At 51.5% G+C, this 115343-nt stretch carries 78 protein-coding genes and 1 other RNA gene (1 of these 79 cut by a window edge); 43 read left to right on the top strand and 36 right to left on the bottom strand.

Going from position 1 to position 115343, the window contains the following annotated elements; translation table 11 throughout:
* A protein-coding gene (locus RID21_RS03435; protein WP_350187180.1) for a TetR/AcrR family transcriptional regulator crosses the window boundary here: on the bottom strand, positions 1-426 show its 5' portion. The gene continues 243 nt to the left of window position 1, outside the view; only the first 426 of its 669 coding nucleotides appear in the window; the start codon lies at positions 424-426; its stop codon lies off the left edge, out of view.
* Between the two features lie 280 nt (positions 427-706).
* Positions 707-1078, bottom strand: a complete 372-nt coding sequence (locus RID21_RS03440; protein ID WP_350187181.1) for a hypothetical protein — start codon at positions 1076-1078, stop codon at positions 707-709.
* 291 nt (positions 1079-1369) lie between these two features.
* Here RID21_RS03440 and RID21_RS03445 point away from each other — a divergent pair, with 291 nt between their 5' ends.
* Complete coding sequence (locus tag RID21_RS03445) at positions 1370-2641, top strand: CCA tRNA nucleotidyltransferase (RefSeq protein WP_350187182.1); 1272 nt, start codon at positions 1370-1372, stop codon at positions 2639-2641.
* Positions 2642-2670: 29 nt separating this feature from the next.
* Positions 2671-3774 (top strand): Gfo/Idh/MocA family protein, encoded by a 1104-nt coding sequence (locus RID21_RS03450; protein WP_350187183.1) that lies wholly within the window; start codon positions 2671-2673, stop codon positions 3772-3774.
* Positions 3775-3776: 2 nt separating this feature from the next.
* Here the strand turns inward: RID21_RS03450 and RID21_RS03455 are convergent, their stop codons facing one another.
* The gene (locus RID21_RS03455; protein ID WP_350187184.1) at positions 3777-4874 is read right to left on the bottom strand and encodes a DUF6268 family outer membrane beta-barrel protein; all 1098 of its coding nucleotides are present in this window, start codon (positions 4872-4874) and stop codon (positions 3777-3779) included.
* Between the two features lie 311 nt (positions 4875-5185).
* Here RID21_RS03455 and RID21_RS03460 point away from each other — a divergent pair, with 311 nt between their 5' ends.
* Positions 5186-5356: a DUF6800 family protein gene (locus RID21_RS03460; protein ID WP_350187185.1), complete on the top strand. Its 171-nt coding sequence runs from the start codon at positions 5186-5188 to the stop codon at positions 5354-5356.
* Positions 5357-5518: 162 nt separating this feature from the next.
* Here the strand turns inward: RID21_RS03460 and clpB are convergent, their stop codons facing one another.
* Complete coding sequence (gene clpB / locus RID21_RS03465; protein WP_350187186.1) at positions 5519-8134, bottom strand: ATP-dependent chaperone ClpB; 2616 nt, start codon at positions 8132-8134, stop codon at positions 5519-5521.
* 277 nt (positions 8135-8411) lie between these two features.
* The gene (gene dnaK, locus RID21_RS03470) at positions 8412-10322 is read right to left on the bottom strand and encodes a molecular chaperone DnaK (protein ID WP_350187187.1); all 1911 of its coding nucleotides are present in this window, start codon (positions 10320-10322) and stop codon (positions 8412-8414) included.
* Between the two features lie 688 nt (positions 10323-11010).
* Here dnaK and pheA point away from each other — a divergent pair.
* The 12 genes from pheA (at position 11011) to RID21_RS03530 (ending at position 25549) form a co-directional block, all read left to right on the top strand.
* Entirely contained in the window at positions 11011-12174 is a 1164-nt protein-coding gene (gene pheA / locus RID21_RS03475; protein ID WP_145039316.1) for a prephenate dehydratase, read from the top strand.
* Positions 12175-12458: 284 nt separating this feature from the next.
* Complete coding sequence (tpiA, locus tag RID21_RS03480) at positions 12459-13232, top strand: triose-phosphate isomerase (protein WP_350187188.1); 774 nt, start codon at positions 12459-12461, stop codon at positions 13230-13232.
* A 154-nt stretch (positions 13233-13386) separates the two neighbouring features.
* Positions 13387-13980, top strand: coding sequence for a preprotein translocase subunit SecG (gene secG / locus RID21_RS03485; RefSeq protein ID WP_350187189.1), 594 nt, complete (start codon positions 13387-13389; stop codon positions 13978-13980).
* 67 nt (positions 13981-14047) lie between these two features.
* The gene (locus RID21_RS03490) at positions 14048-14932 is read left to right on the top strand and encodes a YicC/YloC family endoribonuclease (protein ID WP_350187190.1); all 885 of its coding nucleotides are present in this window, start codon (positions 14048-14050) and stop codon (positions 14930-14932) included.
* 67 nt (positions 14933-14999) lie between these two features.
* Positions 15000-15614 (top strand): guanylate kinase, encoded by a 615-nt coding sequence (gmk, locus tag RID21_RS03495; protein WP_350187191.1) that lies wholly within the window; start codon positions 15000-15002, stop codon positions 15612-15614.
* Positions 15598-15876: a DNA-directed RNA polymerase subunit omega gene (locus RID21_RS03500; RefSeq protein WP_350187192.1), complete on the top strand. Its 279-nt coding sequence runs from the start codon at positions 15598-15600 to the stop codon at positions 15874-15876. The genes gmk and RID21_RS03500 overlap by 17 nt, the downstream gene beginning before the upstream one ends.
* Positions 15877-15913: 37 nt before the next feature.
* Entirely contained in the window at positions 15914-16453 is a 540-nt protein-coding gene (coaBC, locus tag RID21_RS03505; protein WP_350187193.1) for a bifunctional phosphopantothenoylcysteine decarboxylase/phosphopantothenate--cysteine ligase CoaBC, read from the top strand.
* A 49-nt stretch (positions 16454-16502) separates the two neighbouring features.
* Entirely contained in the window at positions 16503-17129 is a 627-nt protein-coding gene (locus RID21_RS03510; protein ID WP_350187194.1) for a phosphopantothenoylcysteine decarboxylase domain-containing protein, read from the top strand.
* A 450-nt stretch (positions 17130-17579) separates the two neighbouring features.
* Positions 17580-19889: a DNA translocase FtsK gene (locus tag RID21_RS03515; RefSeq protein ID WP_350187195.1), complete on the top strand. Its 2310-nt coding sequence runs from the start codon at positions 17580-17582 to the stop codon at positions 19887-19889.
* 444 nt (positions 19890-20333) lie between these two features.
* Entirely contained in the window at positions 20334-21908 is a 1575-nt protein-coding gene (gene cimA, locus RID21_RS03520) for a citramalate synthase (RefSeq protein ID WP_145440658.1), read from the top strand.
* Between the two features lie 153 nt (positions 21909-22061).
* On the top strand, positions 22062-24986 hold the full coding sequence (locus RID21_RS03525; protein ID WP_350187196.1) for a valine--tRNA ligase: 2925 nt from the start codon (positions 22062-22064) through the stop codon (positions 24984-24986).
* Positions 24987-25144: 158 nt separating this feature from the next.
* Complete coding sequence (locus RID21_RS03530; protein WP_350187197.1) at positions 25145-25549, top strand: bifunctional nuclease family protein; 405 nt, start codon at positions 25145-25147, stop codon at positions 25547-25549.
* Positions 25550-25647: 98 nt separating this feature from the next.
* Here the strand turns inward: RID21_RS03530 and RID21_RS03535 are convergent, their stop codons facing one another.
* On the bottom strand, positions 25648-26598 hold the full coding sequence (locus RID21_RS03535) for a sugar phosphate isomerase family (RefSeq protein WP_350187198.1): 951 nt from the start codon (positions 26596-26598) through the stop codon (positions 25648-25650).
* Positions 26599-27079: 481 nt separating this feature from the next.
* On the opposite strand from RID21_RS03535, the gene RID21_RS03540 reads away from it, so the two are divergent.
* From RID21_RS03540 to RID21_RS03550, 3 genes are all read left to right on the top strand, one after another.
* Entirely contained in the window at positions 27080-28282 is a 1203-nt protein-coding gene (locus RID21_RS03540; RefSeq protein WP_350187199.1) for an efflux RND transporter periplasmic adaptor subunit, read from the top strand.
* A 68-nt stretch (positions 28283-28350) separates the two neighbouring features.
* Positions 28351-31515 (top strand): efflux RND transporter permease subunit, encoded by a 3165-nt coding sequence (locus RID21_RS03545; protein WP_350187200.1) that lies wholly within the window; start codon positions 28351-28353, stop codon positions 31513-31515.
* Positions 31516-31669: 154 nt separating this feature from the next.
* The gene (locus RID21_RS03550) at positions 31670-32947 is read left to right on the top strand and encodes a hypothetical protein (protein WP_350187201.1); all 1278 of its coding nucleotides are present in this window, start codon (positions 31670-31672) and stop codon (positions 32945-32947) included.
* Between the two features lie 70 nt (positions 32948-33017).
* Here the strand turns inward: RID21_RS03550 and RID21_RS03555 are convergent, their stop codons facing one another.
* The 5 genes from RID21_RS03555 to secA form a co-directional block, all read right to left on the bottom strand.
* On the bottom strand, positions 33018-34157 hold the full coding sequence (locus tag RID21_RS03555; RefSeq protein WP_350187202.1) for a 3-oxoacyl-ACP synthase III family protein: 1140 nt from the start codon (positions 34155-34157) through the stop codon (positions 33018-33020).
* Positions 34158-34635: 478 nt separating this feature from the next.
* Positions 34636-35553, bottom strand: coding sequence for a hypothetical protein (locus RID21_RS03560; RefSeq protein WP_350187203.1), 918 nt, complete (start codon positions 35551-35553; stop codon positions 34636-34638).
* 62 nt (positions 35554-35615) lie between these two features.
* Positions 35616-36794 (bottom strand): methionine adenosyltransferase, encoded by a 1179-nt coding sequence (gene metK / locus RID21_RS03565; protein WP_350187204.1) that lies wholly within the window; start codon positions 36792-36794, stop codon positions 35616-35618.
* 281 nt (positions 36795-37075) lie between these two features.
* Positions 37076-38416, bottom strand: coding sequence for a 3-deoxy-D-manno-octulosonic acid transferase (locus tag RID21_RS03570; RefSeq protein ID WP_350187205.1), 1341 nt, complete (start codon positions 38414-38416; stop codon positions 37076-37078).
* 48 nt (positions 38417-38464) lie between these two features.
* On the bottom strand, positions 38465-42001 hold the full coding sequence (gene secA, locus RID21_RS03575) for a preprotein translocase subunit SecA (RefSeq protein WP_350187206.1): 3537 nt from the start codon (positions 41999-42001) through the stop codon (positions 38465-38467).
* Positions 42002-42398: 397 nt separating this feature from the next.
* Between secA and RID21_RS03580 the strand changes: the two genes are divergently transcribed.
* The 3 genes from RID21_RS03580 (at position 42399) to RID21_RS03590 (ending at position 44928) form a co-directional block, all read left to right on the top strand.
* Positions 42399-43109 (top strand): molybdopterin-dependent oxidoreductase, encoded by a 711-nt coding sequence (locus tag RID21_RS03580; protein ID WP_145440665.1) that lies wholly within the window; start codon positions 42399-42401, stop codon positions 43107-43109.
* Positions 43110-43227: 118 nt separating this feature from the next.
* Positions 43228-43665 (top strand): hypothetical protein, encoded by a 438-nt coding sequence (locus RID21_RS03585; protein ID WP_350187207.1) that lies wholly within the window; start codon positions 43228-43230, stop codon positions 43663-43665.
* Between the two features lie 294 nt (positions 43666-43959).
* On the top strand, positions 43960-44928 hold the full coding sequence (locus RID21_RS03590; RefSeq protein WP_350187208.1) for a hypothetical protein: 969 nt from the start codon (positions 43960-43962) through the stop codon (positions 44926-44928).
* A gap of 51 nt (positions 44929-44979) precedes the next feature.
* On the opposite strand, the gene RID21_RS03595 is transcribed toward RID21_RS03590, so the two are convergent.
* Positions 44980-45576, bottom strand: coding sequence for a DUF6940 family protein (locus tag RID21_RS03595; RefSeq protein ID WP_350187209.1), 597 nt, complete (start codon positions 45574-45576; stop codon positions 44980-44982).
* A 122-nt stretch (positions 45577-45698) separates the two neighbouring features.
* Between RID21_RS03595 and RID21_RS03600 the strand changes: the two genes are divergently transcribed.
* Positions 45699-46106 (top strand): endonuclease V, encoded by a 408-nt coding sequence (locus tag RID21_RS03600; protein WP_350187210.1) that lies wholly within the window; start codon positions 45699-45701, stop codon positions 46104-46106.
* Positions 46107-46208: 102 nt separating this feature from the next.
* Here the strand turns inward: RID21_RS03600 and pckA are convergent, their stop codons facing one another.
* The 5 genes from pckA to RID21_RS03625 form a co-directional block, all read right to left on the bottom strand.
* Positions 46209-47795, bottom strand: a complete 1587-nt coding sequence (pckA, locus tag RID21_RS03605) for a phosphoenolpyruvate carboxykinase (ATP) (protein WP_197993997.1) — start codon at positions 47793-47795, stop codon at positions 46209-46211.
* 178 nt (positions 47796-47973) lie between these two features.
* Positions 47974-48975: an NAD-dependent epimerase/dehydratase family protein gene (locus tag RID21_RS03610; protein ID WP_350187211.1), complete on the bottom strand. Its 1002-nt coding sequence runs from the start codon at positions 48973-48975 to the stop codon at positions 47974-47976.
* Positions 48972-50633 (bottom strand): fatty acid CoA ligase family protein, encoded by a 1662-nt coding sequence (locus tag RID21_RS03615; protein ID WP_350187212.1) that lies wholly within the window; start codon positions 50631-50633, stop codon positions 48972-48974. The genes RID21_RS03610 and RID21_RS03615 overlap by 4 nt, the downstream gene beginning before the upstream one ends.
* Positions 50634-50672: 39 nt before the next feature.
* Positions 50673-51494: a formylmethanofuran dehydrogenase subunit C gene (locus tag RID21_RS03620; RefSeq protein ID WP_145440672.1), complete on the bottom strand. Its 822-nt coding sequence runs from the start codon at positions 51492-51494 to the stop codon at positions 50673-50675.
* A gap of 15 nt (positions 51495-51509) precedes the next feature.
* Entirely contained in the window at positions 51510-52307 is a 798-nt protein-coding gene (locus tag RID21_RS03625; protein ID WP_350187213.1) for a hypothetical protein, read from the bottom strand.
* A 250-nt stretch (positions 52308-52557) separates the two neighbouring features.
* Between RID21_RS03625 and RID21_RS03630 the strand changes: the two genes are divergently transcribed.
* Together RID21_RS03630 and RID21_RS03635 are read left to right on the top strand one after the other, a co-directional pair.
* The gene (locus RID21_RS03630; protein ID WP_350187214.1) at positions 52558-54642 is read left to right on the top strand and encodes a HEAT repeat domain-containing protein; all 2085 of its coding nucleotides are present in this window, start codon (positions 52558-52560) and stop codon (positions 54640-54642) included.
* A 305-nt stretch (positions 54643-54947) separates the two neighbouring features.
* A complete protein-coding gene (locus tag RID21_RS03635; RefSeq protein ID WP_350187215.1) occupies positions 54948-56213 on the top strand; it encodes a GNAT family N-acetyltransferase in 1266 nt (421 codons plus the stop codon).
* 13 nt (positions 56214-56226) lie between these two features.
* On the opposite strand, the gene RID21_RS03640 is transcribed toward RID21_RS03635, so the two are convergent.
* The 3 genes from RID21_RS03640 to RID21_RS03650 all read right to left on the bottom strand — a co-directional run bounded on the left by RID21_RS03640 (position 56227) and on the right by RID21_RS03650 (position 60938).
* The gene (locus RID21_RS03640) at positions 56227-57792 is read right to left on the bottom strand and encodes a GAF domain-containing SpoIIE family protein phosphatase (protein ID WP_350187216.1); all 1566 of its coding nucleotides are present in this window, start codon (positions 57790-57792) and stop codon (positions 56227-56229) included.
* Between the two features lie 196 nt (positions 57793-57988).
* On the bottom strand, positions 57989-59560 hold the full coding sequence (locus RID21_RS03645) for a dicarboxylate/amino acid:cation symporter (protein WP_350187217.1): 1572 nt from the start codon (positions 59558-59560) through the stop codon (positions 57989-57991).
* A gap of 178 nt (positions 59561-59738) precedes the next feature.
* Positions 59739-60938, bottom strand: coding sequence for a Gfo/Idh/MocA family protein (locus tag RID21_RS03650; RefSeq protein ID WP_350187218.1), 1200 nt, complete (start codon positions 60936-60938; stop codon positions 59739-59741).
* 393 nt (positions 60939-61331) lie between these two features.
* On the opposite strand from RID21_RS03650, the gene RID21_RS03655 reads away from it, so the two are divergent.
* Positions 61332-61835 (top strand): hypothetical protein, encoded by a 504-nt coding sequence (locus RID21_RS03655; protein WP_145039234.1) that lies wholly within the window; start codon positions 61332-61334, stop codon positions 61833-61835.
* 91 nt (positions 61836-61926) lie between these two features.
* Here the strand turns inward: RID21_RS03655 and RID21_RS03660 are convergent, their stop codons facing one another.
* Genes RID21_RS03660 through RID21_RS03670 form a run of 3 tightly spaced genes read right to left on the bottom strand, consistent with a single transcriptional unit; the run spans position 61927 to position 70012 of the window.
* Complete coding sequence (locus tag RID21_RS03660; RefSeq protein ID WP_350187219.1) at positions 61927-63099, bottom strand: class I SAM-dependent methyltransferase; 1173 nt, start codon at positions 63097-63099, stop codon at positions 61927-61929.
* An 8-nt stretch (positions 63100-63107) separates the two neighbouring features.
* A complete protein-coding gene (locus RID21_RS03665) occupies positions 63108-66629 on the bottom strand; it encodes a UvrD-helicase domain-containing protein (protein ID WP_350187220.1) in 3522 nt (1173 codons plus the stop codon).
* An 8-nt stretch (positions 66630-66637) separates the two neighbouring features.
* Positions 66638-70012 (bottom strand): PD-(D/E)XK nuclease family protein, encoded by a 3375-nt coding sequence (locus RID21_RS03670; RefSeq protein ID WP_350187221.1) that lies wholly within the window; start codon positions 70010-70012, stop codon positions 66638-66640.
* A gap of 286 nt (positions 70013-70298) precedes the next feature.
* Here RID21_RS03670 and RID21_RS03675 point away from each other — a divergent pair, with 286 nt between their 5' ends.
* Together RID21_RS03675 and tsaD are read left to right on the top strand one after the other, a co-directional pair.
* Positions 70299-71738: a S41 family peptidase gene (locus RID21_RS03675; protein WP_350187222.1), complete on the top strand. Its 1440-nt coding sequence runs from the start codon at positions 70299-70301 to the stop codon at positions 71736-71738.
* A gap of 107 nt (positions 71739-71845) precedes the next feature.
* Positions 71846-72901 (top strand): tRNA (adenosine(37)-N6)-threonylcarbamoyltransferase complex transferase subunit TsaD, encoded by a 1056-nt coding sequence (tsaD, locus tag RID21_RS03680; RefSeq protein ID WP_350187223.1) that lies wholly within the window; start codon positions 71846-71848, stop codon positions 72899-72901.
* 18 nt (positions 72902-72919) lie between these two features.
* Here tsaD and RID21_RS03685 read toward each other — a convergent pair whose 3' ends face one another.
* Positions 72920-74107, bottom strand: coding sequence for a DUF2135 domain-containing protein (locus RID21_RS03685; RefSeq protein WP_350187224.1), 1188 nt, complete (start codon positions 74105-74107; stop codon positions 72920-72922).
* A gap of 248 nt (positions 74108-74355) precedes the next feature.
* Positions 74356-77097, bottom strand: coding sequence for a vWA domain-containing protein (locus RID21_RS03690; protein WP_350187225.1), 2742 nt, complete (start codon positions 77095-77097; stop codon positions 74356-74358).
* Positions 77098-77609: 512 nt separating this feature from the next.
* On the opposite strand from RID21_RS03690, the gene RID21_RS03695 reads away from it, so the two are divergent.
* Positions 77610-79631 (top strand): hypothetical protein, encoded by a 2022-nt coding sequence (locus RID21_RS03695; protein WP_350187226.1) that lies wholly within the window; start codon positions 77610-77612, stop codon positions 79629-79631.
* A 9-nt stretch (positions 79632-79640) separates the two neighbouring features.
* On the opposite strand, the gene RID21_RS03700 is transcribed toward RID21_RS03695, so the two are convergent.
* Entirely contained in the window at positions 79641-80129 is a 489-nt protein-coding gene (locus RID21_RS03700) for a hypothetical protein (protein ID WP_145440683.1), read from the bottom strand.
* 211 nt (positions 80130-80340) lie between these two features.
* Between RID21_RS03700 and RID21_RS03705 the strand changes: the two genes are divergently transcribed.
* On the top strand, positions 80341-80673 hold the full coding sequence (locus tag RID21_RS03705; protein ID WP_350187227.1) for a hypothetical protein: 333 nt from the start codon (positions 80341-80343) through the stop codon (positions 80671-80673).
* Positions 80674-80681: 8 nt separating this feature from the next.
* Here the strand turns inward: RID21_RS03705 and RID21_RS03710 are convergent, their stop codons facing one another.
* Positions 80682-80996, bottom strand: coding sequence for an Hpt domain-containing protein (locus RID21_RS03710; protein ID WP_350187228.1), 315 nt, complete (start codon positions 80994-80996; stop codon positions 80682-80684).
* A gap of 468 nt (positions 80997-81464) precedes the next feature.
* On the opposite strand from RID21_RS03710, the gene RID21_RS03715 reads away from it, so the two are divergent.
* Positions 81465-82643 carry an LptF/LptG family permease gene (locus tag RID21_RS03715; RefSeq protein ID WP_145039209.1) on the top strand — a complete coding sequence of 393 codons (1179 nt, stop codon included), beginning with the start codon at positions 81465-81467 and terminating at the stop codon, positions 82641-82643.
* Between the two features lie 47 nt (positions 82644-82690).
* On the opposite strand, the gene RID21_RS03720 is transcribed toward RID21_RS03715, so the two are convergent.
* Entirely contained in the window at positions 82691-83752 is a 1062-nt protein-coding gene (locus RID21_RS03720; protein ID WP_350187229.1) for an alpha/beta hydrolase family protein, read from the bottom strand.
* Positions 83753-84113: 361 nt separating this feature from the next.
* On the opposite strand from RID21_RS03720, the gene ssrA reads away from it, so the two are divergent.
* Positions 84114-84470: a transfer-messenger RNA gene (gene ssrA, locus RID21_RS03725) on the top strand.
* 135 nt (positions 84471-84605) lie between these two features.
* On the opposite strand, the gene RID21_RS03730 is transcribed toward ssrA, so the two are convergent.
* Positions 84606-84827, bottom strand: coding sequence for a hypothetical protein (locus RID21_RS03730; protein WP_350187230.1), 222 nt, complete (start codon positions 84825-84827; stop codon positions 84606-84608).
* Between the two features lie 27 nt (positions 84828-84854).
* On the opposite strand from RID21_RS03730, the gene RID21_RS03735 reads away from it, so the two are divergent.
* Positions 84855-86489, top strand: coding sequence for a hypothetical protein (locus RID21_RS03735; RefSeq protein ID WP_350187231.1), 1635 nt, complete (start codon positions 84855-84857; stop codon positions 86487-86489).
* 356 nt (positions 86490-86845) lie between these two features.
* Here RID21_RS03735 and RID21_RS03740 read toward each other — a convergent pair whose 3' ends face one another.
* The gene (locus RID21_RS03740; RefSeq protein ID WP_350187232.1) at positions 86846-88168 is read right to left on the bottom strand and encodes a reverse transcriptase domain-containing protein; all 1323 of its coding nucleotides are present in this window, start codon (positions 88166-88168) and stop codon (positions 86846-86848) included.
* Positions 88169-88857: 689 nt separating this feature from the next.
* On the bottom strand, positions 88858-89079 hold the full coding sequence (locus RID21_RS03745; RefSeq protein ID WP_278441185.1) for a plasmid mobilization protein: 222 nt from the start codon (positions 89077-89079) through the stop codon (positions 88858-88860).
* Positions 89080-89257: 178 nt separating this feature from the next.
* On the opposite strand from RID21_RS03745, the gene RID21_RS03750 reads away from it, so the two are divergent.
* Positions 89258-89818: a hypothetical protein gene (locus tag RID21_RS03750; RefSeq protein ID WP_350187233.1), complete on the top strand. Its 561-nt coding sequence runs from the start codon at positions 89258-89260 to the stop codon at positions 89816-89818.
* A 149-nt stretch (positions 89819-89967) separates the two neighbouring features.
* Here RID21_RS03750 and RID21_RS03755 read toward each other — a convergent pair whose 3' ends face one another.
* Positions 89968-90876, bottom strand: coding sequence for a restriction endonuclease (locus RID21_RS03755; RefSeq protein ID WP_350187234.1), 909 nt, complete (start codon positions 90874-90876; stop codon positions 89968-89970).
* Between the two features lie 449 nt (positions 90877-91325).
* Here RID21_RS03755 and RID21_RS03760 point away from each other — a divergent pair, with 449 nt between their 5' ends.
* Positions 91326-91562, top strand: a complete 237-nt coding sequence (locus RID21_RS03760) for a hypothetical protein (RefSeq protein ID WP_350187235.1) — start codon at positions 91326-91328, stop codon at positions 91560-91562.
* A 403-nt stretch (positions 91563-91965) separates the two neighbouring features.
* On the opposite strand, the gene RID21_RS03765 is transcribed toward RID21_RS03760, so the two are convergent.
* The 4 genes from RID21_RS03765 to RID21_RS03780 all read right to left on the bottom strand — a co-directional run bounded on the left by RID21_RS03765 (position 91966) and on the right by RID21_RS03780 (position 98090).
* Positions 91966-93123: a hypothetical protein gene (locus RID21_RS03765; protein ID WP_350187236.1), complete on the bottom strand. Its 1158-nt coding sequence runs from the start codon at positions 93121-93123 to the stop codon at positions 91966-91968.
* A 245-nt stretch (positions 93124-93368) separates the two neighbouring features.
* On the bottom strand, positions 93369-94178 hold the full coding sequence (locus tag RID21_RS03770) for a hypothetical protein (protein WP_350187237.1): 810 nt from the start codon (positions 94176-94178) through the stop codon (positions 93369-93371).
* A 949-nt stretch (positions 94179-95127) separates the two neighbouring features.
* Entirely contained in the window at positions 95128-95979 is an 852-nt protein-coding gene (locus tag RID21_RS03775; RefSeq protein ID WP_350187238.1) for a hypothetical protein, read from the bottom strand.
* Positions 95980-96467: 488 nt separating this feature from the next.
* Positions 96468-98090 carry a hypothetical protein gene (locus RID21_RS03780; protein WP_350187239.1) on the bottom strand — a complete coding sequence of 541 codons (1623 nt, stop codon included), beginning with the start codon at positions 98088-98090 and terminating at the stop codon, positions 96468-96470.
* 1121 nt (positions 98091-99211) lie between these two features.
* Here RID21_RS03780 and RID21_RS03785 point away from each other — a divergent pair.
* The 9 genes from RID21_RS03785 to RID21_RS03825 all read left to right on the top strand — a co-directional run bounded on the left by RID21_RS03785 (position 99212) and on the right by RID21_RS03825 (position 115071).
* Positions 99212-100789 (top strand): type I restriction-modification system subunit M, encoded by a 1578-nt coding sequence (locus RID21_RS03785; RefSeq protein WP_350187240.1) that lies wholly within the window; start codon positions 99212-99214, stop codon positions 100787-100789.
* Positions 100786-101919 (top strand): restriction endonuclease subunit S, encoded by a 1134-nt coding sequence (locus RID21_RS03790; protein ID WP_350187241.1) that lies wholly within the window; start codon positions 100786-100788, stop codon positions 101917-101919. The genes RID21_RS03785 and RID21_RS03790 overlap by 4 nt, the downstream gene beginning before the upstream one ends.
* Entirely contained in the window at positions 101916-103589 is a 1674-nt protein-coding gene (locus RID21_RS03795; protein ID WP_350187242.1) for a DUF6946 family protein, read from the top strand. Before RID21_RS03790 ends, RID21_RS03795 begins: the two co-directional genes overlap by 4 nt.
* 95 nt (positions 103590-103684) lie before the next feature.
* Positions 103685-104677 (top strand): protein NO VEIN domain-containing protein, encoded by a 993-nt coding sequence (locus tag RID21_RS03800; RefSeq protein WP_350187243.1) that lies wholly within the window; start codon positions 103685-103687, stop codon positions 104675-104677.
* Positions 104677-107955 (top strand): type I restriction endonuclease subunit R, encoded by a 3279-nt coding sequence (locus RID21_RS03805; RefSeq protein WP_350187244.1) that lies wholly within the window; start codon positions 104677-104679, stop codon positions 107953-107955. Before RID21_RS03800 ends, RID21_RS03805 begins: the two co-directional genes overlap by 1 nt.
* A gap of 21 nt (positions 107956-107976) precedes the next feature.
* Positions 107977-109668, top strand: a complete 1692-nt coding sequence (locus tag RID21_RS03810) for an ATP-dependent nuclease (protein WP_350187245.1) — start codon at positions 107977-107979, stop codon at positions 109666-109668.
* Between the two features lie 183 nt (positions 109669-109851).
* Positions 109852-111813: a DUF2779 domain-containing protein gene (locus tag RID21_RS03815; protein WP_350187246.1), complete on the top strand. Its 1962-nt coding sequence runs from the start codon at positions 109852-109854 to the stop codon at positions 111811-111813.
* A 208-nt stretch (positions 111814-112021) separates the two neighbouring features.
* Positions 112022-112660 carry an RNA polymerase sigma factor gene (locus RID21_RS03820; protein ID WP_350187247.1) on the top strand — a complete coding sequence of 213 codons (639 nt, stop codon included), beginning with the start codon at positions 112022-112024 and terminating at the stop codon, positions 112658-112660.
* Between the two features lie 113 nt (positions 112661-112773).
* Positions 112774-115071, top strand: coding sequence for a serine/threonine-protein kinase (locus tag RID21_RS03825; RefSeq protein ID WP_350187248.1), 2298 nt, complete (start codon positions 112774-112776; stop codon positions 115069-115071).
* The last annotated feature ends 272 nt before the right edge of the window (positions 115072-115343 follow it).

The raw sequence follows: 115343 nt of genomic DNA on the forward strand, positions 1-115343 counted from the left end.
CCCCAGCATTTCCAGCAGAATCCCATCAGCAATATTCACAAAAGGACGAAACAGCTCCTGAATCAAATGTCCGCAGGCTTTCGTCGGCCGCAGGACCTCCCGCATGATCAGGTGATTGCTCCAGGAGAGTTCTCCCGTTCCCAACATACGTCTGACCAGCGTCATAACCCAATCCCGCAATTTTTGTTCGGCGGATGTCTCGGGGGTCCACTCAGGTAAAGGAGCTCGAGAGACCCCCATCTCTTTGGCCAGGCAGATGACTTCCAGATAAAGCTGTTCCTTGTCACCAAAATAGTAATTGACGCTCGCTACGTTGACGTCTGCTTTCTGACAGATTTCGCGCACCGTTGCCTTCTCGAAGCCTTTTTCCGAAAAAACAGGCCCCGCAGCTTCCAGCAAACGGTTTCGCACATCAACAGACGACATAAATTCCTGACTCCTGCACGTTTCTAGCGCTGTTTAATGAGTTTGACAATCAGGCAACAGGTACTATCAGGGAGAACCCGTAAAAAACCCGTTTCAAACAATTGTATTAAACACGTGTTTAAAATCAATCGGAATCTGCCCCAGGAATCATCAATCATCATAATACGATGATATAATTACACTTAAGAATAATTAGTCTGAGAGAGAGAATTGAAAGACTGCGACAGTTACTTCGTAAACCAACAGCAGATCTTCGCAGAAAAAGAAATGCGAACCAATTTCAACCTGTTAAACGCTCCTGACCTTCGTCACGAAAACGGAACCGCTGAAATCCACTCTCATCGAGCCGCTCGCGAAGCAGTTCTTTCCAGAGTCTTTCCGGGAGGCCATTCAGGATGCCATACAGGATCATCCCGATCGTAAGACAGGAGACTTCGACTACTCGCATGGGAAGCGAGAACTGTTTTAAATCAGCGAAAATCTCTTCGGTGCTGCAGTATTCGCCAAATTTCTGATCACGGTACATAAACTCTACGCCCGAGAAATCCTTGCTCCATTCATAATCGAAAGGGCCGAATTCCCGCCTGCGGTGGAGAACCCAGAACCGGGTCCCATCAAAGCGTATACCGTGTGTTCCTCGCAAAACGTCCATCCTGTCATTGTTCTGGAAATGCTGAGCTCCATTGTAGAGTGAACCCGAACTACCAGTCATCAAGAAATAAATGGCTACACATCATACGACATTTCTCCCTGTTTGCGAAGTCCGTTTCTGAACCTCGACACGGTTTTCCCTGTCCTGAAATCCACGCTTTTCCTGATGAATTTGCCATCACCGAAACCGCCCGATTAAAAAAACGCCAGCATAAGTCGATATCTGAACAGAACTTGCTATGATCGTATCGACGACAGTCCCAGATCGATTCCCTAAGACACTTTCAGTCTCATGAAACACACAGAACCCTATCAGGCAGCAGTCGAAATTGTACAGAAACTCAGAGACGCCGGCTTTCAGGCACTCTGGGCCGGGGGCTGCGTGCGGGATCTGCTGCTCGGCAAAGAGCCCAAAGATTACGATGTCGCCACGAATGCCCTGCCCGAGGAAGTGCGTCATCTGTTTGGAAAACGTCGAACCCTGGCCGTCGGTGCCAGCTTCGGTGTGATCATCGTTCGCGGCCACCAGCCGGACTGCGATGTCGAGGTCGCGACATTCCGCACCGAAGGCCCTTACCTGGATGGTCGCCGGCCGGAACATGTCCACTTCACCACAGCCGAAGAAGACGCCCAGCGCCGTGACTTCACAATCAACGGCATGTTCTATGACCCGATCAACGATTCCATCTTCGACTATGTCGGCGGAAAAACGGATCTGCAGCAGCATATCATTCGCGCCATCGGGAACCCCCTGGAACGGATGCAGGAAGATAAACTGCGTCTGCTGCGTGCGATCCGCTTCACTGCCACTCTGCGTTTTAGCCTGGATGAAACTACGTTTCATGCGATTCAGACTATGGCTCAGGAAATCACCGTTGTCAGCCCGGAACGCATCGCGGAAGAAATGCGAAAAATGCTGGTTCACCCGAACCGCGAATATGCAATGGAACTGGCCTGCACAGCCGGTCTGCTCACACCTGTGATCCCGGAACTGGCGCCTCTGTGGGAATCTGAGCCTAACCAGCCACTCTGGCAACAGACCCTCAAACGGCTGGAATTCCTGCAGTCAACGCATTTTGAACCAGCGTTCGCCGCCCTGCTGCTCGACCTGCCTGCCACCGATGATCAGCAACGGCTGAATACCGTGTATGAGGTCTGTAAACAGCTCCGCTTTTCCAACCATGAACTCAATCTGGTGCATTGGCTGATTGAACACCGGGACAACCTGCAGGGAGCCTCTGCATTCCCTCTCTCCCGGCTGAAACGCCTGCTGGCACATCCGAACTTCCCTTACCTGCTGGAACTGGCCGAAGCAGACCTGCGTTCCCGGAATCAGTCGCTGGCAGACCTTGAATTTTGCCGAGAGTATCGTGATCATACCCCCATTGAGGTCTTGAATCCCCCGCCACTGCTTACGGGCAATGATCTGATCGCTTCCGGCATCAAATCGGGCCCGCAGTTCAAAGAACTCTTAACTCAAATTCAGGATGCCCAGTTGGAAGAGCGCATCCAGAACCAGGCGGAAGCATTTGCCCTGCTGAATCAGTTGATCAATCAGAAATAATCATTCTCCCCCCCTGAAAAGGCTTTCTCATGACAGATAAAGTTCGCATTGGAATCATCGGAGCCGGCGCCGTCTCCGACTACCACCACGTCCCCGGCATCAATCTTGATCCCCGTGCAGAACTGGTCTCGATCTGTGACCCCAATTCAGAACTGCTGGCCCAGCGTCAAAGCGACTGGGGCAAAACCAAAGCGACCACAAACTTCCAGGAAATGGCTGATGATCCCGATGTCGACGCCGTGATCATCGCGACTCCCAACTTCACACACCACGAAATCGCCCTCGCCTGTATTAACGGAGGCAAACACGTTATGTGTGAAAAACCGCTCGGATTGAATTACACGGAATCGGCAGAAATGTATCGAGCCGCCCGTGATGCCAACGTTCGCCACATGACCGCTTTCACCTACCGCTTCGCCCCCTCGATGCGGTATGTGAAGCATCTGGTCGAATCTGGAGCCCTCGGCGTGCCGCGCCACTTCCGCAGCCAGCGTTTTCTGGACTGGCCCGAGTCCAGTTGGGGTTGGCGTCAGAGCAAGAAACTCGCTGGTGCCGGCGACCTGTTCGACATGACCATTCACCGCATTGACTTCGCCCAGGACCTGCTCGGACCGATTAAAAGCATCTGTGGTGCCGTCGCGCAGTTTGTTCCCCGCGACAAAACCGCCGAGGGACAACCCTGTGAACCTTCTGAAGTAGACGACTGGTCTTCACTGATCGGGCAGTTTGAAAACGGTGCCGTCGGGGTCTGGGAAGGCAGCACCCTGATGAAAGGCTACCACAACGATGGCTTCGGATATGAATGGGCTGAAGTCAACGGTTCGGAAGGCTCAGCCGCCTATCAGCTGACCGATCCCAACAACATCCTCATCGGCAAACCGGGGCAGACAATGGAAAAACTGCCCGTCCCCGAGGAATATCTGGTTATCGAAGGCAGCCCCCGTGATCCCCACGCCGGCGTCCCCAGCACCGTGTTCCGCTACGACCTGGTCTACGAATTCGTGTCGGCCATCGTAGAAAAACGCGACGCGATTCCCGGTTTCGACCATGGTGCCTCTGCCCAGCTCATCGCTGACTCCGTGCTGGAATCATTTGATAAGCGGACCTGGATCGACATCAACTGCGATCTCTGATCTCAGAATGTCAGCTGGTAGCGTAACATCGCGGTGGGAGAAGGATCATAATTGCCAATGTTTGACTCGTATTCCAGACTGCGGCTGAAGACCAGGCCAACTTCCAATTGACTGATCTTTCCGTTGGTATGTTTGGTTTCCAGGCCACCAATCAGGCGTAAATCGCTGTACGTCACTACGTCATCGACCCCGCCGGGACTGCGTCGGATAGCCCAGGAACCGCCACCGAACTCACCGGCGACATAGGCCCAGCGTTCCAGATGCTCGTCTTTCTCAAGTCGATAGGTAAACTTCGGCTTGGGAAAGATCAGTTCCAGACGAGAGCCTTCACTGAACCACATGATCATACCAGCAGCCGGGAGCATCATGATGTCTTCACGATCCAGATAGACCACCCCCATCACAAACTGCTTGGCACGAGAATGGACATAGTACGCCAGCCCCTTACCCGTGATTCGCAGCGAATCGGAAGTCACATTCTTGAAATCACTATACACCCCGGGAGCGACCTCCAACTCGTAGGACCACTTCTCATTGACCTTGTTGAACCAACGGAAGGAAACCGAAGTATCATATACCCGCGCCGGTAGATCAGTCCGCTCGGGACCGTCCAGGTAGTGCACACCGAACCGGGGTGTAATCGTAAACCCCTCCAGCCGCGGAAGATCGACCGTCTCTGAAAGATACAAAGTGAATATTCCCAGGTTATCGTCGTTTCCGGGCAACCAGGTTACCGAACCGGTTGCGCTCTTATGGGCCAGCATGGGGACAAAGGTTTCACAATCAACGCACTCTTCATCGGTTGCCCCCCAGACCTGATCCTCTTTTAACAGCTGGGGAGGAATCCCCAAAGCTGCCTTGGATTCGGCATCCAGTACATCGGGAATCTGAGGAGACTGGCTGGTCTGTTGAATCTGACTCTCATCACGGGGCATAAAAATCGTCTGATGTCGTTGAGGCAACGGTGAATACTCAGATCCATCCGGATCGTCAAAGATTGTCTTCCGGTTCTGCGCAGAACAGGAATCGATCGCCCCCCAGAACAGGAACGCACCGAGGGCCAGCATCAGTACTACAGTCCGGTAAGACTGAATGAGCATGAGAATTATCCCAATTGTTTACTATAGAGAGAGTTATAGAAATTCTGCGTGCAGCCCGAGTTGCAGAAAGACGAGCAGATACGGAAGCAAATTGATATGAGGTTGGAGAGGTAGAGAGATGTAAGTATGCAATATCAAGGTTGGTACTCCGGGTCAACCCGAATCTTGAGAGCCGGCTTCTCTCAAAATCTATCAGAAAATGCTGCTCTCTGATCGTTGCCCCTTACTGTCATAGATGTTAGAATCAAATTCTTCACATTGAATATATACATTAGAACATATCAATTTCACTTAACAGGAACCAGAGAGACATGGGACGTGTTCAAAAAGGGCGTGAGTTAGCTCAACGTCGTAGCCGGAAAGCCAAACTGAAGAAACTCCGGGACAAGTTCGAGAAAGCCAAAGACGCTTCTGAAAAAGAACAGATCAAAGAGAAAGTACGCAAAATCAGCCCCTTTGCGGTTCTCGAAGAATCTGCCTGAACCCGCTGCTTCAGCGACTAGAAACAGAGTGAAAACATGACGCTGACTCAAGCAGTAGTGAGCGTCTTTTTTTCATGCGCACTCTCCGATGTCACAGCATAAAAAAAGAACAGCCCCAGGCATTTCGCCTGGGGCTGTTCTCGTTTCAATTCCGGCTTAGATTCATCGTTCTGAGAACAGAAACAACCCTTCGTGAGCGTCGACATAAATTGTCGCCCCCTCCGTAAAATCGCCGGAGAGCAACTTGTTCGCCAGCTCATTCTGGATGTGCTGTTGAATCGTCCGCTTCAAAGGCCGAGCACCATACACAGGATCATACCCTTCTTCCGCCAGCAGATCCTTCGCTTCAGTTGAGACTTCCAGCGTATAGCCGTTGGCCTCCACCAGCCGAGAGAGATGCTTGAGCTGCAGGTCCACGATCTGACGGATCTCCTCTTTCCCCAGCGGATGAAATACGATCACCTCATCGATCCGGTTCAGGAACTCAGGCAGAAACTCACGCTGCAGGGCATCCATCACACGATTATGAATCAGTTCCTCGTCTTCTTTGCCTGACAAATCCATGATTGTCTGGCTGCCGATGTTGGAAGTCATCACCACAATCGTGTTTGAGAAATCAACAGTCCGCCCGTGGCTATCCGTCAGACGACCGTCGTCCAGCAACTGCAGGAGTATGTTAAATACATCCCGGTGTGCCTTTTCAACCTCGTCCAGCAGGACCACCGAATACGGCTGCCGCCTGACCGCCTCGGTCAACCGCCCTCCCTCTTCGTATCCGACATAACCGGGAGGGGCACCAATCAGACGAGCCACAGAATGCTTCTCCATGAATTCACTCATGTCGATACGGATCATGCTGCGTTCATCGTCAAACAGAAAACTGGCCAATGCTTTACAAAGTTCCGTTTTCCCCACGCCGGTCGGTCCCAGGAACATGAATGAACCAATGGGGCGATTCTGATCCTGCAGACCAGATCGGGAACGACGAACCGCGTTAGAAACCGCTTCGACAGCTTCACTCTGGTTAATCATTCGTTTATGAATTTCGTCTTCCATCCGCAACAGCTTATCGCGCTCGCCTTGCAGCATCTTCGATACCGGAATTCCGGTCCACATGCTGATGACCTTGGCAATGTCTTCCGAAGTCACCTCTTCACGGAGAAGTCGCTCACCGGCGTCATCGCCCAGTTCCGCAACACGTGCTTCCATCTCCGTCAGACGCTGCCGGGCCGCATTCAACTCCTGTTCGGCGTTGTAAGCCTGGGCATAGTCTTCATTGGAATTAGTCTGCTGTGCGCGGTGGAAAGCCTGCTCATAGGCAGTATTCAACCGATCAATTTCTTCCTTCAAGGGCTGCAGTCCAGCCAGGGCCTCTTTTTCCGTTTCCCAGCGGGTCTTCAGCGCATTGACACTCTCTTCCCGATCAGCGATATGCTTACGCAGTTCGGCCAGACGCTCCTGACTTTCCGGTGAATCTTCCCCAGCCAGCGCAGCCGCTTCGATCTGCATCCGGGTCAGTTGTCGGGTCGCCTCATCAATTTCAGACGGCATGGAGTCCATCTCCATACGCAACTGACTGGCCGCTTCATCGACCAGGTCGATCGCCTTGTCCGGCAGAAACCGGTCGCTGATGTAACGATCAGACAACGTCGCAGCGTTGATTAAAGCATCGTCCATGATCCGCACACCATGGTGCGTTTCGTAGCGTTCCTTCAACCCCCGCAGAATGGAAATCGTATCTTCGACCGTTGGCTCCTGAACCATTACCGGCTGGAAACGGCGCTCCAGGGCCGGATCCTTTTCGATGTATTTGCGGTATTCATCAAGGGTTGTTGCACCAACGCAATGCAGTTCCCCGCGTGCCAGAGCCGGCTTCAACAGGTTAGACGCATCCGCGCCCCCTTCTGCAGCCCCAGCCCCGACAACGGTGTGTAACTCGTCGATAAACAGAATGATCTCCCCCTTGGCCGACTCAATTTCCTTGAGCACCGCCTTCAGTCGATCTTCAAACTCACCGCGATACTTGGTCCCCGCGATCAATGCCCCCATATCCAGGGCGATAACGCGTTTGTTCTTGAGATTCTGAGGCACATCGCCCATCACGATCCGATGCGCCAGGCCTTCCACGATCGCCGTCTTACCAACGCCCGCTTCCCCGATCAGCACCGGATTATTTTTGCGACGACGGGAGAGAATCTGTACCACACGGCGGATTTCCTGATCGCGACCGATCACCGGATCGATCTTGCCCTGGCGCGCGAGTTCGACCAGATCCTTCCCGTACTGCTCTAGCGACTGGTACTTTTCTTCCGGACTCTGGTCCGTCACCCGCTGACCGCCTCGCACCGCTTTGAGAGCCGACAGAACGTCATCTTCTTCGATCCCGTTGAGCTCCAGCAGTCGTTTCGGCTGGTCATCGACCGTGGTGAATGCCAGCAGCAGATGCTCTGTCGAAACAAAATCATCCTGCATCTGATCAGCACGATCCTGCGCTGCCTGCAAAACCTTCAGCAGCGACTGACCGATGCCAACCTGCATCGCTGCCCCCGAAACTTTAGGCAGACGACTGATCTCATCATCCACCATCTTCTGAAGCTGAGACAGATTCGCCCCAATCTTCTGAATCAGAGGTTTGACTACGCCCTGCTCTTCATCCAGTAACGCCTTCAACAGGTGCAGTGGCTTGATTTCCTGCTGGCCGAAATCCTCTGCGGTCTGCTGGGCTCGTTGCACTGCCTCCTGGGCCTTCACAGTCAATTTTTCAAATCGAAATGCCATAATGCTTCTCCAATTCTATTTATCATCTGCGCAGCAACTCAACAGCATCGATTATCATATCAGAAAATCGGCCGGCAAGCAGTGCCTGCTGAGATACTCAATTTTTTTAAATGTTTTGATCCAGGCCCGGAGAGGTGGGTAATCAGTTGAGCCTGATCGGAGGTCGGTAAGAATGGTCGATCGCGTTGTTGAAAATACTCTTTTATGGGAGACCGGAGCCCAGCCGGACGGCTGAGCCCCTGTTTCCGTTCTTCTTTGTCGAAGACTTCAGACTCGATCAGTCCTTCTTTTCGAATTCTGCATCGATTACATCTTCGTCTTCTGCCGCAGCGGAGCTCTCACCACCTTCAGGGGCAGCCCCTTCGCCACCAGCAGCTTCGCTGGCTTTATACATCTGCTCGGTAAAGGCGTGAGTTGCCTGCTGCAACTCTTCACAGGCGGAATTGATGGCTGCCACATCTTCTTTCTCGACAGCATCATTCACCTTCTTCACAGAAGCTTCGATGGCAGACTTCGAAGAATCATCGATCTTCTCAGCATGCTCTTTGAGCAGCTTCTCGACTTCGTAAACCAGACGAGTTCCATTGTTCTTGGCCTCGGCCAGTTCCTTCTTCTTCTTGTCTTCATCGGCGTGTGCTTCCGCCTGCTTTTTCATATCTTCAATTTCGGTTTCCGACAGCCCGCTGGACTGCTCGATCCGAACTGAGGTCTCTTTTCCGGTCGCCACATCCTTAGCAGATACGTTCAAGATCCCGTTAACATCGATATCGAAGACCACTTTGATCTGCGGTACCCCACGCGGAGCCGGAGGAAGTTCTTCCAGATTAAACTGACCCAGCAACCGGTTATCGCTGGCCATCTGGCGCTCTCCCTGGAACACCCGAACGGTCACAGCAGTCTGGTTATCTGCAGCGGTCGAGAAGACCTGATCTTTAGTAACCGGAATCGTTGTGTTACGTTCGACGAGCTTGGTCATGACGCCCCCTTCGGTTTCGATACCGAGTGACAGCGGTGTCACGTCCAGCAGAACAACGTCTTGCACATCACCGGCAATGATCCCCCCTTGAATCGCGGCTCCAATTGAAACCACTTCATCAGGATTCACACCCTTGTGAGGCTCTTTACCGAAAATCTTCTTAACAAATTCCTGAACCTTGGGAACACGTGTGGAACCACCAACCAGCACCACTTCATCGATGGCACTCGGATCCAGACCGGCATCTTTCAACGCCTGTTCGACTGGATTTCGGCACCGTTCGACCAGTGGATCGATCAGCTTTTCGAATTCCGCACGGGTAATCGCCATCTGCAGGTGTTTTGCACCACTACTGTCGGCTGTGATGAACGGCAGATTGATATCCGTCGTCTGAGAAGAAGACAGTTCTTTCTTCGCCTTTTCAGCCGCTTCACGCAGACGCTGTAATGCCATCGGATCGCTGCGGAGGTCGATTCCCTGATCTTTCTTAAACTGATCAGCAATGTAGTTAATCAGTTCTTCGTCGAAGTCGTCCCCCCCCAGATGACCATCGCCGTTGGTACTCAGGGTTTCGATCACTTCGTCACCGACTTCCAGCACGGAAACGTCAAACGTACCACCGCCGAAGTCGAAGACGACGATCTTTTCATCATTCTTCTTTTCCAGACCATAAGCCAGAGCAGCTGCGGTTGGCTCGTTGATAATACGCGATACTTCCAGACCTGAAATCTGACCAGCGTCTTTGGTTGCCTGACGCTGTGCGTCGTTAAAGTAAGCAGGCACGGTCACGACAGCCTTGTTGACTTTGTGACCCAGGTAGCTTTCAGCAGCTTCCTTCAGTTTCCGCAGAATTGATGCGGAAATTTCGGGAGGCGTGAGAGTCTTGCTGCCCGCTTCAATTTTCACATAGTCTTCCGGACCACCAACGATCGTGTAAGGCACGATCTTTTCTTCGTTCTGAACTTCGTTGTGACGACGTCCCATAAACCGTTTCACAGAGTAAACGGTATTCTTGGGGTTGGTCACAGCCTGACGTTTGGCTGGTTCGCCGACCAGTGTCTCGCCTTTATCGGTGAAAGCAACAACACTGGGAGTAATCCGGTTCCCTTCGAGGTTCGGGATGACTTTGGCTTCCCCGCCCTCCATTACTGAAACCACTGAGTTGGTGGTTCCCAAATCGATTCCGATGATTTTTTCACCTTGAGACGACATTTTGAGTTTCCCCTCTTTCTATATCGAGATTGCAGATCGATGACTGATTCAAAGCCCCTCATAATGGCCGTAAATGAAACATCGATCAGGGCTTGTTTTCCATTTTGATTTAATTCAGCCCAATTACGGGACAGTTGACACTGTATGCAAGGACCGTGCCAACAGATCCCCGACAGAGAGCGTTTAACGTAAGACATTTATATGAATAATCTTACAGACTTTCACACTCACTGAAATTCTAGCAGACAGGCAGCAACACTGCCATATTGACACCACCCCCAAGTCAAGCCCGCCACAGCCAAAATGACATTTTGGCAGTCTCTGATGCCGGACCGCTGAAATAAGGGCTAAACAGTTCACACGCAAGGCCCAACCGCTTGACAGTCCCCAGATACGGCGGTACAAACTAGAACAATTGAAGACTACTCTGTCCTCTGCTCAAGCAAGGGACAAAACGTCCTTCACGTGTGCCTGCCTCGATCTATCTAACTGATTATTTTACAGATCCTTAGATAGTCTTTTCAAGGAAGGCACTCGGGAGAAACCCCGAGTTAAGAAATTCTTAAGGGATTGAAATTCCATAGTGAAACTGGCAGTGAGCATCGACCACACATCCAGGAAGGCTGTGATCTGGCTGCGGTTCATTTTCTGAGAGACAGAAACGAGACTCACATCCTGAAAGATTCCGATGGCCAAGAAAAAAGCGGTGAAAAAGCGAGCTTCCGTGACTAAACCGAAGTCAGCTCCCCAGAAAAAAGTTGTTCGCAAGACCAGCAAAAGCAGCCCCGCATCGATCCAGTCTGAGTTAAAAAAGATTGATCGCGAAATCATCAAGCTGGTAAACAAACGCTGCTCAATGACGGTCAAACAGATCAAGTCCGATCCGGAACCGCGCAAAGCCATGTTCGATCCCAAATCGGATGAAGAGCTTCGCGAGACCATCGAAAAACTCAACGCCCCCGGTCCCATGACCAATGCGTCCATCCGCGGAGTCTTCCGGCAGATCCTCAGTTCGGCCCGTCGACAGATACACCCACAACGCGTCGCCTATCTGGGCCCCGCTTACAGCTATACACATCTGGCAGCCCTGGAACGATTCGGTGAAGAGGCCGACATGGTTCCTGTCAACACCATCGGATCCGTATTTGAAGAGGTCAACCGCGGGAACACCGAATTCGGCGTTGTCCCCATTGAAAACAGCACCGACGGCCGCGTCGTTGACACCTTGGATATGTTCACCCGCCTCCCGTTGCGGATCTGCGGTGAAGTCCTGATTGCAGTGCATCACAATCTGCTGGCCCGCTGCGAACGCAGTGAAATCACGGAAATCTACAGCAAGCCTCAGGCCCTCTCGCAGTGCCGTGAATGGCTCTCCCGAAACATGCCACAGGCTCACCTTCACGAAGTGACCAGCACCTCGACCGCAGCCCAGTTGGCTGCCACCAAACCCGGTGCCGCAGCCGTCGCCAGCCACCAGGCATCGGTTGAATACGATCTGCAGATCATCGTGGAAGGGATCGAGGATAACGCCAACAATGTGACCCGTTTCGCAGTGATTGGCGAAGAGGTCTGCGAACCAACGGGTAAAGATCGCACTGCAATTCTGGTCCAGATTGCCCACAAAGCTGGCTCTCTGGCTGACACCCTGCAGATCTTCAAGAAAAACAAAATCAATCTGACCTGGATCGAATCATTCCCCCTGCGTGGTGAAGAGCCAGGATACCTGTTCTTTATTGACTTTGAAGGGCACGTAGAAGAGCCCCATATCAAGCGTACGCTGAATGATTTGTCTAAGAAGGTCGTACGACTCGAAACCATGGGCTCCTACCCCAGAAGTGGCATTCTGGAGTAAATCACACCCCGGAATGAGTGATTGAGCCTCAGCGGCGCCCGTTTACCAGCATTATTCTGTCAAAAGAGGCTGCATTTCAGGATTTTGCGCGAGATTCCTTGAATCAGTCGCCCGGACTCAATACCTTATCCAGCACACCGAGGAAGCTGGTATTGTTCGAATTCCAGCTTTCATTTGCATTCGACTGATTTCTCGCTCCGATCTACCCGCAAAACCCGTCTGACGGGTTCCGATTCTGAGTCGAGCCTCAACCCACTATTTTTAGATAATATACAGGATCTATCATGCGTCGTTATCTCGTTGCCGGTAACTGGAAAATGAACACCACCAGAGAATCGGGTACTCAGCTGGCTCAGGCACTGGTCGCAGAAGTTCCTGCTGAAAATCCAGGGGTTGAAGTACTGGTCTGCCCCCCCTTCCCTTACCTGACTTCGATCGGCGATGTTGTTAACGGCTCGGGTGTCGGTTTTGGGGCCCAGAACTGCTACCACGAAGCTCCCGGCGCTTTTACGGGTGAAACAGCAACCGAGATGCTGACAGACATCGGCTGTCGCTCCGTGATTCTGGGACACAGCGAACGCCGCCACATTCTCAAAGAAACCGACGCGGACATTAACCTCAAGGTGAAAAAAGCCCTGGCCTCCGGTCTGCAGGTGATTCTGTGCGTTGGTGAACTGCAGAGTGAGCGGGAAGCCGATCAGACAGAAGCAGTCCTCGATACGCAGATGACCGGTGGACTCGACGGAGTCGATGCTTCAGCTTTCGATCAGATCGTAATCGCCTACGAACCGGTCTGGGCGATTGGAACCGGCCTGACCGCCACTCCCGACCAGGCAGAAGCAGCACATCAGTACCTGCGTAACTGGCTGAAGGACAAGTATTCTGCTGAAATCGCAGATGCGACACGCATTCTGTATGGCGGCAGCGTCAAACCGGACAACGCCCAGGAACTGCTCTCGCAGGAAAACGTCGATGGAGCCCTGGTGGGGGGAGCCAGCCTCAAACCAGAGCTGTTCATTCCCATCATTCAGGCTGCCTCAGGACTGGCCACCAGCTGAAAACAGGCCACTTTATTCGAAATCGCTGCAGCTCAAGCTATAGATACGATTTACAGATCGTATTCGATTACTGTATGATTCAGCCAATCTGTCTGAGCGACAGCCGGTCTGTATAAATACGTTCACAGGACATTATTACCCCTAGGATGAAACAATGATTCTTGCTTCTTTTCTGGATGCCATCACGGATCCTGCAACCCTCTTGATGACACTGCTGATGTTCTTCGGAGTCATGCTGATCATCATCATCCTGCTGCAGAAGGGTCGCGGCGGTGGACTGGCGGGAGCCTTTGGTGGCGCAGGCGGACAGAGCGCCCTGGGTACCAAAGCCGGCGATGTCTTCACCAAAATCACCATTGTGATGGCAGTCATCTGGGTAATTCTTTCCGGTGTTTCAGGGATTGTCACCCGCGCCAGCTCCAACAGCAAATACAAAGGTGGCGCTGCTGTGACTCCGGAAGATCCGGAAATGGTCAATAACGACAAGACCGAAAAAGACGCAGAAGCCGCTACCGCTGAGGAAGATGCTAAGTCGGAATTCAATACCAATATTCCGGAAGCACCCGCCAAACCAGATGCGGAACCGAAGCCTGCTGCTGATAAAGCTGCCAAGCCCACAGAGGAAGCAACCAAGTCAGAACCCAAAACGGATTCAGCCAAGCCTGCTGAAACCAAACCGGCTCCCGAGAAGAAACCAGAAACACCTGCTGAAACAGGAAAGCCTGCCACAGAGCCTAAGTCGGAATAGTTCTTCAGAGATCTGAGACTATTTCCTGTAACCTCTTCGATTCCTGTATATCAGAAAAGAGTGTGTTGTGCTGCTGGGCATGACTGGTTTTGGAAGTTCGACCGCCGAAAATGACCGCCTGTCGGTCCAGGCTGAAATACGAACTGTCAATAATCGATACCTGAAAATTTCGACCCGCTACCCCGACTTCTATGCCAAGCTGGGCAGCCAGATTGAAAAACTGTTACGCAGTGCCATTACGCGAGGCACTGTGAATCTGACGCTGCGAATCGATCACCTGAACCGTAAAAGCGTCTATCTGCTCGACGATCAGGTAGTCCAGCAGTACTGGGAGCAGCTCAAAAAGCTGACAGAGGAATGCCATCTTCCCCTGCCGGACAGTCTCGACAGACTGCTCACTCTGCCTGGCGCCGTAATCGATAATGATTCACGTACACACACTCCCGAATCGGACTGGCCCCTGATCGAAGAGGCCATCAAGGGGGCTCTTATCGAACTGACCGAGTTTCGTCAGAAAGAAGGTGAATCTGCCCAGGCAGACCTGCAGTCCAGCAACAAGACGATCGGCGAACAACTGGAAACGGTCAAACAGAAAGCGCCTCAGGTCGTCACCAGCTATCGCGACCGCCTGCATCAGCGATTGACCGATTTACTCAAAGATCAGGAAGTCGAACTGGATCCGGACAGCATGATCCGAGAAGTGAGCCTGTTTGCCGACCGCTGTGATATCAACGAAGAGATCAGCCGACTCACCTGCCACCTGGAGCAGTTTGACACCATTCTGAACAGTGAGACCTCGCAAGGGAAAAAACTCGAGTTTCTGGTTCAGGAAATGTTTCGCGAAATCAATACGATCGGCTCAAAAGCCAATGATGTGGAAATTTCACACGCTGTGATCGAGATGAAACTGGCCGTTGAAAAAATCAGAGAAAACGTCCAGAACGTAGAATAAAACCGGTATACTATTCTTCAGACCTGAAACCTTCAGACCAATCTCCTGAATCCCGGAGCCAGCAGACGTGTCCGCATCCCCTGACAATCTTCATCCAGATACACCGATCGTGGTCCTTTCCGGCCCTACTGCCAGTGGAAAAACCACGATCGTGAACCGGTTGATGCAGGAGTCTCCGGTCAAACTGATCAAGGCGATCTCCGCCACCACCCGCCCCCGCCGCAAAGGGGAAGTGGATGGTGAAGACTACTACTTCGTGACTCAGGAAGAGTTCGAAGAACGTCAGAAAAATGACGAATTCCTCGAATGTGAGCAGGTACATGGGTTGGGATACTGGTACGGAACGTTAAAATCAGAGGTAGCTCGCGCCGAACAGGAAGGGGGCTGGCCTTTTCTGGAAATCGATGTTCAGGGCACACTGAAGCTCAAAGAGCAGTTTCCGCAGACGATCACACTCTTTGTCAGAACCTCCTCCGATGAAGAATACGAAAAACGCATCCGGAGTCGAGGCACCGAGTCGGAAGAAGTCATCGAAAAACGGCTGGAGACCATCCGCAAGGAACTGGAACTGGCCGAACACTATAATCATGTCATTATTAATGACGAACTGGATCGAGCCATTGCTGAAATCGGCACCATCCTGAAACAACGGGAGCAAGAACTTAATGCTGGAAGAATTTAAAGAAGAAGAAATCGTCAACAAAGTCGGCGGTCGTTTCAAACTGTCTTCATTGATTCAAAAACGGATTGTGGCCCTCAATCGGGGTGCACGTCCCCTTGTGGAAATGCAGACCAAAAACCACATGGAAATCGTGGTTAAGGAAATCATGGAAGACAAAATCTACCTCGACCAGTCAGGCGAAGTCGCGATCAACGATGATGGCAGCCCACTCGAAGAAATCGAGTTCGACGACGCCGGCCCGACCCTTGAAGATCTGGTCTAATTCTTAGACCGGAACGATTCCTGACAGGATTCTAATCATGCAGGGGCGGGAAATTCTTATTGGTGTCTCGGGAGGGATCGCCGCTTACAAAACGGCAGATCTCACCAGTAAACTGGTCCAGAAAGGGGCCGCAGTCAGTGTTGTCATGACACAGGCGGCCCAGAAGTTTATCGGTCCCACCACGTTTGAAGCCCTTACAGGACGCCCTGTTTACCAGGGGAGTTTTACACCCCAGGAGCATTTCCAGGGCGAGCACATTGGTCTGGCGCGGCGAGCCGAACTGTTTGTGATCGCCCCGGCGACTGCCAACGTGATTGCACAAATTGCGCATGGCTTCGCCGATGATCTGCTCTCCACCCTGACCCTCACCTGCACTGCCCCCATTCTGCTGGCCCCCGCGATGAATGCCGATATGTGGGCCAAGCCTTCCGTGCAACGGAATTTAGCCCAGATTCGAGAAGATGGAATCCAGATTGTTGAACCGGGTGAAGGCTGGTTGAGCTGTGGTATCGTCGGCAAAGGACGCATGGCTGAGCCCGCGGATATCTTAAAACAGATTGAGGAATTACTCGGCTGAGTTTTGTCAGCCAGGCCTGGCTGCAGCTCCCTGAACACGAACCATCTCCATGCGAATTCTCATCACAGCAGGTCCTACTCGCGAATATCTGGACGATGTCCGCTATCTTTCGAATGCCAGCAGCGGACAGATGGGATACGAACTCGCCCGGGCTGCTCTGGAGGCAGGTCATGAAGTTGCCCTGGTTTCGGGACCAGTCACCATCCCCGCACCGGAAGGCTGTGAGTTGTATCAGGTCGAGACAACCGATGAGATGTACTCCCAATGCGAACAACTCTTCAAAGACTGTGATGGCGTGATCGGCACTGCCGCGGTCTGCGACTATCGTATCAAAACCCGCAAACCCGGAAAAATCGCCAAAACCGGAGAAGCGATCACGCTGGAACTGGTGGAAACCATTGATGTTCTCGCTGAACTGGGAACCCAAAAAGGAGATCGCTGGGTGATGGGCTTTGCCTTGGAATCACAGGACGCCCGATTCAATGCGGTCCGCAAACTTTACAGCAAGAAATGTGACGCAATCGTCCTGAACAGTGTGACCGCAATTGGCTCTGCTGACAACTATGTGGAAGTCATTGATCAAAGCCAGGAGACCGTCGCCACTTATTCCGGCCCCAAAGCGAGCGTGGCTCGCGAACTCATTGCCTGGATTCAGGCACACATCGCGCGAGGCTGATGCTCGCCTCCCTCTCCCCTTCTCAAACTCATAACCGGTAAAACTGTCACAACCGGTTCAGGGTGACTCCACCACATCCGCTGACTGCACTAACCCGAACAGGCTGCAGCACGGATGATGAAAAGAATCGACTCTTTGTTGACTTTTTCCGACACGCCCCTGGTTCGTGTGCTAGGTTTGAGTAGTTAAGGAAATCAACTAATAGCAGAATCCAATATTTGTGTTTGGTACGTCTCAGTGACCCCCTCATTGAGACATTAGTCGTGAAAATGTTCCCGTCTGTTGATGTTCTTGGGTTTAATCGCAGACGGGAATCATTTTTTCTTCTCCTGAATTCTCCCCACTACAAAAAGAAACGACTGATAATTCTGGCGCTCACTTTGCGCGCCGTTGATTCCCTTTTGGAATACCCTACTGAAGTTTTCAACATAGAATTGCGGGTTGATCAGAATGATCGACGTTCAACGGTTCAAAACAGATCTGATAGCGCTGGGGTTACTGGCGGCAACAGTCTTTCTCGGACTGAGCCTGTTCAGTTACGATCCCGCTGATCCCCCTGCGCAACTGGTCTACCCTGTCCGTGAAGTTGCACAAAATCTATGTGGTGCCACGGGAGCACATATCGCCCATCTGCTCCGCTCTGGCTTCGGTCTAGGTGCCTGGGGAATCTTTCTGGCTCTGGTCGTCGTAGATATGCGAATGTTTTCCCGCCAGGAGGCATCAGGAGTTATGGTCGAACTGTTCGGTCTGGCTCTGATTCTCGTTTCGCTCTGTATCGGCAGCCAGATCCTGATTGGAACAAATAACGCCACGCCTCTCATCGGTAGTGGTGGTTATATCGGCGCGCTCGGATATTCGCTGCTGAATGCCAAATTCTCTCTCGCGGGTTCTTTAATTCTGCTCGCATCCATGTTCGCAGCCGGCCTGTTACTGACCGCCGACACACTTCCCGTACGTATCCTGTTTGCCTGCCTGGCATTCCCCTTCAAAGCTTTCAGCCGCGAATCATCTGAAGTTGATGAGAACACCGAAGCAGTTGAAGAAGAAGAGGAAGAATACGAAGAGGAAGAGGAAATCGTCGCAGAAGACGAAGAAGAGTATGAGGAAGAAGAGGAACCAGCACCAGCTCCTAAAGCTAAGAAACTGAAGAAGCGGAAGCCGATCAAAGTCAATCCGCCTGCCGGCCTGCGACTGGCCCGTCAGACTCAACCGATCGAGCAAAAAAAAAACAGCTCGTATGAACTTCCCGGGTTAGATCTGCTGGAAGAAGCAGAGAACTTTCCTTTCGAACTGCTGGCAAAAAAAGCGGAAGAAGCAGCGGAGATTCTGGAAAACACCTTCGCTGACTTCGGACTCGACATTCAAGTCTCTGAAATCGATACCGGACCGGTACTCACTCTGTTCGAACTGGATCTGAAACCTGGTTTGCGTGTTGCCAAAGTCACCGCACTGGCCAACGATCTGGCTGTCGCTCTGCGTGTACCTTCCGTGCGTGTTGTGCCTTCAATTCCTGGTAAAAACACCGTTGGTGTGGAAGTCCCGAACGATAAACAGGTCATGGTTCGTCTGCGTGAACTCATTGAATCCTGTGCGGATGATGCAGACAAAAACCGGATCCCGCTTTACATGGGTAAAGATGTCAGCGGTCGTCCACTTACCGCAGACCTTGCCAAGTTACCTCACCTGCTGATTGCAGGACGAACCGGTACTGGTAAGAGTGTCTGCCTTAACACATTGATTCTCTCACTGCTGATGACACGGACTCCCAACGAAGTCAAAATGCTGATGATCGACCCCAAAATGGTGGAACTCAGCGGTTATAAACGGATTCCTCACCTGATGCATCCGGTCATCACTGATATGAAAAAAGCAGAAGCCGTTCTGGCCTGGGCCGTCGACAAAATGGAAGAGCGTTATGATCTGCTCGCCCGTTGCGGCTCCCGGAACATCGAAAGCTTCAACAAGCTCGGTAAGGCAAGAGTACTGGAACTGGCTGACATCGATCCCGATTCAGAAGAAGCCCAGCAGATGCCCGAAAAAATGCCGTCGATCGTGATTGTCGCAGATGAAATTGCAGACATGATGATGACTTCTGGCAAAGATGTGGAAGCACACATTATCCGTCTGGCTCAGAAATCGCGTGCGGTCGGCATTCACCTGGTCCTCGCCACACAGAAACCAACGGTCGACGTCATTACCGGTCTGATCAAATCCAACCTGCCTGCCCGCGTTTCATTCCAGGTAGCAAGCCGTGGCGACAGCCGCGTGGTTCTGGATGAAAATGGTGCCGATGCCCTGCTCGGAAACGGGGACATGCTCTATCTGGCTCCGGGAACCAGTAAACTGACCCGTGCTCAGGGAGCCTACGTCAGCGATGAAGAAATTGAACGTGTGATTGACTTCTTCAGCGATATGGAACCCGAATACAGCCCCGAACTGGCTCAGATCACCTCTGCCAACTCCAAGAAGAACGGTGGCGGCGATTCGGACCGCAAGGAAGACAGCCTCTACAACGAAGCAGTCGAAGTCGTCATCCGCGAAGGTCGTGGTTCGGTTTCTCTCCTGCAGCGGGCTCTCGGAGTCGGCTATGGTCGAGGGGCCCGCCTGATCGATTACATGGCAGAAGACGGAATCGTAGGTGAGTATAACGGCTCCCAGGCACGTGAAGTCCTGTATACAATCGATGAGTGGGAAGCCATGAAATCCAGTGATTTCGACGATGGTTACGGCGAAGAAGAATACGAAGAGGAATTCGTCTAAGCCCTGCCCTCTCCTGCTGCCGATCTGAAAACAGGACCGAAACCAGGATTTCGTTTGACTCCTGCTCTCCCGCTGCTTATGATCTTCGCAGAGAAACTGTAAATTCAGAACTGTTTACCCAATTGGAAGGTCCCTTTGTCCATGTTGTCTGTCTCCAAAAGCGTCTGCATTAGCAGCATTATTATTATTTGTGAGATTACAGACTCCCTATGACTTGAGGATCATTACCAATTTAACAGATTTTCATAACCTCAGGTCACAACCTGAGGTTTTTTTATTGGATTCACGAGGACGCATCAAGGACTGTCATACAATCGCCAGAAGAGAGTAACAGGACAGTAGTTCCAACTTTTTTCCGGTACGGTGACCGCTCCTCGCAACCAAGAGCCTCCCCGAGTGAGTCCAGCGACGTTATTTCATTTCAACAGAAAGAAAGCCCCTACGATGGCCCGAATTCAGATGTACGATACCACTTTGCGGGATGGCAGCCAAGGAGAAGGCGTGAACTTCTCATTGGAGGATAAGCTGCAGATTACCGCAAAGCTCGACGAAATGGGCTTCGACTACATCGAAGGTGGCTACCCCCTCTCCAACCCCAAGGATACCGAATATTTCCAGCGGGTTGCGGAAATGGACCTCAAGCATGCCAAGGTGACGGCATTCGGGATGACCCGCCGCAAGGACATTGAAGCCAAAGACGATGTCGGCATGCAGGCCCTGCGCGACTCCCAGGCCCCCGTGGTTACCATCGTGGGTAAAACCTGGGACCTGCACGTTACCGAAGTGCTCCGGGTCTCTCTCGAAGAGAACCTGGCGATGATCTCCGACTCTGTGGGATTCATCAAATCCTGCGGACGGGAAGTCATGTATGACGCAGAGCATTTCTTCGATGGTTTTCGTGCCAATCCCGAATACGCCTTGAAAACAATCAAGGCAGCTGCAGATGCCGGCGCAGATGTGATCATCCCCTGTGACACAAATGGTGGCAGTCTGCCTGAAGTCATTACCAAATATGTCGACCTGGTCCGCTCAGAAATCGATGTGCCGCTGGGCATCCACTGTCACAACGACTGCGATCTGGCTGTTGCCAATTCACTGGCCGCCATCGAACACGGCGTTGTGCAGGTTCAGGGAACAATCAACGGCCTGGGCGAACGTTGTGGCAATGCGGATCTGATCAGCGTGATCGCCAATCTGGTAACCAAGAAAGAGGGTTACTCGGTTCTGCTGGACAATAACCTGCACAATCTGACCGAGCTGTCCCGCTATGTCTACGAGCTGGCCAATATGAACTTTCGCTCGAGCCAGCCTTTTGTCGGCAGCAGTGCTTTTGCCCACAAAGGTGGCATGCACGTGCACGCCGTAAATCGGCTCGCCCGCAGCTATGAGCATATCGAGCCAGAGGTTGTCGGGAATGAGCGGAAGGTCCTCGTCAGTGAGCTTTCAGGGCGTTCCAATATCGTGGCCAAGACCACCAAGTTCCAACTCGACAATGATCCGGAACTGCTCACCCGGATCCTGGAAAAAGTCCAGGACCTGGAAAACGAAGGATATCAGTTTGAAGCAGCGGAAGCCTCGTTTGACCTGCTGGTCAAGAAGGTCGCCGGTACTTTTAAACCACACTTTGAAAAGGTCCACTACCGCGTAAACGTCGAATCAGACAATTCCCACGAGCCGCTGACCGAAGCGACCATCAAGCTGACTGTCAACGATCAGCAGGAGCATGTGGTCGGCGAAGGTGATGGCCCCGTGAACGCACTGGATACCGCGCTGCGAAAGGCCCTCTGCCCCTTCTACCCTGCCCTGGAGAAAATGCACCTGGTCGACTACAAGGTCCGCGTCATCAACTCTGCTGAAGGAACTGCCGCCAGTGTGCGTGTGGTCATCGAGAGTCGAGACGATCAGCATGTCTGGAGCAGTATCGGCGTCAGTGAGAACGTGATCGAGGCGAGCTGGCTGGCGCTGGCAGACAGTTTCGAATACAAGCTCTACAAAGACGAAGGAACTTTTTTGGATTAGAACGCGGAATCCTCGACCGTCACCAATGCCAGTCAAGCCGTTTTTTGCTATACCAGACGGTGGAAACTGGCTTGGTGGACGTTGTGACCTGCTGTCTTCCATGCCGTCCCTCTTTTTCGCATCTATCCTTAATTATAAGCCCAACCGGATCCCATGACCGAATCGCTTGAGAAACATTACAATCCCGAGAGTGCACAACAGAAATGGTACCCTTTCTGGGAGGAAAAAGGCTATTTCCATGCCGAGCCCAACCCGGAAAAAGAGCAGCATACCATTATGATTCCCCTGCCGAACGTGACCGGGGCTCTGCACATGGGACACGCGCTCAACGGTACGCTACAGGACCTGATCACCCGCTGGCGGCGGATGCAGGGCTACGAGGCACTCTGGATGCCCGGAACCGACCATGCCGGCATCGCCACCCAGGCTGTCGTCGAACGCCGGATGAAAGAAGAGGAAAATCTGACCCGCCATGACATCGGCCGAGATGCGCTCATCGAACGGATCTGGAAGTGGAAAGACCAGTATGAAAAACGGATCCTGAATCAGCTGCGGAAACTGGGCGCCAGCTGCGACTGGGAACGCACCCGCTTCACACTCGATGAAATGTGCTCCAAAGCAGTCAGACGCACTTTCCTGAAGCTCTTTTCGGATGGGCTCATTTATCGCGGTAAGCGACTGGTGAACTGGGATCCCTTCCTGCAGACAGCAGTTGCGGATGACGAAGTCTTTTCCGAAGACATCGACGGAAAATTCTGGACCTTTCAATACCCGGTTGTGGACAGCGACGAACGGATTTCATTCTCCACGACACGCCCTGAAACGATGCTGGGCGACACAGCTGTCTGCGTGCATCCCTCCGATGAACGATATACGCACCTGGTTGGAAAGAAAGTCCGCATCCCGCTGAATGGTCGTGAAATCCCCATCATCGCGGATGCACTCCTGGCAGATAAAGACCTCGGTACCGGTGCCGTAAAAGTCACACCAGCTCACGACCCGAACGACTATGCCTGTGGTCTGCGAAACGATCTGGAACAGATCAACATCCTCAATCCTGACGGCACAATGAACGAAGCCGCCGGTGAATATGAGGGTCTGGATCGCTATGAGGTCCGTAAAAAAGTTGTTGAAGACATGGATCAACAGGGCTTCTTCATTGAAGTTGAAGACCGTAAGATTCCAGTCAAGCACAGCGATCGTTCCAAGACACCGATCGAACCATACCTCTCCGATCAATGGTTCGTCAAAATGGATACGCTGGCCCAGTCCGCCATTGATGCTGTGGACGATGGTCGCGTTCGCTTCTTCCCCAGTCGCTATTCCAAAACGTATCTCGACTGGTTGAAGGAAAAGCGGGACTGGTGTATCAGCCGTCAGCTCTGGTGGGGACATCGCATCCCGATCTGGTACTGTGAAACCTGCACGGAAGAAGAGCTGAACCAGGCTTTCGGTGACCGTTATGATGTCAGCTTCCGCCGGGATGACGAAGATACCTGCTGGTTGATCTGTTCCGAAACCGATCTGAATGGTGACGAGTTAGGTGCTGCCCATCAGTTGACACAGGACGATGACGTCTTGGACACCTGGTTCAGCAGTGCCCTCTGGCCACATGCGACCCTGGGCTGGCCCGAAAAAAATCCTGACCTCGATTACTTCTATCCGGGTAGCGTACTGGTTACCAGCCGCGATATCATCACGCTCTGGGTAGCACGCATGGTCCTCACCGGCCTGTATAACATGGGCGATATCCCATTCAAGCACGTCTGCATCCATCCAAAAATTCTCGATGGTTTCGGACAGACCATGTCCAAATCCAAAGGTAACGGCGTGGATCCGATGGATCTCATCGACAAATACGGCGTCGATGCGGTCCGGTTTACGATCTCCTCGTTCGCCGGGGAAACACAGGACGTCCGTCTGCCCGTCGGTTATGAGGATCCGGAGACCGGCGAAGTGGTACCGCAAACCCTGGAACACCAGACTGCCATCCCCGCCGGTGGCGAGAAGCCGCGGATCAAATTCCCCAAGAGTGGTAAGTCGTATCAGTATACGAGCCCCTGGTTTGACCCCGATCCGGGCGAAAAAGTGGCCCGTATCGTTAGCGAACGCTTTGAATACGGACGCAACTTCTGTAACAAGCTCTGGAATGCCTGCCGGTTCGCGATGCTGAACCTGGAAAGCTACACTCCCGGACAGGTCGATGAAAGTGAACTGACGATGGAAGATCGCTGGATTCTGAGCCGACTGTCAACCGTGGCTGAGGAAATGACAACCGTTCTGGGACGCTACCAGTTCGATGTCGCGACGCGTGCCATTCGGGATTTCACCTGGAACGAATTCTGTGACTGGTACCTGGAAATGATCAAACCGCGATTGCGGGATGAAACTCTGAAACCGGTCGCTCAACGCGTGCTGGTGGGTGTACTGGACAATCTGCTGCGACTCCTGCAGCCATTTGTGCCCTTCGTTACAGAAGAGCTCTGGCAGCGTTTGAATGAAATTGCTCCCGAGCGGGGACTGTTCACACCAGAACCGGCTGTCGAGAGCGTAACAATCGCTGCCTGGCCCGAACCACCACAGAGCTGGCAGGATTCTCAGCTGGAAAAACGGTTTGAGCGTCTGCAGGAAATGATCGTAGCGGTCCGCAACATTCGGGCGGTTTACAAAATTTCTCCGGCGACTCCACTGAAACTCTTCCTGCGTTGTGAAGCCGGGATTGCGGATGACATGCAGAACGTAGCCAGCCAGTTCGACAACCTGGCGAAAACACTGCTGGAGTCAGCGGGAGCCGATGTGCAGCGACCGGGTGGTTCAGCGACATTCTCCCTCAATGATGTGGATGGTTTCATTGCCTTGAAAGGCATTATCGATCTGGATGCGGAACTCGCCCGACTGCAGACAGAAGCGGAAAAACTGCAGAAGCACATTGAAGGCAGCGAAAAGAAACTGGCCAACAAGAACTTTGTCGATCGCGCCCCTGCCGATGTTGTGGAAGGGGTTAAAGAAACGCTGACCGGGCTGCAGAAACAGTTACAGAGTGTTCAGGACTCCATTAATCAACTGAGCGAGCAGTAAGCCCGTAATTCAGGAACAGATACGGAGTGATTCTGTTTAACTGTTCATTCCTGTTGTATAATGTTTAAACTGAAAACAGGTATTCGGCTCCTTAATTTCATTCTTATTCTGGTTGCTTGTCTTCTCTGCTGACGCGGGGCTGACCTCAGGAGGTTCTCTTGCTAGTTGAAATGGAGTTGTCTCGCATCATTATCAGCGAGATCGGTGACCAGCAGGTGATCTACCTGCGTGAAATCGAGGGAGACCGGGTCTTTCCGATTCTGATTGGTATTTTTGAGGCGACAACTATCGAACGTCGCGTCAATAATGAGTTTAAGCCCCAGCGGCCTTTGACTCACGATCTACTCAAGAACACCATCGAATCTCTGGGTGGTACGCTGAAAGATATCGTGATCACACACCTGGAAGATCATACCTACTATGCGGTACTCCGCGTCGAACAGGATGGTAAGTTGATTGAAATCGACAGTCGGCCCAGTGATGCGATCGCTTTGTCGATTCACTTCGAACCCCACCTGCCAATCTACGTTCACGAATCGGTGCTCGAACAGACCGCCAAATAACAGTCATCCGGGAATCACAAACGAAACAGGGGCCCCTCAGAAGTGATTCTGAGAGGCCCCTGCTCTATTGAGGTCTTTATAACGGGTCAGCTTTGACCTTAGTTACATTCTGCTACCAGCGGGCCAGCCAGTTCATCCAGAATGATCAGACGACCGGGTTGAGTTGTCATGTAAGTCGAAGGAATCCAGCTGGTCGGTTCATGACGCAGAGTCATCCAGACGCTCATGCCCTGCCACTGCATTCCACGTGAGAAGATCCCGTCGCAACCGCCGATGATCTTGTCGGCGTTGAGGAAGCAGCCTGGACCAATGGTATTTGCGTAAGCAGGAACCAGGGTCGTGCGGCTCTTGAAGCTGGTCACGGCATTCTGCTCAATGGTCAGCGGATGCAGTTTAGCACCAATCCGGTGTGTCTGTGCTTTCCATTCTTCTTCTGACTTGAACTCACCTGCAAAGTGAGGTTCCCAGAATGCGATGTGACAGACGCGACCAATTCCGAAAATCACGCCCAGTTTTGCGCCAGCTGCTTTAAGCTCACCAATTTTTTCCGCATAGGTGGGCAGGACATCCGGTGTAGCAAAGTGACGCTGGTTTTCGGGAACAGTCAGTTCGCCCAGGGGACCATAAAAGGCCTCTTTCATCGCATACTGGAATGCGCCCGGATTATCTGGTGGAAGTGTATTTCCTTCGGCATCGCTCCATTCATCCATGTTGAATCCGTAAACATGATCGCAGGAAACACCCCATTCTTTGAGGAAGTAAACAGCCCAGCGATACATGCCCATCGGTCCCACGGGTAGAATCAATGCCAGCTTCTCGCCTGCATCACGCGACTGCTTGATCGTTAGAGCAATCTCGTGCCCCATGATTGTATCGAAATCAGTAACACTGCCACACATGACGGGTTCAAACTTCTCGTGCCACCATGCTTGACGATCTGTAATTGTGGTCGGATCCGCACTCATGCACTGATCAATTTTGGTCAGATCCCAGCCAGCTGGAAAATAGCCTTCCATCATGGAACCGGCAATCGTACTCATTAAATCCATAATATTCCCCTTCTCAAAGCATATTCACAGGTTTGTGAAACTGTTTAAATTGTCAAATATCGTTAATTTCTTACGATTGTTGCAAAATTCGTCAGCTGGCGTGGATTCTAACACAGAAACACCGGGAAAACAGGAACCAACGGTCCCTGATTTCATAAACAGAAGAATAATTAAACAAGGGACTTCTGTTCGACAAACATCTTGAATTCTCTGACCGATATAGTTCTAATAGGAAGGCAGAGTTGACTGCTTTTACAAGTGATCAATCCCGCCTGCAAACTACCTCCCAGACAATCTCGAGGGCCAAAACACTCCCATAGATTGTCTTTTAACGATAACCGTTAACCTGCCTGATAGCACAACAGAGTGCAAGCTCTGCTGTCATTAACAGGGACTGTTTCAGCATAGATTTACTCTGCGAGTAATCCTGTGCCAGGAGTCTGTTCCTGCTACGGTTCACACAACCGGAGATACAATACAGATGAAAGTTCTGATTGCGCCCGCCTGCACTGCGATTGCTATGGTCGTCGGATGGCTGGTTTATGACAAATCCGTCAAAGATGTCCAGGTCCCGACCAAAACTATCATTCCCGAACCGATTGCAGTCCAGGTCACCCGCTCAACGACCAAAACCCTCGAAAAACGAATCAACCTCGTCGGTAATCTGGAAGCAGGTTCCCAGGTAGAAGTCCGGACGCGCTACAGTGGCTACATCAAATCGATGCCCTTTGACGTCGGCGACCGGATCATGGAGGGTGATGTCATTCTGGAACTGAATGATTCAGAGAACCGGGAACTGGTATCGAAGGCAGAAGCTGCCCTCAGTGTCGCCAAAGCCCAGTTAAAAGCTCAGATCACATCTCAGGAACTTGCTCAGAAAGCCTATGACAGACTGCTGGTGCTGCAGAAGTCAGGCGTCAGTACCCGTCAGCAGATGGAAGAAGCACAAGCCAGTCTGGCTATCCAGGAAGCGCAGACGGAACTGGAACAGGCACGCGTCGATCAGGCGGGAGCCGATCTGGAACAAAGTCGACTGCGTTTACAGGAAAACAAAATTCTCGCTCCTACCAGCGGTTTTCTTGCCGAAAGAATGGTCGATATTGGCGACCTGGCCAAACCGGATGTCGCACTGATGAAAATCGTCAATCTGGATCACGTGCGCACTGTCGTGCATATCGTGGAGAAAGATTACGAGGATGTGAAAATCGGTCAGCAGGCGGCCATCACCGTCGATACGTTTCCCGACCAGACTTTTTCAGGTCATGTTAAGCGGAAAGCGCCTGTAATGGATCCGCAAACCAGAACCGCAGCCGTTCACATCGAAATTCCCAATGAAGATTTTTCCTTGAAGCCGGGAATGCATGCCCGTGTGCAGATTGTCTTTGAACATCGCCCGGAAACCAAAGTACTGCCGATCGCCTCACTGACCCGCCGCAAGGATGGCCCGGGCTCTGCAGTCTTTATCATTGGAGGAAATCCTCCGATGACCCATCGTCGCAACATTGAAGTCGGTATCAATGATGGAGAAATGGTGGAAATTCTTTCTGGTATCAATGCAGAAGACCTCGTGATCACTCTGGGAAACCGCCTGGTAGATGAAGGTCAAACGGTGACACCAGTCGAAGTCCCCATGGATCAGATTCTTCAGGCCCCCCCTGCCCTGCCCGAGAAAACGAACCTGTAAGCCTACTATCAGCCGGCATGTGAGAAGGACCTCCTGCTTTTAACTGATCTATCTGGAAAAGCATCGTTATGTCCCTGACTCGCCTGGCAGTTCACCGACCGATCTCAACCCTGATGGCCTCGCTTGTGTTGGTCATGTTGGGGTGTGTTTCGTTGTCGCAGCTGGCAGTCGACCTGATGCCCGACATTCAGAACCCCAGCATCAGCGTAATTACCATCTATGAAGGTGCGGGGCCCAACGAAGCGGAAACACTGATTACTCGACCGATCGAACAGACCCTGAGCTCGGTTTCCGGAATTGAGAACATTCTCAGCAGCAGCATGGAGGGCAGCAGCACGGTTCGCCTGCAATTCCAGTGGGGCACCGATCTAACCCTGGCAATCAACGAAGTCCGCGACGCGTTGAATAAGCTCCGCAACTCATTGCCGGAAGGGGCAGAGGATCCTTACATCAGACATTTTGACGTCGCTGACCGGCCAATTATCTACCTCGGCCTGAACAGCGAACTCGACCCCATTACCCTGTCGCAACTGACCGAAAATCAGATCATTCCGCAGTTCGAGCAGTTGGAAGGTGTGGCTCGCCTGCGAATGCGGGGCGGCATTGAACGCGAGATTCAGATTGATCTGGATCGCAGCAAGCTCGAATCACTCAACATGGGAGTGAATGAAGTCGTCAACGCCCTGAAACAGGAAAATATAAATCAACCCGCGGGAAACTACGAAGAAGGCAACCTGAATTTACTCATCCGCAGCCAGGGCGAATTCACCAGCCTGGAGCAGATCGAAAATACGGTTGTCCGCGAAGAATCCGGCGCAACAGTGCATGTCAGGGATATCGCCAATGTCGTTGATGGCGAAAAAGAGCGAACCGAGCTCACCCGTATGAACGGCAAACCGGGGATCCTGCTCTACGTTTATAAGCAATCAGGCGCCAATACAATCAGCGTCAGTGATCTGGTGCAGAAACAGCTCGAACGCGTCAACAAATCGATGCCCGACGTACAACTGAGCATTCGGGTCGACAACTCGGAATACATCCGGCAGTCAATCGCCAACATCCAGCAGGCGGCCTTGTATGGAATGGGACTGGCCTTCGTGGTCCTGATTCTCTTCCTGCGCAGTTTCCGCAGCATGCTGGTGATCGGGGTCTGTATGCCCCTCTCGGTTCTGGCCACCTTCATTCTGATCTACTTCCAGGGCTTCACACTGAATATTATTTCGTTCGGTGGTCTGGCTCTCGGAGTAGGCATGCTGGTCGATAATTCCATCGTGGTGCTGGAAAGCATTTTCCGCAAACGGGAAGACGGTCTGGATGCCAAAACCGCCGCCATCGAAGGTACCGAGGAAGTCTCGGGGGCGATTATCGCCAGCACAATGACCACACTGATCATCTTCCTGCCCTTGATCTTCATCCAGGGGACCACCGGGATTCTGTTGCATCAACTGGCATGGGTTGTCGGTTTCTCACTGATCTGCTCTCTGTTTGCCAGCCTGACTCTGACTCCTGTCATGAGCGCCTACTGGATTCCTGATCAAACCCTGAAAACCCATTCCCGCTGGACCCGCCCCTGGTTTGCACTGATAGACGGGTTCCACAATCTGAATCATCGCATGCTTCTCTTACTGGAGCGGATCTATGAGCGGATATTAAAATTCAGCCTGAAACATGTAGTTCTGATCGGCTTTCTACTGCTGCTCTGCTTTACAACCACACTCGGCCTGATCCCGCGGATTAAAACCGAGTTTCTTCCCAAAACGGATGAAGCTGCCATCAATGTCTATTCCTCGATGGCGGCAGGAATCCAGCTGAAAAAACTCGATCAACAGTCACGGATTCTCGAACAGGCAACCATTGAATCGGTCCCGGAAGCGCTTGCCATTGCATCCTTTATCGGTGATAGCGCTGATGACGCTGACCGCTGGAACCGTACCACGCTCCGCATTAAACTCTCTCCGAGAACAGAGCGAAAACGAGGGATCGAAGAAATCCGCAAAGCCCTCGACGATGCCATCGGTCCAATCCCCGGCATGAAAGTGCAAGTCAAGGCGCAAACTGAAATGATGGTCATGCGCATGATTGGCCGTAGAGGGGGTGGTGACCTGGTCGTACAGGTTGCCGGTCACAATATGCAACTGGCTCAACAGATTGTGGATCAGGTTGTCGGCGTTATGAAGTCGACTCCCGGGTTGATCAATGTCGAAGCAGAAATTTCAGATCAGCGTCCCGAATTGACCGCTTCGATTGACCGAGAAAAAGCGGGCCTGCTGAAGATCAGCGTGCAGGACATCGCTCAGACTCTGGAAACCACCATTCGCGGAACGGAAGCCACGCTCTACCGTGAAGAAGGGGACGAATTCCCCGTCATGGTTCGACTCCGCGAGGAAGACCGCAACCAGATCGGCGACGTTCAGCAGGTCGGCGTCACTACGGCCGACGGTCGCACAATTCCGCTCAAGAATCTTCTTAAATTTGAATCCGATGACGCACCAGTTGTAATTGAACGGCACAACCAGCAGCGGGTGTTGCGAATTTTTGCTGATGTCGAAGGACGGGACCTGGGCAGCATCGTCCCGGAACTGGAAGATAATCTGAACGCAATTCAGATTCCGTCTGGCTTTTCAGTCAGTGTCGCCGGGGACTGGGAAGAACAACAGAAAAGCTTTGATGCCCTGCAACAGGGATTCGTCCTGGCGATTATTCTGATGTACATGATCATGGCATCACAATACGAATCGCTCCGTGATCCATTTTATATTCTGTTCGCTGTCCCACTGGGGATGATCGGTGTCATCTGGGTTTTTGTTTTCACAGAAACGACTCTAAATGTGCAATCCTTCATCGGCATCGTCGTTCTCTCGGGGATCGTCGTCAATAATGCGATCGTCCTGGTGGATTACATTAACCAGTTGAAACGTCGGCATCCTGAAAAACCGACATCTGAGCTGATTCTGCAGGCAGCGACACGTCGCTTCCGGCCCATTCTCATGACCACACTGACCACCGTGCTGGCCATGATCCCGATTTCACTGGGCTGGGGTGAGGGAGGCGAACTGCAGGCCCCGATGGCACGAGTCGTCGTGGGAGGCTTGCTCGCAGGCACATTAATTACCCTGCTGGCCATCCCGCTGATTTACCAGTCCTGCACTCCGGACGCGAAACAATCCTCGCAGCCAGCCACCGAGCCCATTGCTGAACCAAAACTGAATGGCCAAACGGTAAAATCTGTCTGAGAAATGCGTTAGATCGCAGTCTGACATAGCATCATTTCTGCCTGACTGTCTATAATACGCCTCAATTGAACAGTCGGGCCGAGAGCGTCCGTTCTCAATCTGCTCTCTGCAACCAGATCAACATCTGCCTCATCTCCTGTGGATCGTCATTCTAATGAAGATGAATCAAAAAACATCGCCACTCTCTCAACCGGTACCCTATAAAATCCTGTTTCCCTGGCTGCATCTGTTTCGCACCTTCCGACTGGCGGTTGATTTCCAGAAGATCCTGCTCGCAGTCGCCGGCCTGCTGATGCTTTCACTGGGTAACCACCTGTTCAATAAGCTCCCATTCGCACCAGAGGCGCCCGCGTCAACAGGTGTCGTTGCGGTTCAACACACAATCCAGTTTCCGCCTCCTTCAGCAGGCGTAGTATCCGAATCTCTGACTTCCGAGCGATTGAGTGGACTATCTACTTCACCCTCGGGAGATCTCTTATCCCCTGCGACTCTGCTGGAGCCGATGGGATTCTTTACCAGACCGGTGCTGACGCTGTTTGAAACAGGCGCCAGTTGGAGTGCCCTGGCCTATGCGACGACCCAGCTCTTGTGGGCCGTTATTATCTGGGCCGTTTTTGGAGGGGCAATAACCCGCATTGCAGCGATCCAGTTTGCCCAGGACGACCATATCGGCTGTCGGGCTGCGCTGGGTTTTTCACTGAAACGAATTTTGTCACTGGTCAGCGCCCCCCTGCTCCCCTTCGCCGGAATGGGCTTTTTCTGGGTACTTTGCCTGCTGATCGGCCTGTTTGGTAATATCCCCGGGGCCGGTGGAGTGATCGTCAGCCTCCTCTGGGGACTTGCCTTCCTGTTTGCCTTTGTATTGACCCTCATTCTGCTGGTGACACTCGCGGGCTGGCCGCTGATGATGACCACTATCAGTGTGGAAGACAGCGATGGTTTCGATGGCCTGAGCCGGATCTTCAGCTATCTGTTTGGCCGGATCTGGTATTTTCTCTGGCTGACAGTCGTTGTGCTCTGCTACGGGGCAGTCTGTCTGTTTTTTGCTGCGGTTCTGCTGCAGGTAATGTCCTATCTGGCTTTCTGGGGAGTCAGCTGGGGTATGGGCAGCGAACAGGCACAAAAACTCTTTCAGCAGGATCAGCCGACTCTGGCTGCGACGATATCCATCGGCTGGGGCTCTATCCTGAATCTGCTGTTCTCAGGCTTCGTTATCAGCTTCTTCTGGTCTGCCAGTACCATCGTCTACTTCCTGCTCCGCAAGTGTGACGATGGAACGCCGCTGGATCACGTCTATGTGGCAGATGAAGACCAGGAAGAGACAGACGAGCTTCCACTGGCTGGCGTCGCGAAATCAGGCGAACCCATCATCGAACGTCCTGTGGAACCCGAAGAGTCTCCCACTGACGAAAACCAGACACCGTCAGAATAAGGATTCCGGAACACAGCGTGACGCTGATTAAGCCAGCGGGCAAAAATTGAGCGGACTTAAGGTCTGGCTGTTACCAGCGGAACAGACCAGTTCCCCAGGCCAGACCAGCACCAAAGCCGCTCAGGAGGATTGTATCTCCCCGGTTAATGCGGCCTGCATTGAAGGCTTCATCCAGAACGATGGGAATTGAACCGCCGGAGGTGTTACCATAGCGATCAAGGTTATTGTAGACCTTTTCACGGGGAATACCCAGCTGATCGCAGGCGGAATCAATAATGCGGATGTTGGCCTGATGCATTAAAAACAGATCAACATCGTGCACGCTCATACCGGTTTTAGTGAGCATCAGATCGATGGAATCAGCGACAGTACGAACAGCCCATTTAAAGACGCTGCGGCCGTCCATATTCAGGAAATGCCGTCCTTCTTGAATGTCTTCCGCGGTAGCCGGATTACGGGTTCCCCCTGCAGGACGATCCAGTAGCGAACAGCCACTGCCATCGGATCCGGTCTGATAACAGGTCAAACCCTGATGCGGATCACCTTTAGCCAGAAGCACTGCTCCAGCACCATCACCGAACAGTGGAGCGACCCGACGGTCTTCCGGATTGACAATGCGGCTGTTGCAGTCTCCACCGATGACCAGAGCCAGTTTACTGTTACCGGTTGCCACATACTGAGCTGCGGTCACCAGAGCATACATGAATCCGGCACAGGCAGCCTGCAGATCAATGGCAGGTGCATCCAGCCCGAGGCGGTCCTGCACCAGGCAGGCTACGGAGGGACACTGAAAATCGGGAGTGAACGTTCCCACGATCAACAGGTCGATGTCTTCCGGGTTCACGCGGGCAGCACGAATTGCCTTTTGTGCCGCTTCATAGCAGAGATCGCTGGTTGCAATTCCCTCAGGAGCATGTCGACGCTCCAGAATTCCCGTTCGCTGTTCAATCCATTCCGGGTCAAAACCATACCGTTTCTGCAGGTCCTGATTCGTTACCACATTGTCGGGTACGTAAGAACCACTGGAAACAATCTGGACCCCCAACAATGAATTAGTTCGTTGACTAATCACCTGGCGACCACGCTTGCTCTCTATTTTTTTATTCTCAGGTACCAGATTTATCTGCTGGTCCAATAACCCGGACGCGTCTAGAACTGATTCCAGATCGTTTGAGTTTACCTGATTTTTTGTTTGAACTTTTAAAGACATCTTGTGCATGTTCCTGACATCCTTATTCAGTCTCTGTCAAACTCGCAACGCGGGCAGAGTTCGAACTCCATTCAACACGCGTCCTGTCGTGATGCAGCACAATTTCCATTTAGAACAGAACCTATTGAAATCAAGATTCTGATACAAATGCAGATGCACTAACTGATTACCAAAACGCTCACGCCAAAGTAACCAATGAGTTGTCATGATTGGGTGCAAGACAGGAAACAACGCCTGTCTCACTTCATAGTCAGCAACATAGCAGACCACAATCGCTGACCGTTGACCGCAAAGTATAGCGATTCATAAAATTGGAAACTAGCGAAATTTAGAAAAATCCAGCTAAGCTATAATATAGGCAAAATTCTGTGCCCTGAAAATAAATATAAACCCCTATTTTACCACATTTTGCTCTTATTTCTGTCACCGGATGCACGCATCTGCTGGCCATGACAGCACCTGGGGAATTCAGCAGAAATCAAGCCACATCTTCACTCGCGGTACAACCGGTGATCTGATAGTGCAGCAGGCTCTCAAACTCCTCATCCAGATCCGAGGTTCGTTTAACCTCGATACTGACCCCGTAAGCTCGCTTTTCCAGAACCCGGGTTCGCGTCCCTGTTGCGTTTTCCACCTCACAGCTGATCGAAAACACCCCCTCCAGGGGAGGATTCAGGCTGACATGTACCACCTGTAACCGCTGATTTCTCGCAAACCGGACCTGCATCCCTCCCTCAACTGTTTCCCCGCCTGCTGTGTCGATTGAGCGATTCATCCACTGGGAACAGTTTTCGTCATCCAATCGTGTTTCAGAGAGGTCGCCTCCGCTCTCTCCCCGCTCCAGCAATGCTGCAAACAACGCTTCGTTATCCCCTGCAGATTCCATCACTGGGCTTTCCAGCAAAGCGACATCTGCAACAGGTGACTCTTCTTCTGGAAAAGGAATCAGATCAGACTCCCGCCCATGAACTGCTTCTCGATTGAGCCACTCCAGAACGCCGGCAAAAGCCATGAAATAGCTCAGCGAAAAGAAATAAATACCGGGCAACGAGAGTCCCGTAGACGGGTGCACCGCCAGCATCCCGATCAACACAGGTAAGACCAGGGCCAGCGTGAGTAAGTGCTTGCGATCCTCAAGCTGAAGAATCAGGCGTTTCCGATGCAGACTGAATAACACCAGTGCAACGGAAGCGGAAAGCAGGCCGCCTGTGACCAGCAAAGGCACAAAACTCGCTTCGATTTGCAACCAGCCGGTGATGCGCAGCACCACCAGCCCGACGGCAATCAGCAGATTCCCCCCGAGAAACAAAAAAGGGAAAAGCCACCTCTGTTGAGATGACTTCCCCCCTGTGGATCGTTCCCTGATCTGAGTAATACTCGGATTTGAAGTATTCATGACGAGCGTTCTCCATAAGGCTCGGCGTTGCTGATTTCAGAAAATCAATGATCCTCTGAAAATCAGGAAATGGCAAATTGAGGCTCGGGAACTTCATTTCCCAGGCCAGCAGCGTCTCTCAGTTCAGCAGCTTTGTCGGTTGCTTCCCAGGTAAAATCAGGATCGTTCCGACCAAAATGTCCGCCCCAGGTGGTCTTTCTGAAGATGGGACGACGCAGTTGCAGATGCTCGATGATTCCCTGCGGATTCAGCGGAAAGAGCTCACGAACCAGTTCGGAAATTTTCTCTTCCGGAATGACGGAAGTTCCCTTGGTGTCCACATACACGCTGGTCGGCTCGACCACACCAATCGCATAGGAAAGCTGAACTTCGCACTCTGTTGCCAGGCCGGCGGCAACGATGTTCTTGGCAATGTAACGGGCCATGTAAGCAGCGGAGCGGTCTACTTTGGTTGAGTCTTTTCCACTGAAAGCACCACCACCATGACGGCCCCAGCCACCGTAAGTATCGACGATAATCTTACGACCAGTCAAACCAGCGTCACCGTGAGGTCCGCCGATCACAAACCGTCCGGTCGGGTTGATGTGATACTTGGTATCATCACTCAAAAAGTCGGCAGGAATGACATCCTTGATGACCTTTTCGATGATAAATTCACGAATTTCAGCCTGAGTAACGTCATCAGTGTGCTGGGTTGAAACCACAACCGCGGAAACACCGACAGGCTTGCCGTCTTCGTATTCGACAGTGACCTGGCTTTTGCTGTCCGGCAGCAACCAGTTCACTTCACCGTTCTGACGGATTTCAGTCAGCTTGTTCAAAATACGGTGCGACAGAGCAATCGGCACCGGCATGTACTCTTCCGTCTGATTGCAGGCATAACCGAACATCAGCCCCTGGTCGCCAGCCCCTTCGGCGTCGACGCCCTGGGCAATATCTGCACTCTGCTGATGCAATTTCACCAGCACTTCGCAGGTATCTGCGTTGAAGCCGATGTCTTCGCTGGTGTAGCCGATGTCCCGAATGACATCGCGGGCAATTTTCTCGTAATCGACGTTGGCGTTGCTGGTAATTTCACCGGCAAGCAGAACGAAGTCAGTGGTACACAGAGTTTCACAAGCGACGCGTGAGTAAGGATCTTCAGCAAGCAGTGCATCCAGAATGCCATCGGAAACCTGGTCTGAGACTTTGTCAGGATGTCCCATACTGACAGATTCACTTGTGAACGAAAATTTAGCCATGCGTCACTCCACCCTTAAATTGCATTGTACCTGGTCAGGAAATGGATCAAGCTCTCTGAGGCTGATCTAAGCATCTCTCGAGCCACTGTAAAGAGATTTCATCCCACGTCAGCTCAGCGCGAGCAGCGGGCGCTGACGTATTTCTGAGACTGTGCATAATTGTAGAAATTTGCCATGCAGTCAACAAGCGTCTCTTCACTCTCGCTCCGTGATTTACGCAAGGTTTCTCAAAAGAGTACCCCGATTTTTCGATGTCAGAGAGAATGCCTGCAACCTCTAAATCAAGCTGCCCTGTCGGTAGAGCGTGCCGCTTCATCCAGTGACCGCATTAACAGTTCTGCTGTCCGCAGTGTGGCCCCCCGCTGACTCAGGACAAACTCCTGCGCCCTGGCCCCCTGCTCCCTGGCAGCCTCGGGATTCCTCAACCAGTTCACAAGTTGCCTTTCCAGGTCTGACTGATTTTGGACCACCGTTGCCGCCTGATGCTGTAACAGAGCAGCAACGATATCCTTGAAATTCCATGTATTGGGACCGAATAACAATGCCGCACCGTATCCGGCTGGTTCAATCATGTTCTGTCCCCCTCGCTTTGTCAGGCTGCCTCCCACAAAAGCAAAATCAGCCAGCCCCCAACAGGCTCTTAACTCCCCCAGTGTGTCCAGTAGACAGATCGGGGGTCTTTCTGTGCTCGAAAATGGGATGAACCGGCTCTGCTCCTCGTCAGACTGTTGACTTCGACAAATCAAGGGCAACCCGTAACTTCTGACTAGCGCTGCCACTTCCTCAAAACGCTCCTGATGCCGCGGTACGAGGATCAGACGCAGATCCGGATACTGCCGACGAAGCTCGAGGTAAACATCCAGCGCGATTCGCTCCTCCGGATCCTGAGTACTGCCCGCGATCAGCACAATGTCTCTCTGCTTCAACTGAAAGGTATCTCGTAATTCCCGGGTCAGCTGATTACCCCGTTCCACTTCAATTCCGTCAAACTTAATGGACCCGGTAACCTGAATCCGCTCAGACATTCCGGCCAGCCGCGAAAACCTCTCTGCATAAGCTTCATTCTGTACAGCGATGAGCTCCAGACGATTCAGCAGTGGACCGATCAGGGCTCGCAACCGCCAGTATCCGCGAAAACTCTTTTCACTCAAGCGACCATTGACGATGGATACAGGAATCCCCATCCAGTCTGCAGCCAGCACAAAGTTCGGCCAAAGTTCCATTTCAACCAGGATCACCGCCGAGGGACGGATCCGCTGCTGGGCTCGTTTTACGGCCCAGGAGAAATCCAACGGAAAATAGCAGACGGTGTGGTCGGGAAACTTTTCCTGAGCCACCGCATACCCAGTGTGGGTAGTCGTCGTGATCACGAATTCCAGTTCCGGATGTTGTTCACCCAGAATTGTCAGCAGCGGTGGAAGCTGCAGCACTTCGCCTACACTGACCGCGTGAAACCAGAAACAGGGGCGATCCCCTTCACGTTCGGGTAGCTTGCCGAGAAACTTCTGGCTCCAGCCTGAGCGATATTTCTTCAACACCAGAGCACGGTAAGCCAATATGGGAGAGACCGCGATCAGGAGCAGACCGTAAACCAGGTTTAATAGATACGAAACCAAACGCACGGGAGTCCATTCCCCTTACGAAATTAACAGGTTGGAAACCGGAGCCGATCAGACCTGGCCGCAACACTTCTTATATTTTTTCCCACTCCCACAGGGGCAAGGATCATTTCGACCGACTTTCGGCTGATCGTTAACAATGGGCTCAATCGAACGCTGTTCCGGTTCGGGAGCATTATCCTGCTCGCCTGTCGGATCATCATATTCAAAATCGTCGGCCACTTCTTCATGTACCGTCGAAGTGACCTGCCACAAGGACCCAACGAAATCAGGGCTCTGCTTTTCCAGACGGAAAATCGCCGATGTCACCTGCTGACCAATGCGGCCCCACATTGCATCGAAGGCCTTCATCCCTTCGCGTCGATATTCGACCTTGGGATCTTTCTGAGCATACCCCACCAGACCAATTCCGGACCGCAGATGGTCCATGTAATACAAGTGATCTTTCCAGGAAGTATCCAGAACTTCCAGGATCAAAGAACGCTCAGCCTGGCTTAGTTCGGGCCGATAACGCTTGTTGTACGCCTGGTACAGTCGAGTCCGGACCTCATCCGTGGTGAGCGGCTCCAACTCTTCTATGGTCACATCCAGTTCCAGCTCTTTTTGTGCCCAGGTAGCGAGTTCCTGAAGTGTGGATTCCTTGTGTTCGGCTGGTGTTCCCATGACCTGAAGGTCTTCCGAATAGGCTTCGGAAAGATATTTTTCAATCCGGGTGGAAGCCGCTCCATTGACGAAGACTTTTTCGCTTTCAGCGGAGAGAATCTTCTGGATTTCGCTGACCTGCTTCCCCTTCAGCGCTTCCAGATCCAGATCGGAATGGAAGCGGGAATTGGCCCATTTCACCAGTCCCACGCGACTGTTGGATTCATTTCCGGGTTGCTGATTTCCCAGGAAGTTATACATGCCCACAGTGACCGGGAAAGTCACTTCTTTTTCGTGGTAAAGTTCTTTCACTTTCTCCAGAATCTTCGTTTTCGATTCCGGAATACTCAGATTTTTAAACTCCTGGGGATCGACTTCCAGGCCGAACTGATAATTCAGGTACCCTGACAGGGAACGAATCCCCCAGTCTTCATCCAGGAAGTTTTCCAGCGGAGTAAAATCGATTCGTTCGATTGCCTTCAAGGCATGATCGTAAAGGAACTGATGCAGCCCGTCGCGACCGATCTTCTTCAGCTCACGGTCGTTCAGATTCAGACCATAATGAGCATTCGCCCATTTGGTGAGCGCCTGCCAGTTCCAGTCATCTTCATATTCTTCCGGCAGATTTTCACTGATCTGTTCGGCGATCAGGTCATCGGCCTGTGAAGCAGCTTCGTCTTTGAGGAAGCTGACCAGCTGGTCAAAGGTCATATCCCTCACGTCGGAGGCATCCACTTCGATATGGGCTTCCTGAGTGGACCAGGCTGCAATGGTATCCCAGCGATAACTGCTGTCGAGCAGTCGATCAGTTTCTTCATCAACCTGCCTCTGGATCATTTCAATAATGAGCTCACGGCAGTTACAGCCATCTAGAATCCGCTGACGATAGCCATAGACGTTCTTACGTTGTTCGTCCATCACTTCGTCATATTCGAGCAGGTGTTTTCGCTGCTCAAAATGCCGTTCTTCTACTTTTTTCTGGGCGCCTTCAATTCGCTTGGAAACCATCCCACTTTCGATGGCCTCCCCCTCTTCCATACCCAGACGTGCCAGAATGTTTTTCACCCATTCACCGGCAAAGACACGCATCAGCTTGTCTTCCAGTGAGAGGAAGAACCGGCTGGAACCCGGGTCTCCCTGACGTCCGGAACGACCGCGGAGCTGGAGATCAATGCGTCGGGAATCATGTCGCTCAGAGCCGATCACATGTAATCCGCCCAACTGCATTACCTCTTCGCCTTCAACATCCATCCCTTCCCGTTTTTCGATCTCCTTGACGGTGGTGTCCCATTCTGCCTTGGGGATCTCAATTCGGGAGTCGTATTTCTGGCTCAGTTCTTCCCAGGCCAGATGCTCGGCGCTTCCCCCCAGGATGATGTCAGTACCACGACCGGCCATGTTGGTGGCAATCGTCACAGCACCTTTTCGACCTGCCTGCGCAATGATTTCTGCTTCACGCTCATGATTCTTGGCGTTAAGCACATTGTGGGGAATACCGTATTTACTCAAACGATGACTGACAATTTCAGACTGCTCAATAGACACAGTACCGACGAGGATTGGTCGCCCTGTCGCATGGACCTCGCGAACTTCATCCGCGATCGCATTCCATTTCTCTTTTTCCGTCTGGTAGATCACATCCGGATGGTTGATTCTCTGCATCGGACGGTTCGTTGGGATCGTGACCACATCCAGCTGATAGATTTTCCAGAACTCTTCTGCTTCGGTCATTGCAGTACCGGTCATCCCGGCGAGCTTGTCGTACAGCTTGAAGAAGTTCTGTAGAGTAATCGTGGCCAGAGTCTGTGACTCTTCCTTGATCTTAACCCCCTCTTTGGCTTCGACTGCCTGATGCAGACCATCGCCCCATTGACGACCAGGCATCAGACGCCCGGTGTTATCGTCCACGATGATGACTTCGCCCTGCTGCACTACATAATTAACATCACGTTTGTAGAGATGATGTGCCTTGAGTGAGTTGTCGATCAGGTGCGGCCACTCCATGTTTCCGGCTGTATAGAAGCTTTCTACACCTGCCAGTTCCTCGGCATGTTTCACACCAGCATCGGTCAGGTGACAGGTATGTTCTTTTTCTTTGACTTCAAAGTCTTCACCGACCTTCAGTTTCAACGCCACGGAATTTGCCCGTGAATACTTGGTAACATCATCCTGTGCGGGACCTGAAATAATCAGAGGCGTACGGGCTTCGTCGATCAGAATGTTATCGATTTCGTCCACGACAGCAAAATTGAGCGGTCCCTGTACCTGCAGCTCTTTGACCGGCTTCATGTTATCGCGCAGATAATCGAAACCAAATTCATTATTCGTCCCGTAGGTAATGTCGCAGGCATAGTGCTTCTGCCGCTCTTCGGGTCCCATCCGCGACTGAATCGCACCGACGGTCAGCCCCAGGGCGATATGAATTGGTCCCATCCACTCCATATCACGGAGTGCCAGGTAATCGTTCACGGTGACGATATGCACCTTGCCGGAAAGTGCGTTGAGGAATGCAGGCAGGGAGGAAACCAGCGTCTTACCTTCCCCGGTGACCATTTCCGCAATCGTCCCTTTGTGCAGGAAATAACCACCAATCATCTGCACCGGATAGTGACGCATATTCAAATTCCGACGGGCCGACTCACGCACCGCAGCGAAGGCATAGGTCAGAATATCGTCCAGCGTTTCACCCGCCGCCAGCCTTGCTCTCAATCTGTCGGCGGTCTGCTTCAGTTCCTCATCGGTCAGTTTCATGAGCTCCGGTTCGAAGCTGTCTATTTCTGCCAGCATGGAACCGGGAGTGATTTCATCTTTGCCGTCTTTGTCACGCACGAAGCCCAGTTTGCGGATCTGTCGCTCGTTGGAAGAGCCAAACAATCCTGTCAGAAACCGCTCTAACCATGCCGTAACTGTTGTCAGCCACTCACCCAGTTTGTCAAGGAATTCCATTATGTAACCCGAACTCGAATTCTCTAAAATTTAGACGATTGCTGCTTCCGGGCAGTCAGAGCTCACTGTCATACTGGCAGGGAGCCCATACTCACCCCGCGCTACGCAAATAGAGCGAGGTCTCCTACCGTCGACGGTCCAGAAGACATTTAATTTTTGTAAGTTCTTCTCTTTCCGAAGTTTATTTATTTTGAAAAATATGGTCAATGGCGGTCTCGCCTTCTAACCAGCGGTTTACTTCGAATTAAAGAAAGGATTCGTCATACAGAATTGCAACCAATGTGCCAAGTCTGGGGGATTTGTAATATCTACGTCTGGCTAAAATCAACGAATTTCGTATAGTTCACAGAGCAAGACCAAGTGCATAACGACACCTAACCCCCTGTGGAGACTGCACATGCAGAACAGTCCCGATGAAGAAAAATACCAGGCTGGTCCGCCACCGCTGCCCCCAGCTCCCGATTCGGACATTATCGTCAGTACAGATACGCATCGGACTGAACGGATTCCCGCTGGTCAAAGTCGAACGCGCAAATGGCCGGTCCTGCACGCAACTAGTGTGCCCGCCGTAAATCTCGACACCTGGCGACTTGAGATCGGAGGCCTGGTCAACACGCCACTCTCTTTCAATTGGGAAGAATATCAGCAGTTACCCCGCACCCGAGTCTTTGCGGACTTCCACTGTGTCACTCGCTGGTCCCGTCTGGGAAATCTCTGGGAGGGGGTTTCGGCGCGTGAGATCATGCAACGAGCGGGCGTACAACCGACGGCCCGCTATGTCATCGCCACCGGTTATGATGGCGACTGGACGACTAACCTCCCCCTGGCCGACTTCCAGTCTGAAGATGTACTGCTCTGTGACACACATGATGGCACACCCCTCGATCCAGATCATGGAGGACCACTGCGGCTGATCGTCCCGCTACTCTACGCCTGGAAAAGTGCCAAGTGGCTCAAACGGATCGATTTCATTGCGGAAGATCAACCGGGCTACTGGGAGCAGTGCGGGTATCACAATCATGGTGATCCCTGGGTGGTCGATGAAAACAATCCTGACGGAGAACGTTTTCAGTCGAGAGACCACATTCCCCCGGGGTTTGAAGCGTAACTGAGAGGGCCATTTTAAGCTCAAATATCCAGAGTTCCTGCTATCTGTTGGAATAGAATCACCCTGATCCCCTTCTAGGCCCCCCCCGTGCTTCGACCTTAAACAGTAGATTGATCAAATGAATCTGAGTTCTGCCACCGAAAAACAGTACATCAAAAACATTTCGATACTCAGCTGCTTTACGGGCGGTTACTGTCTGTTTTTTGGCACAGTTCTCTTCGCGGTCAGCCTCGTGATGCACCCAACGATTCTGATTGGCGCGGTACTGCATCTCATCACAGGCCTGCTCTATTTTCTGCTGGCGAAAGGGATTCAACAGAGATCAGAACGGAGCATCGCCGCATTGACGCTTTTTTCTGTTGTCCTGTCTGCAGCCAGTTTCACAGCCATTCTGTATATGGTCCTGGAGGACTGGAATATACCGGCACTGATTGGACTGACGATCTTCCTGATCATCAATCTGCAGCTCTTCATTGAACTGATCCTCTGGAAACGACTTCGCAGACGACTTTCCAGCACACTGGAAAGTCAGTCACAAGATTCACCCCCAAATTAATCAGCATCATTGAAAGCTACATTTCCCAAGGCCTCAGCGTTGCACAAAGTGCAGCTCGCGTTAATTCATCAGAGCTGGACTCCTGAAACCGGTCCAGTCTCAAAAAGGTTCCATTTCATCAGCGATAAGAGCTGATCTGAGAAGACACCAGTTTCCCCCAGAGGTTCGAACGACTATCATCAGTAAAACATATTCAAACGAGGCCCGCCTGGGACTTGAGTTCGTGCTTTCAATCTCACTCTAAACTCAATGATTACTCAGACGAAAGACATCGACTTTGAAGGAACTTCCTGCATGCCACCCTCATCGTACAACTCTCATTACCAGATCAGCTCTCTGTTAATCATGATGGCGATCCTGTTGTTTGCTGATATCACACAGGCTGAGGAACTGAATGGTAACGCTGTCATCCGCCATAAAACAGGTGATTCGGAGATCGTCATTACGACGACTAATCGATTAGCCGGGGCTATTCATTCTCTGACATGGAATGGGAAAGAATTCATTGACAGTTTCGATCACGGCAGACAATTGCAGTCTGCCGCCAGCTTTGACTGCGCCAGACCGGGAGAATTCTGGGCTGAGTGTTTTAATCCAACCGAAGCGGGCTCTCGCTCAGATGGTGCAGGCCCTTCTTCCTCCAGCAGGCTGCTTCGCATCCAGGCTCAGGGAAATCAACTCACCACAACGACTCAGATGGCGTACTGGCTGGCCCCCGGGCAAAAGTCATCAGGCAGGCCTGCACTTAACAAGAGGATACTTTCTAATCATCAACTGACGAAACAGGTTCGCATCGGCTATCAGAATCTTGACCAGGTACTCGACTACCGGGTGACATTTACAATCCCTGCAGGAGAGCAGCATCATTATGCCCAGTTTGAAGCTCTCACCGGTTACATGCCTGCCGAGTTCGAGTCATTCTGGAAACTCGATCCAATAACGGGAACGCTCACCCCCCTGAACGATGGACCGGGTGAGCAGAGATTTCCAGTCATCCTGAGCACCAAAGATCAGCAATATGCCATGGGCGTCTTCTCTCCTGATCAGCCGGCTCCCGGCTTTGAACACGCCGGCTATGGTCGCTTTCGGTTTGCGCCACAGAAAGTGGTGAAATGGAACTGTGTGTTTCGTGTCCGCGATCCCCAGGGAGTGGCAGCAGGTTCCTATTCGTACCAGGTCTTCGTTGCCGTGGGTACTCTCGAAGATGTGCGACGAAATCTAATGGACCTCATTATAAAGTCCGGGCAAAAGATCGAAAAATAACTTTGAGTGAAGTTGTCTCTATGATGGAACGAACAATAATCGAAAGTAGTTCTACTCTGACGCCGAAAGCGTGCGATACGGTTGATACCGGTAATACTTGGGGCGATCATCCAGACGGACGTGGAGCCAGGCCACTCCTGCTCCTGCAGTACTTAACCAGACAGGTTGTTCACTGACTCGCTGCTGCATGACACTGCCGATCGTTTTCCAGAATACCAGAACCTGTGCCTGGGGGGCTCGACGAACAAAATCCGCCAGATGACAGTAATCAAGCTCGGCAGAAGCTGGGCAGGGAACAATCAGGATCGCATCACGTCCCAGATTCGAAAAACTCACAACAGCTTTATGCGGAACGATTGAGAAATGCTCGGCAAACGTTTCTCGGTCCACTGGACGATCCAACGTGGGGCTGTCAATGATCACAAACTCAAAAGGTCGACTTAGGGTTGAGGCTGTGACTGGAGGCGTCTCCCAGCGGAACGCTGTGAAAGGTAGTGCTGCCAGCATATCGGTGAACCAGAGACTGAATTCCGTGTCTTCCTGCCACAGTTCCAGTACGTCCGCAAAGCGAACAACCTGTGAATCTTCCACAACCTGGAAACGCAGCATCCCGGACTCTGACAGCGACTCTTGTTGAAGCTTCCACATGATATGCAGCATTTCCCTGTCGTGACTCCTGTCTGGAAATATGATTCGCGACAGGTATGATAGGCTTCAATCCAACTATCGCATTGTAAGAGAGTCAGTCGAAATCCGTAAAAGTGTTTCCCGTGAATCTCGCTTTAGACGTATATTACCATCCAGACGATTCAGCCACAGTCGCAGGACTTCTGTTCGACGACTGGGAATCAGACCAGGTAGCCGAAACGCTCCTCAAATCGATCCCCGAGGTTGCGGAGTATGAACCGGGACAATTCTACAAACGCGAACTCCCCTGCCTGCTTGCTTTGATCGCAGACGTGAAACCCGAACTGGAAACCATCGTCATCGATGGTTACGTCACACTGGGAGCAGACCTGCGTCCTGGCCTGGGCACCTGTCTCTATCAGGACCTGGGAGAAGAAATCCCCATCATTGGCGTTGCAAAATCCGTTTTAATCAGACTCCCGCGGAAACGGAAATCCTGCGCGGCAACAGCCAGAATCCGCTGTTCGTCACTGCACTGGGAATTCCACTGACAGATGCGCAGCAGAAAATCAAATCGATGCACGGTCCATTCCGCATTCCCACTCTGTTAAAGCAGGTCGATCAACTCTGCAGAGTGGAAAATTGAATGGGGCTCAAACCTGTGGTGCTGCTGCGAGGACAGCCTCAGATACCCCTGAGGCATACTTCATAAAGTTCTGATTAAATGCGTGCGCCAGTTTTTTCGCGGTCTCCTTGTAGGCACTCTGATCCGCCCAGGAGTTATGAGGCACGAGCATTTTGGAATCCACATCGGGGCATTTAGTCACGGTCGCGGTTCCGAAAATCGGGTCGACTTCGGTCGGAGCGTGATTCAGTGTTCCGGAATGGATCGCGTCAATGATTGCACGCGTGTGCTGCAGACTGATTCGATTGCCGACGCCATAGGCACCTCCGTTCCAACCAGTGTTGACCAGCCAGACATTGGCATTGTACTTCCGGATTTTCTCCGCCAGCAGATCCGCATATTTACCGGGATGCCAGACCAGGAACGGCCCACCAAAACAGGGAGAGAAGGTGGCTTCTGGTTCGTTGACTCCCATTTCGGTGCCAGCCACTTTCGCAGTATAACCGCTGATAAAGTGGTACATCGCCTGCTCCGGGGTCAGCTTACTTACAGGAGGCAGTACGCCGAACGCATCACAGGTCAGGAAAATCACATCGGTAGGATGATCTGCCACACAGGGAATTTTTGCACTGGGCATGTATTCGATCGGATATGCCCCGCGGGTATTTTGCGTGAAACTCGTATCATTGAAGTCCACGTGGTGATGCGCCTCGTCATAAACCACATTCTCCAGTACCGCCCCATAGCGCAGTGCCTGGAAGATTTCCGGTTCATTCTCGCGGGACAGATAGATAGCCTTTGCGTAACAGCCGCCTTCAATATTGAAGATGCCGTTATCGGTCCAGCAGTGTTCATCGTCTCCAATCAGATACCGCTTAGGATCAGCTGAAAGCGTTGTTTTCCCCGTTCCTGACAATCCGAAGAGAACAGAGGAACGCCCCGTCTGGCGATCGGCGGTCGCCGAGCAGTGCATTGAGAGAATCCCCCGCTTGGGCATCAGGTAGTTCATGACTGTGAAGATGCCTTTTTTCATTTCGCCGGCATACTCGGTCCCCAGAATGACGATCTCACCATCCTCAATACTTAAATCGACGCTGGTTTTGGATGTCATCCCCGTAGTGAATCGATTCGCGGGGAATGTGCCTGCATTATAAATCACGTAGTCCGGCTTTCCGAAATCCTTCAACTGTTCTTCGGTCGGACGAATCAGCATGTTGTGCATGAATAATGCATGATACGGACGTGAGCAGATCACGCGGACTTTGATCTGGTATTCCGGATCCCAGCCTGCAAACGCATCGATAACGTAGAGATGCGGGCAGATATTCAGATAGTCGGTTGCCCGCTCGCGGTTACAGTAAAAGGCATGCTGATCCAGGGGGTAATTCACATCGCCCCACCAGATATCTTCCTGGGAATTCTTGTGTTTGACGACCCGTTTGTCTTTGGGGGAACGACCGGTCTTCTCACCTGAATAAGCAAGCAGCGCTCCCGTATCGGAAATTGAAGTTCCCGGCTCATAGCGTATGGCTTCTTCGTACAACATCGAAGGATCAGGGTTCCGCATGACCCAATCTACATTGATTCCATGCTCCGACAGATCAAACGACTCCATTTTCTTCTCCATTTCGAGAACTCAATTCACAGCAAACACAGCCTGCCCATCACCGCCAGTCCAAATCATACAACTTGAGGAAAGGGCGCGTCGTAAGTTTAATATCATGCTGCGCTTTCACCAAGAGTGATTCTCACCTGCAGGTCCGGTTTTCTGAGAAGAAAAGAAGTTCAGAGGCCTATCGGGCAGCCAGACGCTGCAGTTCTGGTTCCATTCGCTGCATCGCTTCATCAAAAGTGACCAGAGGTGCATATCCGAAATCAAGTCGGGCACGACTGATATCATAGTAGTGAGAACTGCTCAACTGAGAGGCAAGAAAGCGGGTCATCGGCGGTTCACCTGGAAGGTGCAACGTACGGTACAAAAATTCCAATACGCTGCCGATCCGCTTGGCGGCCTTGACCGAAATCCGCTTTTCAACGGGTGGCAGTCCCGCCAAAGCCAGCAGTTGGTTAATCCAGGCCCACATCACCACCGGTTCCGGCTCATTGATGAAATAGGCCTGTCCACCAACGGGAGAATCGCAATACAGACGTGCGGCAGCCTGCAGATGGGCCGCTGCCGCGTTTTCCACATAGCACATTGAGATCAGGTTCTCGCCCGTTCCCACCTGCCTTAAGCGACCGGATTTCGCACGCTGAATCAGTCGGGGAATCAGATGATTGTCACGCGGGCCCCAGATCAGATGCGGTCTCAAAGCAACGGTCGCCAGACCACGCGTCCCATTGGCCGCCAGGACAGCCTGCTCAGCCAGCATCTTTGTGTGTGGATAATGACAGAGAAAGTTCTGGCTATAAGGGAGTTTCTCACTGGCATTTTCATGCGCAGAGCCATCGTAGACCACACTCGGAGAACTCGTATAAATCAGACGCGTCACTCCCTGTGACTGACAGGCTTCTAGAACGTTCAAAGTCCCTTGAGTATTAATACCGTAGAAATAATCCCACGGTCCCCAGATGCCGGAGACAGCTGCCGTATGATAGACCGTCTCAATGCCAGTACAGGCTCGCTCTACTGCAGCAGCATCGCGAATATCCCCCTGGATGGTTTCGACATTCAACTCCTTGAGGCGAGGATACTCTCCACGACAAAAAACGCGGACCGTCTCCCCTGCTTCGACCAGTTGTTCGACGATATAGAGCCCCAGGAATCCGCCTCCCCCGGTCACGAGGACTTTCATGTAACCAGCCTTTCGGCCCAGGGAGCCAGCTTTTCGCGAAAGATTTTCACATTATGCCTGATATCAACGGGTAACGATTTATGAAACAGGACCGTTTCAATTGACTGCGTGAGTGCATTCGCCTGCCCCAGCTCGAGCAGTTCCTCTGTCAGTTGTTTGCGTGCTGTCTGACTTTGCGGAAAGTCCCCCTGCTCCGGCTCTACAATAATCACCGGACGTTGTTTTGGTTTCTCACCTACGCCCACCAGAGCACAACGGTAAATCCGCGGATGCTGATTGAATATCGCCTCGCAACAGATGGTAAACATCGGGCCCTCGGCCGTTTCAACCATATGTGCTTTCCGGCCACAGAACCAGAGCTTTCCATGTTCATCCCGGTAACCCACATCCCCCATGCGGTGCCAGAACTGTGCTCCATCTGGAATTTTTGCCAGACGCGTCGCTTCGGGACGCAGGAAATATTCACGAGTGGCCATCGGCCCCTGGACGATGATTTCTCCGATCTCCCCGACAGGAAGTTCTTCTGCCTGTTCGATCGACTCGAGGGGCTCGTTATGAATCCGAATGATTTTGACCTGCACCCCGGGAAACGGAATTCCCACACAGGTCCCGGCTCCTGTCGCCGTCAGTTTTGAGGTCTCTTCCAGTACCTCACGTCCACAGATGGAAGCAACCGGCAGCGATTCTGTCGCTCCATACGGAGTATTGATGTCCGCATCCGCACAACTTAATGTCTGACGCATCCGTTGAATGACATGGACGGGAACGGGGGCACCAGCAGAAAGCACACGTTTTAGAGAAGGAAGTTTAATGCCGTGCTCTTCACAGTACCGGCCAATCCGATTCCACATCGCGGGAGAACCAAAGGCCTGCGTCACCCCCTGATCATTCATCTGGCGGATGATTTTCTCCGGATTAACCAGGGCCGGCTTCGTCGGATCCATATCGGGCACGACGGTGGTCACCCCCATCGCCGAATTGAAGAGTGCAAACAGCGGGAACCCCGGCAGATCGACTTCACCCGGCTGGATCTGGTAATAATCGCGTAAGAGATCTACCTGAGACCAGAACATGCCATGCTCATAGGCCACCCCTTTAGGGGGACCTGTGCTCCCGCTGGTGAATATGATCGCCGCCGGATCGGTGCGATCCCGTTGAATGATTTCAAACGGGGTCCATTCTTTCCCCAGTAACCAGTCATAGTCGATTCCTGATGTCAGAACCGGCTTACCAACAGTCACGTTCAGGCGGGCTTTGGGAAAGTCGCGTCGCTTGATCTTGCGAAACAACTGTGCCAGCGGAATCGCAACAAAACCTTCAGGCTCCACTTCGGCCAGACAGCGAATAATATTTTTTCGCCCCATTCCCGGATCGATCAGAATGATCACCGCTCCCGCCTTGAACAGCGCAAAGGTGAGTGCAATGAACTCCAGACTGGGACGCACCATCAGGGCCATCCGGGTTCCCGGCTTCACTCCCAACTCAATCAGTCCCCGCGCCAGGCGATCACTCTCCTGGTCCAGTTGCTGAAAGGTCAGACTGCTGTAGGTATATCGGCCCTGCCGGTCCTGACCCGCGGGAAAGACCACCGCTTTCTGGTGCGGCCAGACCTGAGCGGACTGGCTAAGACGATCGGCGATATTAAATTGATCAGACATGACAGACAGGTACGCAGCTTCCGAAACAGGGAAAGTCCTTTACTGGCGAACCAGAATTTCTCCCTTACCCAAGGTCAGAAAATCGCCGCAGTAGCGGCGATATTCACTGCTGAAACAGTTCTCCGGAACCGGAAAACCGGTTTGCGCCAACTTGCGCAGAAAAAACGAGAGCCATGTCGGCCGATAAAGGCATGAGTAGCGAAATGTGGGCAGCAGATCCGGCGTTCCCGCATCTCCCAGCAGCCCGAGTGTCCCTCTCCGCATTCCAGCTCCGGCCAGTGCCCCCATTTTGCCGAAAGTAAAAATGGAACCGGCAATCATATCAAACCCGGTCGCATCGCCGGCATCACCCCCGATGACAATCGTGCCACGACGCATCCGATGCCCGGTTTCATTACCGACATGGCCATTGACTGTGATGGTGCCTCCCCGCATCCCACGTTTACTGCCAGGATAGGCAGCTCCAAGAAGATCGCCGGCATTACCTTGAATGCTGAGTGTCCCTCCCTGCATCTCAGTCGCGGCACAATCGGCGACATCTCCTTCAACGAGAATTTCACCGCCTGTCATCTCCGCCCCCAGATGCATGCCGGCACTGCCTTCCACACGGATGCGACCTCGTGAGAGACCGGCACCAATGTATTTCAGTCGCGAACAATCACCTGTAAAGACCAACAGATCCGACTCTGCATCGCTCTGCTGGACATCAAAGAATTCCCCCACGGTAGACTGACGATTGCCCCACAGAACGGGTAGCGCACAGATCTGTCTCAGTGACTGACCACTCACTGATTCATGACTCACCGAGTTTACTTCGAGAGAGACCGGGAGTGTCTGTTTAAGCGTAAACGTGAGGGCCATTCGGGATGTTCTATATCAGCTGTTGACGGTTTTCTGGCCCATGTTAGCCAGACCTTCGATGAAACGCCGTGCTGACAGATAATCATTGGGAACCATGTCCCGGATCTGTCCCCGCAGCTGATTCTTCATGACCTGTGCTTCGTTATAAATCTCCTGCGAGATTTCGGAAGTGACACCGGTCGAATCACGCAGTTTGAAGAGCTCTTGCATTTTATCGCGAGATGCTTTGTATTCTTCTCCCATCAAAGCTTCGGGCCAGGAGATTTCCCCGGTTGCAGGATTCAGCTGGCTGGCACTCAGTGTGGTATCAGTTTGCGTAAAGCCAGGCTCGTAATACACGGGAGTTCCGGTCTCGCGACGCTTCTCGTTCTCTTCAACTCTCTTCTTACGAGCGGCTTCCTGCTGTGCTTCCCGTTCTTTCTGCTCGGCAGCCCGTTGCTGATTATAGGCCCGCTGTGCCTTTTGTACCGACACGTAGGTATCAGCCAGTTTCTTCTGGTTTTCGATATACTTGCCCTGAGCGTCCTGGTAATTCACCAGCGCCTTGGTGTGATCCACCTGGGCCTGTCCTCGAGCACGCACCAGATCAGCCATTCCCTGATAACGGGAACCGAGCGCATCCACCGGAGAGCCCCAGTTGCCAGTGTAGTATCCGCCATACCAGGGACTGTAAATCGCCGGACTGTAGCTGCCGGGCCAGTAATAAACATTGTTGTTTCTATACCAGGGACCTGCCTTCAGGAAATGACCAGCAGAAAACAGTGTAATGATTCCCAGTAACAACATGCTCATTTTCAAAGTGACTGTTTTCATGTTCGACCTCAGAGCGGAATTTGAGTGTAGTTCACGTGACTGCCCGAAATCTGATTCGCAGCAGACGGCTTGTGTGATTTCCTGATGAATCCGAGTGGAAATACTTGATTTTTAAACTCGGATCATGATATCAATTATAGCATAATGTTCTCGAATCTTTTTCGCCAGTCTTTCATCTGAAGGTAAGATGAATTCTTTCTTATCCACAGACCACTGGTACTCGCAACGATCAGCTCCAGGAACCATGCTCATGCGTCAGTTACTTACTGCAGGACTCACTTTGGCGATCTGTCTGCTCGCGACTCCCCTACTTCTTTCAGCCAGCATGGACGTCAATAAACTGGTCCAGGAACTGAAAAGCAACAATGAGGACGCTCAAGCACTGGCAGCACACCAGTTGGGCGAATTGGGGCCGAGTGCGAAAGCTGCGGTACCGGCGCTGATTTCTGTCGTCAAAGAGGGTTCTGTAGCGGCCCGCAGTGAAGCCATCACCGCCCTGGGAAAAATCGGGCCTGATGCCTCAGCTGCCGTTCCTGAACTTGCCAAAGTTCTGCGTGGTTATTCTGTCATTCTTAAGTACAACACTTTGCAGGCCCTCCGCCAGATTGGCCCCGAAGCCAAACCCGCTCTGAAGCAGATCATGCCTCTACTGGAGAGTAACAATTCTTACCTGAAAATTTCCGCCGCCTGGGCTGCTGCGAAAATCGATCCCGAAAATCAGGAAACCTTGAAACAGGTCATTCCCATCCTGCTGGAAGGCTTGAATATTTCGATCAACGAGGTCCGCAATGATGCGGCACTGGCTCTGGCACAGATTGGTGCTCCCGCAGTCAAACCATTGCTGACAACCCTGAAACACGAACACGAAGCGAACCACAATCAGGAATGCCAGCAGATCTGTGATGTACTGGCCCAGATGGGGGCCGGTGGCGAATCAGCGATTCCGACCCTGATCAAAATTCTGGAAAAAGTTGATGATCCGAACCTGGTCTGGCGAGCCGCACACGCTCTGGGAAATATCCGCTCGCAACCTGAGAAAGTTGTCCCCGCATTAACGGCGGTCCTCACAAATAAATCTGAGATCGTGCGTGCGAATGCCGCTATCTCGCTGGGAGACTTTGGTCCTGAAGCCAAATCGGCTGTCCCTGCTTTAACGAAACTGCTGTCAGATCCTGAACTCAATGTCAAACTGGACGCCGCCACTGCTCTGGGTGCCATTGGACCGGATGCAGCCTCTGCCGTCCCCGAACTGGCTTCTGCGATGCAGGCAGGTCCCGTCTCTCTGACACTTACGAGTGCCTCTGCGCTGGCAGCCATCGGTGATGCATCTGTCCCCGCATTGAATAAAATGCTGCAGGACGATTCCCCTTTGAAATTACTGGCTGTTCATGTATTGGGCGAAATCGGTACCGGTGCCGGGGCCTCCATTCCGGAACTGATCAAGCTGTTAGATTCTACCGACCCGGAAGTTAAAATGTCGGCGATTACCAGTCTGGGAGAAATGGGACCTGCTGCGAAAAAGGCAGAACCTCAACTGCTGGAAATCCTCAAATCAGCCAAGGATCGCACCCGGAATGCCGCTGTCTTCGCCCTCTCCAAAATGGGCAGCAAAGCAGCTATCCCCGAGATCAAGAAACTCGCTGCTGAGTCATCTGATGACGAACGTTTACAGCTTGTCTGTGCCTGGGCACTGGTCCGCAATAATCCCCATGACCCGGAAACGATTAAAACAGCACTCCCCGGTCTGACGAAAGCACTCACCGATGAGCGTCCCCTGGTCCGCCGAGAAGCCGCCAATGCAATTTCCCTGATGGGACCTGAAGCCAAATCTGCGATCCCTGCACTGACAGCGGCTCTGAAAGAAGAAGAGAATCCCCGCGCCATCCAGGAACTGATCACAGCCCTGGCCGAAATTGGTCCCGCTGCCGCACCTGCGATCTCTGCAATTGCCCCCTATCTCAATTCGGGTAATATCGATCTTCGTCTGGTCGCAACGTATGCGATGGCCCGTTTCGGCGCAGTAGCCAAAGCTGAAGTTCCCCAGTTGGAGAAAACTCTCAAATCCAGCAATAACAATATGGAGAACGCTGTCACCCTCTGGGCATTGACGAAAATTGATCCGACTCCTCAACGGGCTGAGAAAGCAGCTCCCGTGATGGCCAAAGTCGTAACCGACCATCCGAATCCCGACGCCCGTCTCGAAGCGGCAATCAGTCTGGGTGAATACGGAATCAAAACTCCAGAAATTAAGCAGGCCCTGGAAGCCGCATCCAAGGATCAGGATCCACGCGTCAAAAAGGCAGCAGCAACAGCTCTCAAAAAACTGAGTAGCTGATTCTCACAAACTGTTGACATAAATCAACATCTCCACCGATTTGTTGATTTATGACATCAGCGGGAAAGCTCCTTCGCTGGCAGCTGGATTTCAGCGATTTTGATATTCAACGAGAGACACTTTCTACAAAGAATTTCTCGCGAAGGGTTTAGACGCAGACTACTCTCCAGATTCAAAGTCCGCGCGAACCGATTATCCGTGATTGGGTCTTCAGCAGATCACTGGCATGGATCTTGCGATTCTCTTATTAGTGCAGAGTAAGAGAATTGGAAATCGAGACATCCTTTACCAGTATGGGAGCTGCCATGATCACCGTTGCTGAAATCAACGACATCGAACGCCTGGATCACTTTCGACTGGCGTGGCGCGATCTGCTCGGTAAAACCAAGGGAGCGACCTTCGCTCATTCTCCGGAATGGCTGGAACACTACTGGGCACACTTTGGAAAGGGGCTCAAATTACGTGTTCTGTTCGTCACACTGAGGAACAAAATCATCGGTATCGTGCCACTGGTCGTCAAACCGGTGACAACACCGCTGGGCACCGTGCGCGTTCTGACGTACCCACTGGACAACTGGGGCACTTTCTATGGACAGATCGGTGGTAACTCGGCAGCAACAATGGTCTCAGCGATCAGACACATCCGCTCGACTCGACGTGACTGGGACCTGATCGACCTGCGTTATATTGACCAGGATGGTCACGACCATCGGCGGACCGCCAACGCCTTAAAGTCGGTCGGTTATCAGGGGAGTTCAGCTCCCTGGCGTCGTTCATTCCTGGTCAACACGAGTGATACCAGCTGGATCGAATATCTGGCCAGTCGATCCCCTGAAGCCAGAGAACATATTCTAGAGGCTGAGGAAATCACTGCTAAAGATGGCCACGTTTCTTTTTACCGTTCACGGTTAGAAGATCCACTGGCTCCGGGCTGGAATCCACGTTGGGATCTCTGGTCTCAGTTTGAGCAGATGGATTTCCGACATGGGAATCAGACACTGATCGCTGGAGGCGCTCATACTCTCAAACAAAAGCTGGACTTCCTGCGGGATATCCATGGCCCTGCATCACGCTCCGGGATGGCCCGCATCGATGCCCTGTTCGTCAATCATCGTGTCGTCGCATTTGCCTACGGCCTGCAACACACTGCTGGTACCGATTACCTGGCCATCGGTCGTGCTCCTGATACCAATCCGGAAACGGTCACGACTCTCATCTCAAATATGATTCAGCAGTCAATCCTGGATGGAGAACCTGCCGTGAACCTGAGCTTATTGAGCCCGTCTGCAGCCAGCCTGTGGCAGAACAGTGCATTACACAGCTACCGCTGCTCACATTATCCGCTGACAGTTCCACGGTCACAGTTATTGAGGCTGAACCGCTGGATGCAACAGCCTGTAGCCAGCGCCAAGGCCAATGTCAGTTCAGCATTGGTCAGTGGCAGGCAGGTCACCCCGGAAATCGAATCGAGTATCGAACTGGCTGCGATTGCACCAGAAGACTGGCCCGAAGAGACCAATGTGAAAGCGGAGCCTGATTCCGATCGCCCCCCTTTTCGCATTGTCGGTTGATCAACGCTGAAGCTCACTCTGGATTGGGTGCAAACTTGACAACCATCAGGGTACGGTCGTCGCCATCATTCCCCCCTTCGAGGTGTTGCTGCAGCTTGGACCAGATCCCCCGCATCACTTCGTCTGCGGTATCTTCAAAGTGATTTTCCAGGACCTTCATGATGCCATCTGAGCGGAACATTTTCCGTTCGCTGCTCATGGCTTCGCTGATTCCATCACTGAAACCCACAATGATGTCGTTCTTGCAGATCGGAATGACGGAATAGTCGTAATCGTTTGATTCCGTGACTCCCAACAGCATTCCGTGCGAGGTCAGAGTGGTGATCTTCCCTTTGTGAACCCAGAAGGGCGCAGGATGTCCCGCGTTGGTATAAGTAAACGTCCGGGCCCGGGTATCGATCACGCCGTATAACATACTCATGAACTGATGCGGCAGCGAAGTATGATACAGCGCTGTGTTAATGCGGCTGATGACATGCTGCGTATCTCGGGCCTGTTCAATTGGCCCTTCTGTCAAAGTGCGTAAAGCACCGCGTACGGATGCCATTACCACTGCAGCCGGGATACTGTCTCCCGAGGCGTCTCCCAGGGCGAAACAGGTCACATGCGGTGAGAGGGGAATGAATTCACAGAGATCGCCCCCTACTTCATGATGACTGATCGACTGAACCGCTGCCTGGAATTCACGATCCCATTCACGTTCCAGGGCCAGTTCGACAGGAAACGATTCAGAAATCACCTTCAACTCTTTCTTGAGTCGTAGCTGATTCTGACTCTCTTTGAGTAATACAGCCCGTTCCAGAATGGTACTGACCTGGGCACCAATTGATTTCAAAATGTGGACATCGCGTTCATTGAGATGGCGGGCCCGTCGATCGAAGGCCCACAGTGTCCCAAAGGGGCCCGTCTCAGACTGCACCGACACACAGACGCCCGTCAGACATCCTTCGGGCAACCAGGAAGCCAGTTCCGGATTCTCGTGCCGATTCACAATCAGAGCATCGTTAGAAAACGCTTCCAGATCAGGAGGAGATTCTTTCAGTTTGCGACGATGAAACGGTATTTCAAATGTATGCAGACAATACTGGACGCGGAGTGAGAGTTGATTCGATTCCGAATTCAACAGGAAAAATCCGGCAGCCCGAAATCCCGTCAGTTGCAGAGCTGCTTCCAGCAGTTTCTGAAGTGCGTCCTGCAGTCCCTCCTGGCGGGTAACCGAGAGGCCGACATCCATCAGTGTAGTGACTTCGCGGTTTTTGAGCTCAAGTGAGGAACCCATGGTTTCAATCTTGGAGATTAATCCGCCTACCAGTTCAGCCAGCTTGATTGCCGTCACAAACATGTGATCATTGGCAGTCTCATAAGGCAGCGTCAGATAAAGGTATCCCAGGGTCCGCTTGCCGTCTTCAATCGATTCATACCAGCAGTATTTCGCGTTCTGGCAGAGTTCCGCTTCCAGAGATTTGCGTTCTCCCGGCTTGGCGGGCGTAAAATGCAACGGCCAGCCGGTGATCTCCGTAAACTGGTCACACAGACCATGTATCCAATCCAGAGGTTGCGCGGTGAGTACCTGTTCCATTAAACCTGATCCAAGACGACGAAACTAAGATGAGTCGTTTGAGCACGGAATGCTCCTTCGTCTTGTATCGACCGCTGATCCCCCCAGTCCTTGATGCCTGTCTGACTGTAACGGTTACAGCGGTCAAGTACGCTGAATTCACTTCAGAATCAGGAAATCCCCACGTTCGATTGAACTTGAGTCGAGCAAATTCCTGTTAGCGGTAGCGTTCGATGATTGCACATCCGCAGGAGTCGCTCCAGACGTTAACGGAAGTACGACACATGTCCAGTACGCGGTCGACAGCGATAATCACACCTTGAGCTTCCAGTGGTAGCCCCACCGCCTGCAGCACAATCGCCATCATTACCAGGCCGGCGTGGGGAATCCCGGCAGCACCGATACTTGCCAGTAACGCGGTAATCGCTACCAGGATCTGCTGCTGGACTGGTAACACCTCCCCCGAATAAGCCTGTGCGATAAAGAGGACTGCTACCGCTTCATAAAGTGCAGTTCCATCCATATTAATCGTTGCCCCCAGAGGCAGCACAAAGGAACTTACCTCATTCGAGACTCCCGCATTTTCTTCGACACAACTGATCGTCAGTGGCAGTGTTCCGTTTGAAGAAGCTGTCGAGAAGGCGGTCATCAACGCCGGGCCCATTGCCCGGGCAAATTCCAGGGGAGAACGCCGCGCTACAAATTTCAGCAGACAGGGCAAGATAACAGCCGCGTGTATCAATAGAGCCAAAAGTACTGCAACCATGTACCAGCTGAGTGTCTTGAAAATTTCGATTCCTTGTGAGGAGACGGCGTAGATCATGAAAGCCAGCACACCAATCGGAGCCAGACTGATAATGAACATGGTCATCCGCATCATGACTTCAAAGCCAGCCTGAAAAATGTCAGTCAGCACTTTCGCATGTTTTCCCCCCACCAGAATGATGAAGATCCCGGACAGGATGCTGAACGAAATAATCGAAAGGAACTCCCCTTCTCCCAAAGAGTGGATAATATTGGTGGGAATCAATCGATCGACCATATCGATGAAGATAGAACTGATCGATTCCTGCCCTGAAGACAACGAGCCACTGCCACCAGGCAATTCAGCGCCGATACCAGGGCGTATCAGATTCACCACAAATATTCCGGTAAATATTGCCAGCAGACTGGTGGAGAGATAATACAACAGCGTCTTGGAAAACATGGCACCAAAACGGGTGGCATTCCCCAAACTGGCAATTCCGGTGATCAGTGAAGTCACAATCAGGGGAATGGTTACCATCTTTAGCAGACGCAAGAACAGATCGCCAATCCATTTGGAAATCGACATCACCTTTTGACTGATTGTATTCCCGAAGAGTTCGAATTCCGTCTTCCACTGCGGATACTTCTCGACCAGTTCCTCTCCGTTCGCTGCAGAATAGGTAGTGACCGTAACTTTTTTATCGACGGTACGGGTATAAGTCAGATGAACTTCACGTGCTGAGTCGACAATATGAATCATTCGTCCTTTGACTTCAAATGTCTCGGACTTCTCCAGATCGCCTGCCACAAACTGTTTTTTGAGCTCGGGATAACGTTTCAATAACGCTTCCTTGTTGGAGAACTCCAGAGTTTGCGGATCCTGTTTGGCTTCCTGCTGCACCACCTTGTAGCCGGCATTCTGCGGACTGATCGTCAGCGTGAGACCGGCCAGCGGTTCTTCCCCGGGATTGAATAGAAACCCCAAAACGGTTCCGAGGATTAAGGCGATCAGAATCTGATAATGCAGTGGCAGGCTCTTCATGAAACACCAACTTCCCTATTTCACGTTACGATGACTCACCAGACCACGTTCAGATTTTTAAGACCGCACAACAGAGCGATCAACATCGAACCGACCATGACCAGAGGCTCTCAAAATATCCTCTGGCTGGTCCGGAAACATCTGATTCAGTGGTTTTCACACCGATTTTTTGTCAGGTTTAGCTGCGAGCGCAATCGCAGTCGAATGGCAGCCAGGCCCCGTTTTCCTTGCTGCTGGCCACAGACTGCTCAATAAAGAACATTCCTTCTACCCCATCATAAACGTTGGGATAGATCGTATTTTTTGGTTCGAATGATTCGCCCGTAATCCGACTGATCATGGCGTCAAAGGCGGACCGATAAATGTTGGCAAACGCTTCGAAGAAAGCTTCCGGGTGTCCTGCCGGCAGACGGCAGGCAGCTGCTCCGCTTTCGTTCATGAACGGAGCATTGGGATCACGAGTGTAAATCGCGTGTGGTTGACCGTTACGACGGACGATCATCTGATTAGGCTCTTCCTGTCGCCAGGACAGTGCTCCTTTGGTGCCGTCAATTTCAATGAACAGATCATTTTCGCGACCATGCGAAATCTGGCTGGCGGTAACGGTTCCCAGGGCCCCGTTCTGGAACCGGATCACAGCATGACCATAATCATCCAGCTGACGACCGGGGGCAAAAATCTTGAGGTTACAGGAAATTTCAGCCGGTAAAAGTCCGGTCATGTAGCGTCCCAGGTTATAGGCATGAGTCGCGATATCACCAAAGGCACCAGCAGCCCCGGATTTTGTAGGGTCAGTTCGCCAGGCAGCCTGTTTCTGATCTTCTTCCTCAATGCGTTTCCGCAACCAGCCCTGAATGTAATTCGAACGAACGGCCTGAATTTCACCAAATTCTCCGTTCAGTATCATTTCCCGAGCCATCCGAACCAACGGGTATCCGGTGTAATTATGACTGACGGCAAAGACCACCCCCGACTTTTCTACCAGGCCTTTCAGTTCTTCTGCCTGGGCCAGGTCAAAGGTCATTGGCTTATCGCAAATCACATTGAAACCCGCCTCCACAGCTGCCTTAGCAATGGGGAAATGTGTAAAGTTCGGTGTGGCGATACTGATGAAATCAATCCGCTGATCTTCGGGTAAAGCGGACTCTTTCTCAATCAGTTCTTCAATTGAGCCATAAGCCCGTTCGGGAGGAATGTCATAAGCAGGCGCCGATGCTTTCGCTTTCTCCGGATTGGAGGACAAGGCCCCCGCTACCAGCTCGGCCCGGTTATCCAGACAGGCAGCAATGGAATGCACACGGCCGATAAACGAACCCTGGCCCCCGCCAACAAGTGCCATTCGTAATTTACGATTGAGTTGACCGTTCATTGTTTCCATTGAAGCATTCCTCCCCTTGTTGATTCATTCAGACTCGTGCTGTGAGACGAGTTAGAGTTGAGCTGCGAAATGTTGAATCCCACCAGTCGAACTGACCAGCTACGTACAAAGCAGCATACTTTTGACGGTTCGGAATTACAACCAAAGTGATTTTCAGGGCGTATTTTCAAGCCAGACCCCGTAAATTCACATCCCGTTTCCATCTCAGCTTTCACAGCAATCATGTCTGGCAGAATGCGGGACTCTTGGATACAATTTTAGATAACTGTATTTAGTTCAGACCAGAACAGTCGGTACACCGAATAATCTGGTACCTGTTTTTGCATTTAATGAGGGACTCGTGCGTCGGGCTGCACCGGAATCCCGAGTTCAAACACACATGGGGAGGCAATTGTGGTTAAGAAACAATACGGGGAACGTCGCTTTCTGTGGCTGACGGTTGGAGTTATCTGTGGCCTGTGCATGTCCTATTTCTGGCCGCATGAGCCAGCCATGGCCGTCGCGACTGACCGGGATGGGGATCGCTTTGCAATTACAACAGTCCCCACACGCAACGGTAACGCGGAAGGCGTATTCGTCCTCGACTTCCTCACCGGACGTCTGCAGGGAGCAGTTTTGAACTCTCGCTCTGGAAAGTTCACTCACGCTTACTTCCGGAATCTGGCCGCTGACTTCAACGTCGATCCGACAGCAAAACCACATTATGTGATTGTTTCCGGGGACGTGAATTTACCCGCCCAGGGACGCGCCCAGTTCGCCGACGGCGGACTGTATGTTGCAGAAATGTCCTCCGGGATGGTGATCTGCTACGCTTTCTCGTTCGTGTTCAACAATGCCCCTTCTGCGCCGCAGCAGTTGCTGCCGATGGACCGGTTCCAGTTCCGTCAGGCACAGTAAGCTGAACAACGACGCAATCAGAATACAACGAGAGCCTTTCATCGGCTCTCGTTTTTTTATGCGCGTCACATGCTCAGAAGCCTGTAAGGAGCTACTCTCGTTCGCAGACCAGAGCCCGAGATTTGCCATCCAGACGGGCAATCACCAGAACACCTGCCCCTTTGCCTTTAAGTGACAACTTACGGCGGAGTGCTTCGATGGGAACAGGAATTCGACGGCATTTAATTTCCAGCTGCCCAAAGTCGGCCGAGCGAAAATATTTTTTCAGGTCGCGATCCTGATTCGACAACTCATCCAGAATCCGGAAGCGTCTGAAAAAGGGAGAGTCTACTGGTTCAGATGACGTGAGATATTCTTCTTCCGCATCAAGACGGTTTAAATCACATTCCGCCGCTGCCACATCCAGGAGCCCGGAGCGGACGACTGCCGGATCGGGATCATACAGATATCCCTCCGGTGGAGTGACGCTGCAAAACGCGTCCATCGGATGACCGGCGATACTGGTAACTTCACCTGATTTTGAAATCGCGGTGGCTCGAAATTCCGATTCTCCTGCCAGACTGCCGAACCAGACGGTTGCTTCTTTACACTCACCGTTCAGGCTGATCAGTTCGGTCTCGCTCCCGGGAAATTTTCCCGCAAAATTACTGGCCGGGCTGAGCTTGATGGCCCCGCCGGCAAATTCCTGGATCAGCCCCAGCAATGTTTCCAGATCGGGTCGATAATCTTCAATGCGAATCACTTTACCGCCGGAGTGGGGTCTACGATCCGGATCGATATGCAGCAGCCCCTCCCGATCTTTCACCTCTTCCAGAGGCTGATTGATCACAGTCACCCGGTCCGCTACCTCATAAACTTCACTGTTCCAGCGGGCGAACTGGCATAATACCGGTTCCAGATCAACGCCCGTTACCCGTGCATGTTGCGCCAGGGCGACCAGATCGCCCCCCATGCCACAACAGAAATCATATACAGAACCGGAAAACCGCGCTGCTTTGTAATGCGAAACCGCTTCAGGCGTGGCCTGCTCCAGGCTCTTTCTGTCGAACCACATCTGATCCGCGCGAGAGAACTTGGCCCGCCCGCGCAACCGCAGTTCTGCCAGCGTCAGAGCGGCACGCACAACATCTTCGGGATACTGTTCGCGCAGTTGTTTCTGTAACTGAAATTCGGTCCCGGAGTGGGAGGCGATCAGCTCAAAGATTTCCGGGGACTGCTGTAACTGCCTGAAACATTCAAGCTCAGAGTGGGACTCGCTGGACATGGAACTCGTTAACGACTTTCTGCCGCTGCTGAAGGTTGAAGCAAACTGGAAACAGCCTGTGTCAACCGGTGGGAGATCTGCTCCAGCCGGTCCGCGTCCAGATCACATTCGATATACCGCACGGAGTCCTGAACGACTGCCAGACCAATAGAAGCGGGTCTGGCACCCAGTAGCTGTTCTACGGCCAGTGTATAGACTCCTAATTGGAATTCATACTCTGCGATCAGCTGTTCTGCACTCATTCGTGCCATTCGGGAACCGGTTTTATAGTCAAACAGCATCCAGTCCCCAGACTCGGTTTGAACGAGCGCGTCAATGCTACCTGTGACTGTCACCGCCTGATCGCTATCCGCCTCAGCTCCGGGGGGCCAGTGCAACAGAAAATCGAGTTCCCGATAATGCACCCGCGTCTGTTTCAGAGTCTGACATAACTCTGAGGCATACCAGGCGGATATCTGGCGTTCTACCAGTGGTTGCAGTTTCTCACGTACCTGAGGTGGTTGTTCTGCGAGGACGGCAGCAACGATCTGCGGTGCCTGTTCGGGCTTCTCCGGCTCCAGCCGTTCGATGACCGCGTGTGTGATTGTTCCCAGTTGCGTCGCCTCGTCCGCCGACAGCACCTCGTTTAACGGCACCAGGTCCACTTCCGGTTCCAGCAGGTGTTGCAGTTCGGCGTCAATCACTTCCAGTTGAGAAACACTCACATGCGACAGTGCCCCCGGTCGTGGAGCAATCGCGCCATAAGACTCCGGAAATGGTTCGGGAGCCCCCTGCTCCAGCGCGGCGACGAACTGACTGGGTTTCAATTCTCGCTGTTTCTTCTCCGGTCGCGTGAGCGGCTGAGGCATCTCATGATGAACACGTATCGCGGGAATCTGGTCGGGTGCAACATCCCCCAGCGTCAGTTTACCCAGATAGGGATCGATAGCGGGGGCGCCTGTGGTGAGATCAAAATGCCGGGCCAGCAGCTTCATCCAGGGTGATTCAATTTTGCGATCATACGGTAAGCCTGCAGACAGAATCAGATAATCTGCAGCCCGGGTTACAGCAACGTAGAGCAGACGCACGGTCTCTTCCTCATCGGCCCGCTGTTCCAGTCCCCGGTGCATTTTAAAGGCAAAATTGTCGGGAGTCGTTCCCCGTTCGGCGGGCAGGTTGAGCAAGCCTCCCCATTCCGGATGCAGAAAGGGAGCGGTTCCTCCCGGTGCGGGTTTACGGTCCATGTCAGCCAGAATCACTACGGGGAATTCCAGACCTTTTGACTGGTGGATCGTCATCAGGCGGACGACGTCACTGGTTTCAGGTAATGTCGCCGCCAGTTCTTCTTTGCTCTCTTCCAGAATGGAATCACGAATTCGCTGCACGAAATCTTTCAGCGTAAACAGGCCGGTCCCTTCAAAATTACGAGCCAGCTCAATCAGCTTCCTCAGGTTAGCCAGCTTGCGGTCTCCCAGAAACTCGTTCATCAAAGCAGCATCGTAGCCGGTTCGCTCCAGGGCCAGATTCAACAGTTCCACCAGTGAGAGACGATCTTTTTTTGCTCTCAGTTCCTGTAGCACGCTTTGGGCATAACGCACCTGGCGGTGCTGCTCAGGCCGGAGCTCTTCGGGCGGCTCAACCTGCATCGCACGAGTCAGACTGTCTGCGTTTCTTACAATTGTATACAGCGTATCATCAGACAGACTGAAGAAAGGAGAGCGTAAAACGCCCAGGAGACTCAGTTCATCATCGGCGTTATCCAGGTACTGGCACAGATTACTCAGATCGTAGATTTCCTGCTGCGCGTAAAACGCGCGTCCGCCAACCAGGTAATAGTCCAGATCCTGCTGCTGAAACGCTTTCTCATACAGGGCCACATTCGACAGAGCCCGAAACAGAATACAGATATCCCCTGGTTCCACGCGTCTCAGTTCGCGCTGGCCCGTCTGACGATTTTTAGCCCAGATCCGCGGAGTCTCGTCTTCCAGCAGCTGGCGTACCCGGGCTGCGATCCAGTCGGCTTCCGTCTCGCGGAGCGCCTCGGCCCCCTTGATCTCCGGATCGTCGGGAGCAGCGAACAGAAATTCGATCGCCGGCGTTGGAGAGTGCTGTTCCCCGTCAAAGGGAGTCAACGGCTCATAATACTGCTCCATTGCAGAGGCAAACAGGCAGTTGGTGAAATTCAAAATGGCAGGTTGACTGCGGAAATTGACGCTGAGCGGCAGGCGTCCCTGCTCTGGAATCTCCTGACGCAGCTGATGAAAGACTTCGGGATCCGCGCGTCTGAAACGGTAAATCGACTGCTTCGCATCCCCCACCAGGAAGAGCTTGCCTGTGAGCAGTTCTTTTCCACACAAGGCACGCACGATTTCGCTCTGAACCGGATCTGTATCCTGAAATTCATCGACCATCAGGAACTCAATTCCCGCAGCCGCCCTCTGCTTTGCCTGTGGATCGCGCCGAAACAGGTCGCGGGTCTGCAGCAGCAGGTCGTCAAAGTCCAGCAGACCTTTTTCTGCTTTACTCTCCTGGTATCGACCGGCAACGAACTCTGTGACTCTTAAGACTCGCAGACTATATTCAGCCGCCTGTAAAAAGGCAGCCGGATCGGGTGAGAGAATTTCATAAACCTTCGTGAGCGATTTCCTGAGCTCAGTGAATCCATCTTTTATCTGCTCATAAACCTCCAGGTCGTCCCAGTCTTTCTTCGTCCCTGCGCCCTGTACTTTGGCGTGCTCAATCAAAGTACCCAGCAGCACAGCACGGTTGTGCTCTGCTCCTTCCAGTAATTCGGGAAGTCGCGCTGTGAGGACCTGAAACCGGTCCCGCATTTTCTTATTCACAGGATCCTGGGCTGACATCAGTCTGAGCAAAAACCGGGTGCTTTCCGCATTCGCGATTTCCGCCAGTTGCATGGGAATATAAGAATCGACCCAGAATTTTCGCATGCGGCCTGCCAGCTGTTCCTCTGACAGACCTGAAAACTGTTCGAATTCAATCCGAAACTGCTGAGGCACCAGGGAGATGAACAGTTCATAAGTTCGTTCCAGTCCATAGCGGTAAACCAGTTCCAGGCAGTCTTCGTCTTCCTCCTGTAACAGATCGTGAATCGCTTCGCGGACCACCTTGCGTAAAAAGGCGTCACTGGTTCCCTGTTCCAGGAGCCCGAAGTGGGGATCGAGACGGGCGCTGACAGCGTGTGTCCGCAGGATCGATGTACAGAAAGAGTGAATCGTGCTGATCCGCGCAGAGTCCAGCCCCCTGATGACGGTCTGCCAGTGTCCGACTTCTTCCGTGGGACAACTGCGGAGTTGCTCCAGACAGGTTTCACGAACCCGATCCCGCATCTCACGGGCCGCCCGTTCGGTGAAGGTAATTGCGACGATATGGCTCAATCGATCGGGAGGACTGCCGGGCTCGATTAACTTGAGAAACCGCTGTGTCAGAACAAACGTCTTACCGCAACCGGCTCCCGCAGAGAGCGCAATCGAGACATCACGCGGATAGATTGCTGCTGCCTGCTGCTCGGTGTAGGTGGGTTGTTGCGACATGATCTGGATCAGGCTTCCTCTGTTGAATCGGACTCGTCATCGGGTCCCGGGACGTGAAGCAGGTCAATCTCCTTACCGAGACTCTCACGATAGCTTTCCACCTGCGAAATCCGACAAACCGACTGAAACGTCGGATCCAGGTGCGCCACCCCGGGATCAACCTGCACAGGAAAGATCCCCTGCCGAATCAGGTCTGCCAGATGTGGAACCAGACCATCCAGGGTGGTTTCCAGAAGTTCCAGGTCTTCACCGGACAGAGGGTCGATCTGCTTTCTACGATACGAATGCAGGGGCATCACGAATCCGGTCTCCTGGATCTTCCAGTATCCCAGGTGGAACGGTTCGGCATCTGCGTCGATCATTTCCAGCCGCCGTGCTGCAATAAGATACAAGGCCAGCTGCAGTTTTTTCCCGGAACGGATCTCCTTCGCCGAGGGTACCGACCGCCCCGTTTTGTAATCGATGATGTTGAAGTATTTCTGTCCCTTGATACTGCCCACATCGATCCGGTCGATCTGACCACGAATGCGGGTTTCTCTCGCGCCTTCGCCGAGCGTCAAGTATTGATATCGCCGTTGATTTGGATCGGGTTCTCCGGGTACCTCACCAAAAGGAACCTCCCTGCCGACCACGGCCGGAACACGATCCCAGAGTTCTTCAAACAGGCGGGCATAGGACTCAGACTGCTCGGCAAAAAAACTGCCCCAGTCTTCCAGGATCTGTTTCTCGATTCTGGTTAACACCTGCTGCAGCCGAGTTCCCACAAAATTCTCGGAGATCCGCTGCTCCAGCAGTTCATGGAATAGTTGCTCGACCTGCTCGGCCGAGTACAACTGGTCGCGTCCCCCCTGCTCCTGCAGTTGCTCAATCAGCCTGGTCAGAATGCTGTGTACGTGAATCCCGCGTTCCAGATAGTTGGTCCGCAACTCGGGCGGCTCGGGGACTTCAATGCCCAGCACACTCTGGGCAAAGAACTGGTAAGGACAGGCCAGGTACAGTTCGAGCTGGGTGGTGCTGAATTCATATTCCGTGGGGAAACGTGCATGAATGGCCCGTCGACTGGCGGGGGATGTCAGCATGCCTTCATATTCCGAAAAGCCTGGCTGCTCGAACCGCGCCACTGCCATTTCGGTGGCTGCGAGAATATTCCGGATCGTTGCCTGTAATTCCGGATCCTGGACCGCATTCAGAAAGACACCCGGCCGGTTGTGTTTCAGCTGATCAATGGCCAGGACTCTCAAATCGCGACGGGAGAGGGTCTGCTCGGGACGTGGTAGCGGGTTGAGTTCCCCCGCCTGTTGTACCTGCAGAGTTTGAGGATCAAACAGATCAATCAGAGTGGTCAGATAGGGACTGGGAAACAGCGGTTGCCCCGTGGCACTGATTGCTGGATAACTGAGAATCAGCTTCCGGGTGAACCGCGTCATCACCTCGTAGAAGAGCAGCATTTCTTCCTGCTGCTGGTTCGCATGCAGCTTGAGTGAAAGCCCCTGCTGGTTCAATTCACCTCGGTCTTTTTCACCGTACAGGCAGTCTTCGCGATGTCCCCGCGGGAAACTGGCTTCGCTCAAGCCGCCTACCAGTAAATAGGGGATGTTTAAGTTTCTCAGCTGTGATGCATCGAGTACTTTAACCCGGCCCGCTTCCTCTGGCTGTAGAGAAATCGTCTGTTGTTCGAGCAGGTCCAGCAGCAGGCTGCGAAATCCGGACAGGTCCAGAGGCTGAGCTTCTTTCTGATGGAACTGTTCTATCCGTTCGACCTCAGCGACCGCATGAAACAGTAACTGCTGAAATCGTTCCCAGACCTGCTTGTCACGTTTTGCCAACGGATCATTTTCCGGGTCGGCGTCGGCCCAGGTTGCTGGTAGACCAAATTCATTGGCGATGGAAATCAGGATCTCGATCCAGGTGACAAACAGTTCCCGACCTTCCAGCCGCTGAGTTTCCCTTTGAAGTCTTTGAGTCAGCTTCAAAGCCGTATTCAGTTCGCGGGCGGCAGCCTTTCGCTTGGGACGGTCAGGAAAACGGGCACTGAGCTCCGCCGCTTTGCGACTTTCGTTTTCCAGAGCATGGATTAAATCCACTTTACCCGAGTCAATTTTGAGCTGCCTCAGCACACGGGACAACGCACGAACTGCGGCTCCCCCCTGATACTCAGGCCATTGAGGAGCAAAGTAACTCGAATCCAGGACTGACATCAGGCTGTCAAACGACCAGTTTTCAATTTCGAGTTGCAGGAAGGCAAAGATGGTCCGCACGATGGGAAAACGGGAGAACGCCTGCTCCTGTCCGACAAAATAGGGAATCCCTGCCGCGTCCAGGGTTTCGTCGATCAGGTCACCATATTCCAGTGTAGAGCGGAACGCGAGCGTGATCTCTTCTGGCAACACTCCCTGTCTCAACAGCCCTTTGATTTCCCCGGCCAGCACCTCCAGTTCATTTCGCTGACCGGCGACCGCAAGCACTTTGAGTTGCCCCGTTTCCTGAAAGGGAACGATCTCTCGCGGATTCGCAAACAGTTGCTGACTGATCTGATTTCGGGCGTTTCCTGCTTCGGGCTGGTCAAAAGAAACGACACTGATCCGGCCCGGCAAACGTTCTTCCAGAATCCGACGGGCGGTCACCGATTTAGCGAACAGGTCGCCTCGCCGCGATTCCTGTTCCAGGGGAAGCGAAATACAGAGCTTTTCTGTGCGCGTCGCCAACACTTCCAGAATCTCGTACTGTGTATGCGTGAAATCGGCAAAGCCGTCCAGGACGATCAGATCGAATTCGCCAAACGGGCCCCACATTCCGTCCTGCAACGCGGTGCGTGCAGACCAGAAACGCCCTTCCGAATCGTAACGCCGCATTTCGTGCAACGCGATCTGGTACCGGTTGTAAATCTGGGCGAGTTCCCGGTCTTTCTGCTGGGAATCGGATCCGATGCGGTCACAGGCTGTCGAGAATTCCTCCGGCCAGATTTCTTCCCGTTTCAGTTCTGAAATAAAACTCGAAATCAGATCCAGAAATCCGGATGAACCTGCAATCGAACTGAAATAATGAATCTGTCCAGCGGCGATCAGGTCATCCACGATGCTCCGCAACAGATACCGCTTGGAGATCTCGGGCAGCGTCTGTACCGGTTCGTCCAGCGACTTCAGTATGGTTTCGGCAAAAGCCTCAAACGTATAAACATTCGGAGCAAAACAGATGGGGAGTTGTGGTCCCGGCAGACGGTCAAGCACCTGCCGACGGGAACGTATTGTGGGGGAAAGCCAGAGCGTGGCCCCGGGACGCTGACGTTCCAGCCCTGCCTGCAGTGCACGCCGGTACTCATCCAGCAAATGGTCTGTTTTGCCGGAACCAGCGGTTCCTGTCAGGATTTGTACTTCGGGTTGCATCGGAGTTGCCTGGTGGAATCAAGCTTTCATTTCACAGAGATTTCCCCTGCAATGTATCCTGCTGAACTCCAGAATTCAATTTCAGTCGGTTTTCCCGCGGAATAAGGTTTTCAGGGCAATGTATCCAGAGCAAATCTTGCCACTGGTTTCCAGATCGCCTACACTAATAGAGAAGCGAATAAAGATCCACCGCGTTACGACACCCGACAAAACACATTCCCCATTCCTGAAATCTTTTTTCTGCCCGGTTTGAGTTGTGTTCTGTAATTCTCATAAGGAATCGTCCATGCCAAAATTCCGCTTGATCAGTTTGTGCCTCTTACTTGCTCTGATGGTCTCGTCCCCTCTTCAGTCCCTCTCATACGCAGATGAGAAAGAGAAGGAAAAAGACGAAGATTACTACCAGATGATGAAGCTGTTTGCAGACACTTACGAGCAGATTGAACGAAATTATGTGAAAGACATCGACCGCCGGGTGCTCCTCGAAGCGGCCATTAGAGGCATGGTTCAGGAACTGGATCAGTACTCCAGCTACATCAGCCCCGATGACCTCTCCCGCTTCAATCAGGTGGTCGAACAGGAGTTCGGCGGGATCGGCATCCAGGTGCACATAGACGATCAGAACAACCGACTGACCGTGATGACTCCGCTGCCTGGCACCCCCGCTTACAAAGCCGGAATTCGGGCCGGCGACATCATCGATTCGATTGAAGGCAAGTCCACCAAGGGTTTCACACTTTCCCAGGCGATCAAAATTCTCAAAGGTCGCGAAGGGGAAAAGGTGAAGATGTCCGTAATTCATAAAGGCACCGATAAAGTGATTCCCGTGACGGTGGAACGGGAAATCATTCATGTCGCTACGGTCCTGGGGGATACCTACAAAGACGATGACTCCTGGGATTACATGTACGACAAGAGTGCCAAGATTGGTTACATCCGACTGACTCACTTCAGCCGTCACAGTGCAGAAGAACTGCGGTCTGCCATCGAAGATCTGCGCAAGCAGGGCATGAAAGGACTGATCCTCGACCTGCGTTTCAATCCAGGCGGTCTGCTTTCGCAGGCGACTGAAATCTCGGACATGTTCATTGAATCCGGTAAAATTGTCAGTACGGAAGGCCGGAACAGCCGGAACCGGAAATGGGAAGCCACCTCTAAGGGAACTTTCAAAGACTTTCCGATGGCGATTCTGGTGAATCGCTATTCTGCTTCAGCCAGTGAAATCGTTTCGGCCTGTCTGCAGGACCACAAACGTGCTGTGATCATTGGTGAGCGTACCTGGGGTAAAGGCAGCGTTCAGAACGTCATCGAACTTGAAGAGGGCGACAGTGCTCTGAAATTGACTACCGCCAGCTACCATCGTCCCAGTGGGAAAAACATTCACCGTTTTCCAGGTGCCAAAGACACCGATGTCTGGGGAGTGACTCCGGATGAAGGTTATCGCCTGCGACTGACCGATGATGAGCTCGAAGCGCTGGGTGAATACCGCCGCAAACGGGATATTCTGGATCACACTGCTAAACTGGATACCGAATTCAAAGACAAGCAGCTGGACCTGGCGATGGACTACATCAAGGAACAGCTGAGCGGTAAAAATAAACCAGCTGACAAGGAAGCCGACAAAAAGGCTGAAAAGAAACCAGAAGCCAAAGAAGAGAAGCCGGCCAAAAAAGCAGCTGCTGCTCCCGGGCCGGCAGGAAATACGCTGGTCATCCGGACCACCTGATCTCCTCTGACGGCATTCTGACAGAGTTACACTGACACAGCGGAAAGCGACTCGTGGAGCCCGTTATCTCCAACAGTCGCTTTCTTTTTTTCATAATCCGAGCCTCCATGAGCCCCACTGACGAATATCTTCTGGCAATCGAATCTTCATGCGATGAGACTGCAGCTGCTGTCATTACCCGCGACATGCGGATTCTCTCTAATGTCGTTTCCTCGCAAACCGATCTCCATGAAAAGTTTGGGGGCGTAGTACCGGAAATTGCCTCTCGAGCGCATCTGGAACGAATTCTTCCTGTGATCGATGATGCTCTGAAGCAGGCCGGCGATGATGCTCTGAAGCAGGCCGGCATCGAACTGCAGCAGTTAACCGCGATTGCAGTCGCGACCGAACCGGGGCTCGTCGGCTCTCTGCTGATTGGCCTGACGGCAGCCAAAACGCTGGCTATGACACTCGATTTACCCCTGATTGCCGTGAATCATATTGAAGGGCATCTCTTTGCCTGCCAGATGCAGGAAGACCGCCCCCTGTTCCCAGCGATCGGCCTGGTGGTCAGCGGTGGACACACCAATCTGTATCACTGCTCGGAAACATTCGAATTTGATCTGATTGGCGCCACCATCGACGATGCCGCTGGTGAGGCGTTCGATAAAGTGGCAAAAATTCTGGGGCTTTCTTACCCGGGTGGTCCGTCAATTCAGAACGCAGCCAAGCAGGGTGACCCTCGCGCGTTCAAATTTCCTCGCACGTTTCTCAAAGACCCGGAACTGCGTTTCAGCTTCAGCGGTTTAAAAACGGCGGTGCTGTATGCGGCACAGGGAAATCCAGGAGCGAAACAGCAGCCACCACCGCTGGATGAACAACGAATTGCCGATCTGGCTGCCAGCTTTCAGGAAACCGTGGTTGATGTGCTGGTCGGAAAATGTCGGCAGGCGATCGAAGGCTACAACTATTCTACACTCTGTGTAGGAGGGGGAGTTGCTGCTAATTACCTCCTGCGTGAGAGGCTGGCAGAAATGACACAGCAGGCAGGAATCCACCTCAGTGTAGCTCCCACCGATTTATGCACCGACAATGCCGCCATGGCTGCGATCGCCTGGCATCACCTTGATCAGGGGCGCATTGCAGATCTTGACCTGGATGTCACACCGGGACTGGTTCGTTAAATCGCTCTGACAACATATTCAAGGTTGCAGAAAACTGAATGTGAAAATATCGGTAACATTCGTGAACTGTGGCGATACGGAAAGCCTGACGTAGCGTCTGTCTGGTGAAACAACGGCAGATCCCGTCAAGCTGATTCCTTCGGGCACGACACGAATCACGGGCTGATAGGCAACTCCGCCCACATTCTGCACTCCCGTTACCAGAGGGACCTGTCGTCCCGTCGAGATGCCTGCCTGGCGAGATACTCGAAAGCTCTGCAAGGATTCCCGACTTCCATTGATGGCTGGTCGAGACGAAATAAACCGCCCGGAGGCAGGCTGCAGGCTGCTGTTTTTCTGGGAGTTCTGAGGCACTTCGGATTTCCGATTCCGACGTCCCTTCTCCAGGTCGATGCGAATGATTCGATCTTCCCGCGTCAGGGGAACAATCATCGTTTGGATGACGGGATGGTCCGAACCCTGGTAGCGGGTTACCTTTAGCCTGGCCCGCTGACCGACAATATCGCCGGAGACATAACGCACGCGTACGACATAGGTTCCTGGAAATCCATGTGCACATAGATAGTCTTCGTGGCAATTTTCCTGCTTGGGACCATAGCCATCATTCAGGAGCACGCCTCCACCTGCCGTCAAAGGTGACTCAAACGAGCAGACAGTGCCCCGAGGCTCTTCCACAATCAGGTCCAGATCACCATCTCCATTCCAGGTAAGTTCCAGCTTAAGGTCTCTCTGCAGAGCCTTTCTACGGGATACCTGAACCCGTTCTGCCTCTGCATTGCGACCGGCCTGCTTTAACGACTGCTCCAGATTAGCCAGCGCATTCAAGGCTTTTTCATGCCACTGTTCGTAATCCTTAATCCAGACATGTGTCAGGATTCCTGAAGCTGCCCAGAGAATGCCTTCTGGATCCTTGAGCTTCTCAGCCAGACGTAATCCCATGATGTAAGGCTCGGGGCGATCGGGCTGTAAATTTGCGGCCTGCTGGTACAGCTTGAGTGCCTGCTGATCGGCTTTGAAGCGAGTCAGATAGGCAGCGGAATAGACCATGCTGGGGACGTCAGCGGCAGAAAAATCGATGCGGGAAAGCAGAACCCGTTCGATCTCAGGTTGAGGTCTCCCGACAATCTCCATTGTCAGTGCGAGGACATCGTACATCCAGGGTTGTGACTGATTATGAATCAACGCGGCATTGATGGCTGCGATCACATGCTCGTGTTTACCTGACTGATGCAGGTTGAAGATGAGGTCATTGACCAGTTCCGGCTTCGGTTTTCGCTTGGAAAAATAATCGTTCCAGAACTGCGCGGGGTTCTTAATGTCCCCCGTGAGCGGTGACTTAAACTCCTTGCGCGAAGTTGATTCAGTACCAGTAAAAACGGAGCCTTTCCCTGAAGAAGGACTCCGTTTTGTTAACTTGGATTGACAGGGAGGATCAGGCGAGCCCGAATTCCCTGTTACTGCTCCGTTACTGGTTTTTTTTTGAGTTGTTCGATGGTGCTGTTATTGAACTGAAAAGGCTTGTCCTGAACCTGAAACTGTGCCGGTTTGGACTTGGCTTCAGTCTCTCCCAGAATCCCATCCAGAATAGCTTTCATTTCTCCATCCTGAATCGGCTTAATTTCTGGTTTCTGAGGTGTAGCTTTCCCCTGGGGAGCAGCTTTCGCTTTGGCTTTCTGTGGCTGAGCGCTGTTCATCATCAGCATCTCAGGAGCAACATTGAAGAAGCCCTGACCACCACCGCCACCGCCGCCGAAGCCACCTTGACCGCCACCACCAAAGCCACCACCACCGCCAAGTCCACCTTGACCGCCGCCCAGACCGCCCTGCTGGCCACCAAAGCCACCCTGGCTGCTACCGACTGATGATTGCTGTGTCGACACTGAGATCACCAGGTCAGCAACCGGATAAACCCGGGTGCTGTAGATCTCCTCTGCCTTGGCAGTCGTAGTGATTTTCATCACTTCGTCTTCGATGACATAAGTCAGACCGAGGGGCTTCAGAATGATGTTTAAGGCACTCTTCAGTTTGATACCGCTCAGCGAAACGTTGACCGGCTCATCAACCGTCAGACCATCTTCACCCAGGTCATTCGAGTTAATCAGAATGGTGATGTTGTGCAGTTCCGAGAAGTAAGTCATTACTTCCGACAGTGGGATGTCCGGGAAGTTGGCTTCTGTTTCTTTCTGCAGTTCTTCAAAGATACGTTGTTCAGCAGGGCTGTTACGATGCAGGTCGACTGCGGCCCATTTCTTACGACGCTCTGTCAGGCTGGTCCAGACCGGAGCGGACGGCCAGCGAATCGGAGGTTCATCCGGAAACGGAACGTGCGAGAGTTCAACCTGGTACAAGGTTTCCAGGAAGCGGTCAGCTCGCAGCGAACGCATGCGGAAGACTTTATCCAGCTGTCCTGCAGCTTCTGATGTAAACAGGGCTGCTGTTGCAGGACCGTTACCCGGTTCCATATTCACAGCAACACGGGAGACAGCTTCAGCCTCTTCGTAGGCGTCACTGTTACCATGCTTACCGTCCTGAATCAGCGAACGCACGCGGTCGATCAACTGCTCCAGTTTTTCATCTTCCAGCAGAACCTGGTCAACCAGACGTTTCTGCTGTTCCAGCTGAGCAATCTGCTGCTGCTGGCGAATTCTGCGTGTTTCAGCAACTTCCATCTGGCTGCGGACATCGACCATCATGTTATTCAAGCGACGTTCCAGCTGCTGACGGAGATCGATATCAATATCAGAGGTTGATTTCAGGAAATTCAGTGATCGTTTCAGAACTCCCAGAGCACCATCAGGATTATCGGTGGAGATCTGACGTGCCTCTTCGATGGCATTGGAAACCTCGATTTTCATCTGGGCTCCCTTGATCTGACGAAGCTGCTCTACTTTGCTGATGGCGTCATCGATTGGCGGCTGAGGATCTGCTTTCTGCGTCGCTGGTTTAGGAGCGTTACCGGCAGGTTGTTTAGTATCAGCCTGGGCCAGTTGATCGTTCTGGAATTTCTGAGAGAGCTTCAACAGGGAGTCAGCGCGGGAGTTTCCGGGATCGAGCTGCTGCAGCATGTTGCCAAGACGAGCAGCCTGTTCCATGTTTCCACTGCGGATCGCCTGAGTACCGGCGAATTCCAGTTGAGCCATGTTTTCTTCGTGTGAGGTACGGGACAGATTCATCATCCGCTGGCCAGCGTAAGCAACTCCCAGTTCCTGACCTGACTGATAATTCACCCAGGGAACTGCGAGGAAACTGTTGACGGCCTGTGATGCGGGTACGTTGAATTTCCAGATACCTTCGAGCTGACGATTGCTCAATTCAACAGTCAGCTTGCCGTTCATCTCGCCGCGAGCCAGGTAGATGGTCTCACGATCTGAGCGGACAGGCAGAGCACGCGTTGTGTTGAGGTGCAGTTGTTTGTCAGAGACTCGAATTGATTCCGGATAGAATACTGGAGCCTGTACAGTCTGGGCCAGTTCTTTGCCGACGATGGTTGGCAGATCCTGTTTTCCTTCGGCCAGGTCGGTCAGGACAACACCGCCGGTGTAAACGGCCAGCGTGTCCAGCATCTGCAGGTCCTTGCGGGGCCCCACGCCGTAGCTATGTACGGGAATGTGATTGCTTGCAAATTGTTGAGTGAGCTGAGCCATTTCCGGGAGAGAAATCAGACGGGCAGAACTCATGCCATCGCCAATGTAGACGATGGAGCGAGGCTGTTCTTTCTGCAGCCCCTGAAATGCGGTTTTGAGAGCCTGACCAAGATTGGTTGCCCCCAGTGGAGCCCGGGTAACCAACGATTCAACGGCCAGTTTCGCTTCACGGCTTTGAGGACGCACAAATTCACTCACGAAGGGAGTACATTGTACATCCGCTGCATAAATGGCGACAGTCGCGTCGTTCGGAAGCTCGGTCAGAAAGGCTTTCAGTACATCCAGAGCCTGAACACGATGTTCCCCGACCTGACTGGCTGAGGTATCAAACAAAACCGCAATCTGCTCACCAGAATGGCTGGATGCCGGCAGACGATCGGCTTTGATTCGCAGGGCGTAATACTGTTCACCTGCAGTGTTTCGGTAACTGAGGATCTGGCCAATGTTTGAAATTTCCGGAACGGAGTTCTCGGCATACCCCTGTGGAGTACATAGCAGCATCGCAGCGGCTGCCCAAACAAACATTGTGATTCCAAATCTGGATCGCGACATGATTTCTCTCTCCCGAGTAACTTAGGTAAGAATGCTCGAACTTAAGCCAGGATTGACGATTGCCAATTTGCGCATTCTCCTCAACTGTGCATTCTATATACAGTCTCGGACACCATTGAAGGAAATTCCCCCGATTTTCTCTTAATTCTCCAAATTTGATGCGAGTTGAGAAGGCCTCATCGGCATTGACTGAAGTATCCGCGCAATTTGTAGTCCGATTATGGGGAAATTAAGGGTCACAGATCACTTAGCGAACCCGCCGATTTCACCAACCAGTTCTGTTACAACGGGTTTCATCTACTCAATTGTTCAGACTTCAGTCGTAACCTCAGCCCCTGCCATCTCATGCATCAGCGGGATTCTGCTCATCTCCTGCCCGGCAAATGGTCGATCTTTGAGAGAGACCTTGGTTCCTGTCACCCCACATTCCAGGTTACTGTCGCTGGAACACACTAAACATACTGACAGATCAGTATTATCGGGAGGCCTCCCAGCGTCTCCCCGTTCAATCCATGAGCTCCCGCTTCCCCATCAAAACCGCGATCCTGCTGTGCCTTCTTGTATTGATACTGGGCTGGGGAGTCTTACGCAGTACGATCCGCACCTCCGGGGAAACGGACCTCAGTAAGAATGAAGCCAGGCAGGTCAAAGCCCGCAAACCCGTCATCGTAGATCAACTACCTGTCGACTGGGAACAGCCGGTCGAAATTGTGACGTTCCACAACCGTCCGCGGTTTCCTCTCTCGATGCAGCAGGGTGACGACTACCTGCTCATTGTCAACAATCTCCAGTGGGATCCCGGCAAAGCAGAAAAAATCAGGCTGTCAATCGTCAGGGATCCTGCACAGCAGACAGTATCGGGCTCCTACTTCCAGAACACTCCGATGTTCTATGAAAAACAGGCAGACCAGGTTCGCCCTGTAGGCGCAGCACCTCTTTCCAGTGAAACGAACCGGGAAACCGAGAATCAGACCGACAAACCGGCCCCCAAGGATTCACGCTCTTTCTACCTGTTCGTGACAGATGGAGACCTTTCGGACAAAAAACAATATACCCGTGTGTCAGGCAAGCTGATAAAGCACAGTCCGCGCGTAGCCATCTACCTGGATGAGCAGCAGCAGCCAACAGAGCTGGCAGCCGGGCTGATCGATGAAGTCATCAATTTACTGGAAGAACGGGTGCTGGACCATCTGGCGCAACACTGCGGTTCACTGACCGATGTGGACGAGAACGGCCGGTTCACAGTTTTGCTCTCCCCCTGGCTGGGAAAACTTCAGGGAGGCAAAACTTCGATCAATGGCTTCGTCCGCCCCAGCGATTTTCGAGAAAAGGTCGCTGCCCCATTCAGTAATCACTGTGACATGCTGTATCTCAATTCCGCTCTCAAACCAGGTCAGGAACTGTTTGACCTGCTCAGCCACGAAGTCACTCACGCTGTCGTCTCCAGTATTCGCATCAGGCAGGAACAGTACCTGGGACACATGCTGCTGGATGAAGAGGATTGGCTGAATGAGGGCATTGCCCACATTATGGAGCCGGGATTTACTAACCGCGATTACCGCATCAGTGAATTCTATCGCCAGCCGGAAGCATACCCGCTGATTGTACCTGACTATTATCGGGCTCGCCTCTGGCGTAACCATGGCTGCCGAGGTGCAGTAAATCTGTTTCTGAACTGGTGTAATGAACTCGATCCCCGGCAGCGTTTTACCTGGGAATTCACGCATCATCCTCTGACCGGCGTCGACAAAATGGAAGACCTGACAAAGGTCCCGTTTGCGGAACTCTTTCGTCAGTGGTCACTTTCACTGGCCAGCCAGGCACTACAGAGCCGATTCGCCTATGCGGGTCTGTCAGAACACACATCCCCTCTCCATTGTGGACGATTCCTATTGGGAGGCCCTGCCTTACGCACCTGGGATCTCTCCAGCGACGATCAATACTCGTTGAAAATCTCATCCACCGCATCGGCGTTCATACATCTGAGAGCTAACCAGAAACTGGACGTCCCAACAACGATCAGAGTGCGCGGTTTTCCCGGAATGCAGCTGACCCTGGTCAGAATCCCCCGTAGCGTGCCACAGACATCATTGTCTGCAGAACTCGTTACAACTTCTGATTCGGAGCAAAAAGCGACAAATAGCGTCGAGATCAGGCTGTGTTGCCATCACCCGGCACAGTCGGAAGTGGCACTGATTGGTGCAGAGTATGTTGGTTCCGGTCTCTCGAGGTCCGACCGGCGTCCACGTCACTTCAATACAGAGGACCTGCCGGAAACCTTACTGAGCACGACTGCCAGTCAGATTCAGATTTCCAGACAGGAAACCATCGATAACGAATCAGACAATGTCTCTGAATTTCGTTTGAGACTGCCGCTAGCGACAATGAAACGGGACATTACCAGCCAAAATCTACTGGTAAAAGCCGTGGTTCGGACGCAGGCAGGTCAGCAACTGGTTGTACAGACCGAAATCGATCTGCCGGCCTCTTCAGGCTCGCGCCTGGCAGAAGTAAAAACGGCGCCTCTGCAGTGAGCTTCGTCTTTAGAAGCCGGTCGCGTCGTCCTGGGTTTCGCCCGTGTATTTCAGACGGGTGGCGAACAGTTTTTTCAGTCGGGAAACGGGATACATCCGGACAATCTTGTTTTTGTAGGTGATTCTTCCCTGATCGTCACGTCCCAGGTGAGTTGCCACATCCGGTTTCGCCAGACCTGCATACAGACCGGCAAAGGTTTCCGGATCAACGCCATTTCCGGCTTCCAGATCTTCCAGGGCATTCACGCCACCGCAAGAGGTCGCAAACGCATTGAGACCTTTAGTTGCGGTCCGCATAAAGTTTTCCTGCTCCAGGGCAGACTGTGCTTCAACCAGTTGCTTCACACCCCGTTTGATTTTATCTTCGGTTTCCTCGGTGGGAGTTCCTGAGTTCTGCTGGGCATGCAGCGTCGGACTTTGGAAGCTCTGAGAAGCTCCCAGAACATAGCCTGCAGCAAGCAGCAGTAAACCCATCGCGATCTGGCTGAACCTGGACATCAGAGACTCCCCATAAAATCAATTTTTGTTATGATTCGTGTGCTGTTAAGCAGATTTTTAAGCTGTTTAAATAATCTGAAGTCTTCAATTTGTCAGATTGAACCTCAAGACGCAACAGCGGATGCACTTATTTACTAATAATTGACAGGCCCAGTCAATAAGAACCCTGAAAAATCAGAGTCTCTCCCCCGATACGACAAGGTCATGCAGAATGACACTCTCCGAATTTCAGAACAGTCTGTCCACTCTCGTGATGCAGTTTCAGGTAGCGAATTATGACGCACGCCATCTGTTGCTCGACCGTTCTGATCAGATTTTGGAATTGGTAGATCAGACGCCGGCTGGTCTACCGGAACGACTTCTATTGGAATGGCATTCGATTTGTGCTGAGGTCAAATCAGTCCAGCCCGAGTACAAGAGTCATCACAAAACATCGATTCTGTTTGACCGACAAGGCATGGGACAACCCGGCGTACAAAAGGCCAAAACGCTGATCACCCGCATCGTCGCCCTCTCCCGAAGCGTCGAGCGCCTGGAGTTGTGAAACGGCTCTCAGAGTACAATTCGACCTAAATAATGTGAGAGTAATTCTTTGTGCTGGAGAATCATAACCGGATCTCCGGTTTTGCAGGCCTGCTCCAGTTCTGCTGCAATGTGGGACAGTTCGTCAAATCCGTAACCGGCTCCCGAACCTTTCAACTGATGCGCCAAGACCTGGATCTCCTCGCGCTGATCGGTAATGCTGGCCTGATTGAGAACCTGCTGTTTCTCAGCGATGCCATCAATAAACATCTCGATCAGTTCCTGAAAATCCTCATCATCGCAAAACGCGGAGCGAACAGGGGCATTTTCTAAAGCGTCTAACATAGCTCTGTTCCATTGTAAGTAAGTTAGCAAATTTCTTCGGCCCTGATGGGCCTATTTCGCGCCCCATCTCAGGGGTCCGATGTCGCGAAATGACAACTCTCCTTAATTAATAGGTTGAACTTTGGTCCCTGCTGAAAAAATGCTCAATTTATCCAGTTTACATCTGAAGTATGTCGCCCGACTGAATTAAATGTCGCGTTTGTATCAGTTTTGCCGATACCAGAATCAACAGGTTCTATAAAACAGGCTGGAATAGTGCCGGATTCCCAAACTGAGGCCCATCAGGAACGCGTTGTCCATGCGTTCACAACCCGGGGGTCTGATATTGACTCAATCCGGCATCTTGACTTATACAGCTTTGGTCAAAGTTCCGACCATTGAGTCTGTTACAGCGATTTCGAGAACGAGTCCTGAGAGCAGCCCGGATTTACTCCCCTTCTCTAATTCCTGAGATTAAATTCACCAGTCATGCGATTGTTACAGCGCTATATACTTTTTGAGTTGCTGCGCGTTTTCACATTGATGATCACGGTCTTAACCGTCCTGCTGGTCTTCGTTGGTGCCTTCCAGCAAGCCACCAGCCAGGGACTGGGTGCGCTCCTGGTGTTGAAGATCCTGCCCTTTATCGTTCCCAGTATGCTCCCCTTTACGATCCCGGCCACGCTCCTGCTGACGGTCTGCGTGGTTTACGGTCGCATCTCGGGTGACCAGGAAATCACGGCGGCCAAAGCGGCCGGCATCAATGTACTCTCATTGCTCTGGCCCTCCTTTATCCTGGGGGGATTTCTGAGCCTGAGTTCGCTGCTGCTCAGTGATCAGATCATTCCCTGGGCGGAAAAGAACATCGAGAATACGATCGCCACGGAACTCGAAACGATTTTCCTGGAGAAGCTGCGTTCCCAGAACCAGATTCATGATCCCAACAGCGGCATTTCCATCACCGTTATGGGTGTCAGGGACAAAACGCTACTCGTGCCCACGTTTCGTTATTCGCCCCCTGGTAAAAAACCGGTCCACCTGCAGGCGGAAGAAGCGACCCTGGAATTCGATCTGACTCATCAGCAGGTCATCCTCCACCTGGCAAAAGGACACATTGACTTTCCCGGGAAGCCCCGGTTCTACGTCGAGAAGGATTCATTCCCCTTCCCTCTGCCCAGTCAGACCTCGACGGCCAAGCCGCGCCATATGAGTGTCCGTTCCATCAAATCAGAGCTGGGCGACATTGATAACAAAAAGAGTGACTTCGAATTTCAACGCGATATCGAAGTCGGCATGTTGCTGGCGCTCGGCGAATTCGAACGCTTCCAGTCTCCCGAAGTCAATGCGGACCTCCCCCAGAATCAGCATGAGGAAAAACGCAAGAACAAATTGAAGACCGCTCTTTCCAGCCGCTTTGCTCTCAGCTGCAGCTGCTTCTTCTTCGTTCTGGTCGGCTGTCCCTTTTCGATCGCCCAGGCCCGCAGGCAGTTCCTCACGAGCTTCTTCCTGGTCTTCATGCCGATCCTGCTGTTCTACTACCCCATCGTTCTCTTGATGATGAACCTGTCGAAACTGGGCAAAATCGAACCGAGCTGGTCGCTCTGGCTGGGCAACGCAGGTCTCTTGATCGTCGCGATTCACATGCTGCGAAAAGTGCTGCGGAACTAAGCAATCGTCCAGCAGCACTGATTTCGCAGCTGGGTCAAAAGTCTGACTTACTTCTTTTCCCAGTTCGAGAAAAACGTCGTCAGCCGCTGAGTCTCGCCAAAGATATACAAGGCAGCAGAAATGTGTCCCGCGTCCAGCCAGACCAGTTCGGGCTGTTTCCCAATCGATTCCCAGAGTGCCACCGCTGTTGACGGAGGCAGAATCTCGTCGTGTCTGGCAGCCACCATCAGCACATCCCGGTCTTTCAACAGGTGTCCGTAAGTATGCGGATCGACGGGTGACATGATTTTCACAAATGACTCAAACGTGCCCCCGTGTTCCAGCCACTGCTTGCGGAACAACCGGGCATGCGGATGCGGATTCTCCCAGATTCCCAGCGCCAGATTTCCTCCGCCAAGGTAAATCGCGACTTTGGAAAACCGCGGCTCCGCTTCAGAGGACAAGGCAGACATGATTCCTCCCAGGCTGATCCCGGTCACTCCCAGGCGGTCTGCATCGACTTCTTCCCGACTGGCCAGCCAGGCTGCCGCGCGACGGATATCCAGCACGGCTTGAGTCATCCCTGCTGCGGTATGTTCCGGCACGAATGAAATCATGCGTCTGCCACTGAATTCGCCGGTTCCCCGACGCTGGGCATAGTAAGGCATTTTGATGGTCAGTGCTGCAATCCCCTGTCGGGCGAGAGCGTTAGCTGACATTTCTGACAGTTCAAAACCTCCGCCCAGAATATGCAGACAGACACATGCTGGGAAAGGCCCCTCTCCCTCTGGCTGATAGTAATGACCGTGGACGGTATTGTTTTCTTTCACTTCTGTCTTCACAGGTGAAGGAAAGCTGACATCATACACTTTGACCGGACCACTCATCCGTTTGAACTGGCACTGGAAAGGAAACGTATGCGGATCGAGGTGAAACCGCTCGGGAACCCGATCTTCTTTGCTTGTCGTTTCAAAGCGAACCTCCCCCTGCTCTGGAATGTCCACATACAGAGGTTCCATCGGTTTGGATTCAGCCTGCACAGCAGTCGACATCAGGGCCAGGAAGCCCAGAACTCCCCAGAGCATACTCCATGCTCGACGATGCAGTTTTAAGTTTTGTGGAATCGGCATTGTCAGTCTAACTTCCTGATTTTTGACATGAAAATACGGGAAAGATTCTCCTCCGTGAGAGTCTCGGGAGGCTGAGACTATTCTACGCCAAAAGCACCGGAAACAGTAGACCGATTCTGCCTTAACCGGGAGCACCTGTCCCGGTCATTGGAAAACGTTTTTTGTCTGGAGTTCGAGAATCAAAGTTCAAGACCAGACTTGGAATTTCACTAAATTATTTAATATCAGCGTTTTCGGGAAAGATAGTAAATTGACTCCCGCACCGCGGCTGATAATAATAAGAGTAGATCGGAAAGAAATTCTCAAAAAGAGTTCATCTTTCCGACAGGATTTGACGTAGTAATTACGTACTCCTGCTTACGGGGGCGATCGGATTCGACTGGTTCGCCGTATGTTAGGGTGGCGTGCCGTGGTTGATCAGTTGGCCACGTTAAAAGCTGATCACAATCTAATTGCAAACAAGCAATTTTCAATGGCTGCTTAATATAGCAACCCCGGCTTAGGAATCCCTGTCTGAGGAGTCCGAAGGCTGGTCACAAAATCAGACTGGCATCAGATCAATGTCCGCTCCGTCTGATGCGAGATCCGTGGTGGACTGGTTTCCGAAAGGCTTTGTTTGTCGTGCCCGAAGAAACGAGACTCAAACGATAAAATACGCACGTAGAGGCTCTAGCTGAGGGTTCACAGGACGCGGGTTCAATTCCCGCCGCCTCCAATTTGGCCAATTTGCGAGAATTCGCAAGTTGGCCTTTTTTATTGATTTACGGCCATTTCCTTGATTTTCAAAGCTTTTCAGCGTTAAATAGGTCCAATTAGAGGTCCAATTAAGCGGTTTCCTGGGTCCAATTAGACGTTAGTGGATAGAGCTTCGGAGGTCGAAATCAGCCAGCCCAACGGAAAGATCACGCGGCGGCACAACCGTCAGAAATCGGGCCGAAACGGCGAAACCAAGGGGGAACGTTTTTTCCTTCAAGGGAAGCGGTGGCGATTTCCCCGTGATCTTATCCACCAGGAAGTAGAGACGCGTATTTCGCGGCTTCGGGAGCTGTGGAATGACCATGAGCGATTCCAACACACTCAAGTTTTCATCACCCCAGGAATCGTGGAAACTCTCCCAGAATTTGCCCTGGAGGATGAAGCGAAGCGTTTCCGAAAATGGCAACAGACTGCAGAAACCTCTGTCAGCGACTCCGAACAGGGGTTATCGTCTCACCGGTGGCCACCTTTCGGCAGCAGCGGACTAAATGGTGGTGTGACAAGAGGGGAAACTGAAACTGAATGGTCCCCCCTGGCCCTGTGGATTGCCGAACAAATCAAAAAAGGCATTCAACCAGTCCCCCTTCCGCCGCTCCCCGAACTGCTGAAATCCATCTATCAGGAAGACCGCATTGATTACCGCTTTGGACATATTGCCCAGCTGTTTTCGGGGCCTCCTGAGTCGCACCCACCAACGACTGGTGATTTACGCTGGCAGGATGCGTTCAAGCTGCTGAACCGACTGACGGAAGCCTATCCATCCGTGCCATGGACCATGTCGCAGCGTCAAGTTGAAGAAACGGCCCAGTTCCATGAACAGACAGCCAGAGAGGCAATCGCGACAACAGCAAAGGTCCGTTCACAGAAGTCCCCCGAAACGAAGATCCCGCTTATTTCAGGAACCTTTCATCAGGCCCTCAAAGAATACTCCAAGTATAGAAAAGCACACTTTACCAAAGCTGGTGAGTTTGACGGTAGCGGCCACTACATGCTCGGTATGATTGAGAACTTTCAGAAAAGACAACCTAACTTGCCCCTGGCAATACTGGACTTTACGCATTGCCAGGAAATTTATGACTTCTGGAGAAATCGTCCGCTGAACCTGAGAACCAACAAACCACTTTCCAAAAAGCACTGCTCCAGTCACATCGGTGAACTCAAGAGATTCTTTATCTGGCTCCACACCTCAGACAAGTTTGCCTGGCGTCGACCTGAAGATTTTGACCTGATCGAGACCAAGGTCCAAAAATTGCCCTCAGACCGACGGTCAATCCATGATATTGAAATTAAGACATTCAGCGTCGATCACCTTAAACTTTTATATAAGCACGCTCTGCCTGCACAGCGACTCAAGATAGTATGGTGCCTCAACTGTGCCCATGGTGCGGCAGAAATTGGACGGGTCGAATGGGAAGACTTGTTTCTGAATCAGCCCCATCCATGGACAAATGAAGGCCTTAAGATCACCAGCGACAATAATGATTCCTGGTGCGGACTGTTGCGGCCAAAGACAGACGTAGTCGGCTGGTGGTGGTTGTGGCCAGAAACAGTTCAATTGATTCAGTGGTGGAAATCAGATCTTCAGCGACGAATTAAACGGGATCTTAAGTCGTCCGAACGAATCATGCTTACGGACAAAGGAGCAAATCTGTATCGCGATTCATCCCGAAATGCCCAGTCATCATTTTCAAATGAATGGAGCCGCCTGCGGACACGCGTTGCTAAGGCGGAAGGTAAGGACGCGATACCAAAACTTCCCTTTGGTACCCTTCGGGATCAGTTCAGCAACTGGCTCGGCAGTGACCAGAACCGGGCCGTGATCGCCAGCGTCGCATTGGCACATGGAATCCCACACAAGGGCGACAAGCTGCTTTATAAGCACTACTCGAATCGCCCCTGGGCCCATCTCTTCGAAGCCCAAAAAGAATATCGTCAGGCTCTTCAGCCGATGTTCGACGAAGTCACTACGCCAGCTACCTGACAGTCACTTCAGCAAGTAATTCGAGCTAACCTGGGGCAATCGGTGAATTCTCTCTCCTTTAGCTTCCTTTCAAGAGAATAATAATGGAACTTTGTCCCACTGAGCTCTAACTTCGAATGGAACATTTACAATTCATCCTGACGGTAACATCAAGCTATGGAATCCCAATCCCGAACCAAGCCCGCCCAACGAAGAAGCTGACAATACCCTTGAAAACTACGCATGCCCTCTGCTGTTTAACATGGTCAAACAACTGCAGACCTACCCGGGAATCTCTGATTGACATCTCAATGTTCGGCTGGTTCAGGTAAACCCAAGACCATTGAGATTAAGTGACGTACAGAGAATAAAAACTACTATGTTGCAACTTCAGCGATTTCCTGACTTTGCATCCAATCAGCTACATCCTTTTCAGCACGTTTGCCGAACTGCTGACCTCGCGACCATGCTCCGTGGGCTTCTTCTGCAGTCAGAGATGTCATATTGAGTCCAACGTGGGCCGCTATCTGGCGAACCTGATCGGCTACAGTTGGGAGAGCATCTTCGTTGATGGCCAGGGCTTTCTGGACCAGCCACTGGCAGCCAGATTGCGACATATCATGATCCAGGCTGATTTTGTTTTTCTTCAGTCTGGCCCTGATCTCCAGCAGAGAAGCTTGTAACTTATCCCAGGCCAAATGCCCCAGTACTGCGTTCAGATCGCCGTTCATGAGCCTCAGTCTGAAACCGAGCCATTGTACGTGATCATTGTCGGTTAGATCGAAGATGGCATCGTGCTGGGGTTCCTTAATCTGGAGTGCAGCAGATTGAAGGCGTTGGCAGATGGCACCGTACGCGTTGACGGCGTCTTGTTCAGTGTCGGCGAAAACCGCGATGTCATCTGCATAGCGGACAAGAGTCGTGCCAGGGAATTGTTCGTTCCACCAGCGATCAAAGTAGTGATCCAGATAGACGTTTAAACATAACGGCGACAGGCTTAGTCCTTGTGGAATTCCCCACTTCCGTTTTCGGTCCAGAAGTTCTTCGATCAACCCTATGACAGGGGACTGGTGGAGACGTGATCGCAGGATCTTAAGCAGTCGAGCCTTGGGAACTGATCCGAATGCGTCCTTGACGTCGAAGACGACCATATGGTGCTTCCCCTGATCCACCAATAATTTCGCCGCGGCGATGCCGTGAGCCAGTGATCGACTGGGACGAAAGCCGATGCTCAGGTCATAGAAATTCGGATCCAGCATCGGTGTAAGCAGCGTGCATAGGTTTCGGGAAAGGATGCGGCTCGAATCGTCGGGAATCTCGATAGTGCGGAAACCCTCTTTGCCAATTTTGGGAATCTTAGCCTTGCGGTATTTCCCCCGTCGAAAGCTACCACTGAGAACTTCTTTCTGCAAATTACGCAGTTGATCCCAGGGAAACCAGTTTGGATCAGCTAATTCTGCAATATCGCCGAGCATTTCATACCGACCAATTTTATTGATCGCAACGGCCAGCAGCCTGGGATTAGCAGCAGCCTTTAGCAGGCACTGGCAGTGTTCATGCATTCGTTTTTTCGCGGTGCGAGCCCACTGGTTGAGGTCTTCGTGGTACGACTTGATGGGGTCAACGAGTTCGGATCGGTTACCGAGATAATCTCGTTGAAGGTAATTGTGGCGTAGTGTGGAAATGGATTGATAGGGCATGTGTTGGGCCTTTCATGGAATGAATGAATTAAGAACCGGGGCGGAGCAAGTCTACCCAGCCCCGGCTGAAAAAATGAGGTTACGGCGGTAGCCGAACTTATTAAGAAAGCGAGCCTTGGCCCGAACCTTCCTGTCTTCAGCTTCCCCTCGACCGGCCTAGACATGCCCAACATAGATAAGAGTAAGGATCAACACATGGTCTAGAGATTAAAAATGACCGGAAACAGATCCTGGTAGTTTTCATTCATTGGCTATGCGGATCGAGAGTAGATGGAGTCACCTGTGGTGTAATATTGTTGTTTTATCTTTTCCCTCTCCATCCAGGGAATGAATTGTCCTCCTTCTGTTAGGGTTAAAGTGGTTCCGGGATCAACAGGTATTGCCTTTGTTCTTTCCTGCATCCCCTGTTCAGAAACTGTATTTCTCTTGTGGAACCGAATTCTCGATGGAGAGCTCGGTATCCGAGAAATTGTTCGAGTTGGGGTGCTGATTTATTCCTCGGTAGTCATGTACTCCCGATGCGGATCTTGTGGACCGGCTTGAATAGGTCAGTGGGAAGGAATAAGGCGGAACTGGAAACATTAGTTATCGTTTCTCTTCATTGGGGCTCATTGGTTTTCATTTGTCTTCATTCGGTCTCATGATCTTCTCAATTTAAATTCCGGATTTTAAATTGATTCAAAATGATCTTACTTCTTTGGTGATTTCTTTCGTGTCATTTCACGTTGGTAGAATCTCATAGTATCTTGTTCGGCCCGGTTCATGATCGCATCGTGCATAAAGTCGCTGATGGACATTTCACATTCGGCTGCTGCCATCTTGATGAGTTTGCGTTCCTTTGGTGTCAGTTTGACTTTCAGGTAGACTTCTTTCTCGTTCTCCTCAGTCGTTGCACTTTTCTTCTTTGCCATTGGATTCTCATTCATATATCATTGTTTGTCGTGCGGCCAGAACACCCATATGGGGTGTGTTGACCAATTCGTTTTTCATGATACAATTTCAACCTGAGCAGTCAACGGCAAAATCACCAGTTCCGTTAGGAAGGCCCAACGAGTGGGCTCACGCACCACTTGTTTCAGGGTTTTCAAGATGACCAGACCTGAGAGCGAATACGATTCGCATGCTTCTCACAATAATGGACCTGCAAGCCAAACCGAAAGGAAGCATAACCGCCTCAACTACAGTGCAAGAAAATTTCTGCAATTTGTTCATGCCCCTGGGAGCATTTTCCAGGTCTTCGTCAAGGAGGTGGATTTCCGCCCCAATCGAAACCTCATCGGTTTCTATGACATGGATCATCTGAATAAGCTTGCGGAAGATGTGAAGCAACACTCAGGCCAAGCCACTGCGATCTTCTACAGCTTGAACCCAGTCACACCATCTTGCCATAACCGGGCGAAGAACTGCCTGAAACCGGGCTTGCACGCCCAACCAGCAGAGAAATCAGACATTCTGTGTCGACATTTAATGCTGATCGACATTGACCCTGTACGCGATTCAGACTGTTCGGCGACGGATGATGAGAAAGAAGTTGCCTACTGGGCCGGGCGGATTGTGTCGCGTGATCTGAGAAAGGCGGGCTGGTCCAGACCGGTTGCGGTCGATTCGGGTATCGGTAATCGGACACTGATATTGTGTGGCCTGAATTAACAGCATGGAGACATTACAGAATCCATGGCCTGTTTTCATAAGTCTGCGAAGAATGGTAGCCCCGGCTGTGGCTTTTCCGGAAAGATGGTAACGCAGTTACGCCGGAACAGATTGAAGTTCCCCAGCAGATTCCAACAACAAGTATAATCTCAATCTTCAATAAAATAATCGGAATCAATCCGCTTAATGAAATACGACTGAGCTGTGCTCACACCGACATTGAAGTCGATCATAAGCTGGGCGAGACGGTTGCCATCTATCAACACAACTTTAGGATCAATTGTCTCAACATATTGATGAGCATCACGGGAGAACGTGCTGGTCGTCAGAAACACTCCCTTTCTGGCCCGTTTACCATGCAAGGCACCTACAAACTTCTGAATCTCGGGGCGTCCAACCTGGTTCTCCCACCTTTTGGCCTGCAAGTAAACAATATCCAACCCGAGCTGATCTTCATTTATAACACCATCAATTCCTTCATCGGCACCGGCAACGGTTAATGAACCTGCGGTATCCTGAGAGCCTCCATATCCCATGGCAAGCATCAGATCCAGCACAAGCTTTTCAAAAAAGACCGGCGTCATTCGTTTCACTTGGTAAATTAAATCTGCTGCCAAATCTTCACGTATTTGCTTGTATGCCGTCTGTAATGCTTCTTCTGGTGTCTCTATCTCAGCCTTCTTCTCGACTGCAGTAGCTTCATCATCATTTTTATCACGTGACTTAAAGTCTCTAAACTCATCAAATTGGAGCAGGAATGATTGATCAATTCGATCTACGGAGGAATTTAATACTTCACGACCACGGTCTGTTATTGTGAATTGACCTCGAGTGACCGTTTCCAATAATCCAGCACGCTCCATATAGGTCTTGGCCCAGGCGACACGGTTATGGAAAACAGTTTGCTGTCCGCTGGGCAGTAGCTTTTGTCGCTCTTCATCAGAGAGCTCAAGATAATCCGCTAAGGTATCTTTCAATATGCGAACTGTGTGTATTTTTCCATCAGAAATATGTTTTAAAAGCGGTAGCATAATGGTTTGAAAGTCGGGGATTGTCACGGCTGGCCCAGTCTACTATTTCGAAAGAGATGCGATTCGACCTTGTTCACTTATCACAGGAATCAGTATTGTCGCTCCACACTCACAATCAAGGTTATGTAGTGCTGTGATACTGCTGCCACGACAACAAAATCACTACGTTTATGGCTTTATTCTGAACAATATCCCACTTAGCTGGTCTGAGCACAACAATAAACAGAACGAGACACCGCAATAATCAAAAAACGACCGCGTGTTTAATCGCCTGCGGGATCTTCAATGTGATTTGAATACGCCCATGATTTTAAAATCCGGAATTTAATTATTTCACCAGCCAGACGCCAGAATCAAGTAGATCATGAATCGTTACAACATCGGTAACCAGATCCTGAAAATGTGTAGCCCGACGTCACCACGCGGAGTCGTTTCAGAAGCAGCTGACCGCCGTAGCATCAATCGCGATGCTGGCCATGAGCGAGAGCTCCGATCCCCTCCCCTACAAAAACCTCTCCAATAATCACAGTCGGTTTACAGCCACCTCCCTGTCGAGCCAGATTCTCCGCCTGGAGCCGGTGACTGCTCCAGCGATGCTGGAGAGCCTCCCGGGTCAGCAGATCACGCCCCTGCCCTTCGGGCCAAGTGATGTTGCTCTAACGACCATCGTTGTTTGCCAGCAACTGGGGATTCATGGTATACAGTCAGACTAAAGAATCGAAAAAAACCAACAGTCAGACGACGGCACCAATCTATCCGATCGGCTGTCTGAGGGGTTTAAAAGACAGTGGACATGGCCTCCATCTTGAAGCTGGATGGCTTCCACAAATGCAAGAAGTTCTTGTTCTAATAGAAGTTACCAACTCCCAGAGTCACGAGTCATTTGTAACCGATATGTTTCTCTTACGTCATTCACAGAACCAACCGAATGAAGTTTTGACCCTATACCATTTTGAGCCCTGTATACAAAAACGGAAGGTCCTTAATTTGACTTTTTGTAATCGTCGACGCCGTAATGACGCATTTTTGAAATGATTGTATCCGTTCGACACGGATTTTGTCTGTTTCCGAAAACGAACCACACGATCGGTTATGTCTTCCTGAAATGCATTCCGCTTATTCATCTCGCCAGGACCTGGCAGTTGGGGTGAGTAAACTACCCATTTCAGCGAATCGCGATTTATGGATTTGCTGATTATTTTGAATCCTTGGCCGAACCTGTGGCACGCCATTTTCATGAAACCATTTCACCAGTGGCATCCATTCTTCAGCCCGTTGAGTATCTCGAACATGATTCTTTACGAGCGAAAGCATTTTATTCTTGTCAGTTTTCGGAAGCTCACTATTGAGGAGCAGTCCATACTCAGGGGTCCCTTTATACCCAGGTGGCAGGAATGTCTTGGCTACTGCATATTGACCATCAAATACAATTGGGCAATATCCCAGGCGATACTCAAAGTAGTCCTGGCTTGAGTCGTAATCCTGCTTCCCCAGAATTCCTTCCACATACACTTCGTGCGTGAAATAGATCGAACTCCCGCAGGCCCTGAAGAGAACAACGGCAGGTTGATTGTCGTGCAAAGTTGTCAATTCAATCCGTGGTACGTACGCTACAAATCGAACAATATCCATCAGGTCTGAAACGTGCGTTCTCCATCTGGGAGCGATTCGCTCACAGACCCGCTCTAGAGCATGCGTAGTGAAAACAAGATGCTTCGTGCCCTCCGCAACCTCAAGAGATGGAGAGTTCAATCCAAAATGAATATTTCCCTGCAAGGTCCTCTGAGAGATCACTCTCTGACAATTCAAAAAAATGATCTTATCTTTTGGCTGAATGATAAAGTGATTGTGAGGCATGAACCGGTTCTTAATGCTTTCAGGGATCAGTGAGTAGATAGCCTGCGAAAGTCTATTTTGTTCTTCCTGTAGCCAGGCGTCCCCAGCATTGAGGTTAATTTCCGCACGTTCCTCGTTCACAATTTCGCGTAATGTTTCAATATGTTGGAAACCATAATTTGCCATAAGTTTCCATGTCTTTTGGTCAAAATCGTCGAAGTACTCGGTATCTTCAAAGTTGATTTTCTGGGCAGCAGAGTAAACCGCATCAGTGAATTCAGGGGCTGCCGTACAACCCGATGCGACCTTGAATTTCGGGAAGCGACTGCCTCGTTTCCATTGATCCTTGCGAACTGCATCCTGTTTTTGACGCTTACGACGCCTGAGTTCCTTTCGCTTTTTCTTTTGATGGCGTTTAACTGACTTTGTACCCGGCATTCATGTTCCTCCGCTTCAGTTTGTGGATACTTGAGAAATCCCAGAGTTGCTTTCTTTCGAGAAGGCCTGTGAATTGCTCCTGGGACTCACCCTATGCATATCGAACCGGCGTAACACAAACTGGCTTCTGTGAGGGAATCGCCAGCAGTAAATCAAAGGTGACTTGAGACTGCTGCCAGGAACGTGAAAAAGCCGCCTGCAGACGAGTCTGCGGCGGCTTGGGAGTTATCTAAGCTGGAACCAGGTCAAACCGCCGTGTCGGCTGTATCAGCCTTATATGGGCTGATACGGATCAACTGTGATCTCTTATATCCATTAACCAGGTTCTCAAACGCATCCAGATTGTGTGGACGGTAAAGTGCCATCCACTCAAGCCGGAGCACAGCCACCATGGCTTTAATGATGTTGTCATGCGTGACTTTTCCGAATACTTTTCCCTTAAGAGCTGGACGAATGCAGTACCTGTTTAGCTCTTTGGAGATTTTACAGTCTTTGGGAATGATCTGAATTCCAGAATGGCATAGCTGGACCTTGGACTGACCTTGTAGAACATTCTCGTTCACGAACGGTACAACCATCTGGACGGTTACCAAGGCATCACACCAGGTATGAGGACCATAATTAGATCGCAGAAATGGTAATTTTCCATCGTTTAAAGTAACACGTCCCCATGCAACAACCTGATACCCCTCACGTTCCGATACTGGCACTGCCAGTAACGCCCGGTAGGCCTTTACCAACCGAAGTCTCACAAAGCACCAGGGGCACACCTTCGGATTCTTACAGGTCTTCGTCTTCGGAAGAGCGTTAAACCCACACGGTGGGCAGTTCAAGGCGTAAGTATAAGCTCGCCTATTCTCCGGTTGGGCCGTAATCGCCCTGTAGTATTGATACCGATAGGCATTCAACAGAACCTGAGCTTTCGCCAGATCGGTACTGCCGTAATTCTGGGGCATCTTGTCGAGAATACAATGTCGAAGTAATAAGAGAGAAGTCGACTTGGCCTTCGGTGTTAGTTTGAAATCAATGGTGCTTTTGGGTTTCTGCGATTCCATGATCATGCCCCCTTCGAACTGAAATTATGGGGACTTAACCTGACAAAGTTGTCAAGTAAATCGTTTCTACTCTCCCTAGAGAGTATGTGTGGCGACAAGTCGCCCACGCATACAGAAGATGAAATCGCACATTGAAAGCATCTTAAAATCCGGATTTGAAGTTTCATTTTACTGCCTCGATTCGTGAAGTAAATGTTCCGCGGTGGTCTTACATTGAATCAAAGCCGGTTGAACTGAATTCTCCTTCGAAGGAACACTGATTCAATTCTTTGCGAGTCTTGTCTCAGGCCCGGATTTCATCCGGCCTGACATACTCTCTAAGTGAGAGTAGAAACGACTAATCTGACAAGTTTTGCAAGTTAGTTCCTGACTTGGGAAATCATTCCGACTTGATTCATCCATATCTATCGCGACTGCGTAACACGGGGTGGTTTCACGAAGCTTCCTCTTCTGAATGTCGCCCTGGCACCGAATGGTGGGGATACAAAATAACCTCACTCGAAACCAATAATGAATTCCGAGTGAGGCGAGAGGATACACAAGCGGTTTGTCAGTTATTAAGTGAAAACCACTTCGAAACTACAAATACAGATCGCTGGAGCGTAACACGACTAAAAGGTGCCGGTACCCAGAGCCAGAAAAGGCCGTCAACCACATTGACTGGAGGCGGGCCCCATGTAAACGGGCCCTCACACATAGGAAAGGGAAAGCTCTGGTTGGTCACGATCCCATCCGGATAATCATTAACTGATTCCATCTCATTGACGACAGAGAATCCATATGAAATTCTTTAGACTGTCTGCTTTATAGCGTAGTAGACAATGTTCAAAATAAATCGCGTATGCACTCTGGTCCGCATTCATAATGCCCATGCTAACCTCATTGAATTATCGGAAGGTCTCGGGCACTTCTTTTTTGATTGACCTTTAATCACCCTTTGGGGATTATTTTAACTCTCTAGTAACTGAGCAAATTCTAAGCCATCCTCAGAGAAAACCTTATTTATCAAGTTTCCGTCGAAGAAACTTTCACAGAATTGAAATAAACCAATTTCAGTCATTACCTCAAGATGTGAAATTGTGGCAGATAAGCCGAATGCCTTCTTTCTTGTTTTAATCATCTGGTCAATAAAAATGGATGCCCTATCAACTTCTCTTGGATCACCTTGCGGTTTTCCGTCAGAGGAATAATCCATAATCCACAGCCGATTATTGGGAACGACTAATACTGGCAAGACTAATGTGTAGCTATTTTTGGTTGTTGTAGCTCGCCAGTCATCACAAGAATCGTTAACTAAATCATATGATGAATGAATAGCCTGCGACCATTTATCATAGACTTCTGCATCATTTCCAGTGATGTCTTTATTCTGGGTAGTACGTCCGACTTGGGAGCATGATTTACCTACATAATCTCCTACTGAATAAAGGCTGTGGTAACCTTTAATGCGAAGGCGTCTTCCTGGCGAACCATGGTCAATTCTATGAGAATGAATAACCTCATGGAAACTTTCATTTTCAGTTCTCGGTATCCTCATGATCAGAAGAGGAAAGTTACTTCGGAGATTTTTACACTCGATCGCCATTTTGACTGTGTATTTCATGCGAGTCATTCGAGATCTGATATCGAACTGACGAGGTTTATTGGTTACAGGATCTGAATAAGAACCACTGTGTTGACATTCAATATTGAGGGAAGTCAACTTTGAGAGAATATTGAGTTCGAAACCAAAGTCTGAGGTATTGTTCACGAAATCTTTGATATCGTCGGCTTGGATAGGATCGTCGTTAAGTTTGACCATGAAAATTTAACTCAGCTATGAAAAAAGAAGATTGTTTATGTTTCTTTCGTACTCAAATATCGTATGAGTTTCCCAATCTACACATTTGTGCGGTTAAAAGTCTAGTGGCCTGCAAGCAACAAGCAGGATACACATAAAAATGCTCCACCTAGTTCCCCTTCATTCCGCCGTCGCGTCAGCCTTGACACTTTCCAGGTTGATGTGACGGAGGAAATGGTCCCTTTGTTTTGTCCCAAGCCGATGCTTTTCGACCGCATTTCCCAGATGCCCGCAAGCTTTATCATGATGCTCGTGCAACAACCCTAAAATTCCAGTAAATTCTGGCAACTCATGTCATGCAAACAAGGCCCCGATTGATGACAGCCAAAACTTGGATTTCTTTTGTGGGATACAAATGAAAAAGCCCGCCGACCGCGATTGAACGCAGCCGACGGGCCAGCAGATGCACTCAGATTATGATCTGAGTTATTGGCAATGCGATCTCAGCATCAGGCGATCTTAGGATGATCCTGGCTGATCACGATGTCATCCTGATCATCGGGACCGTCGGCAACTCCTGATTCCGAATCTTCGACCATGAAGAAGCCATAACGATATGTGGCTTTTCCATCTTCGAATCGTCTTCGCACTTTCTCTAGTCGGAACTCGACGCGTTGATCTTCCTCATCCTCAGAAAGTACTACGAATTTCTCATCCACATGAGCACTCAGCACTTTGCCCAGGCCCCGCTTTTGAGCTTCGTATGAACTCCGTTCATTCTTCGGAATGAGAGGATCAATAAGTCCCAGTCGACCGACTTCAGCCACGACATCGCTGATGGGCAAACACTTGTCTAATAAGTGCGACCCCAGAACCGCGATGCTACTGCGAATTGGATCGTCAGCCACACGACGGTCAGCATAATTATCGAGAAAGCCCTCAATACCGTTGACCATAAGGATGCCACCGATCACATGAGCCCACCCCGTACAGGGGTGGTACTTGGATTTATCCAGCGGCTTTCCGACTGCCCGCCAGCGAGCGATCATGCCGTAAGCTTCAGCGGCAATCTCCTCTCGATAACGGGGCAGATACTGGTGACGTGGATTACCGATATCACTGCGACGGTCTGTGATGCTGCCGTTCGGCTTCAGGTGAATCGGGAGTCCCCGGTTCAACAAGTCCTCTGACAACACCCCGAAGTTCGTCGACATCGACATCACGATCTCGTTTCGAATCCGTCGTGGTTCCGCCCTGCCCCCGGGGGAGAACAGCGTCGGCGATGGATCCGTTACGAATCGCTCGACAAAAGCCGAAGCAATCTTCGATCTGCCATTCACACGGGCATTCTCAAGCCGAATCATTCCCAGTAAAGGATCCGTATTGAGACTGGCGATGATTGCCTTCTGAGTCGCCCAGTCCGCTGGCTCCCAGCTGACCGAAGTCTTAGGCGTCATCCCCGCGATAAAGTCCAGAACGGTATCCTTACCACTGTGGCTCTTCGATGCCGTCGCCAGGATAATCGGCTTAGCACCAGGCCAATGATGCCTGAGTAAGACCGTCAGTAATCCGGCAACCGCATTCGCCCGGTCAGCCTGCGTATGGAAATCCATCACATCCAGGAACGTGTTGATCCGTTCCATTGAATCGGACACTTCTGGAGATTCACCAACGAAGAACACTCGATGTCCAACACCACCGTCGTTGTAACCGGGATTCGTCAATGTGAATTCTGGCAGATACTCAGGTTGCGATGAAATTCGATCTACAGAGACAAAACGAGAGAGAAATGCTTCTGTATTAAGCATTTCTTCCAGAGTCCCTGCGGAGATCCGACTGGGCTTCTGCTTTCCATTGAGAAACCGATGCAGATCAATGCGATCGGCAATCACAGCGGAAAGCTGTTTGCCCTTGGTTATGCTTCTGGGCGTGCCATCAGGCTTGACCAGAAACAATCCACCATCGTGACCAGGCTGACGGAACAAGTCCCCCGACCTGGCCAGAGCCCTGCCGAGAGCCTCGAAGTTTTCCCAGGCTGGCGACTCGTCATGCCAATACACCTGCGTGCGGCCTGTTACGCCGCTGGTATTATTTGAATCATATTTTACCTCATTTAAATTATTAGTAATCATAATAGTTTTCTCCACGAAGGATTGTTTTGTCCCCACACACCCGGCACACCATGCACAATAAAACGAATCTGCGTTCGCTGTAATCATCATCAGTTGCACCTTTATGATTGAGTTGTGGGATTGTGTGTTGGCCCCAATGGCCAATCATCACTGACAAACTGGTCCTTCCCTCCTTAGAGACCCGGAAGCTGTCGTCGCCAACGAGGCGACCCGAGTAGTGATTCGTTATGAATCGTAATCACATTTGGCAAGAGCTCCGGCCTTGTGTCGAATCTCAAGCCGCCTGTCACATGACATCCCAGTTTTATTGATGCCGGTGCCAGGATTGGGCCCTGGCGAGTGTCTTCACGCGAATAATTGATTCGTTGTTCGACTTTTGGTGTTGTCCGGGCCGCATGGACCTCACCACCTCGCCTGCCCGTCAGCTCAACGGGCTCGACGCCGATCTGACCGTAATGGTGATCGACACCGATTGATGTGCTTTGCCTGGCTCCTCCTTACATTTACGTGTTACTCGGGTTTCCACTCAGGTTTCCTGGCCTGCTGTGACAGCCGTGTTGGGCGTGTCGGGTTACATAGACCATTTTTTCCTGACTCACCCAATACCTATCGCGGGGGCGTAACACGGAATTGTCAGAATTTTCTCAAGCGGCATTCAGAATGAGGTTTCAGGGGAGAGCGGTAACAGGATCTGGAAAGAATTTGTGAGGTGTGTGGGGGGTGTGCAGGGGCTATATAAGAGAGAAAAAAACTTCGTGAGGAGTCTGATTTACCCCATAATTTAAAACTCCGTGACTGCCTGCTTATTTGATGAAAATTTCGATGTAGCGAAGCTGGCCGGAGAACCAGAGCTCATACCCGGGAACATTGTTTAAATTCCAGATTTTAAAATTCCTGGAATCTCTTCGCCCTGACCGAGTTCCGCCCGTCGTAGTAACCTTAATAGTGGCATTCTGTTGTAGTCTTTGTTAACCTTTGGGGGACAGATGTTACGACGTTCTCCATCCGCTGAACACCTACCGGCTGTTTCGGAGAAAGGATCTGTAAGCCTTTGTCTATTCGGTCGCCAGACGGGCGACACGGCAACCAAGATGACAACAGAACAATAGACGCAGGAAGCGATGGCAAATAACAACTCAGAAACTGAACGACGACTGTGGGATGCAGCGGATGAATTCCGGGCGAACTCCAACCTGCGGTCCAGCGAATACTCCACTCCTGTACTGGGGCTGATCTTCCTACGATATGCCGATTTCCGGTTCAGTCAGGCCGAACATGAACTGGAGGGCAAAGGTTCCGGTCGCCGACAGATAGGCAAGGAGGACTACCAGGCCAAAGGCGTGATGTACCTGCCGCCCGAAGCCCGGTTCTCTCACCTGCTCGACCTGACTGAAGGCGACAATATCGGGAAGGCGATCAATGCGGCGATGAAAGCCGTTGAAGCCGAAAACGAAGACCTTAAAGGTGTCCTACCCAAAACATACACCAAGATCGAAAATTCAACATTGATCTCGCTGCTGAAGAACTTCTCCCAGCTGGACGTCGATGCCGAAGGGGATGTATTCGGTAAGATCTACGAGTACTTCCTGGGCAACTTCGCCATGGCCGAGGGACAGAAAGGGGGCGAGTTTTTCACGCCGACCTCCCTGGTCAAGCTGATCGTCGAAATCATCGAACCGTATCATGGTCGCATTTACGACCCGGCCTGCGGATCGGGCGGTATGTTCGCCCAGAGTGCCGACTTCATCAAAGCACACAATAAAAGGCCGTCGGATGAGATTTCCTGTTATGGTCTGGAGCGAGTCACTGAAACCCGCCAGCTCTGCCTGATGAACCTGGCCGTGCACGCGATGTCGGGCGATGTCCGGCTGGGGAACAGTTATTATGAAGACCCGCACGAGTCGCTGGATAAGTTCGATTTCGTCATGGCCAATCCTCCGTTCAACGTGGATAAGGTAGACAAAGAGAAGATTAAAGACGATCCCCGCTTCCCGTTTGGCATGCCACGGGCTGACAACGCCAACTATCTGTGGATCCAGCTGTTCTACAGTTCGCTTAGTGACAAAGGCCGGGCCGGTTTCGTCATGGCCAACAGTGCCGCCGATGCCCGGCAGTCGGAGATGGAGATCCGCAAGCAGCTGCTACAGGAAAACGCTGTCGATGTGATGGTCGCCATCGGTCCCAACTTCTTCTACACCGTTACGCTCCCCTGCACGCTCTGGTTTCTCGACAAAGGTAAGGCGGGCACCGACCGGGAAGATAAAGTGTTATTCATAGACGCCCGACATACGTTCAAGCAGGTCGACCGGGCTCACCGCAAGTTTAGCCCCAAGCAGATCGAGTACCTGGCCAACATCGTGCGACTGTATCGGAGCGAAAAGCCGGAGTTCATCGCGGGCGATGACGAAGAAGTCCCCGGTGAGGAGCCTGATCTGAAGGCTACGTTCTCCAATCTGGAATACGTCGATATTCCAGGGCTTTGCAAAGTAGCGACACTGGCCGAAATTGAAGAACAGGGCTGGAGTCTAAATCCAGGTCGCTATGTCGGCATAGCCGATCGTGAGGAAGACGACTTTGTCTTTGCCGAGCGACTGGAAGAACTCAACGAAGAGCTGGAGGTGCTGAACAGCGAAGCCAGTGAACTCGAAGAACGGATTGCGAATAATGTAGCCAAATTATTAGAGGAAGCCCTCAGATGACTGCCACCGATTGGACCGAGACACCTCTTGGCGAACAGCTTACCTTTCAGCGTGGATTCGATATCACCAAGAAAGAACAGGAAGATGGTCCTTACCCTGTTGTTTCATCTTCTGGAATTAAAAGCCATCATAAAGAATTCAAAGTAAATGGCCCCGGTGTTATTATTGGGCGAAAAGGAACTTTGGGCACTGCGTTTTACGTGGATAGTGATTTCTGGCCACATGACACAACGCTTTGGGTAAAAGACTTCCATGGAAATGACCCGAAGTTTGCCTACTTCTTTGTCCAATGCATGGGCTTTGAGCAATACGACTGTGGAGCATCCAACCCGACTCTTAATCGCAACCATATCCATAAGTTGCCGGTATTGTTTCCTGGCCTCCCCACCCAACACAAGATCGCGTCGATTCTGTCGGCGTACGACGATCTGATTGAGAACAACACGCGTCGGATTGCCATTCTGGAAGAGATGGCTCAGGCGATTTACCGGGAATGGTTCGTCCACTTCCGCTTCCCCGGCCACGAACACGTCAAGCTCGTCGATTCACCACTTGGACAGATCCCGGAAGGCTGGGAGGTGAAGAAACTTGGAGATGCTATTGAACTGCCCTATGGAAAGGCACTCAAGAAGGCTGACCGCAAAGGTGGCGATGTTGCTGTCTACGGATCTGGCGGAATCGTTGGATATCACGACGAATTTCTTTCAGCGGGGCCTGGGATTGTCGTTGGTAGAAAGGGTAATGTTGGCAGCGTATTTTGGTCAGATGTCTCGTTCTACCCGATTGATACAGCGTTCTACGTGAAGTCAGATTTGCCACTTCACTATGTGTACTTCAATCTTCTTTTGTCACAGCAATTCCTAAACAGTGACGCCGCGGTCCCCGGACTTAATCGTAATCAAGCATATTCGAATCCGTTTCTCATACCAGAAAATGACTTGCTGGATTCGTTTACCCAGCAAATCGCACCAATTTTTTCACTCACTCGCTCACTCCGGTCGCGAAATAGAAACCTCCGAACAACCCGCGACCTTCTGCTCCCCAAGCTGATCTCCGGCAATCTCGACGTCGAAGACCTCGACATTGATGTAGGAATGGCCACCGAGGCAATGGAGGAGACGACGGCATGAAGGTTTATGGACTCGATTTCACCAGTGCTCCCGACGCTGCCGGTTCCCAAGCCCGGAAGAAGAAAAGGCTCTTGCTGGCAAAATGCACTTTTCAAAACAACGTTTTAACCGTTGACGACTTCGAGGAACTCAATTGTGAAAAGGGTGATTTCTCACGTTTTGAAGACTGGTTAAACAACACAGATGGGCCTTGGATCGGCGGCGTCGACTTTCCCTTTGGTCAACCTTCGCAACTGCTGGAGGATCTGGAATGGCCTGTCACCTCGTGGAGTGACTATGTTGAGCATATTAAAGACCTGGGCAAAGCAGGATTTGAAGATGCGTTAGTGCAATACAAGGCAGACAAGCCTGACGGGCAGAAGCACATCAAACGGGTTATCGACTCGATGACGGACGCCCATAGTCCGATGACTTTAGACCATACGCCGGTCGGAAAGATGTTCTTCGAGGGCTCATGGCGTCTTCGAGAGTCAGATGTGTCGGTTTTACCTGTACGCCCCGTGGACGAAGCAACGAAGATCGTGATTGAGGCGTATCCTGCTTTGGTCGCCCGTAAATGGACGAGTCGCAAACCGGGATACAAAAGTGATGATCCTGAAAAGGCAGATGAGTACGCTGAATTCGCACGGTGTGATATTGTCTCAGCGATTCGTGGCCACGACAAAAACAATTGCAGGCCATCATTTGTTGACCGTTACGGTTTCACCGTGCGGATGACGGATGAGCAAGCACGTCAATGCGTTAACGATTTTACCGGCGACACACTGGATTCAGTGCTCAGTGCGATACAGGCGGCGTGGGCTTATAGCAAACAAGATTCAGGGTACGGAATCCCGAAGCAAGCGGACACTCTTGAGGGCTGGATCTGCGATCCCGAGACAGTCGTGACTGATGAGGGACTCGGAGTTGCGTATTTTCACGGAGAACTTAATTCGATCCAACAGATTTCGCAGGTAATTGGAAATTATTCGGCTGGCGAGTTCAATTCTCCAACACGGTCAACAATACCAATGTTGTCTCTTTTGATGCACAACCCGACCATGTTCAATGCAATCGTTGACCAGCTTGGGATGCCGCAAGAACGACAGCTGTTCCTGGAATACAAGGTAAGTTCGCCCGCAAACAGTCGGACAAAGTCCCATACGGACATCATGCTTAAGTCGGGATCGGATGCCTTGGCAATTGAAGCAAAGTGGACTGAGCCCATGTATGACGACGTCCAAACATGGCTCTCTAAGGTGACCAATGGTCCGGCGGTGCTTAACGGATGGCTGGAACTCATCCTGAAGGTACTTGCAAAAAAATCGCTGAAGGCTGAAGACTTCCGCGAAGTTATCTACCAAATGCTTCACCGTGCGGCATCCGCCGCTGCAACTGGATACCGGCCTCGCCTGGCTTACTTTCTTTTCAAGCCATCTCCTGACCCACAATCCGCATCGACTGATGCGATAAAGTCTGCACTCACAACTCTGTGGGGAAAGCTGGGCAAGCCCAAGAAGTTTCCATTCTATGTTGTCGAGATCGTGACCGTTCCGAGTGCCGCATACGAATTGATTCGCAATGAACCTAAATGCGAAGCGACGTCTGAACAGTTGAAAACAGTATTAAAAGGTGGCGAACCACTCTTCGAGTTTGAATCTTATTCAATATCAGAAATCGGAGTAGATTGATGAGTACCGGTTTCTCCGAACACGCACCGGTTGGACCATCAACGCAAATACGTAATCCATTCGACACGCGAATGGTATTCTTCCGGATCGGATGGATGGACCGTTATCGCGGTGTCACGTCGTCTGACACCATTAAACGTGGCGGTGCATTCGTTGAGGAACATGGCTTTGGTTTTGAGGCATATAATTACTTGCCCTTCGATGGAATGGTCTATGGCTGGGTGATGCCAGGTCGTCGAAAGAAAGGCGTCGAACTGAAAATTGACATGGTCAACGAGGACTTCGCCACAATCAACCTGAAACGTATTGGCGGAAAATCATCGGATCAATCTCTGTCCAATGTCATCGTCGTTTGGGTTGCCACAGCACCAGAGGGCGGGGCATACGTTGTTGGTTGGTACAAAAACGCCACTGTGCTGAAGCAGCCACAGGACCCACCCGAGGGTGCCAATCGAACGTACGGCGATTTTCAGGTCGGATATGTTACCTATGCGGATGAAAATGATGCGGTTCTGCTACGACCGTTTGAACGCACGATTGAGGTTCCCCAACACGGCCCAGGGAAAATGGGGCAATCGAACCTTTGGTACGCAGACGATCCGTCGAATCAGTACCATCGCAATGTTCGCCAGGAAGTCTTGAACGTAATTCGTGGTGGAGCCCCCAATTCACCTCCTCTAAAGCCCCCTGTTCAACCGGATGTTTTCCTGCGTCAACAGGTTGAAAAGGCCGCGATTAAGGAAGTCTCGAAGCACTTTACTGAACTTAAATACAACGTGACGTCGGTCGAACGTGACAATGTGGGCTGGGATCTCGAAGCCAGGATGGAAAAGCGATTCCTTCGGTTGGAAGTCAAAGGGCTATCAGGCCCAGAGCTGTCGATTGGGCTGACTCCGAACGAGTACATCAAGATGTTAGAGCATCGTACTTCGTATCACTTGTGCATAGTGACGAACGCAATCACGTCTCCGACTCTTTCCATTTTTCGATTCAGCCAGGAAACCAATGACTGGAGGGACAATGTTGACCGTGTATTACTCATCAGCGAAATTGTCTCGGCGAATTGCCGATTAGAGGATGAGAATTGATGAGCACCGACTTCTCCGAGGACACCCTGGTCGAACAACCCGCGATCGCTCTGTTTGAAGAGCTGGGCTACGAGTCCGCCAACTGCTGGCACGAAAAATTCGGCAGCAGCGATTCGACCTACGGCAGACAAACCACGGAAGAAGTCATCCTTCCAGACAAGCTGCGGGTAGCACTCGAAAAGCTCAACCCAGAGTTGGAATCGGATGCCATCGACCTGGCGATGGAAGTCCTGGCCCAGGATCGTGGAGCAATGGGACTGGCCCAGGCCAATCGTGAGGTCTACAAGCTACTCAAAGACGGCATTAAAGTCACATTCGAGAATGACGAAGGCGAAGAAGTCGACGAAACGGTCCGCATCATTGACTGGAAGAATCCGGAAAAGAACGACTTCTTCCTGGCATCTCAATTCTGGGTTTCAGGCAGCATCTATAAACGCCGGGCAGATCTGGTCGGCTTCATCAACGGCTTACCTTTGGTCTTCATCGAACTGAAAAAAAGCCATGGTAAGATCGAGCACGCATACAAGAACAACCTTAAGGACTACAAGTCGACCGTTCCACAGTTGTTCTGGTTCAACGCCCTGATCATTCTCTCCAACGGTTCTCAGGCGAAAGTCGGAAGCATCACCTCTGGCTGGGAACACTTTTCCGACTGGAAACGGATCAACAGTGAAGGTGAAAAAGGCGTCATTTCACTGGAAACCGTGATTCGCGGAACCTGTGAAAAGCATCGGCTTCTTGATCTGGTCGAAAACTTTACTCTGTTCGATGACGGTAAGGGTGGTTTGATCAAGATTGTCGCCAAGAACCACCAGTTCCTGGGCGTGAATAATGCCGTCCACGCGATGCAGGAGATCAAACAGAACCAGGGTCGATTGGGGGTATTCTGGCACACCCAAGGCAGCGGTAAGAGTTTCTCAATGGGATTCTTTTCACAGAAGGTATTACGGAAGGTCCCCGGCAACTGGACATTCCTGGTCATTACCGACCGTAACGATCTCGATTCGCAGATCTATAAAAACTTCGCCAGTACCGGCATTGTTACCGAAGACTGCCAGGCTGAAAGCGGTGCCCACCTGAAACAGCTGCTGACTGAAGACCATCGGTTCATCTTCACGCTGATCCAGAAGTTTGGCACCAAGAAGGGGGAAACCTACCCTGAGCTTTCAACTCGCGACAATATCATCGTGATGACCGATGAAGCCCACCGCAGTCAGTACGACACGCTGGCCCTGAACATGCGGAACGCCCTTCCCAACGCAGCTTTCATCGGCTTCACCGGGACGCCGCTGATGGCAGGTGAAGAGAAGACAAAGGATGTCTTTGGCGATTACGTCAGTATCTACAACTTTCAGCAATCAATCGAGGATGGGGCCACGGTTCCGCTGTTCTACGAGAACCGGATCCCCGAATTGCAACTGGCCAATGAAAATTTCAAAGACGATCTGGAAGCTCTGATTGAAGCCGCTGAACTGGACGAAGAGCAGAAGAAAAAACTCGAACTTGAGTTCGCCCGCGAATATCACCTGATCACCCGTGATGAGCGACTGGAAAAGGTCGCTGAAGACATCGTGACCCACTTCATGGGGCGTCGTGGCGGCAGTGATCACGCTGCTGGAAAAGGTATGGTGATCTGTATCGACAAAGTGACCGCGGTAAAGATGTACGATAAGGTCCAGAAGTACTGGAAGGCGTACCTGGGCGGTCTGAAGGCGGAACTGGCGGCCTTGGAAGGGGCGATGCCGTCTACCGGCAATACTCAAGACATTTCGATGACTGCGGAGACGTCTGAGCGTTACCAACTTCAGAAACAGAAGGAGTTGAAAGACCAGATCGCCTACATGGAGGAGACCGACATGGCTGTGATCGTCTCCCAGCAGCAGAACGAAGTCGAACTGTTTAAGGAAAAAGGACTCGACATCGAGCCTCATCGACTGCGAATGGTCAAGGAGGATATGGAGACGAAGTTTAAGGACGCAGATGATCCATTCCGCCTGGTCTTTGTCTGTGCTATGTGGCTGACTGGTTTCGATTCACCGTCAGTGTCAACGATCTATCTCGATAAACCGATGAAGAACCACACGTTGATGCAGACCATTGCCCGGGCCAATCGCGTCTTCGGTGAAAAGAACAACGGCCTGATCGTGGACTACGTCGGTGTCTTCCGAAACCTGCAAAAGGCACTGGCCATTTACGGATCGTCCTCAGGGGGCGGAGTCAAACCAGGCGAAACGCCCATTCAGAAAAAAGAAGAACTGGTCGAAGAACTACGACTGGCCATCGCCGAAGCAGTCGATTTCTGTAAAGATCGCGGCGTCGACATCGACGGCATCCTCAAGGCCGACGGATTCCAGAAAATCGCCTTTCTGGATGATGCTGCATCCAGTCTGGTCGATAAACAGACTGAAAACGAACTCGATGATGCGGTCGAACAGGTGATCGTCAACGACGACCTGAAGAAGCAGTTTTTATCACATTCCAATCAGGTTGTGCGGCTCTACAAAGCGATTCTGCCTGATCCCTCTGCTAATGAATTCGCCCCCACTAAAAGCCTGCTGTCCGTCCTGGCCGATAAGATCCGTAATTTCACGCCGGAAGCAAATATCGACGACATTATGGATCAGGTCGATGAGCTGCTGGACGACTCGATCGCCACTAAGGGCTATGTAATTCATGCGACTGAAACAACGTCGCTGATTGACCTGAGCCAGATTGACTTTGAGGCCCTGAAAGCTCACTTCGAGAAAGGTCGCAAACGTACTGAAGCCGAAAAGTTGAAGCAGGCTGTGGGTGATAAGTTGAAAAACATGGTCACGCTGAATCGGACCCGTACCGATTTGATGGAGAAGTTCAAAAAGTTGATCGACGACTACAACCAGGGACTTGATGTCAACGGTTTCTTCGCGAAATTGGTCTCTTTTGTCAAAGAACTGAGTGAAGAGGAACAACGTGGTGTTTCGGAACAACTGACCGAGGAAGAGCTGGCCCTGTTCGATATCTTGACTAAGCCGGAAATCGACATGACGGAAAAAGAAAAGGAAGAGGTCAAAAAAGTTGCCCGATCATTACTCCAGACCCTGAAGGAAGCCAAGCTGGTACTCGACTGGAGAAAGAAACAACGCAGTCGGGCCGGAGTCTACAGCACTGTCAAAACCGAGCTCGACCAACTCCCGCGGGCTTACACACCCGAAATCTATAATCAGAAGTGTGATATGGTCTATCAGCACATCTTTGATAGTTACCAGGGTGAGGGGCAAAGCATTTACGCATCGAAATAGGTTGCAAAGGCAAGTCGACTGATGAAAATAAAAACCGTTTCGATTCACAATTTCAGAAGTGTCAGGGATACTGAATTCGACCTTGAAGATTACTCTCTGCTCGTTGGCCCAAACAACGCGGGCAAAAGCACTGTCATTGATGCTCTCCGCGTCTTTTACGAAAAAGATAAATACGGATATCGACCAGATCGAGATGTACCTTTTTTAGGTTCTGACGGTGAGTCGTGGATAGATATCACATTTGCATTACTACCGCAGGAACATAAAGGACTGGCGGATAAATACAAGGCCCCAGACTTCCTTCTAAAAGTACGTAAATATTTGAACTGCAAAGATAAATCGAAGAATGGGCTAATCTATGCATTCTTGCCGGAAGGCGATCTTGCTTCAGATCAGTTCTACGGTGCAAAACAGGTTCAGCAGGGCAAGCTTGGGAATGTTGTTTACGTTCCGGCAGTCAGTAAAGTTGATGAGCATATCAAATTGACGGGCCCCTCTGCATTACGTGACTTACTATCCACAGTTCTGGACGAAGTGATCGACTCAAGCAATGCGTTTGTAGAGCTTGAAAAGAACTTCATTCAGTTCTCCAAAACCATCCGTAATGCGTCTACCACTGACGGACTATCGCTGGGAGGCCTTGAAGAGGACCTGAGTAGTCTGCTTGGTGAATGGGGAACAGAGTTTCATTTCTCAGTTAAAACGCCAACTATTTCTGATATCACCAAGTCTCTGATTGACTTTCATTGTCGAGACGAATCACACGAACAAGATATGGGCCTGGATCAATTCGGATCAGGGTTTCAACGTCATTTCATCTTTTCTTTGATTCAACTAAGTGCGAAATACCTGGGTAAAAAGAAGCCCACCCAATCAAAGGATTTCAGCCCACAGCTGAACTTGCTCTTGTTCGAGGAGCCAGAGGCATTCTTACACCCTTCGAAACAACAAAAACTGGCATTGAATCTCCAATCCATTGCAAAAGACGAGACGTCGCAAGTAATTTGTTCAACTCATTCCCCGCATTTCATATCGCATAACATTAGCAATATTGGATCCGTTCTTCGATTGCGACGTGTTGGGGGTATCGGCCGAGTTTATCAAGTGCGAAAAGACCGTTGGAATTCGATTGTCGAACAAAATCAGGAACTCAATGAGATCGCAAGCAAGTGGAACGGGAAAAATAAGCCACCACATGAGGATGATTATCTTCCCGAAATGGAGTCTATTAAGTACTGCTTGTGGCTGAACCCGGATCGGTGCGGGATGTTTTTTGCAAACCGAGTCCTTTTGGTTGAAGGAGCGACAGAAATCGCTTTGATCAACCGGCTAATTACAGATGGAAAGATCAGGATTCCTGACGATGGACTTCAGGTTGTAGATTGCATGGGCAAATTCAACACTCACAGATTCATCCTACTACTTTCTGAACTTGGAACTCCACATGCGGTCCTTCACGATGCTGATTTGAACAAAGGGCAACATTCTGAGCTACACGAACTGGTAAGAAAATCGAGCCACGCAAAATTAACATGTCGTATTGAGAAGTTTGGTACGGACCTGGAAGACACGCTGGGAATCTCAAAGACAACCCGTCACCGAAAACCTCAGCACGCTTTGATGAATTACGAACGCGGGGATATTGAAGACTCTCGCGTGGCAGACCTGTGCAAGAAGGTTCAGGATTGTATCGACAGCATGGCCAATTCATAGCGACTTAAAAATACTTTTGGAGAATGAAGTGGAGATGATGTCAGACGACTATTCCAACATGCAATGCCATTCTCAATGGCTCCCCGCAACAACATGATCTTCGGTTTAAAAGAGTTCTCCTCGGAACGATGAAAATACTTTGGGCTGGTGATTATACAACATGAAGAACTGAATCCGCATATCATGAAACGATACTTGACCAAATCTCGATTCATTCTCGGCCACGGCTGCCCGACAAAGCTGTTTTACACTGGGAAAACTGAGTACGCAAACACGCGGCAGACGGACGATTTTCTTCAAGGACTTGCGGAAGGCGGGATGATTGTTGGTGAGCTGGCCAAGCTCTACTTTCCGGAGGGACGAAATGTTTCGTCACTGGACGACGCTAAGGCACTGGAAGAAACCAACCAACTGCTTCTCAAGGATAATGTTGTCATTTTTGAGGCTGCTGTCACGATCGCCAATCTATTCTGCCGGATCGACGTGTTGGTCAAGACAGGAAATGAGTTGCAGCTGATTGAGGTAAAGGCCAAGTCGATTGATGGAAATGACGACGATCCATTTCGGACCACCCGAGGCCGCATTAGCTCCGACTGGAAGGATTACCTGCTGGATATCGCTTTCCAGCGTTATGTCTTACAGCAGGCGTTCCCAGAGTTTACTGTCACTTCCTGGTTGATGTGCGTTGATAAAAGCCAGGAATGTACCGTCGACGGTCTGCATCGACTTTTCAAGATCGAGAAAGACGGCTCCCGAACTTCCTGCGTTTTCGTCGGCGATGATGCTGAGAATTCAATATGTCGGGAAATACTGAAAGCCCGAAGAGTCGATGGACACATTGACGAATTATGCAGCGGAAACTTCGATAATCGAGACTTTGAACAATATGTCCGTTGGCTGGCGGACAATTACGAACAAGACACAAAAATCGCTCCCGAAATTGGGGTTCACTGTCGGAATTGCGAATTTCGTTGCACACCAGAGCAACGCGATGAAGGCTTAAGGGACGGTTTCCGGGAGTGCTGGTCAGAAGTACTCGGCTGGTCTGACGATGATTTTGACCGCCCCACTGTTTTTGATCTTTACAGTTTTCGACAAGCCCAGGATTTCATCAATCAACGTCGTATTAAATTGGATAATCTGTCCGAGGATGACCTTAGTTTAGAGGTAGACTCGAACCCCGGTTTACACCCCAGCGAAATGCAGCGGATTCGCCTGAATTACCTTAAGAGTGGTAGAAACGAATCTTTCGTCGACATTGATGGCCTAAATGAAGTAAAACGAAACTGGAGATTTCCTCTGCATTTCATCGACTTCGAAACGGCGGCCCCTCCTGTGCCACTTCATCAGGGCTTACGGCCATACCAGAGCCTGGCATTTCAGTTTTCCCACCATACACTTCATGAAGATGGAAGCGTTTCCCATGCGGGCGAATACTTAAATGCAGTACCCGGGGCATTCCCGAATTTCGATTTCCTTCGAAACCTGATGTCTTCGTTGGACGGCGATAATGGAACGATTTTCCGGTATGCGGCTCATGAAAACACAATTCTTAACCACATCGTCGAACAACTGGATCAGTTCGGGCATGACGAGAGTGATTTCCAAGAGTTGCGGAATTTCGCCAGTTCGATTTCAAATCCTACAAAGTCTCAACCAAATCCATGGATGCCTGGCGATCGAGAAATGGTCGATTTGAGGGAGCTTGTGGCTCGACACTATTACCATCCCAGAATGAAGGGCTCACAATCCATTAAATACGTCCTGCCCGCTGTTTTGACCGACTCCACTTTTCTTCGCGACAAGTATTCGAAGCCCATATACGGATATGAAGTTGATCCCGGCTCCAGCCGTAACTTTGCGACTCAGACATGGATTCAGACCGAAGGAGACAAAGTCATTGATCCCTACGAACTTCTGCCTGCTGTGTTCGATGAAGTTGACAAGAATACCTGGGACAATTTGTGGGCTGGTGATGAAATCCGTGGAGGCGGTGCTGCGATGGCTGCTTACCTTCGTCTACAGCAGGACGGGCTTCCCCAGGAATATCGAGACGACATTGAAAACGGCCTGCTTAGATATTGCGAACTCGATACACTCGCCATGGTGATGATTGTCGAATCGTGGCTCAATCACAGGAATTAAGATCTTCCACAACCTATTCTTAAATTCCGGATTTTAAGATACTGATCCATTCTGTCCCTGACTACATCCGCTGGTCATATTGCCCCTTGCTAATGGCATTCTGTCACATACTTTGCTACCCTTTGGGGGACAGATATCATAAAGATCAGTACTCCTTCGATTGTTACCAGAGCGAGTAAATGAGCATGTATGCAGCGGGAGAGAAAATGTGACCGAGCCTGACGGCAGTATGAAACCAGAAGACCGTTCCCCCCAGCCATCACACTCCCAGTCTCAATGGCACACCCGCTCCAGTATGATCCGCGACCTGAAACTCGAAGAGGTTTCGGAAGAACGCTGGCAAGAGTTCGAGCTGATTTACAAACCACTACTGCTCTTCTGGATGAGAAAGAAAAATGTTCCGGCATCAGCGGAAGATGAAGTCCTGCAGGAATGCTGGCTCGCTGTGTACGAGATGATTGGAAAATTTGAACGCAATACTGAAAAAGGTACCTTTCGAGGTTGGCTGCGAATAATTTGTCGGAACAAGGTTGCTGACTACTTCCGGTTACTTCCGAAAGATAATGGAGTGCCGCAGGAAATGCTGAATGCCGCTGTGAATCCCGAACAGAAGGATGCCGATGAAATAGATGAAGAAGAGAAGGCACTTCGGGAGATAGAAGCCCGAGCGTTGGAAGTGATCCGGAGTAAGACTAAAGAACAGACTTGGAAAATGTTTTGGATGACGACGGTCGAGAATGTGCCAACGGCTGAGGTTGCTCAACAATTCGATGTTTCAAAAGCGGCAGTGCGTATGGCGAAACAGCGTGTACTGAAACGACTTAAGGAGCTGGGCTTTGAGGTTTGACTATGGTTTCGAGAACTTGAGTTTTCGTGTTACACCTCTCCGATAGTCATAAATAGGAGATCCTTGTGGCCCAAAATAACAGATAGCAATAGAACAGATGCGGTGAACTAGAGATGGCACAAATACTCAAATGTCCCACACGCGACGAACTCATTCGACTGAATAACGACGAGTTACCCGGAAATCTGAGTGAATCGCTTTTCGATCACATCGAGAGCTGTGGGCGGTGCTCGTCCATCTATGGTGAGCTTGAAGAACCACAGGACAACTTTGCGAGTCACTTTGCTCACATCTCTCCCGAAGACCTGGAGAAAGCTCGGGAGGGCATTGCAGCCGATGCACTTCGAGAGTCGGCAACGTCGCTCTTTCCAAAGTTATCTGGCCTCTTACGTGATAGAGAACGGAGGTCAGCCCTTCATCCGCCATGCGATGTAAGAGACTACAGGGTGCTGAAGCAAATCGGCATCGGTGGGATGGGAGAAGTGTATGAGGCCAAACACATATTATCCGGGCGACACGATGCAATTAAAGTTATCCGACGGTTCAGGCAAGATACTCCTGAAGCAGAAGAGCGTTTCCTAAGTGAAATCAGGACTGTTGCTCAGCTCAATCACCCCAATATTGTGATCACCTATGGTCCGTGGCGTGAGCAAGATGGCAATCTTTATCTGGCCCAGGAACTCCTGAAGGGTAAATCGCTCCAAGATTTGGTTAACCTGGACGAGTTTGGTGGACCGAAAGAGATCATCGACGCCATGATTGGCACATGTCGCGGTCTGGAGTATGCACACGACAAAAAATACTTCCATCGAGATATCAAGCCTGCCAATGTCATGCGATTAGAGGACGGCACGATCAAAGTCATCGACTTTGGTTTAGCGTCAGCTGCTGAATCAGGGGAGTCTGCAATTCTGGTAGGTGCTGGCACTGTCGGCTACATGTCCCCTGAGCAGGCACATGGCACCGGACCAGTCGACCATCGTTCTGACATCTATTCTGCAGGCCGCATGTTGAAGTACTTGTTGACCAAAACTCCAATCGACCCTGCCAGCAAAAAACAGATCCGTGCGGTTAAAAAACTGAACAAACTTGCTGAGTGGATGACCCGTAATTCTCCCGGAAAAAGACCAAAGAATATCACGGTCGTCATCTCACGGCTTGAGAAGATTCGACGGGCTCTCATCAGATCCCGGGTGAAGACAGCCCTTACAGCTTCCGCAATCCTGGCCACAGTAGCCCTTGGCATTTGGGGGTTTGTCGTAAACTACGGCGACATTTCAGGAGGGATGGTGAACCGATTCATCGTCCAAGATGAAGTCGCAAGGCAGCTCGATGCACGGCAGCAGGAGGCCAATGAGGCACTGTCCAAAAAATGGAATAACGAGGTTGCCCCTCGCCTGAAGCGTAACACTGCTGAATTCCGCACCAATGTGGAATCGACGCTTGAAGGTCTCCGCTCTGGCCAGCCGGACCAAGTGCCCGCAAATGACTTGGCTTCGATCTTACAGCAGCTCCCCGGAATGGTGACAGCAAAAGTCCCGCAGCCCCCCACGTACGATCAGGGAGCGGATGAGCTCATCTGCTCCGTTAAACTTGCTCCGGATGAAGCCGCCTACCGTGCCACCCTGCCCCGACTAAAACAAACACTCGATTCAATTGCGATTGGCAATCCTGAAGAAGTAACGGTTCGACCAACGTCACTCAGATCCGATAAATCAGAAGATGGCGTGCCTGTTTACTCGTTACCACAAATCGAAAGCGATCCGCGAACCGCTGGAACGCAGGGCATCGTCTCGTTACTTATTGACTGGAACAGTGCTCAGACCTTTCAGGTCTGGAGGCACTATGTTGTGGACTTTGGTGCGATCAATGTGAAGGGTACTGGATGGCAGTTCATAAAACCGACAAACCAACACTGGCTTCAAACAGTTGCTGCCCGAGGAGACGATGACTTTGGGAAACTGATGGCGTTTCCCCTCATGTCTCGCACCATTGAGACGCAGTTTCTTGATGACTCCGGTACCAAAGTCGATGTCGACTCCTGGGAGTGGCTCGGTCGCAATTATGTCGACGTTGGATTGCCCCAAAATACGCTGAGCAATGGTCTCCCGACAGATCGCATGCTCAGTGGCGTCCCAAACCTGCTGGTCTCGCCGATTCATCGGCATTCGGGACGTCCCGATGAATCTGTGCTGGTCACTGGCTGGACGCAGGGGTCGCAGTCGAAAACCAATAATTTCCATGTCACCATTGCTCCCTTCTGCATGGTGCAAAGCACGTTCGCTGGAACCACCCGGGCTCTCGTTTTCTCCCCGGCTTCGGTGCAGACGCGGAAAATCCGGCTGGATTCCGAGCTCTGGCAAAAGATCTCCACGGTCAAAGTGAGCAACCGGACAGCCACGGAGAACTAGCTCAAGAGCGGCGAAGGGACGCTTCTCCCCCTACAAATCTGCGTCAACGCCTTAGCAGGCGGCCCCTCTGCCGATGGGATTCCAGGGTTCACGTGTGCTTTCCGCACGCTCTCAGGCTGTCATTCGAGAGGTCCTCGGACCGATCAATCCTACCAGGCCCGATTTTGCGAAATTAGCAAGCTTCCGTCGTCCAGTGTTACACGTCCGCGATAGGCATGAGTGTGAAGAGTCAAAGATCGTTTCTTGACTCGCAGAAGAATCCCTCCCTATGG

The organism is Gimesia sp. (assembly GCF_040219335.1).
Lineage (GTDB): Bacteria > Planctomycetota > Planctomycetia > Planctomycetales > Planctomycetaceae > Gimesia.

Coding starts and splice junctions, on each gene's coding strand:
- RID21_RS03440 (WP_350187181.1), bottom strand. CDS start 1,078: ATGGACGTTTTGCGAGGAACACACGGTATACGCTTTGATGGGACCCGG.
- RID21_RS03445 (WP_350187182.1), top strand. CDS start 1,370: ATGAAACACACAGAACCCTATCAGGCAGCAGTCGAAATTGTACAGAAA.
- RID21_RS03450 (WP_350187183.1), top strand. CDS start 2,671: ATGACAGATAAAGTTCGCATTGGAATCATCGGAGCCGGCGCCGTCTCC.
- RID21_RS03455 (WP_350187184.1), bottom strand. CDS start 4,874: ATGCTCATTCAGTCTTACCGGACTGTAGTACTGATGCTGGCCCTCGGT.
- RID21_RS03460 (WP_350187185.1), top strand. CDS start 5,186: ATGGGACGTGTTCAAAAAGGGCGTGAGTTAGCTCAACGTCGTAGCCGG.
- clpB (WP_350187186.1), bottom strand. CDS start 8,134: ATGGCATTTCGATTTGAAAAATTGACTGTGAAGGCCCAGGAGGCAGTG.
- dnaK (WP_350187187.1), bottom strand. CDS start 10,322: ATGTCGTCTCAAGGTGAAAAAATCATCGGAATCGATTTGGGAACCACC.
- pheA (WP_145039316.1), top strand. CDS start 11,011: ATGGCCAAGAAAAAAGCGGTGAAAAAGCGAGCTTCCGTGACTAAACCG.
- tpiA (WP_350187188.1), top strand. CDS start 12,459: ATGCGTCGTTATCTCGTTGCCGGTAACTGGAAAATGAACACCACCAGA.
- secG (WP_350187189.1), top strand. CDS start 13,387: ATGATTCTTGCTTCTTTTCTGGATGCCATCACGGATCCTGCAACCCTC.
- RID21_RS03500 (WP_350187192.1), top strand. CDS start 15,598: ATGCTGGAAGAATTTAAAGAAGAAGAAATCGTCAACAAAGTCGGCGGT.
- coaBC (WP_350187193.1), top strand. CDS start 15,914: ATGCAGGGGCGGGAAATTCTTATTGGTGTCTCGGGAGGGATCGCCGCT.
- RID21_RS03510 (WP_350187194.1), top strand. CDS start 16,503: ATGCGAATTCTCATCACAGCAGGTCCTACTCGCGAATATCTGGACGAT.
- RID21_RS03515 (WP_350187195.1), top strand. CDS start 17,580: ATGATCGACGTTCAACGGTTCAAAACAGATCTGATAGCGCTGGGGTTA.
- cimA (WP_145440658.1), top strand. CDS start 20,334: ATGGCCCGAATTCAGATGTACGATACCACTTTGCGGGATGGCAGCCAA.
- RID21_RS03525 (WP_350187196.1), top strand. CDS start 22,062: ATGACCGAATCGCTTGAGAAACATTACAATCCCGAGAGTGCACAACAG.
- RID21_RS03535 (WP_350187198.1), bottom strand. CDS start 26,598: ATGGATTTAATGAGTACGATTGCCGGTTCCATGATGGAAGGCTATTTT.
- RID21_RS03540 (WP_350187199.1), top strand. CDS start 27,080: ATGAAAGTTCTGATTGCGCCCGCCTGCACTGCGATTGCTATGGTCGTC.
- RID21_RS03545 (WP_350187200.1), top strand. CDS start 28,351: ATGTCCCTGACTCGCCTGGCAGTTCACCGACCGATCTCAACCCTGATG.
- RID21_RS03550 (WP_350187201.1), top strand. CDS start 31,670: ATGAAGATGAATCAAAAAACATCGCCACTCTCTCAACCGGTACCCTAT.
- RID21_RS03555 (WP_350187202.1), bottom strand. CDS start 34,157: ATGTCTTTAAAAGTTCAAACAAAAAATCAGGTAAACTCAAACGATCTG.
- RID21_RS03560 (WP_350187203.1), bottom strand. CDS start 35,553: ATGAATACTTCAAATCCGAGTATTACTCAGATCAGGGAACGATCCACA.
- metK (WP_350187204.1), bottom strand. CDS start 36,794: ATGGCTAAATTTTCGTTCACAAGTGAATCTGTCAGTATGGGACATCCT.
- secA (WP_350187206.1), bottom strand. CDS start 42,001: ATGGAATTCCTTGACAAACTGGGTGAGTGGCTGACAACAGTTACGGCA.
- RID21_RS03580 (WP_145440665.1), top strand. CDS start 42,399: ATGCAGAACAGTCCCGATGAAGAAAAATACCAGGCTGGTCCGCCACCG.
- RID21_RS03585 (WP_350187207.1), top strand. CDS start 43,228: ATGAATCTGAGTTCTGCCACCGAAAAACAGTACATCAAAAACATTTCG.
- RID21_RS03590 (WP_350187208.1), top strand. CDS start 43,960: ATGCCACCCTCATCGTACAACTCTCATTACCAGATCAGCTCTCTGTTA.
- RID21_RS03595 (WP_350187209.1), bottom strand. CDS start 45,576: ATGTGGAAGCTTCAACAAGAGTCGCTGTCAGAGTCCGGGATGCTGCGT.
- pckA (WP_197993997.1), bottom strand. CDS start 47,795: ATGGAGTCGTTTGATCTGTCGGAGCATGGAATCAATGTAGATTGGGTC.
- RID21_RS03610 (WP_350187211.1), bottom strand. CDS start 48,975: ATGAAAGTCCTCGTGACCGGGGGAGGCGGATTCCTGGGGCTCTATATC.
- RID21_RS03615 (WP_350187212.1), bottom strand. CDS start 50,633: ATGTCTGATCAATTTAATATCGCCGATCGTCTTAGCCAGTCCGCTCAG.
- RID21_RS03620 (WP_145440672.1), bottom strand. CDS start 51,494: ATGGCCCTCACGTTTACGCTTAAACAGACACTCCCGGTCTCTCTCGAA.
- RID21_RS03625 (WP_350187213.1), bottom strand. CDS start 52,307: ATGAAAACAGTCACTTTGAAAATGAGCATGTTGTTACTGGGAATCATT.
- RID21_RS03630 (WP_350187214.1), top strand. CDS start 52,558: ATGCGTCAGTTACTTACTGCAGGACTCACTTTGGCGATCTGTCTGCTC.
- RID21_RS03635 (WP_350187215.1), top strand. CDS start 54,948: ATGATCACCGTTGCTGAAATCAACGACATCGAACGCCTGGATCACTTT.
- RID21_RS03640 (WP_350187216.1), bottom strand. CDS start 57,792: ATGGAACAGGTACTCACCGCGCAACCTCTGGATTGGATACATGGTCTG.
- RID21_RS03645 (WP_350187217.1), bottom strand. CDS start 59,560: ATGAAGAGCCTGCCACTGCATTATCAGATTCTGATCGCCTTAATCCTC.
- RID21_RS03650 (WP_350187218.1), bottom strand. CDS start 60,938: ATGGAAACAATGAACGGTCAACTCAATCGTAAATTACGAATGGCACTT.
- RID21_RS03660 (WP_350187219.1), bottom strand. CDS start 63,099: ATGTCCAGCGAGTCCCACTCTGAGCTTGAATGTTTCAGGCAGTTACAG.
- RID21_RS03665 (WP_350187220.1), bottom strand. CDS start 66,629: ATGTCGCAACAACCCACCTACACCGAGCAGCAGGCAGCAGCAATCTAT.
- RID21_RS03670 (WP_350187221.1), bottom strand. CDS start 70,012: ATGCAACCCGAAGTACAAATCCTGACAGGAACCGCTGGTTCCGGCAAA.
- RID21_RS03675 (WP_350187222.1), top strand. CDS start 70,299: ATGCCAAAATTCCGCTTGATCAGTTTGTGCCTCTTACTTGCTCTGATG.
- tsaD (WP_350187223.1), top strand. CDS start 71,846: ATGAGCCCCACTGACGAATATCTTCTGGCAATCGAATCTTCATGCGAT.
- RID21_RS03690 (WP_350187225.1), bottom strand. CDS start 77,097: ATGTCGCGATCCAGATTTGGAATCACAATGTTTGTTTGGGCAGCCGCT.
- RID21_RS03695 (WP_350187226.1), top strand. CDS start 77,610: ATGAGCTCCCGCTTCCCCATCAAAACCGCGATCCTGCTGTGCCTTCTT.
- RID21_RS03700 (WP_145440683.1), bottom strand. CDS start 80,129: ATGTCCAGGTTCAGCCAGATCGCGATGGGTTTACTGCTGCTTGCTGCA.
- RID21_RS03705 (WP_350187227.1), top strand. CDS start 80,341: ATGACACTCTCCGAATTTCAGAACAGTCTGTCCACTCTCGTGATGCAG.
- RID21_RS03710 (WP_350187228.1), bottom strand. CDS start 80,996: ATGTTAGACGCTTTAGAAAATGCCCCTGTTCGCTCCGCGTTTTGCGAT.
- RID21_RS03715 (WP_145039209.1), top strand. CDS start 81,465: ATGCGATTGTTACAGCGCTATATACTTTTTGAGTTGCTGCGCGTTTTC.
- RID21_RS03720 (WP_350187229.1), bottom strand. CDS start 83,752: ATGCCGATTCCACAAAACTTAAAACTGCATCGTCGAGCATGGAGTATG.
- RID21_RS03740 (WP_350187232.1), bottom strand. CDS start 88,168: ATGCCCTATCAATCCATTTCCACACTACGCCACAATTACCTTCAACGA.
- RID21_RS03745 (WP_278441185.1), bottom strand. CDS start 89,079: ATGGCAAAGAAGAAAAGTGCAACGACTGAGGAGAACGAGAAAGAAGTC.
- RID21_RS03750 (WP_350187233.1), top strand. CDS start 89,258: ATGACCAGACCTGAGAGCGAATACGATTCGCATGCTTCTCACAATAAT.
- RID21_RS03760 (WP_350187235.1), top strand. CDS start 91,326: ATGAGCGAGAGCTCCGATCCCCTCCCCTACAAAAACCTCTCCAATAAT.
- RID21_RS03765 (WP_350187236.1), bottom strand. CDS start 93,123: ATGCCGGGTACAAAGTCAGTTAAACGCCATCAAAAGAAAAAGCGAAAG.
- RID21_RS03770 (WP_350187237.1), bottom strand. CDS start 94,178: ATGGAATCGCAGAAACCCAAAAGCACCATTGATTTCAAACTAACACCG.
- RID21_RS03775 (WP_350187238.1), bottom strand. CDS start 95,979: ATGGTCAAACTTAACGACGATCCTATCCAAGCCGACGATATCAAAGAT.
- RID21_RS03780 (WP_350187239.1), bottom strand. CDS start 98,090: ATGATTACTAATAATTTAAATGAGGTAAAATATGATTCAAATAATACC.
- RID21_RS03785 (WP_350187240.1), top strand. CDS start 99,212: ATGGCAAATAACAACTCAGAAACTGAACGACGACTGTGGGATGCAGCG.
- RID21_RS03790 (WP_350187241.1), top strand. CDS start 100,786: ATGACTGCCACCGATTGGACCGAGACACCTCTTGGCGAACAGCTTACC.
- RID21_RS03795 (WP_350187242.1), top strand. CDS start 101,916: ATGAAGGTTTATGGACTCGATTTCACCAGTGCTCCCGACGCTGCCGGT.
- RID21_RS03800 (WP_350187243.1), top strand. CDS start 103,685: ATGGACCGTTATCGCGGTGTCACGTCGTCTGACACCATTAAACGTGGC.
- RID21_RS03805 (WP_350187244.1), top strand. CDS start 104,677: ATGAGCACCGACTTCTCCGAGGACACCCTGGTCGAACAACCCGCGATC.
- RID21_RS03810 (WP_350187245.1), top strand. CDS start 107,977: ATGAAAATAAAAACCGTTTCGATTCACAATTTCAGAAGTGTCAGGGAT.
- RID21_RS03815 (WP_350187246.1), top strand. CDS start 109,852: ATGAAACGATACTTGACCAAATCTCGATTCATTCTCGGCCACGGCTGC.
- RID21_RS03825 (WP_350187248.1), top strand. CDS start 112,774: ATGGCACAAATACTCAAATGTCCCACACGCGACGAACTCATTCGACTG.